Origin of the sequence: Corynebacterium halotolerans (assembly GCF_050107895.1) — a bacterium.
In the GTDB taxonomy this organism is placed as follows: Bacteria; Actinomycetota; Actinomycetes; order Mycobacteriales; family Mycobacteriaceae; genus Corynebacterium; species Corynebacterium halotolerans_B.
Window position 1 is genome coordinate 1 of sequence record NZ_JBNILW010000012.1, and the last position, 106,634, is coordinate 106,634.

91 protein-coding genes, 1 tRNA gene, 1 pseudogene and 1 riboswitch are annotated in these 106,634 nt (G+C 66.0%); of the genes and pseudogenes, 64 read left to right on the top strand and 29 right to left on the bottom strand.

The window, feature by feature from the left end; all coding sequences use genetic code 11:
* Positions 1 to 168, top strand: a pseudogene (locus ACQCVD_RS11635) (IS982 family transposase); the annotation flags it as partial.
* Positions 169 to 178: 10 nt separating this feature from the next.
* On the opposite strand, the gene ACQCVD_RS11640 reads toward ACQCVD_RS11635, so the two are convergent.
* Entirely contained in the window at positions 179 to 1,309 is a 1,131-nt protein-coding gene (locus ACQCVD_RS11640; protein WP_426823931.1) for a DUF2786 domain-containing protein, read from the bottom strand.
* 228 nt (positions 1,310 to 1,537) lie between these two features.
* Here ACQCVD_RS11640 and ACQCVD_RS11645 point away from each other — a divergent pair, with 228 nt between their 5' ends.
* From ACQCVD_RS11645 to ACQCVD_RS11660, 4 genes are all read left to right on the top strand, one after another.
* The gene (locus ACQCVD_RS11645) at positions 1,538 to 2,878 is read left to right on the top strand and encodes a glutamine synthetase family protein (protein ID WP_426823932.1); all 1,341 of its coding nucleotides are present in this window, start codon (positions 1,538 to 1,540) and stop codon (positions 2,876 to 2,878) included.
* Positions 2,879 to 2,959: 81 nt separating this feature from the next.
* Positions 2,960 to 6,163, top strand: coding sequence for a bifunctional [glutamine synthetase] adenylyltransferase/[glutamine synthetase]-adenylyl-L-tyrosine phosphorylase (locus ACQCVD_RS11650; protein ID WP_426823933.1), 3,204 nt, complete (start codon positions 2,960 to 2,962; stop codon positions 6,161 to 6,163).
* A 130-nt stretch (positions 6,164 to 6,293) separates the two neighbouring features.
* Positions 6,294 to 6,743, top strand: coding sequence for a hypothetical protein (locus ACQCVD_RS11655; protein ID WP_426823934.1), 450 nt, complete (start codon positions 6,294 to 6,296; stop codon positions 6,741 to 6,743).
* A gap of 188 nt (positions 6,744 to 6,931) precedes the next feature.
* Positions 6,932 to 7,219, top strand: coding sequence for a hypothetical protein (locus ACQCVD_RS11660; protein WP_426823935.1), 288 nt, complete (start codon positions 6,932 to 6,934; stop codon positions 7,217 to 7,219).
* Between the two features lie 10 nt (positions 7,220 to 7,229).
* Here ACQCVD_RS11660 and ACQCVD_RS11665 read toward each other — a convergent pair whose 3' ends face one another.
* Positions 7,230 to 8,687: an MFS transporter gene (locus ACQCVD_RS11665; protein WP_426823936.1), complete on the bottom strand. Its 1,458-nt coding sequence runs from the start codon at positions 8,685 to 8,687 to the stop codon at positions 7,230 to 7,232.
* Positions 8,688 to 8,890: 203 nt separating this feature from the next.
* Between ACQCVD_RS11665 and thrC the strand changes: the two genes are divergently transcribed.
* The 6 genes from thrC (at position 8,891) to ACQCVD_RS11695 (ending at position 13,192) form a co-directional block, all read left to right on the top strand.
* Entirely contained in the window at positions 8,891 to 10,333 is a 1,443-nt protein-coding gene (thrC, locus tag ACQCVD_RS11670) for a threonine synthase (protein ID WP_426823937.1), read from the top strand.
* A 439-nt stretch (positions 10,334 to 10,772) separates the two neighbouring features.
* On the top strand, positions 10,773 to 11,153 hold the full coding sequence (locus tag ACQCVD_RS11675) for a hypothetical protein (protein WP_426823938.1): 381 nt from the start codon (positions 10,773 to 10,775) through the stop codon (positions 11,151 to 11,153).
* Positions 11,146 to 11,676, top strand: coding sequence for a hypothetical protein (locus ACQCVD_RS11680; RefSeq protein WP_426823939.1), 531 nt, complete (start codon positions 11,146 to 11,148; stop codon positions 11,674 to 11,676). Before ACQCVD_RS11675 ends, ACQCVD_RS11680 begins: the two co-directional genes overlap by 8 nt.
* A gap of 49 nt (positions 11,677 to 11,725) precedes the next feature.
* The gene (locus tag ACQCVD_RS11685; protein WP_426823940.1) at positions 11,726 to 11,854 is read left to right on the top strand and encodes a hypothetical protein; all 129 of its coding nucleotides are present in this window, start codon (positions 11,726 to 11,728) and stop codon (positions 11,852 to 11,854) included.
* A complete protein-coding gene (locus ACQCVD_RS11690) occupies positions 11,851 to 12,630 on the top strand; it encodes a 2-keto-4-pentenoate hydratase (protein ID WP_426823941.1) in 780 nt (259 codons plus the stop codon). Before ACQCVD_RS11685 ends, ACQCVD_RS11690 begins: the two co-directional genes overlap by 4 nt.
* Before the next feature lie 28 nt (positions 12,631 to 12,658).
* The gene (locus tag ACQCVD_RS11695) at positions 12,659 to 13,192 is read left to right on the top strand and encodes an NUDIX hydrolase (protein WP_426823942.1); all 534 of its coding nucleotides are present in this window, start codon (positions 12,659 to 12,661) and stop codon (positions 13,190 to 13,192) included.
* 45 nt (positions 13,193 to 13,237) lie between these two features.
* Here ACQCVD_RS11695 and glnA (ACQCVD_RS11700) read toward each other — a convergent pair whose 3' ends face one another.
* A complete protein-coding gene (gene glnA, locus ACQCVD_RS11700) occupies positions 13,238 to 14,680 on the bottom strand; it encodes a type I glutamate--ammonia ligase (protein WP_426823943.1) in 1,443 nt (480 codons plus the stop codon).
* A gap of 299 nt (positions 14,681 to 14,979) precedes the next feature.
* On the opposite strand from glnA (ACQCVD_RS11700), the gene ACQCVD_RS11705 reads away from it, so the two are divergent.
* Positions 14,980 to 15,052: transfer RNA gene (locus ACQCVD_RS11705), tRNA-Ala, on the top strand.
* A 111-nt stretch (positions 15,053 to 15,163) separates the two neighbouring features.
* On the opposite strand, the gene ACQCVD_RS11710 is transcribed toward ACQCVD_RS11705, so the two are convergent.
* On the bottom strand, positions 15,164 to 16,321 hold the full coding sequence (locus ACQCVD_RS11710) for a tyramine oxidase subunit B (protein WP_426823944.1): 1,158 nt from the start codon (positions 16,319 to 16,321) through the stop codon (positions 15,164 to 15,166).
* Positions 16,322 to 16,950: 629 nt separating this feature from the next.
* Here ACQCVD_RS11710 and ACQCVD_RS11715 point away from each other — a divergent pair.
* Both ACQCVD_RS11715 and ACQCVD_RS11720 read left to right on the top strand, forming a co-directional pair.
* Positions 16,951 to 17,736, top strand: a complete 786-nt coding sequence (locus tag ACQCVD_RS11715; protein WP_426824018.1) for an SGNH/GDSL hydrolase family protein — start codon at positions 16,951 to 16,953, stop codon at positions 17,734 to 17,736.
* Positions 17,737 to 17,808: 72 nt separating this feature from the next.
* Positions 17,809 to 18,702, top strand: coding sequence for a 2-dehydropantoate 2-reductase (locus tag ACQCVD_RS11720; RefSeq protein ID WP_426823945.1), 894 nt, complete (start codon positions 17,809 to 17,811; stop codon positions 18,700 to 18,702).
* Between the two features lie 34 nt (positions 18,703 to 18,736).
* On the opposite strand, the gene ACQCVD_RS11725 is transcribed toward ACQCVD_RS11720, so the two are convergent.
* Positions 18,737 to 19,171 (bottom strand): pyrimidine dimer DNA glycosylase/endonuclease V, encoded by a 435-nt coding sequence (locus ACQCVD_RS11725; protein ID WP_426823946.1) that lies wholly within the window; start codon positions 19,169 to 19,171, stop codon positions 18,737 to 18,739.
* A gap of 69 nt (positions 19,172 to 19,240) precedes the next feature.
* Here ACQCVD_RS11725 and ACQCVD_RS11730 point away from each other — a divergent pair, with 69 nt between their 5' ends.
* Positions 19,241 to 19,762, top strand: a complete 522-nt coding sequence (locus tag ACQCVD_RS11730; RefSeq protein WP_426823947.1) for a SixA phosphatase family protein — start codon at positions 19,241 to 19,243, stop codon at positions 19,760 to 19,762.
* Between the two features lie 121 nt (positions 19,763 to 19,883).
* Here ACQCVD_RS11730 and glnA (ACQCVD_RS11735) read toward each other — a convergent pair whose 3' ends face one another.
* A complete protein-coding gene (gene glnA, locus ACQCVD_RS11735; RefSeq protein WP_426823948.1) occupies positions 19,884 to 21,320 on the bottom strand; it encodes a type I glutamate--ammonia ligase in 1,437 nt (478 codons plus the stop codon).
* Positions 21,321 to 21,534: 214 nt separating this feature from the next.
* On the opposite strand from glnA (ACQCVD_RS11735), the gene ACQCVD_RS11740 reads away from it, so the two are divergent.
* A complete protein-coding gene (locus ACQCVD_RS11740) occupies positions 21,535 to 22,011 on the top strand; it encodes an RDD family protein (RefSeq protein ID WP_426823949.1) in 477 nt (158 codons plus the stop codon).
* A 225-nt stretch (positions 22,012 to 22,236) separates the two neighbouring features.
* On the opposite strand, the gene ACQCVD_RS11745 is transcribed toward ACQCVD_RS11740, so the two are convergent.
* The 7 genes from ACQCVD_RS11745 to sucB form a co-directional block, all read right to left on the bottom strand.
* Positions 22,237 to 23,019, bottom strand: a complete 783-nt coding sequence (locus ACQCVD_RS11745) for a DUF4191 domain-containing protein (RefSeq protein WP_426823950.1) — start codon at positions 23,017 to 23,019, stop codon at positions 22,237 to 22,239.
* A gap of 88 nt (positions 23,020 to 23,107) precedes the next feature.
* Complete coding sequence (gene lipA, locus ACQCVD_RS11750) at positions 23,108 to 24,154, bottom strand: lipoyl synthase (protein WP_426823951.1); 1,047 nt, start codon at positions 24,152 to 24,154, stop codon at positions 23,108 to 23,110.
* Between the two features lie 92 nt (positions 24,155 to 24,246).
* Positions 24,247 to 25,014 carry a lipoyl(octanoyl) transferase LipB gene (gene lipB, locus ACQCVD_RS11755; protein ID WP_426823952.1) on the bottom strand — a complete coding sequence of 256 codons (768 nt, stop codon included), beginning with the start codon at positions 25,012 to 25,014 and terminating at the stop codon, positions 24,247 to 24,249.
* A gap of 383 nt (positions 25,015 to 25,397) precedes the next feature.
* Positions 25,398 to 25,790, bottom strand: coding sequence for a glycine cleavage system protein GcvH (gene gcvH, locus ACQCVD_RS11760; protein ID WP_426823953.1), 393 nt, complete (start codon positions 25,788 to 25,790; stop codon positions 25,398 to 25,400).
* Positions 25,791 to 25,879: 89 nt separating this feature from the next.
* A complete protein-coding gene (gene gcvT, locus ACQCVD_RS11765) occupies positions 25,880 to 26,992 on the bottom strand; it encodes a glycine cleavage system aminomethyltransferase GcvT (RefSeq protein WP_426823954.1) in 1,113 nt (370 codons plus the stop codon).
* Between the two features lie 25 nt (positions 26,993 to 27,017).
* On the bottom strand, positions 27,018 to 29,897 hold the full coding sequence (gene gcvP, locus ACQCVD_RS11770; RefSeq protein WP_426823955.1) for an aminomethyl-transferring glycine dehydrogenase: 2,880 nt from the start codon (positions 29,895 to 29,897) through the stop codon (positions 27,018 to 27,020).
* A gap of 273 nt (positions 29,898 to 30,170) precedes the next feature.
* Positions 30,171 to 32,282, bottom strand: coding sequence for a 2-oxoglutarate dehydrogenase, E2 component, dihydrolipoamide succinyltransferase (gene sucB / locus ACQCVD_RS11775; RefSeq protein ID WP_426823956.1), 2,112 nt, complete (start codon positions 32,280 to 32,282; stop codon positions 30,171 to 30,173).
* Positions 32,283 to 32,409: 127 nt separating this feature from the next.
* Here sucB and ACQCVD_RS11780 point away from each other — a divergent pair, with 127 nt between their 5' ends.
* Positions 32,410 to 32,802: an oxidoreductase gene (locus tag ACQCVD_RS11780; protein ID WP_426823957.1), complete on the top strand. Its 393-nt coding sequence runs from the start codon at positions 32,410 to 32,412 to the stop codon at positions 32,800 to 32,802.
* Between the two features lie 30 nt (positions 32,803 to 32,832).
* On the opposite strand, the gene ACQCVD_RS11785 is transcribed toward ACQCVD_RS11780, so the two are convergent.
* A complete protein-coding gene (locus tag ACQCVD_RS11785; RefSeq protein WP_426823958.1) occupies positions 32,833 to 34,344 on the bottom strand; it encodes a leucyl aminopeptidase in 1,512 nt (503 codons plus the stop codon).
* Between the two features lie 140 nt (positions 34,345 to 34,484).
* On the opposite strand from ACQCVD_RS11785, the gene ACQCVD_RS11790 reads away from it, so the two are divergent.
* The gene (locus tag ACQCVD_RS11790) at positions 34,485 to 35,588 is read left to right on the top strand and encodes a branched-chain amino acid aminotransferase (protein WP_426823959.1); all 1,104 of its coding nucleotides are present in this window, start codon (positions 34,485 to 34,487) and stop codon (positions 35,586 to 35,588) included.
* An 85-nt stretch (positions 35,589 to 35,673) separates the two neighbouring features.
* Here ACQCVD_RS11790 and ACQCVD_RS11795 read toward each other — a convergent pair whose 3' ends face one another.
* Positions 35,674 to 36,699 (bottom strand): nicotinate-nucleotide--dimethylbenzimidazole phosphoribosyltransferase, encoded by a 1,026-nt coding sequence (locus ACQCVD_RS11795; RefSeq protein ID WP_426823960.1) that lies wholly within the window; start codon positions 36,697 to 36,699, stop codon positions 35,674 to 35,676.
* Positions 36,700 to 36,841: 142 nt separating this feature from the next.
* Positions 36,842 to 37,564, bottom strand: a complete 723-nt coding sequence (locus ACQCVD_RS11800; RefSeq protein WP_426823961.1) for a DUF3043 domain-containing protein — start codon at positions 37,562 to 37,564, stop codon at positions 36,842 to 36,844.
* A gap of 232 nt (positions 37,565 to 37,796) precedes the next feature.
* On the opposite strand from ACQCVD_RS11800, the gene ACQCVD_RS11805 reads away from it, so the two are divergent.
* On the top strand, positions 37,797 to 38,141 hold the full coding sequence (locus ACQCVD_RS11805) for a HesB/IscA family protein (protein ID WP_426823962.1): 345 nt from the start codon (positions 37,797 to 37,799) through the stop codon (positions 38,139 to 38,141).
* Positions 38,142 to 38,273: 132 nt separating this feature from the next.
* Here ACQCVD_RS11805 and asnB read toward each other — a convergent pair whose 3' ends face one another.
* Entirely contained in the window at positions 38,274 to 40,196 is a 1,923-nt protein-coding gene (gene asnB / locus ACQCVD_RS11810) for an asparagine synthase (glutamine-hydrolyzing) (protein WP_426823963.1), read from the bottom strand.
* 399 nt (positions 40,197 to 40,595) lie between these two features.
* Between asnB and ACQCVD_RS11815 the strand changes: the two genes are divergently transcribed.
* The 14 genes from ACQCVD_RS11815 (at position 40,596) to ACQCVD_RS11880 (ending at position 57,137) form a co-directional block, all read left to right on the top strand.
* Positions 40,596 to 41,684 (top strand): cytochrome c oxidase subunit II, encoded by a 1,089-nt coding sequence (locus tag ACQCVD_RS11815; protein WP_426823964.1) that lies wholly within the window; start codon positions 40,596 to 40,598, stop codon positions 41,682 to 41,684.
* 23 nt (positions 41,685 to 41,707) lie between these two features.
* On the top strand, positions 41,708 to 42,139 hold the full coding sequence (locus tag ACQCVD_RS11820) for a cytochrome c oxidase subunit 4 (RefSeq protein ID WP_426823965.1): 432 nt from the start codon (positions 41,708 to 41,710) through the stop codon (positions 42,137 to 42,139).
* A 1,034-nt stretch (positions 42,140 to 43,173) separates the two neighbouring features.
* Positions 43,174 to 43,788: a cytochrome c oxidase subunit 3 gene (locus ACQCVD_RS11825; protein ID WP_426823966.1), complete on the top strand. Its 615-nt coding sequence runs from the start codon at positions 43,174 to 43,176 to the stop codon at positions 43,786 to 43,788.
* Between the two features lie 70 nt (positions 43,789 to 43,858).
* Positions 43,859 to 44,749: a c-type cytochrome gene (locus ACQCVD_RS11830; protein WP_426823967.1), complete on the top strand. Its 891-nt coding sequence runs from the start codon at positions 43,859 to 43,861 to the stop codon at positions 44,747 to 44,749.
* Positions 44,746 to 45,966, top strand: coding sequence for a ubiquinol-cytochrome c reductase iron-sulfur subunit (locus ACQCVD_RS11835; protein ID WP_426823968.1), 1,221 nt, complete (start codon positions 44,746 to 44,748; stop codon positions 45,964 to 45,966). Before ACQCVD_RS11830 ends, ACQCVD_RS11835 begins: the two co-directional genes overlap by 4 nt.
* A complete protein-coding gene (locus ACQCVD_RS11840; protein ID WP_426823969.1) occupies positions 45,966 to 47,594 on the top strand; it encodes a cytochrome b in 1,629 nt (542 codons plus the stop codon). The genes ACQCVD_RS11835 and ACQCVD_RS11840 overlap by 1 nt, the downstream gene beginning before the upstream one ends.
* Positions 47,595 to 48,904: 1,310 nt before the next feature.
* Positions 48,905 to 49,082: riboswitch (cyclic di-AMP (ydaO/yuaA leader) on the top strand.
* Between the two features lie 11 nt (positions 49,083 to 49,093).
* Positions 49,094 to 49,762: a C40 family peptidase gene (locus ACQCVD_RS11845; RefSeq protein ID WP_426823970.1), complete on the top strand. Its 669-nt coding sequence runs from the start codon at positions 49,094 to 49,096 to the stop codon at positions 49,760 to 49,762.
* Between the two features lie 203 nt (positions 49,763 to 49,965).
* Positions 49,966 to 51,090 (top strand): glycosyltransferase family 4 protein, encoded by a 1,125-nt coding sequence (locus ACQCVD_RS11850; RefSeq protein ID WP_426823971.1) that lies wholly within the window; start codon positions 49,966 to 49,968, stop codon positions 51,088 to 51,090.
* A 93-nt stretch (positions 51,091 to 51,183) separates the two neighbouring features.
* The gene (locus ACQCVD_RS11855; protein WP_426823972.1) at positions 51,184 to 52,149 is read left to right on the top strand and encodes an ROK family protein; all 966 of its coding nucleotides are present in this window, start codon (positions 51,184 to 51,186) and stop codon (positions 52,147 to 52,149) included.
* A gap of 55 nt (positions 52,150 to 52,204) precedes the next feature.
* Positions 52,205 to 52,939, top strand: coding sequence for a lysophospholipid acyltransferase family protein (locus ACQCVD_RS11860; RefSeq protein ID WP_426823973.1), 735 nt, complete (start codon positions 52,205 to 52,207; stop codon positions 52,937 to 52,939).
* A gap of 646 nt (positions 52,940 to 53,585) precedes the next feature.
* Complete coding sequence (locus tag ACQCVD_RS11865) at positions 53,586 to 54,797, top strand: acyltransferase family protein (RefSeq protein ID WP_426823974.1); 1,212 nt, start codon at positions 53,586 to 53,588, stop codon at positions 54,795 to 54,797.
* 68 nt (positions 54,798 to 54,865) lie between these two features.
* The gene (locus tag ACQCVD_RS11870; RefSeq protein ID WP_426823975.1) at positions 54,866 to 55,096 is read left to right on the top strand and encodes a hypothetical protein; all 231 of its coding nucleotides are present in this window, start codon (positions 54,866 to 54,868) and stop codon (positions 55,094 to 55,096) included.
* A gap of 72 nt (positions 55,097 to 55,168) precedes the next feature.
* The gene (locus tag ACQCVD_RS11875; RefSeq protein ID WP_426823976.1) at positions 55,169 to 55,678 is read left to right on the top strand and encodes a polyadenylate-specific 3'-exoribonuclease AS; all 510 of its coding nucleotides are present in this window, start codon (positions 55,169 to 55,171) and stop codon (positions 55,676 to 55,678) included.
* A gap of 70 nt (positions 55,679 to 55,748) precedes the next feature.
* Entirely contained in the window at positions 55,749 to 57,137 is a 1,389-nt protein-coding gene (locus ACQCVD_RS11880) for a class II 3-deoxy-7-phosphoheptulonate synthase (RefSeq protein ID WP_426823977.1), read from the top strand.
* A 93-nt stretch (positions 57,138 to 57,230) separates the two neighbouring features.
* Here the strand turns inward: ACQCVD_RS11880 and ACQCVD_RS11885 are convergent, their stop codons facing one another.
* Positions 57,231 to 59,528 (bottom strand): PASTA domain-containing protein, encoded by a 2,298-nt coding sequence (locus ACQCVD_RS11885; protein ID WP_426823978.1) that lies wholly within the window; start codon positions 59,526 to 59,528, stop codon positions 57,231 to 57,233.
* Positions 59,529 to 59,658: 130 nt separating this feature from the next.
* On the opposite strand from ACQCVD_RS11885, the gene ACQCVD_RS11890 reads away from it, so the two are divergent.
* Positions 59,659 to 60,036, top strand: a complete 378-nt coding sequence (locus ACQCVD_RS11890; RefSeq protein ID WP_426823979.1) for an Rv2175c family DNA-binding protein — start codon at positions 59,659 to 59,661, stop codon at positions 60,034 to 60,036.
* A 28-nt stretch (positions 60,037 to 60,064) separates the two neighbouring features.
* On the opposite strand, the gene ACQCVD_RS11895 is transcribed toward ACQCVD_RS11890, so the two are convergent.
* From ACQCVD_RS11895 to ACQCVD_RS11905, 3 genes are all read right to left on the bottom strand, one after another.
* Complete coding sequence (locus ACQCVD_RS11895) at positions 60,065 to 61,594, bottom strand: alpha-(1->6)-mannopyranosyltransferase A (RefSeq protein ID WP_426823980.1); 1,530 nt, start codon at positions 61,592 to 61,594, stop codon at positions 60,065 to 60,067.
* Between the two features lie 23 nt (positions 61,595 to 61,617).
* A complete protein-coding gene (locus ACQCVD_RS11900; RefSeq protein ID WP_426823981.1) occupies positions 61,618 to 62,718 on the bottom strand; it encodes a polyprenyl synthetase family protein in 1,101 nt (366 codons plus the stop codon).
* 150 nt (positions 62,719 to 62,868) lie between these two features.
* A complete protein-coding gene (locus tag ACQCVD_RS11905; protein WP_426823982.1) occupies positions 62,869 to 63,486 on the bottom strand; it encodes a GNAT family N-acetyltransferase in 618 nt (205 codons plus the stop codon).
* A gap of 237 nt (positions 63,487 to 63,723) precedes the next feature.
* Between ACQCVD_RS11905 and ACQCVD_RS11910 the strand changes: the two genes are divergently transcribed.
* The 21 genes from ACQCVD_RS11910 (at position 63,724) to ileS (ending at position 88,681) form a co-directional block, all read left to right on the top strand.
* Complete coding sequence (locus tag ACQCVD_RS11910) at positions 63,724 to 64,149, top strand: SAV_6107 family HEPN domain-containing protein (protein WP_426823983.1); 426 nt, start codon at positions 63,724 to 63,726, stop codon at positions 64,147 to 64,149.
* A 125-nt stretch (positions 64,150 to 64,274) separates the two neighbouring features.
* Positions 64,275 to 64,667, top strand: coding sequence for a DUF3040 domain-containing protein (locus ACQCVD_RS11915; protein WP_426823984.1), 393 nt, complete (start codon positions 64,275 to 64,277; stop codon positions 64,665 to 64,667).
* A 573-nt stretch (positions 64,668 to 65,240) separates the two neighbouring features.
* Complete coding sequence (gene mraZ / locus ACQCVD_RS11920; protein WP_426823985.1) at positions 65,241 to 65,675, top strand: division/cell wall cluster transcriptional repressor MraZ; 435 nt, start codon at positions 65,241 to 65,243, stop codon at positions 65,673 to 65,675.
* A 180-nt stretch (positions 65,676 to 65,855) separates the two neighbouring features.
* Positions 65,856 to 66,878, top strand: coding sequence for a 16S rRNA (cytosine(1402)-N(4))-methyltransferase RsmH (rsmH, locus tag ACQCVD_RS11925; RefSeq protein ID WP_426823986.1), 1,023 nt, complete (start codon positions 65,856 to 65,858; stop codon positions 66,876 to 66,878).
* Positions 66,875 to 67,750 (top strand): hypothetical protein, encoded by an 876-nt coding sequence (locus ACQCVD_RS11930; RefSeq protein WP_426823987.1) that lies wholly within the window; start codon positions 66,875 to 66,877, stop codon positions 67,748 to 67,750. Before rsmH ends, ACQCVD_RS11930 begins: the two co-directional genes overlap by 4 nt.
* A gap of 203 nt (positions 67,751 to 67,953) precedes the next feature.
* Positions 67,954 to 69,822, top strand: coding sequence for a peptidoglycan D,D-transpeptidase FtsI family protein (locus ACQCVD_RS11935; RefSeq protein ID WP_426823988.1), 1,869 nt, complete (start codon positions 67,954 to 67,956; stop codon positions 69,820 to 69,822).
* A 152-nt stretch (positions 69,823 to 69,974) separates the two neighbouring features.
* Positions 69,975 to 71,528: a UDP-N-acetylmuramoyl-L-alanyl-D-glutamate--2,6-diaminopimelate ligase gene (locus ACQCVD_RS11940; protein WP_426823989.1), complete on the top strand. Its 1,554-nt coding sequence runs from the start codon at positions 69,975 to 69,977 to the stop codon at positions 71,526 to 71,528.
* On the top strand, positions 71,525 to 73,024 hold the full coding sequence (locus ACQCVD_RS11945; RefSeq protein WP_426823990.1) for a UDP-N-acetylmuramoyl-tripeptide--D-alanyl-D-alanine ligase: 1,500 nt from the start codon (positions 71,525 to 71,527) through the stop codon (positions 73,022 to 73,024). Before ACQCVD_RS11940 ends, ACQCVD_RS11945 begins: the two co-directional genes overlap by 4 nt.
* Positions 73,025 to 73,041: 17 nt before the next feature.
* A complete protein-coding gene (gene mraY, locus ACQCVD_RS11950; RefSeq protein ID WP_426823991.1) occupies positions 73,042 to 74,151 on the top strand; it encodes a phospho-N-acetylmuramoyl-pentapeptide-transferase in 1,110 nt (369 codons plus the stop codon).
* 42 nt (positions 74,152 to 74,193) lie between these two features.
* A complete protein-coding gene (gene murD, locus ACQCVD_RS11955; RefSeq protein ID WP_426823992.1) occupies positions 74,194 to 75,609 on the top strand; it encodes a UDP-N-acetylmuramoyl-L-alanine--D-glutamate ligase in 1,416 nt (471 codons plus the stop codon).
* Positions 75,606 to 77,072, top strand: a complete 1,467-nt coding sequence (locus ACQCVD_RS11960; RefSeq protein WP_426823993.1) for an FtsW/RodA/SpoVE family cell cycle protein — start codon at positions 75,606 to 75,608, stop codon at positions 77,070 to 77,072. The genes murD and ACQCVD_RS11960 overlap by 4 nt, the downstream gene beginning before the upstream one ends.
* Before the next feature lie 3 nt (positions 77,073 to 77,075).
* On the top strand, positions 77,076 to 78,161 hold the full coding sequence (murG, locus tag ACQCVD_RS11965; RefSeq protein ID WP_426823994.1) for an undecaprenyldiphospho-muramoylpentapeptide beta-N-acetylglucosaminyltransferase: 1,086 nt from the start codon (positions 77,076 to 77,078) through the stop codon (positions 78,159 to 78,161).
* Positions 78,162 to 78,253: 92 nt separating this feature from the next.
* Positions 78,254 to 79,621 (top strand): UDP-N-acetylmuramate--L-alanine ligase, encoded by a 1,368-nt coding sequence (gene murC, locus ACQCVD_RS11970; protein WP_426824019.1) that lies wholly within the window; start codon positions 78,254 to 78,256, stop codon positions 79,619 to 79,621.
* A 4-nt stretch (positions 79,622 to 79,625) separates the two neighbouring features.
* Complete coding sequence (locus ACQCVD_RS11975; protein WP_426823995.1) at positions 79,626 to 80,261, top strand: cell division protein FtsQ/DivIB; 636 nt, start codon at positions 79,626 to 79,628, stop codon at positions 80,259 to 80,261.
* A 199-nt stretch (positions 80,262 to 80,460) separates the two neighbouring features.
* Positions 80,461 to 81,759, top strand: a complete 1,299-nt coding sequence (gene ftsZ / locus ACQCVD_RS11980; RefSeq protein ID WP_426823996.1) for a cell division protein FtsZ — start codon at positions 80,461 to 80,463, stop codon at positions 81,757 to 81,759.
* A gap of 11 nt (positions 81,760 to 81,770) precedes the next feature.
* On the top strand, positions 81,771 to 82,493 hold the full coding sequence (pgeF, locus tag ACQCVD_RS11985) for a peptidoglycan editing factor PgeF (protein ID WP_426823997.1): 723 nt from the start codon (positions 81,771 to 81,773) through the stop codon (positions 82,491 to 82,493).
* The gene (locus tag ACQCVD_RS11990) at positions 82,490 to 83,167 is read left to right on the top strand and encodes a YggS family pyridoxal phosphate-dependent enzyme (protein WP_426823998.1); all 678 of its coding nucleotides are present in this window, start codon (positions 82,490 to 82,492) and stop codon (positions 83,165 to 83,167) included. Before pgeF ends, ACQCVD_RS11990 begins: the two co-directional genes overlap by 4 nt.
* A gap of 39 nt (positions 83,168 to 83,206) precedes the next feature.
* Positions 83,207 to 83,638, top strand: coding sequence for a cell division protein SepF (locus tag ACQCVD_RS11995; protein WP_426823999.1), 432 nt, complete (start codon positions 83,207 to 83,209; stop codon positions 83,636 to 83,638).
* 30 nt (positions 83,639 to 83,668) lie between these two features.
* Positions 83,669 to 83,959, top strand: a complete 291-nt coding sequence (locus ACQCVD_RS12000) for a YggT family protein (RefSeq protein WP_426824000.1) — start codon at positions 83,669 to 83,671, stop codon at positions 83,957 to 83,959.
* A 136-nt stretch (positions 83,960 to 84,095) separates the two neighbouring features.
* Positions 84,096 to 85,202, top strand: a complete 1,107-nt coding sequence (locus ACQCVD_RS12005; RefSeq protein WP_426824001.1) for a DivIVA domain-containing protein — start codon at positions 84,096 to 84,098, stop codon at positions 85,200 to 85,202.
* A 284-nt stretch (positions 85,203 to 85,486) separates the two neighbouring features.
* Positions 85,487 to 88,681 (top strand): isoleucine--tRNA ligase, encoded by a 3,195-nt coding sequence (gene ileS, locus ACQCVD_RS12010; RefSeq protein WP_426824002.1) that lies wholly within the window; start codon positions 85,487 to 85,489, stop codon positions 88,679 to 88,681.
* Here the strand turns inward: ileS and ACQCVD_RS12015 are convergent.
* Positions 88,668 to 89,834 carry an HNH endonuclease signature motif containing protein gene (locus ACQCVD_RS12015; protein WP_426824003.1) on the bottom strand — a complete coding sequence of 389 codons (1,167 nt, stop codon included), beginning with the start codon at positions 89,832 to 89,834 and terminating at the stop codon, positions 88,668 to 88,670. The two genes, ileS and ACQCVD_RS12015, sit on opposite strands and share 14 nt — an antisense overlap.
* A 123-nt stretch (positions 89,835 to 89,957) precedes the next feature.
* Between ACQCVD_RS12015 and ACQCVD_RS12020 the strand changes: the two genes are divergently transcribed.
* Together ACQCVD_RS12020 and ACQCVD_RS12025 are read left to right on the top strand one after the other, a co-directional pair.
* A complete protein-coding gene (locus ACQCVD_RS12020) occupies positions 89,958 to 90,794 on the top strand; it encodes an EamA family transporter (RefSeq protein WP_426824004.1) in 837 nt (278 codons plus the stop codon).
* Between the two features lie 53 nt (positions 90,795 to 90,847).
* Positions 90,848 to 92,218 carry a DNA polymerase IV gene (locus ACQCVD_RS12025; protein WP_426824005.1) on the top strand — a complete coding sequence of 457 codons (1,371 nt, stop codon included), beginning with the start codon at positions 90,848 to 90,850 and terminating at the stop codon, positions 92,216 to 92,218.
* Here ACQCVD_RS12025 and ACQCVD_RS12030 read toward each other — a convergent pair.
* Positions 92,215 to 93,126, bottom strand: a complete 912-nt coding sequence (locus ACQCVD_RS12030; RefSeq protein ID WP_426824006.1) for an asparaginase — start codon at positions 93,124 to 93,126, stop codon at positions 92,215 to 92,217. The two genes, ACQCVD_RS12025 and ACQCVD_RS12030, sit on opposite strands and share 4 nt — an antisense overlap.
* A gap of 118 nt (positions 93,127 to 93,244) precedes the next feature.
* Between ACQCVD_RS12030 and ACQCVD_RS12035 the strand changes: the two genes are divergently transcribed.
* Positions 93,245 to 93,802, top strand: coding sequence for a hypothetical protein (locus ACQCVD_RS12035; RefSeq protein ID WP_426824007.1), 558 nt, complete (start codon positions 93,245 to 93,247; stop codon positions 93,800 to 93,802).
* Here the strand turns inward: ACQCVD_RS12035 and ACQCVD_RS12040 are convergent, their stop codons facing one another.
* Together ACQCVD_RS12040 and ACQCVD_RS12045 are read right to left on the bottom strand one after the other, a co-directional pair.
* Complete coding sequence (locus ACQCVD_RS12040) at positions 93,803 to 95,413, bottom strand: ABC-F family ATP-binding cassette domain-containing protein (protein ID WP_426824008.1); 1,611 nt, start codon at positions 95,411 to 95,413, stop codon at positions 93,803 to 93,805.
* Positions 95,414 to 95,498: 85 nt separating this feature from the next.
* Positions 95,499 to 96,488, bottom strand: coding sequence for a hypothetical protein (locus ACQCVD_RS12045; protein WP_426824009.1), 990 nt, complete (start codon positions 96,486 to 96,488; stop codon positions 95,499 to 95,501).
* Between the two features lie 47 nt (positions 96,489 to 96,535).
* Between ACQCVD_RS12045 and lspA the strand changes: the two genes are divergently transcribed.
* From lspA to ACQCVD_RS12060, 3 genes are read left to right on the top strand one after another with little or no spacing between them, the layout of a single operon-like run.
* Positions 96,536 to 97,054: a signal peptidase II gene (lspA, locus tag ACQCVD_RS12050; RefSeq protein ID WP_426824010.1), complete on the top strand. Its 519-nt coding sequence runs from the start codon at positions 96,536 to 96,538 to the stop codon at positions 97,052 to 97,054.
* The gene (locus tag ACQCVD_RS12055; RefSeq protein ID WP_426824011.1) at positions 97,051 to 97,977 is read left to right on the top strand and encodes an RluA family pseudouridine synthase; all 927 of its coding nucleotides are present in this window, start codon (positions 97,051 to 97,053) and stop codon (positions 97,975 to 97,977) included. The genes lspA and ACQCVD_RS12055 overlap by 4 nt, the downstream gene beginning before the upstream one ends.
* A complete protein-coding gene (locus ACQCVD_RS12060; protein WP_426824012.1) occupies positions 97,974 to 98,546 on the top strand; it encodes a hypothetical protein in 573 nt (190 codons plus the stop codon). The genes ACQCVD_RS12055 and ACQCVD_RS12060 overlap by 4 nt, the downstream gene beginning before the upstream one ends.
* On the opposite strand, the gene ACQCVD_RS12065 is transcribed toward ACQCVD_RS12060, so the two are convergent.
* Genes ACQCVD_RS12065 through rarD form a run of 3 tightly spaced genes read right to left on the bottom strand, consistent with a single transcriptional unit; the run spans position 98,543 to position 100,218 of the window.
* Positions 98,543 to 98,944, bottom strand: a complete 402-nt coding sequence (locus ACQCVD_RS12065) for a DUF6308 family protein (RefSeq protein WP_426824020.1) — start codon at positions 98,942 to 98,944, stop codon at positions 98,543 to 98,545. The two genes, ACQCVD_RS12060 and ACQCVD_RS12065, sit on opposite strands and share 4 nt — an antisense overlap.
* Before the next feature lie 8 nt (positions 98,945 to 98,952).
* The gene (locus ACQCVD_RS12070; protein ID WP_426824013.1) at positions 98,953 to 99,264 is read right to left on the bottom strand and encodes a DUF6308 family protein; all 312 of its coding nucleotides are present in this window, start codon (positions 99,262 to 99,264) and stop codon (positions 98,953 to 98,955) included.
* A 48-nt stretch (positions 99,265 to 99,312) separates the two neighbouring features.
* Positions 99,313 to 100,218 (bottom strand): EamA family transporter RarD, encoded by a 906-nt coding sequence (rarD, locus tag ACQCVD_RS12075; RefSeq protein ID WP_426824014.1) that lies wholly within the window; start codon positions 100,216 to 100,218, stop codon positions 99,313 to 99,315.
* Positions 100,219 to 100,324: 106 nt separating this feature from the next.
* On the opposite strand from rarD, the gene ACQCVD_RS12080 reads away from it, so the two are divergent.
* The 3 genes from ACQCVD_RS12080 (at position 100,325) to ACQCVD_RS12090 (ending at position 106,053) form a co-directional block, all read left to right on the top strand.
* Positions 100,325 to 100,999: a hypothetical protein gene (locus tag ACQCVD_RS12080; RefSeq protein ID WP_426824015.1), complete on the top strand. Its 675-nt coding sequence runs from the start codon at positions 100,325 to 100,327 to the stop codon at positions 100,997 to 100,999.
* A 144-nt stretch (positions 101,000 to 101,143) separates the two neighbouring features.
* Complete coding sequence (dnaE, locus tag ACQCVD_RS12085) at positions 101,144 to 104,707, top strand: DNA polymerase III subunit alpha (protein ID WP_426824016.1); 3,564 nt, start codon at positions 101,144 to 101,146, stop codon at positions 104,705 to 104,707.
* Between the two features lie 140 nt (positions 104,708 to 104,847).
* A complete protein-coding gene (locus ACQCVD_RS12090; RefSeq protein WP_426824021.1) occupies positions 104,848 to 106,053 on the top strand; it encodes a cobalamin-independent methionine synthase II family protein in 1,206 nt (401 codons plus the stop codon).
* A 54-nt stretch (positions 106,054 to 106,107) separates the two neighbouring features.
* On the opposite strand, the gene ACQCVD_RS12095 is transcribed toward ACQCVD_RS12090, so the two are convergent.
* Positions 106,108 to 106,449, bottom strand: a complete 342-nt coding sequence (locus ACQCVD_RS12095) for a hypothetical protein (RefSeq protein WP_426824017.1) — start codon at positions 106,447 to 106,449, stop codon at positions 106,108 to 106,110.
* Positions 106,450 to 106,634: the final 185 nt, after the last annotated feature.

Sequence of the window (106,634 nt, forward strand, 5' to 3'; positions counted from 1 at the left end):
TTTGACACGTTGAAAGGCCAGTTGGGCCTGGAGCGCCACGGTGGCCGGACCCTTTCCGGGGTGATCAGTCGGATTGTGCGGCGGTTGTTGGCGTTGACCGCGGTGATCTGGCATAACCACGCCACCGACCAGCCGGTGCTGCGGTCACTGATCGCGTACGACCACTAAACCCCCGGAATCAATCATCTAGGCGGGTCTGCCGGGCGGCAGAGACCCCGTCGCGGTGACCACCAGGGTGCCGGGAGGTGAAGGTGATCGACCTGGATCGGGGGAACAGCCCCGCCAGGGTCTGCTGTGCACGGTGCCCGCGGGCGGCCAGCACCGGGAGAGTCTCCCGGTGCCCCGGATTCCCGGCGGATGCGTGGCGGGTGGCGTCGGCGAGCAGGACGGTGATGTGGGCGGTGTAGGCAACCATGAAGCTCCGGCGGTAGGCAGAGGTCTCGCCCCGGCTCGCGGCTTCGTGAGCGCCGGGGGAGGTGCGCATGAAATGGTCCCGCTGCCGGTTCAGACTGGCGAAGAGGTCGGCCACGTGTCGGACATCATCGGACTGCCCGACCACGGTGGAGATCCCGTCCCGCGTCAGCAGCATGGTGGCGCAGGAATTGGTCTGCGCGACTCCGCTCAACAAACTGAACTGGTGCCGGACCCAGGGGGAGTGAAGATAGACCCGGTGGGCGACGAGCTCGGGACCAGCGGCTCCGGCCAGGCTGTCTCGGGCAAACAGTAACGACTCGATCCGGTAGCGCTGGCGCAACTGCTGGGCTTTGGCCACCAGGACGTCGGCCTCTCCCTCGAAATTGGTCGCCTCCGCCTTCTTCAGCAGTGCGGTGATGCGGTGGTGTGCTTTCCGTTGCTCGGGAGACAACGCCGCGAAAGCGCGGTCCTGCTCCTCCACGGCATGCGTGTCGGTCAGCAGCACGGCGTCGTGCAACGGGCGCAGGCCCCGGAGCCGGTCACGGATGTTCTCCAGGGCAGCGGTTGATAACGCCACTTCCTCGACGGGATGGCACTGCCGCTGCCAGGCGGCGCGCGTGGGTTCGGCGACATCCACCCCGCCTTCCGTCCGTTCTCCGCCGCACACCCGGTGTGTCACCAGAAAGAGTAGATGGTCCACCTGTGAGGTGAGCAGATGGCGGAGGTCGTCCGGAGTCCAGCCTTTCGCCGCCGCCTGGAGGAGCGCGAAGTAGATACTGTCCGTCAGCTCCCGGTGATACTGCTGCCGGAGCTGCTCGGGGACCGGTCCCTGGTGGCGGTTGTGCGGACCGGAGCCTGGGTAGAAGTCAGTCGGGGTGGGGTTCATGGTGGTCATCGCCTAGATCCTTTGTGTGGGTTGTGGGCCGGGGCTGCTTCTTCCCGGTCACCGGTAGTTGATCAGGAAGGCTGGACATGACTACCCCCGGTTTACATTCTGTAACCCCGTGAGCTTGTCATATGCAGGTGAATCAGGACCCCCGGTGCTGCGGCGTGACAGGGCACGGTCCGGAAACAGGAACCGCATTCCAGCTCCGGTGGGAGCCCCGGAACTACGATGGTCGGCATGAACAGTCAGCAGGAATTCGTCCTCCGCACCGTCGAGGAAAGCGGTATCCGCTTCATCCGGCTCTGGTTCACTGACATCCTGGGCTATCTCAAGTCCGTGGTGATGGCATCAAGCGAACTGGAATCCGCTTTCGAAGAGGGAGTGGGGTTCGACGGCTCCGCCATAGAGGGGTTCTCCCGAGTCTCCGAAGCGGACATGATTGCTCTGCCGGACCCGTCCACGTTCCAGATCCTGCCTTTCGATCCGGCGGATTCCCCACTGCAGACTGCCCGCATGTTCTGCGACGTCACGATGCCGGACGGGACTCCTTCCTGGGCGGATCCCCGGCAGGTGTTGCGGCGTCAGGTGGAGTCGGCCGCTGCGGACGGCTTCACGCCGATGGTCTCCCCGGAGATCGAGTTTTATCTGGTAGAGGATCTCGACACTGCGGGACAGCCGCCCGTGCCCACGGACTCCGGCGGATACTTCGACCAGGCCTCCCACCACCAGGCGCGGACCGTGCGCCGGGAGGCGATGATGGCGATCGAGTCGATGGGCATCCCCGTCGAGTTCTCCCACCACGAGACCGCGCCCGGACAGCAGGAGATTGATTTGCGCCACGCGGAGGCACTGAGCATTGCGGATTCCATCATGACCCTGCGTTACCTGGTCAAGCAGGTGGCGATGCAGAACGAGGTGGCCGCGACCTTCATGCCCAAGCCGTTCCGGGATCACGCCGGTTCCGCCATGCACACCCACCTCTCCCTGTTCGAGGGTGACCAGAACGCCTTCCATGACCCGGATGATGAGATCAGTCTCTCCGTGACCGGCCGACAGTTCATCGCCGGAGTGCTCCGGCACGCCCCGGAGATGACTGCGGTGACCAACCAATGGGCCAACTCCTATAAGCGGCTGATGTTCGGCAATGAGGCGCCGACGGCCGCCACGTGGGGGGTGTCCAACCGTTCCGCACTGGTACGGGTGCCCACCTACCGTCTGCACAAGGCGGAATCGCGCCGGGTGGAGGTGCGCAACCTCGACACCGCGGTCAATCCCTACCTGGGCTTCGCGGTGGTGCTCGGCGCCGGATTGAAGGGCATCCGCGAAGGTTATGTGCTGGATGAACCTGCGGAGGACAACATCTCTAACCTGACCCGCCGGGAACGCAGAGCGATGGGGTACGTCGATCTGCCCTCCGACCAGGAGGCCGCCCTGCGAGAGTTCGAACGATCTGAACTGATGGCCGACGTCCTCGGCGAGCACGTCTTCGAGTTCTATCTGCGCAGCAAATGGAATGAGTGGCACGACTATCAGCAGCAGATCACTCCCTGGGAACTACGGGAGAACCTCGGCTATTAGCCGTTGTCGATCAGCCTTGTCCGAGCAACCACCCCGCGCGGGATGTCCCCCACGCCATCTTCAGGAGATCAGACCCCGACCATGACGACCCCGAGAACCGGCAGGCCCACCATCCCGACGCCGGCAGTGCTGGGCCTGCAGCGCCCCCGAGCCGCCGAAGACCTGGAGTGGCTCGGCTGGAACAACCCCGAATCGGCGGATCTGCTGTGGGCGATCGGCGGTGCCGGTGACTCCGATCTGGCGTTGAACACCCTGGTCCGCATCATGACGGCCCTCGATGAACTTGACGGGGTGACCTATTCGTCCTCCGAGCAACGGATGTCCTCGGCACCGACGCGCCGGCGCCAGGATTTTGACGGCGCGCTGCGGAGCGACGTCGCCCTGCGGGTGCGGGTGGTGGCCCTGATCGGCGGCTCCACAGCTTTGGGGGACCACCTGGCTGCCAATCCGGACCTGTGGCCGCAGCTGGCGGAACCGCTGCCGACCGCCGAAGAGATGATGCAGGAGATGTTGTCCACCGTTGACGCGGTGCCGGCGGTCATTGAGGTGGAGGATGACGGTGTCGTAGTCGCATCGGGGCCAGACAGTTCCGATACCGCGAGCGCAGCCCTGGACACCGTCGGTACCTATCGTGCCCGCCGCGATCCGGCGGAATCTGAAACAGCGCTCAAATTCGCGTACCGCACCCTGCTCATGAGAATCGCCGCCCACGATCTGGCGGGCAGCTACCCGCGCTCCCGGCGCCGGATCGGCCAGCCGGAGGTGGCGTTTCGGACGGTCACCGCCTTGCTGGCCGATCTTGCCGACGCCGCGCTCACCGCATCGCTGGCGGTGGCGGTGGCGGAAGTCTACGACGACAAACCCGTGGACACCCACCTCGCGGTGATCGCGATGGGGAAATGCGGGGCCCGGGAACTCAACTACATCTCCGATGTCGACGTCGTCTTCGTGGCGGAGCCCGCCAGTGCCCGGGCGACCCGGTTGGCCGGGGAGTTCAACCGGATCAGTTCCCGGGCTTTCTTCGAGGTGGACGCCAATCTCCGGCCAGAGGGAAAGAGTGGCGCACTGGTGAGGACACTGGCCAGCCACCTCGCCTACTACCGTCGGTGGGCGGAGACCTGGGAGTTTCAGGCGCTGTTGAAGGCCCGGCCGATGACCGGCCACCTGCCACTGGGCCGGGCGTACCAGGAACAGCTCCAGCCGATGGTGTGGACCGCCAGTCAGCGGGAGAGCTTCGTCTCGGACGTCCAGGCGATGCGGCGTCGGGTCGTCGACAATGTTCCCGGAAATCTGCGGGATCGGGAACTGAAACTGGGGAGCGGGGGACTGCGCGACGTCGAGTTCGCCGTGCAGCTGCTGCAATTGGCGCACGGGCGGTCTGACGAGTCCTTGCGGGTGCTCAACACCATCGATGCCTTGCAGGCGTTGATCTCCGGCGGCTATATCGGCCGCGAGGACGGCCAGGACCTCATCGCGGCGTATGAGTTCCTCCGCCTACTCGAGCACCGGCTGCAACTGCACCGGCTGCGCCGCACCCATGTGCTGCCACCAGCCGACGATGAAGAGCACCTGCAGTGGTTGGCGATCACCGCCGGATTCGCGAACACCGCGGCCAACACCGCGAGTGCCGCCATGCTGGACCGGCTGCGCAAGGTGCGGCTGTTGATCTCCTCGACGCACCGGCGCCTGTTCTACCGGCCGCTGCTGCACTCCGTGGTCAACATGTCCGTGGACGTGCTCAAGCTGTCGCCGGAGGCAGCCAAGCTGCAGTTGGCCGCGCTTGGTTACCAGTTTCCCGGCCGGGCCTTCGAGCATCTGGCGGCCTTGGCCGCCGGTGCGACCCGCAAGTCCAAGATCCAGGCGGTGCTGCTGCCCTCGCTGATGGAGTGGCTCTCCGACACCGCGGACCCCGATGCGGGGCTGCTCAACTACCGGAAACTCTCCGACGCAGCCTATGACCGGACCTGGTTCCTGCGCATGCTCCGCGACGAGGGCATCGTGGGGCAGCGGTTGATGAAGATCCTGGGGAACTCCCCGTACACCTCGGAACTCATCATCGCCGCCCCCGATTTCGTCAAGTCCCTGGGCGACGGTGCGAAGGGGCCGAAGCTCCTGGAGAAATCAGCGGAGACCGTGGGGCACTCCCTGATCACCTCCGCGGGACGTCACCTCGACCCGGACAAGGCGATCAAGGTGGCTCGTTCCCTGCGGCGCGCCGAGCTGGCTCGGGTGGCGGCGGCTGATCTGCTCGGCATGATGGACGTCCGGGAGGTCTGCCGGAGTCTGTCGCTGGTCTGGGACGCGGTCCTGGAGGCTGCACTGCGGTCCGAGATCCGTTTCAACCTCCACGAGAAGGGACGGACGGAACCACCGGCCCGGATCTCCGTGATCGGCATGGGCCGTCTCGGGGGCGCTGAGCTGGGTTATGGCTCGGACGCGGATGTCATGTTCGTCGCGGAGCCCGTCGCAGGAGTGGCCGAGGATGAAGCGGTTGCCTGGGCGATCGGAATCTGTGACCGGATGCGCGGCCGGTTGGCCAAACCGAGCGCGGACCCGCCCCTCGAGGTCGACCTGGGGCTGCGCCCCGAAGGCCGCAGTGGCCCGATCGTGCGCACCGTGAAGTCCTATGATTCCTATTACCGACGATGGGGTGAGACCTGGGAGATCCAGGCTCTGTTGCGCGCCACCTACGTGGCCGGTGACAAAGAGGTGGGGCTGGCTTTCCTGCGGGCCATCGACAAATACCGGTACCCGGTGGGTGGCGCCAGCCAGAGCACCATCCGGGAGGTGCGCCGAATGAAGGCCCGCGTGGACGATGAACGACTGCCCCGCGGCGCGGACCGCAACACCCACACCAAGCTGGGGCGCGGTGGCTTGACGGATGTGGAATGGACGGCGCAGTTGCTGACGATGATGCATGCGGACGAGTATGAGCGGCTGCACAATACCTCCACACTGGAAATCCTCGACATACTGGCCGCGGAGCGGATCCTGGCCCCGGACAAGGCGGAGATGCTCAAGGATGCGTGGCTGTTGGCCACCAACGCCCGAAACGCCCTGGTACTGGCGCGCGGTAAGCGCACGGACCAGCTCCCTCATCCCGGGCACCAGCTCGCGCAGGTCGCCGGTGCCGCGGGCTGGGATCCGGATGACAACCGGGGGTTCCTGGAGAACTACCTGAAGGTCACGAGACGGGCCCGGCAGGTCGTCGACGAAGTATTCTGGGGCGAGCCGACCATGGAACCGGAGGGGGAGGGGACCAGCGGCCGCCAGGGTCTTCACTGACCCGGCGGCCCGGTGGGTGCGCACCAGCTCCGGAAGCGCCCTGAACTAACCCCTAAGGGTGTCGACGCAGCTGGTCAGCGACCCCTACACTCGGAGATGACAGACCGAAATCCGGAAGGAAACCTCTGACATGGCACTTAATCTCTCCATCGACCTGAGCGACGCCAGCTTCGGCGACCTGGTGGCGCTGGTCGACGCAGCCCGTTCCGCCGGTATGGACCCCCACGACGAGATCAGCTTCGACGGCAGCACGCTCAGCCTGAGCGTTGACGTGGACGCCTTTTTCCCGAGCTTCGCGGACCGCTCCGCGGCGGAGGGCGGCGACCTGGTCGACGTGGATGACCCCGATGATGACTTCGACGACACCGAGATCATCGACGACGGCTTCCCGGGACCGCGCCCGGGCGACCGACGGGAGGGGCCGAGCCGCCCCCGGCGTGACAGCTGGGGCGAGGACCGGTACCGGGGCCCGCGCAGCCCCTTCGACTTCGTGGACACCTCCGGCATCGGCGACGCCGCGATCCGCAGCGTGATCGACATCCTCACCGGCCGGCAGGACCCACCCCGCGGCCGCCACTGAGGGCAGTGGCGGGGGAGACGGCAGGCCCGGCGCACCCCCCGTCAACACGCCGGTGCAGACCGAGCCCCGCGCGCCCCGCGCTTGCCAGGCTTCTGACAGCCCGGATCCATCCCCGGCACATGCCAGCCGCCTAACCTCAGAGTTGAGTCACGAAACAGTGACCGAACAGCAACAAGGAGGTTACGGTCGTGGAGTTCCCCCGCCGCCTGGCGCGCTCCCTGGTCTCCGCGGGAGCCGCTGCGGGCCTGCTCGCAGCGGGCCTAGTGGTTTCCCACCCGGAAATTCAGAGCGGGGCAGCGGTACTGGCCGCCGAGGCCCGTCACCTGCCGGACAAGGAGACACCCACCGGGCTGAGCGCCGACGCCCTGTCCGAGAGCTCCGAGGACAGCGCGCCGGATACGGCCTATGATTCTCCCCCGGGCACCAATTTCGGGGTGGCTCTGGCCGACCTGCTCCGCGAGACACCTGCCGAGTAGCGGCTGGTGTCTACCGGTCGGTGTTCTCCTCCCACCCGGTGGCCTCGGTGTTTTGTACCACGCGCACGGCGCGGTGCGCTTCGTCCGCCTGCATCCGCTGCCACGACCGGTTGGCCACGACCCGGGAGATCAACAGCCCCACGACACCGACTGCCCAGACGACGATGACCGCCATCCAGGCGATGCGGAAGTCCTCCCAACCATAAGGCTGGCCCCCTGCGCTCCAGTCCAGCACGATGCCAACGGCCTGGGAGGCAACCATCGCTGCCAGGAAACCACCCATGTTGGACAAACCGGTACCGGTGGCCACGAACTTCCGGTCCAGGCGTTCCCGCACCAGGTCGAAGCCATAGTTGGCGGAGGGGGTGAAAGCAGCGGTGACGATGTTGACGAGGATGATCGCGACCAGTCCGTGGGGGCTCTCGCTGTAGAAGAAAATCAGCCAGGAGGCGCCGATACCCAGAGTGAACACCAACGCCGCGAGGTCGCGGCGCGGACCCATCCGGGAGGAAATGAAACCGTGGAGCGGACCGACGGAGGCTGTGGCGACGGTATTGATCGTCAGAACCAGGGCAGCATTCTGGGACGACAGCCCCATGCCCAGGGTCATCATCGGCACTCCCCACAGCAGAGTGAACACGACCTGCGGAAGCATGCAGGTGTAGTGGATGAAGAAGCCCACCCAGCACACGGGGCTGCGCACGACGATGCCCAACAGGGCCCACACGCTGGTGCGTTCACGCTCTGCCACGGCAGCGTCGAGCCCCTTCGCCTGGGCGTCCAACTGCTGCAACAGGTCCCGGTCGCCGGATTTTTCGGCGACCTTCCTGGCTCGCCGGTCCGCCCGGGCGGCCTGGGCGGCGGCATCGGTGTCCGGGGAGTCGGCAACCGCCACTCCCGCGGCAATGGCGACGAGGATCCCGACCGCGCCCAAGCCGACGAACGCCGGTACCCAGCCGGCGACGTGCAGCAGCGCCATGAAAGGCACGGCTGAGATGAACTGTCCCAGCTGTCCGACAGCGGCCGTGAGCTGCGTGAACAACGGCGTCTTCTTCAGCGGGAACCAGTAGGGGAGAATACGCATCACCGACAGGAAAGCCGAGGCATCACCGGCGCCGATGAGCACACGAGCGACAATCGCCACCCCATAGGATGAGGTCAGGCCGAGGAGAATCTGGCCCAGCCCCATAATGACCGCCCCGACCACCAGCATCTTCCGCGGCCCGAAACGGTCGATGAGCATGCCCATCGGGATCTGGGCGAACGCGTACACGCCCACCTGGACGGCGGTGAACACCGCGATCCGGGAGGCGTCGACCCCGAAACGTTCGATTGCGTCCACGCCGGCGACGCCGAAGCTGGTACGACCGGTGATCGCCACGACATAGAGGAGCACCGCCGACACCCAGACAACCAGGGCGCGGCGGGTCACGACTTCACGGGGATCTGGGGCTGGGACGGTACTCACAGGGATTCACCTTAGCTGTGTTACTCGGGTTCAGGGTGCTCAGGGCGGCCACGGGCGGTGCCCCGCCTGGTTCCGGACTGGGGACAGTGTGACGTGCCGGCCTCCGGAAGTCCCGCAGAGGACGACGATCCCGGGGCCGATGCCGGGGGATCCCCTCGTTCTGACGGCTGTCCTTGTGAGATGGAGTCAGTAAGGTGAATGGTGTGGATTACATTTCAACCAGAGACACGTCAGAAACCCCCGCGAAGTTCACCGACATCCTGCTCGGTGGTTTGGCGCCGGACGGCGGGCTGTATCTGCCCGCCGAATACCCCGAGCTCAATGATGCGACACTGAGCTCCTGGCAGACCCTGCTGGCGGACAAGGGCTACGCGGCGGTCGCCGCCGAGGTGCTCAAGCTCTACATCGACGACATCCCGGCCGAGGAGATCGAGGCGATGTGTGAGCGGGCCTATGCCCCCGAGAAGTTCGCGGACCCCGAGATCGTCCCCGTCAGTGAGTTGGATGACGGGATCTTCCTCGCGCACATCTCCGGCGGCCCGACCGCGGCCTTCAAGGACATGGCTATGCAGCTGCTCGGCGAACTCTTCGAATATGAACTGGACCGCCGCGGCTCGACCATGAATATCCTCGGTGCCACCTCAGGTGACACCGGCTCCGCCGCGGAGTACGCCATGCGCGGCCGGAAGGGCATCCGCGTGTTCATGCTGACCCCGGCCGGCCGAATGACCCCCTTCCAGCAGGCCCAGATGTTCGGCCTCAACGACCCGAACATCTTCAACGTCGCGCTCGACGGAGTCTTCGACGACTGCCAGGACGTGGTCAAGGCTGTCTCCGCTGACGCTGGGTTCAAGGCCGAGCACCGCATCGGCGCAGTCAACTCGATCAACTGGGCCCGGCTCGTCTCCCAGATCGTCTATTACGTCACGACCTGGCTGAAGCTGACCGAAACCAATGACCAGAAGATCTCGTTCTCCGTGCCCACCGGCAACTTCGGGGACATCTGCGCCGGCCACATCGCCCGTCAGATGGGACTGCCGATCGACCGGCTGATCGTGGCGACCAACGAAAACGATGTCCTCAACGACTTCTTCAACACCGGCTACTACGCGCCGCGCACCGCGGCCCAGACCCACGCCACCTCCAGCCCGTCGATGGATATTTCCCGCGCCTCCAACTTCGAGCGCTTCATCTTCGACCTGATGGAGGGCGACGCCGGCCGGGTCAAGCAGCTCTTTGACATGATCGACGAGGGCGGTTTCTCCCTTGCGGAGGACACCCGCATGCTCGACGTCATTGACGAGTTTGGCTTCGGGTCCGCGAAGTCCACCCACGCCGATCGCATCGCCACGATCCGCGACACCTGGGAGCGGCTCGGTGTGCTGATCGACCCGCACACCGCTGACGGCGTGTTCGTCGCCCGCGACTGGCGCAAGGACGTCGACACCCCGATCGTGTGCCTGGAGACCGCTCTGCCGGTCAAGTTCGGTGACACGATCAAGGAGGCCATCGGCACCGAGCCGGAGATCCCGGAGCGTTTTGCCGGCATCATGGAGGCGGAGCGCCACGTGGTGGATCTGCCGAATGATGCCACCGCAGTGAAGCAGTTCATCAAGACCTCGATCGAGAACACCGAGGTCCGTTAGACCGGCGGCCGCCCGCCGACCGGGGGCGGAACTGACTGGGGTCGGTAACCATGGAGCGCGTGTACTGCTCCGGGTTACCGGCCCCAGACGTCATTGGTGCAGGTGTACACAAGCGGAATGTTCGTGTCGTCCCGGCCGACCTGCAGAATCTCCTCCGCCATCCGAGGTCAGACGCTGAGGACATCCGTTTAATTCCTGGCTCTACCCTGGTCGCCAGAACACCGCAGCGGATCTCTCCGGCGGTGGAGTCATGCGGTTCCTCCGTGGGTTCGAGGTCTATCCGTCGCCGACCGCTCCGCCCCGTTTCGAACGAGTATTCCCCGCGCAGTCCAGTCAATGTCCGGAGGCGCTTCTACGGTGACTCACAGAACCCGGTTCTGATGCCGGACAACGTTCCCCGGCCCACGGCCGGCGATGACACGAGTGGAGGAATCTTCCGATGATGCAGGGCAGGAGCAACCCGGCTTCTACAGACCAGGGTTCCCCGAAAACCCCCGACATACGCTGGGTGCGGCAGGAGCGGGAAGCCGCCTTCGGTCTGCTGACGGGAGCAGACGTCTTCTCGTTGCCTCGGCAGGGAAGTGTTTCCCGGCAGTTCGCCGCCGGCCGCTATCGGGAGGTGACGGCACGGATCAGCGCCACCTCGAAGGACCTGGAGACACTGATCCGGCACCGGGAGGACGTCCGCGCCGGGGGCCACGGCATCCCGGCCGCCATCGGTTGGACATTGGCTGCTGTGGTGGTGGTGTTCCTCGGTTTTCTGCTCGGTGACCTCGCCGGGGCCGCCGGCGCCGCCATTCTGGAGGATCTCAATGAGTAGGGGCGGATCGGCAGGTGGGGGTTGCGCCATGCTGGTCGTGGTGGTGCTGGTCATCGGCCTGATCATGTGGCTGGTCGGCGGGGTGTTGTCGTTGTTGGGGGTGCTCCTGCCGATCGCCGGGATACTCCTCGGTCTGTTACTGTTCGGCTATGGCTGGGTCGGTGTCTATCTGGGACGCCGGAACCGGAAGGCCGATCAGCAGTTGAACCGGGAGCTGGGTGGCATGGCCTCCGACGCCGGCGCCCGCCTGGACCAGGTGCTGCTGTGGTGGGACCGCGTGCGGCTGACCCAGGGCATCGGCACCGAGTTCGAGGGCCGGATGGACAATGTGAGTTCCGCCGCCGCTGACGACCCCGACGCGCTGCGCCTGCGGGAGCTGCTGGGGGAGGCCCGGGAGGTGCGCGGGCTCCTGCTCAATATTGACGCTCAGCCGGACCCACAGGGCCGTCTCAAGGTCATCAACCGGGCCGACCGGGTGTGGGCGGACCTCGTGCGCCACTACATGCAGGAGCCGGGCAGCTAGAGCTGGCACAATGGGCCCCACCACGAATCCGGCAGAAAGGAACAGGACCATGGGACAGGAACAGTTCGTCGGCAAGGAGCACTTCGAGGAGTTTGACCCGGAGCGCTTCGCGGAGCAGATCAAGCGCGAGGCTGCCGAGCGCAAGGCGGAGAGCTCCGACGAGGAAGAAGAGCAGTGAGCTTCCGGAACTCGCCGGAAACCGTCGCGGAGATGCTTCTCGACGCCACGGGTACCGGCTTCCCGATCGCCCCGCCGCGCCACCTGATTCCCGGCCTCGATCTGGACGGCGCCTACCACATCCAACTGCTGCAGGAACGTGCCCGGCAAGTGGAAGGCAGGGAAATCGCCGGCCGGAAGGTTGGGCTGACCTCGCAGGCGATGCAGCAGCAACTGGGCGTCGCCAGCCCGGATTTCGGGTTCTTCACCCGGGACCTGGTCTTTGACAGCGGCACAGAGATCCCGGTGGGCCGGTTCATCGCCCCGAGAGTTGAACCGGAGCTGGCATTCATCCTCGACCGTGATCTCGGCGCCGGGGAAGACCTGGATTCGGTGGCCGGGGCGATCCGGTCCACCCACCTGAGCATCGAGGTCATCGACTCCCGGGTGAAGGAGTGGGACATCACGTTGGTGGACACGGTGGCTGACAATGCCTCCGGCGCCGCGGTCATCCTGGGGCCCACCACCGACGTCGCGGTATCCGAGCTTCCCGCGGTGCGGGCGACCATGTTCCGCAACGGGGAGAAGGCTGCGGAGGGAACCGGGGCGGACGTCCTCGGCCATCCGCTGGCACCCCTGGTGTGGCTGGCGGATACGCTGGCCCAGCGAGACGTGGTGTTGCGCGCCGGGGAGATCGTGCTGACGGGCAGTTTCTGCTCCGCTGTGCCGGTGGCGGCGGGGGATGAGATCAGTGTGGACTACGGTGAATACGGTCGCCTGAGCGCGATCTTTTCCTGACCGCACAACCTCCGGAGGACGTACCACCTTGGCCACCCCCGAATTCATTCTCGAGCTGCGTGAGAAGATCGGCCACGCACCGCTACTGCTGCCGGCGGTCACCGCCGTGGTGATCCGGGACGTCGCGACCGACGCCCCTTTTTGGGCTGTGCCCGACGTCCTGCTGGTCAAGCGGGCGGACAACGGCGAGTGGACCCCGGTCTCCGGTATCTGCGAACCCGGTGAGGAACCGCATGTCACGGCGGTGCGTGAAGTCAAGGAGGAAACGGACATCGACGCCCGGGTGGAAGCCCTGCTCGGCGTGGGGGCCATCGACCGCGTCACCTATCCCAACGGCGACGTGGTGGACTTCATCGACACCACCATCAGGATGAGCCTGACCGGGGACGACACGGCCCGCGTCGCCGACGAGGAGTCCGTGGACGTCGGTTGGTTCAGCATCTCCCAGCTGCCACCGATGAAGCCGCGGTTCCGGCTGGTCATCGCCGATGCGGTGGCCCAGCTCAAACATCCCCACGGGTTCCGGCCCCGACTGGGTTTCCAGAAGCGGGAACAGCGCTAAACCGGGCGGCGCCCGCCCGGCAGCGGTGGAGCAGCTGGGCCGGAATCAGCAGTCGTAGTACAGCTCAAAATCCAACGGGGTCGGTCCCATCCGGGACGGGATGATCTCGTTGTCGTACTTCGAGCGGATATAGGACTGGATGAGATCCTCGGTGAAGACATCGCCTTCCGTGAGGAAGCCGTGGTCCTCCTCGAGCGACCTGAGGGAAGCTTCCAGCGAGGTGGGGGCCTGGGGAATCCCCTCGGCCTCCTCGGGCGGGAGCTCGTAGAGATCCTTGTCCACCGGCGCGTGCGGCTCGATACGGTTGCGCACCCCGTCGAGCCCGGCCAGCATCATCGCGGAGAACCCGAGATAGGGATTGCCCGACGGATCCGGGGCACGGAACTCGATGCGCTTGGCCTTCGGGTTGGAACCCGTGATCGGGATGCGCACCGCCGCCGAGCGGTTGGACTGGGAGTACACCAGATTGATCGGTGCCTCGAAACCGGGCACCAGCCGCTGGTAGGAGTTCATCGTCGGGTTGGTGAACGCGAGCACCGCACCGGCATGGTGCAGGATGCCACCGATAAAGTGGCGTGCCATCTCGGACAACCCGGCATAGCCCGCCTCGTCGTGGAAGAGCGGCTTACCGTCCTTCCACAACGACAGGTGGGCGTGCATGCCGGAGCCGCCGTCGTTAGCCAGTGGCTTGGGCATGAAAGTGGCGGAACGTTCGTGCGCCTTCGCGGTGTTCTTGATGATGTACTTGAAGGTCTGCAGGTCATCCGCGGCATGTAGCAGGGTGTTGAAGCGGTAGTTGATCTCCTGCTGGCCCGCGCTGCCGACCTCGTGATGGGCCCGTTCTACGTCGAATCCGACAGTTTCCAGGTTCAGGCACATCTCGTCGCGGAGGTCCTGGAAGTGGTCATAGGGGGCCACCGGGAAGTAGCCGCCCATGTGGCGCACCTTGTATCCCAGGTTGCGGGAGCCGTCCGGATCAAACTCCTCACCGCGGTTCCACCAGCCTTCCTCGGAATCGACGTGGTAGAAGGAGCTGTGGACGTCGGTGGAGTAGCGGACGGAGTCGAAGACATAGAACTCCGCCTCGGCACCCACATTGCAGGTGTCCGCGATGCCGGTGGACTCGAGATACTCCTCGGCCTTGCGGGCGATGTTGCGGGGATCGCGGCTGTAGGGCTCGCGGGTGAAGGGATCGTGGACGAAGAACTTCATGTTCAGGGTCTTCGCCTTGCGGAAGGGATCCACTGCCGCGGTCGCGAGGTCCGGCAGGAGATTCATGTCGGAGTCCTCGACCGACTTGAACCCGGAGATCGACGACCCGTCGAAGGCGAACCCCGTCTGGGCGGCTTCCTCGGTGAAGGCTTTGGCGGGAATGGTGATGTGCTGTTCCACGCCGGGGACATCAGTGAAACGGATGTCCAGGAACTTGATGTCCTCGTCCGTGATTAATTTGGCGATATCTTCAGCGGTTGGGGTTGTGCTTGGCACTGGTACGGCTCCTCAGATCCGTAGGCCCGGCGGGGTTGGGTGTTAAGGCGCACGAGTACTTGTTTCCCGCGCGTCTGCCGGGCACAGAGTTGTCCATCCGGACCGGGGCAGGTGCACCTCGACGATTCCTGTCCGGAACTGTCGCTGCTGCGAGCCTGTCCGGATTTACAGTTCAACTGTACGTGAACGAAAGTAGAGAGGCTGGTGAATTCTGGTGTGGCCACCTGGTTTGGTGTGCGGGGTCGCCACAGGTATAAAGTGGAACACACCGTAAGGTACCCGGTGAATGCACCGGGTGCGGGGCTATAGCTCAGTTGGTAGAGCGTCGCGTTCGCAATGCGAAGGTCAGGGGTTCGATTCCCCTTAGCTCCACGGCATGGCGGAGGGTGGGTGTCCCGGAAACGGGAGCCCCACCCTCCGCCCTTTTTGAACGGCCGCCCCGGTCCGCGGTGCGGGGCCGGGGCGTCGCGAAGCGGGAAGCGGTCAGCGCAGCGTCGGGGTGTCCCACAGATTCAGAGTGGTACCGATACCCTTCTCTCTGGCGTTGGCGAGGACATCGGTGGCCCAGGCGACATCTTCGACAGGCATACCGCCGATGGAATAGCAGAAGATCTGGTCGTCGTTTTCCCGGCCTGGGGCTTTACCCGAGGCGATGTCACCGATGTTGACCAGCTTCTCCTCGGGCAGCGTGCCCTCCTGGTACATGTCCCACCAGCGGTTGCCGGGAATGCCCAGCAGCTCCTCATAGGTCACGTCGGGGCCGTTCTCATGGAACCACTCGGCGTAGAGTCCCTTGTAGTCCACGACCAGATTCGCCTCATCAGAGGTGATGAAATCATCGTCGAAGCGGGCGGCGGCGGGGCAGAGCAGCAGCGCACCGGGTTTGAGCCACTTGCGCCTGAAGTGCGGAAAGCCGGAGGGCCCCTCCTTGGAAGTGGAGGTGCCGCCGATCACGATGTCGGAATCCTCGATGGCCTCCTGCTCGGTGTCCACCACCTGGACGTCGACGTTCGGGTGGTTCTCGCGGAACCAGTCAGCTGCTTTGTCGGTGGAGCCTGCGGAACGTCCCTTGATCTTGACGGTGTCGATGCCGGGGCGCTGGCTGACGGCGGAATCGAAGATCGTGCGGCTCATCACGCCGGGGCCGATGATGCCGACCGTCTTCGCGTCCTTGATCGCCAGGTGCTTGACCCCCACGCCGGGAACGGCTCCGGTGCGGTAGGCCGACAGCAGATTGGCCGACATGATCGCGGTGGGAGCGCCGGTCACCGTGTCATTGAGCACGAAGACGTGGATGGAGCGCGGCAGATCATGCCGGCGGTTCTCCGTGTTGGAGCCGTACCACTTCACGCCCGTGGCGTTGAAACGGCCACCCAGGTACGCGGGCATGGCCATAAAACGACGATCCGGGCCGTCGGCGGGCATGCCGGCGTGCTCCGGCTCAGCGGGAAAGTTGATCTGTGCACCGTGCGAATTGGCGGAGGCGCCGGCCATCCGGTAGTCGCCGTCAGCCAATAGGATCAGGGTCTCCTCCATCGTCTCGACGCACTTGGCGGAGTCGGTGACTCCGGCTGCGATCATGTCGGGCTCGGAGAGGTAGAGAAAATCGATCCGCGTGTTGTTGGTGTTCTCGGAAACCAAAACTGCCTTTCGGGGTCACCCGGTGGCGGCGCCACAGTCGTACTCGCAGGCGGCCAGCCACCGTATTGAACAGAGTCCGGGTTGAGGGCTCAACCCACGGCTACCCACGCTAGCGAAGTTCGGCAGGGCAACCTCCCTGGTTAGAGCGGAAAAACCGAAGACTGACCACCGGTTTCGGTACCTCGACAGGCTGGGAAAGGGCTGAGGACGCACTTGGTCGCACATGCCTCGATTCCCCTTGTGACGTGCGCCCTCTCAACGCTCTGGAGGGGTCAGCCTCCCTAAAGTTTCCGCTCACGAGAGCATGATCCGGGAGGCCCCACGAAAGGGGGTGATAGGTTGGAGAAGCCACTGCTTCCGAAGAGGCCCATGGGGTGAATTCCCGGGAAGCAACCCCGGCTCGTTTCGGGAGGGGGTACTGCACCGGGTGCGGTTCCGGTTCACGAGCGGGACTTGCACAGGCAGGAGTCGGGCGCGGGGAGGAGGTGAGCCCTAGGATCGGGGGTATGTCTATAGCGGCGTCAATGAAAAGACGGGTCGGAGTCACTGCAGCGCTGGTGGTCGCTCTTCCGATCGCGGCCTGTGGAGCCCCGGGGCCAGAGGAGGAGCCACCACAGCCTGAGCAGGTGATGGAGTATGACTACGTGGCACTCGGCGATTCCTACGCCGCCATGGGCAGTCGCGACGCTGCGACCGGGCCCGAATTCTGCCTGCGCTCCACTGACAACTATCCCTCCCTGGTGGCGGCGGATGAGAGGGTGCGGAGCAGCACCGACGTCACGTGCCAGGGGGCGCGGATCCCGGACCTCCTGAATCCCCGTCCCGCCGACTCCGGGGAATTGGCGCCCCAACTAGCTGCGCTGGGCACGGATACGGACCTGGTGACCTTGTCGATCGGCGGCAATGACCTGGGATTCGGCGAGATCATCGGGTGCGTGCAGGAGAACCTGCTGGGGGACGCGCAGGTCGACTGTGCCGCTCGCCTGGAAGGTACGGTCCGGACCCACCTGGCAGCGCTGCCGGAAGAACTCGATGAGCTCTACCGTCACATCGAGGATTATTCAGGTGGGGCTGACGTGATCGCCACCGGTTATCTCCCGATTCTTCCGGAAGCGCAGACCTGTCCGGAGGTGGCGGCGATCTCCCCCGCTGACCGGGAGTGGGCGGGGCGGCTGACGGCGGAACTCAATGGCGTGCTGACCGACGCCGCGGAGCGCAACGGGGCGTCGTTCGTCCTGCCCGCCGGGGCGGCGGAGCACAGTACCTGCGCAGAACCAGGGCAGCGTTGGACGGACATCACCGGCCAGGAGACCGGCTCCTACCCGATGCATCCTACTGCCGCGGGACAAGCCGCCATGGCCGAGGCGGTGCTGGCCGAACTTCGTGGCTCAGCTGCCGAGACACCAGGAGATTAGCGGAGACGGCGGGGTGCGCCGCCGGAGCGGTAAGCGACTCAGAGTGTGCTCCCTCCGGCTACAGTCGGGGCCATGAGAATCGGAATCATCGGTGTCGGTGCGGTCGGCGGGGAATTCGCCGGAAAACTGGCCCAGGCTGGCAAGGACGTGCGGGTGGTCGCGCGCGGTAGAACTCTGGAGGTGCTGCGGGAAACCGGACTGACGCTGATTGATCCGGGAGGAGAGAAAACCGTGATCGCGGTGCCCGCAGCGGAGTCCTTCGAGGAACTCGGCGGGACGGATGTGGTCATCCTGGCCACCAAGGTGTTACCGGGGCAGGAGACCTTCCCCGCGGTACCTGCCGGGGTCCCGGTCGTGACCACCCAGAATTCCGTGGAAGTGCCTTATACGGCGGCCCAGCGATTCGGCGCGGAGAACGTCTGGCCCGGTGTCGTGCGTGGTTTCATGGTCCACCGGGGTCCGGGCGTGGTGGAGTTTCAGGGCGGCCCCCTCAGCCTCAACTTCGGCACTTTCGACCGCAGCCCCAGTGACCTCGCAGAAGAGCTCGCCGCGGAGCTGACGGCGGCGGGCCTCGCGGGCACAGTTCTCGGGGACGTGTGGGTGGATGTGTGGACCAAGGCGATGTTCACGGCACCTTTCGGCGCGTTGGGAGCAGTGACGGGCAAACCACTCGGCCAACTGCGCACGGAACTGCGTGGTTCGTTGGCTGCCCTGTTCGGGGAGGTGGACACCGTGGCCCGCGCCATGGCGGTGGACCTGCCGTTGGACGCGGTGGAACAGGCCCTCGCCTTCGCTGATTCGCTCAATGCACAGGCCACCAGCTCCATGCAACGTGACTACCTGGCCGGGACTGCCAGTGAACTGGACGCCCAGGTGGGCGCGATCCGACGCCTCGGGGATGAAGCCGGCGCCGACACGCCGCTGCACGATCTGCTCCAGGAAGTCCTGGAAGCCCGGCTGGATTGAGCCCCCGGCATGGCATGGTGCGGTCTGACCGGGGCTAGATTCTTTCGAAGGGCTCCACGGCTCCACCGACCACCCGGAAAATCGGGTGAGGCCGCGGGGCAGCTGTCTCCAGCTGCTCCGCGAACCACCCGGGAGAGCGCTGCCGGGATTTCTGCCGCAGGTGCTCCAGTTCGAAAGCGAGCTGGCCATCGGTGACGGTGAGCGAGGGAAGACCCTCCTCGGGAGGCACCCGGATGAGCGAGCGATTGAAGGAGTAGCCGCGACGCTCCGCCTCAGCGGCAACCCCCGCCAGGTATGCGCCGATGGCGGCCAGGGGCTGCTGCCGGGCACGGAAACGCTCCAGCTGCGGATGGCTGCGGTATCCCCGTGTTTCTCCTGCCAACACCTTCTGCGCGAGCAGCGACTCGCGCCAGCAGGCCACCAGGGCCTGCCGGTCAAGGAGACCGGGGTGCAGCGACCAGATTCTCATCCTCCCATGCTACGCAGCGTGCTGCGGGAAAGTGTTCCGCTGCCCGGAGCCGCCAGGTAGCTTGGGGCCATGTCTTTCCCCGTTGCAGAGCACACCCTGGTGATCCTCCGCCACGCCAAATCCTCCTGGAAGGCGCCGGAGCCGGATCACGCCCGCCCACTGAACAAGCGGGGCCGGAGGGACGGCGTGGCAGCGGGGGAGTGGCTGGCGGGTCACGTCGGCCCCATCGATCACGTGCTCTGCTCCACCGCCACCCGTACCCGGCTGACCTGGGAACGCGCCCAGCTCGGCGGTGCCGCCAGCCGTGGTGTCAGCTATCACGACGAGATATACGAGGCCCCGGTGGGGGCCCTGGTGGAGCTGATCCGGAAGCTCGATGAGAACGTGGGCACCGCCCTGCTCCTCGGGCACTGGCCCGGCGTGGAGGAACTGGTCAACCTGCTCGCCGCGCGGGACGGGCATCCCGGTTGGGCGCAGATGGACGAGAAGTTCCCCACCAGCGCAATTGCGGTGCTCACGGTGCCGGGTGGCTGGGCCGCGCTGCGTGACGGTACCGCCCGGCTCGGTGCTTTCGTGGTTCCCCGGGGCTGAACCTGGCGGATCGTAAGTTCCGAGGGGCGTGGAAATGCCCCACCCCCGAGCGCGTGCGGCGCTGCAGCTGGGATGGGGCGGTGGGGACGCGGCGTCGCAAAGCGGGGGACGCCGCCGCTGACTAGCAGTCGTAGTAGAGCTCGTACTCCAGGGGAGTGGGGCGCAGGCGGTTCGGGGTGATCTCCGCGTCGTACTTCAGGCCGATGTAGGTGTCGATCAGGTCCTCGGTGAACACATCGCCCTCGGTGAGGAATTCGGAGTCCTCCTCCAGAGCCTTGAGGGAGGCCTCCAGGGAGGTCGGCGCCTGCGGGATGGAGGCGGCCTCCTCCGGTGGCAGTTCGTAGAGATCCTTGTCCACCGGCGCGTGCGGCTCGATGCGGTTCTTGATGCCGTCCAGGCCGGCCATCATCATCGCGGCGAAACCGAAGTAGGGGTTGCCGGAGGGGTCCGGGGCACGGAATTCGATGCGCTTGGCCTTCGGGTTGTTTCCGGTGATCGGGATACGGATCGCGGCGGAACGGTTGCGCTGCGAGTAGACCAGGTTGATCGGAGCCTCGAAGCCGGGCACCAGGCGGTGGTAGGAGTTCAGCGTCGGGTTCGTGAACGCCAGGACCGCGCCAGCGTGGTGCAGGATGCCACCGATGTAGTAGCGGGCGATGTCGGAGAGACCGCCGTAGCCGGACTCGTCGTGGAACAGCGGCTGGCCGTCCTTCCACAGCGACTGGTGGGCGTGCATGCCGGAGCCGTTGTCACCCGCCAGGGGTTTGGGCATGAAGGTGGCGGATTTGCCGGCCCGCGCCGCGGTGTTCTTGATGATGTACTTGAAGGTCTGCAGATCATCGGCCGCGTGCAGCATGGTGTTGAAGCGGTAGTTGATCTCCTGCTGCCCGCCGGTGCCCACCTCATGGTGGAAGCGCTCGAGGTGGTAGCCGGAGTTCTTCAGGTGGCGGACCATCTCGTCGCGCAGTTCCACCGTCTGGTCATAGGGGGCTACCGGGAAGTAGCCGCCCTTGAGACGGGTCTTGTACCCGGTGTTGGGGGTGCCGTCGGTGTTGGTCTCCGCGGAACGGTTCCACCAGCCCTCGTTCGAGTCGACCTCGTAGAAGGAAGAGTTGACGTCCGCGCTGTAACGCACCTTGTCGAAGACGTAGAACTCGGCTTCAGCGCCAAAGTTGCAGGTGTCTGCGATGCCGGTGGCAGTGAGGTACTCCTCGGCCTTGCGGGCGACGTTGCGGGGGTCGCGGGAGAAGGGCTCACGGGTGAACGGGTCATGCACGAAGAACTTCATGTTCAGCGTCTTCGCGGTACGGAACGGATCCAGGCGGGCGGTGTTCGGATCCGGCAGCAGGTTCATGTCGGATTCGTCGATGGTGGTGAAACCCCGGATTGAAGAGCCGTCGAAGGCCAGCCCCTCCTCGGCCGCGTCCTCGTCAAATGCCTCAGCCGGGATCGAGAAGTGGTGCTCGATCCCGGGGACGTCGGTGAACCGGACGTCGAGGTACTCGACGCCCTCGTCCTTGATGAACTTGATGACTTCTTCATTAGACTTGAAGGTCATGGGGTGACTCCTTGCGGATCTCCGGGTGCGGATGCAATGTGCTTCAATTCTAGGCGGGTCCCGGACACGCTGCGGCGGTGGGCAGGGCGGCGGGGCATAAACAACCTGTACTCTGAGCTGCAGCAGCAATTCTAGCGCAATATCTGTTGAGCTATCAAAAGGATGGTCCCGGCGTCATTTCCCTACCCCCACCGGCCCGACTAGATTGAAGGGCATGGCGAACCAGAAGCGTAGTTGGCTGGCGGGGCCGCAGATTCCCGCGGAGAACGAAGATCCGGACGCCCCCGGCAAATGGCCCGGCGAGAAGCTCGGTCTACCGGAGAAGGGCAGTGGCTCACTGGCGTCGGTGATGCGGCGTTCGGTCGGGGTCATCATCGACTGGATCGTCGCCTGGATCGTCGCTGGCTTCCTCAACATGTTCACTCATTCCCTCGGGGACACCGCCACGTTGACTCTCATTCTGTTCGTGGTCTTCGGAGTGGTGTCCGTGTGGCTGTTCGCCCGAACCCCCGGTCAGACAGTACTGGGAATGGGGGTGGCGCGTATCGACGTCCCGGGGGCCCGCGTCGGCTTCCTCCGCGCGCTTGCCCGCTCGGTACTCACGGCCTTCATTCTCCCCGCCGCGATGGTGGACTCCGACGGCCGGGGCATGCACGACCGCGGCACCGGAACCTCGGTCATCATGTCCTGAGGTTTTCCGCGGGAACACGGTGCTCCCCGTCCAGACGGACGGGGAGCACCGTTTTTTTTAACACCCTTCTCCGGGGGCTGATCGGGTGGCGGAGAACCGGGCCCCGGCCGCATTCACGCCCGCGCACGCCACGACGCCCCGTCCCGCAGAACGGGGACGGGGCGTCGATCAGCTGGGTGGTGCGGTGCGAAGCCCGGCGTGGCGGCGCCGGCGCAGGGGGACGGCCTACTTCTTCTTGCGTTCGGCCGCCCGACGGGCGCGACGGTTCATGCCCGACATGCTGGCACCCTTGGGTATCGGACCCTTGGGCAGAGCAGTGCCGGCGGAGCTGCCGCCCACGTTGTCCATCGCCTCGATCTTGGCGGCCACGCCGCCGACCTCGTTCTTCTTGTAGTTGCGGGGCAGCTTGACCAGCTCGCGCTGCAGGCTGCGCAGCGGAACCTGGCCCTCGCCGTCCCCGATGATCATCTCGTAGACGGGGACACCGCCAGCAATGCGGTTCAGGCGCTTCTTCTGCTGGCTGAGCATCGGCCGCAGGCGGTGCATCTCACCCTCACCGATGAGCACCACGCCAGGGGCGCCGATGACCCGGTGCACGGCATCCATCTGGGTGGTTGCCGCGATCGTCGTCTTCTTGTGCCAGACCGTGCCGGGGGAGTTACGCAGGTTCTCCACCGCCCAGCCGGCGGACCCCGCCTGCTCGGAGGCACGGTCGTACATCGAATTCTCCAACCGGCGGGTGAAGATGAACATCGCCAGCAGGAAACCCAGGACGAGGCCGATGGGCAGCATCCACCACTGGCCACCCCAGATCAGCCCGATGAAGAAGAACAGGGCACCCACCCCGACGATGGCCAGCACCATGTAGGGGATGAGCTTCTTGTCCTGCTTGCGCTGGAGGTTGAACGCCTGCCAGAGCTGTTTCCAGGTCTGGGTGCGCTGCGCCCGCTTCTGCTTGCGTGCCGCCTTCTTCTCGGCCTTCTCGGCCTGCTTCTTCGCATCTGCCATGACCTACACATTAGGCGATGGTTAACCGGAACACAGCAATGGGGCGGTGCCGCTGACGTCAGCGGCACCGCCCCGGAAAACGGAGGGATCAGCGGGTGGAGCTGACCGGGGTGTCCCGGGAGGGACCGTACTTGTCCAGCAGGGTGGAGGCCTCCTGGGCGGTGGCCCCCTGGGAGGTCTGCTTCAGATGCTGAAGATTCTCCGGGACCTCCAGACCACGGGCGGCCATCGCCTCGGTGTAGAGGCGACCGGCACGGTAGGAGGAACGGACCAACGGTCCGGACATGACGGCCCCGAAACCGAGCTCCTTGGCGTAATCGGAGTGCTCGACGAACTCCTCCGGCTTCACCCAGCGCTCGATGGGGTGGTACAGCGGCCCGGGGCGCAGGTACTGGGTGATCGTGATGATGTCGGTGCCGGCGTCGTGGAGATCGCGCAGTGCGGACTGGATCTCCTCCGGGGTCTCACCCATACCGAGGATCAGGTTGGACTTGGTGATGAGACCGAAGTCGCGGGCCTGCCGGATGACGTCTAGGGAACGGTCGTAGCGGAATGCCGGGCGAATGCGCTTGAAGATGCGCGGCACCGTCTCGACGTTGTGCGCGAAGACCTCCGGGCGGGACTCAAACACCTGCTGCAGCAGGTCCGGCTTACCGGAGAAGTCCGGCACCAGGTTCTCTACGCCGGTGTGCGGATTGAGCTCGTGGATCTGCCGGACTACCTCGGCATAGAGCCAGGCGCCCTCATCCTCAAGGTCATCGCGGGTGACACCGGTGATCGTTGAGTAGTTCAGGCCCATCTCACGGACGTTCTCGGCGACACGGCGCGGCTCATCCACGTCCAGCGGTTCCGGCTTCGCGGAGTTGATCTGGCAGAAGTCACAGCGGCGGGAGCAGTTCGCCCCACCGATCAGGAAGGTCGCCTCGCGCGACTCCCAGCACTCATGGATGTTGGGGCAACCGGCCTCCTGGCACACGGTGTGCAGGGAGGCACCGGAGACGCGCTCCTTCATGTCCTGGTATTCCGGACCGGTCTTCACCGAGTTCCTGATCCAGCGGGGTTTCTTCTCGATCGGCGTCTGCGAATTCCTCGCCTCGATGCGGAGAAGCTTGCGTCCTTCAGTCGTCGTAGTCACGGGGTTCAGCCTACCTTCTAAAAATAGAGTGGTCTAACAGGTATTCAGGCGATCGCCGCAGGACAGCGACCAGGAATAAAGCCGGTGGGAAATCAGTTGTGCTGTGCTAATTTACGCCCGAGGCCCTTGGTGGGATCAGGAGCCGAACCGAAGGTGTGGTCCGCCACCTGCAGCCGCCCGGCGAGGGCGTCGTCGAGGTCGCTGAGGAACGGATCGGTCATCTCGGCGACGCTCACCTCACGGCCGAGCTCACGGCTCAACGTGGTCACCCCCGCATCCGAGATGCCGCACGGGACGATGTGCCCGTAGTAGTCGAGAGTGTTGGAGCAGTTCAAGGCGATCCCGTGCATCGTCACGCCCCGGGTGATCCGGATCCCCAGAGCCGCCACTTTGCTGTCCGCCCAGCCGTCGTGGGCGGGAACCCAGACCCCGGAACGACCGTCGATGCGGCCGGCAGCCGTGACGCCGGTCTGGCGGACAACCTGGATCAGGGCTTCTTCCAGCCGACGCACATAGTCGACGACGTCCACCGGTTCCGCCAGTTTGAGGATCGGGTAGACCACGAGCTGACCGGGGCCGTGCCAGGTGATCCGACCACCACGGTCGACGTCGATGACCGGCAGGCCGTTGGTCGGCAGGTCCTCCGGCTGAGTGCGTTTTCCGGCGGTGTAGACGCTGGGGTGTTCGAGGACCAGAACCTGGTCGCCGATTTCCCCGCGGGCGCGTTGCGCGGCGATCTCGGCCTGGAGCTGCCATGCCTCCTGGTATCCGTATTCGCCGAGATGCCGGATCTCGAGCGGCGCACTGGAGGCGCGAATGGATCTGTCTGCTGGAAAGAAGGGGTCACGTGGTGCGGTCATGGTGTATTTCACCGTACTCGTCGCCACCGGGACGCGGCACCGGGTGTGCGTACGGGTGCAGAGCGGGACACCCGCATGGAAGACCGGCGGTGGTCCTCCGGGTCGCGGCGGAGGCGGGAAGCTGTGTGGCGCACGGCTGTCCCACTGACCGGAAACCTGTGAGTTTCCTCGTGGGAGGCAGCTGCGGTGGCCGCAGCTGAACCCGGGCATGGAGCGCATCTCAATTCCAACTGGATTTCCCGGTAGCCATGGAAGCCCCGGCGGTCCCGGAGGCCCCACCACCTACGACCGACCGCAGCACAAGATCCGGAAAATGCGTGCTGCCCCGTCTCAGCAGACGGGGCAGCACGCTATGGCCCTGGTTCAGAGGGCCCGAGACGGGATTACTCCACGCCGTTCGCCTTGGCGTACTCATCGGCAGTCATCAGCGGGCCAGTCTCAGACACCTCGACCTGGAAGAGCCACCCCTCGCCGAAAGGATCATTGTTGATCACGTCGTAGTCGTCGTGCACGGCTTCGTTGACGGCGGTGACGGTGCCACTGACCGGCGAGTAGAGGTCGGAGACCGACTTGGTGGACTCGACCTCACCACAGGTCTCGGAGTGGGTCACGGTGTCGCCGACCTCGGGCAGTTCGGCGAAGACGACCTCACCGAGCCGGTCGGTGGCCACGGAGGTGATACCGACCTTGACGGTGGTGCCTTCGGCGGCGTCAGCAGCGGCGTCGATCCACTCGTGGTCCTCGGAGTAGGAGTAATTCTCGGGCAGGGATGCCATGGCGTTGTCAGCCTTCCTGGTCTGGGAATATCGTCGATCAATGAGTGTAGCGCGGGGTGCCGCCCCACATGCGGTTATGGCTGGTGGAACTAGTTGTCCCGCTCGTAGAACGGCGGCTTGACCACCGTGAAGGGGTAGCGCTTGCCACGGATGTCTACCTCGAGCTCAGTGCCCGGTTCGGCCTGGTCGCGGTCGAGGTAGGCCAGCGCGATGGGGTATCCGAGGGTGGGGGAGGGCTGACCAGAGGTGATCTCGCCGACCTCGTTGCCCTCGGCGTCGTAGAGCTTGGCTCCGGCACGGGCTGCGCGCCGTCCCTCGGAGGTCAACCCGCGCCGCAACCGGGTGGGCTTCTCCTGCGCCTCGATGGCCGCCTTGCCGACAAAGTCCTCCTTCTCTTTGCCGATCAGGCCGCCCATGCCCGCATCCCGGGGGGTCAGCTCAGTGGACAGCTCATTGCCGTAGAGGGGCATGCCGGCCTCTAGGCGCAGCGAGTCCCGCGCGGCGAGGCCGCAGGGAAGCAGACCCTGCCCGGCGCCGGCGTCGAGGAGCTTGTTCCAGAGCCCCGTGGCGTCGATGTTGGGGAGGTAGAGCTCGAAGCCGTCCTCACCGGTGTAGCCGGTGCGCGCCACCAGGGCGTCGACGCCCGCGACCGTGGCCATCACGGCGGAGTAGTACTTCGCGTCGCGGACATCGTTCTTGTCCTCCTCATCAACCAGGGGCAGCAGAATGTCCAGTGACTTCGGCCCCTGGATGGCGATCAGAGCGGTAGCGGTTGATTCATCGCCGACCACGACGTCGAAGCCCTCGGCGCGCTCCTGCAGTGCCTGAAGGACGGTGGCGGTGTTGCCTGCATTCGGCACCACCAGAAACTCGTTTTCACCGAGCCGGTAGCTGATCAGGTCGTCGAGGATACCGCCCTGTTCATTGACGATCATCGAGTACTTCGCGCGGCCCACGGCCAGCGTCGACAGCTGCGAGATCAGCGCGTAATCCAGGAAGGCGCCGGCGTCTCTTCCGGTGACCCGGACCTCGCCCATGTGGGACAGGTCGAACAGACCGGCGGCGCTACGCACGGCGCGGTGCTCATCAAGTTCGGAGGCGTATTTCAGGGGCATGTTCCAGGGGCCGAAGGCGGTGAAGCTGGCACCCAGGTTCTCGTGTTCGGTGTGTAGCGGGGATTCCCGCAGGGTGTGCTGAGTCATGTGGATTCTCCTCGGGATGCGGGAACTACTCGGAATCTTCCTCGTCGAGGTCGAAGGCCTCCGGCGGCGGGCAGGAGCAGACCAGGTTGCGGTCGCCGTAGGCCTCGTCCAGTCGGCGCACCGGCGGGAAGTACTTGTTGCGGCGCAGCTCGGGCACCGGGAAGGCGGCCTTCTCCCGGCTGAAGTCGTACTCCCAGTTGTCGCGGGAGACACTGAAGGAAGTGTAGGGCGCGTGCTTGATCACCGAGTCTTCGTAGGCGATGTCGCCGTCGATGATCTCCTGGATTTCAGCGCGGATGGTGCGCAGAGCCGCGATGAAGCGGTCCAGCTCGGCCAGGTCCTCGGATTCCGTGGGCTCGACCATCAGGGTCCCGGCCACCGGGAAAGCGAGGGTGGGGGCGTGGAACCCGAAGTCGATGAGCCGCTTGGCGACGTCCGCGGCAGTCACCCCGGACTGCTTGGTCAGCTCGCGCAGATCCAGGATGCACTCGTGGGCGACCAGGTCGTTCTTGCCGCTGTAGAGGATCGGGAAGGAGTCCCGCAGCTGGCGGGCGAGATAGTTCGCACCCAGGATCGCATGGGCGGTGGCCTGCGCCAGGCCGGCCGCACCGGTCATCGCGATATAGGCCCAGGAAATCGGCAACACACCCGCGGATCCCTGGGCGGTGTTGGTGATGGGCACCCCGCCGCCTTCAGGGGCGGGTGCGTCCGGTTCAGCCTGGGTGGGGTCGGTGGGCAGGAAGGGCACCAGGTGCTCGGCCACCCCGATCGGCCCGACGCCCGGTCCGCCGCCACCGTGGGGGATGGTGAAGGTCTTGTGCAGGTTCAGGTGGGAGACGTCGCCCCCGAACTTGCCCGGCTGTGCCAGCCCGGTCAGCGCATTCATGTTGGCGCCGTCGATGTAGACCTGGCCGCCAGCGTCGTGCACCTTCTGGCACACGGTGCGCACGGTGTCCTCGAAGACACCGTGGGTGGACGGATAGGTGATCATGATCGCGGCGACGTTCTTGCCGTGCTTCTCCAGCTTCGCGTCCAGATCGTCCAGGTCGATCGAACCATCCTCGGCGGTGGCGACCACGACGACGCGCAGGTTGGCCAGCGTGGCGGAGGCGGCATTTGTGCCGTGGGCCGAGGCCGGCACCACGCAGATGTCGCGCTCGTAGTCGCCGTTGGCCACATGGTATCGACGGATGGCTAGCAGACCGGCCAATTCTCCCTGGGATCCGGCGTTGGGCTGGACGGACACCTTTGCGTAACCGGTCAGTTCGGCGAGCCAGTTCTCCAGCTCGGTGATCAGCTCGCGCCAACCGGTGGTCTGGGACTCCGGGGCGTAGGGGTGGATGTTGGCGAAACCGGGCCAGGTGATGGCCTCCATGCCGGCGGTCGGGTTCAGCTTCATGGTGCAGGAACCCAGCGGGATCATCGTCCGGTCCAGGGCCAGATCCTTGTCACCCAGCTTGCGCAGGTAACGCATCATCTGCGACTCGGAGTGGATCTCGTTGAAGATCGGGTGGCTCAGCGGCAGTTCCTCGCGCTGCAGCGACTCCGGAATCGTGGCACCGGCGGTGCCCGTGGTCACCTCCGTCGCGCCGAAGGCCGCAGCCAGGTGCTCCACGTCGGTGGCGATGGCGGACTCACCAAAGGAGACCGAAACCTTGTCGGCGCCGATCGGGCGGACCAGGTAGCCGGCCTCAGCCAGGTTGGCGGTGATCTCCCGGGCCTTGCCGGCGGTGGTGACCGTGACGGTGTCGAAGAAGGTCTCGTGGGCCAACTCAACCTCTGACAGGCCGGAGATGGTGGCGGCGAAGTCGGAGGCCAGGCCGTGGACGTGATCGGCGATCTGCTTCAGTCCCTGCGGGCCGTGGTAGACGGCGTACATGGAGGCGGTCACCGCCAACAGAGCCTGGGCGGTGCAGATGTTGGAGGTCGCCCGCTCACGGCGGATGTGCTGTTCCCGGGTCTGCAGTGCCAGACGGTACGCGGGGTAGCCCTCGGCGTCGACGGAGACACCGACCAGTCGGCCGGGCATCTGCCGCTTGAGCTTGTCGGTCACCGCGATGTAGGCGGCGTGCGGGCCACCGAAGAACATCGGTACGCCGAACCGCTGGGAGGAACCGACGGCGATGTCGGCTCCCAGCTCTCCCGGGGAGGTGAGCAACAGCAGCGACAGCGGGTCGGTGACGACGGTTGCCAGGCCGCCACGGGTGTGAATGTCTTCGATGATCGCGCGGGGGTCGCTGATGTCGCCCTCTGTGCCCGGGTAGGCGATGACGACACCGACCAGGTCTTCGCCCACGAGGTCGCCGCTCAGTTCCGTGATCTCAACTTCGAGATCAATGGCCCGGGCACGCTCGGCGGCGACGGCCAGCACCTGCGGGTGAAGTCGGGCGTCGAGAACCACGCGCCGGCCCTTCTTGTTCGTCCGCGACATGAGGCCGACGGCCTCGGCGACGGCAGAGGCCTCGTCGAGCAACGAGGCGTTGGCGACCGGCAGGCCGGTCAGCTCGCTCACCATCGTCTGGAAGTTGAGTAGTGCCTCCAGGCGGCCCTGCGAGATCTCCGGCTGGTAGGGCGTGTAGGCGGTGTACCAGCCGGCGTCCTCCACCACGCCCCGGCGGATGACCGGCGGAGTGATGGTGTCGGAGAAACCCTGCCCGTAGAAGGATTTGAGCACGACATTCTTGTCGGCGTAGGAGCGCAGTTTCGCCTGGGCGTCGAACTCGCTGAGGGCGGGATCGAGCTGCATCGGTTCCTCGGAACGGATATCGGCGGGTAGGGCTGCGTCCACCAGTTCGTCCATGGAGGAGTAGCCGACCTTGTCGAGCATCACCTGCTGCTCGGAGGCATTGGGCCCGAGGTGGCGGGCCAGATAGGATGCGGGATCATTCACCGGGGTCAGGGACATGCGGCTCAGTAACTCCTTCAGGGTACGAAATAACGTATTCACCGGTCAGTATAAGGTGCCGACCGGACACGTCCCGGCACATCCCGTCGCGTCCCCGGAATACCTGCTTCTCCACCGTTGGCGAGATTGTCCCGCAGCGATCTGACCTGCCCAATCCAGAAATGCCCCGGCGCAGCTGGCAATGAGAAACCGCCGTTCCTCCCCCGGGTAGGGGAGGAACGGCGGTTGCCGTGCTGCGGGGTGGGCGAAGCCGGCCAGCGCAGCTACCGGAGCCTAGAGCGCCAGGTCCGCGTCGAAGTCAGCGGTTTCCAGACGGTCCTTGATGGTGGTGACGAAACGGCCTGCGTCGGCACCGTCGACCACCTGGTGATCGTAGGTGAAGGGCAGGTAGGCCATCTGGCGGATGGCGATCGAATCGACGCCCTCGTCGGTGACAACGACCGGACGCTTTTCGATGGCGGCGGTGCCCAGGATGCCGGCCTGCGGCGGGGTGAGCACCGGGGTATCGAGCAGTGCTCCCTCCGAACCGATGTTGGTCACCGTGAAGGTGCCGCCGGACAGGTCGTCAGGACGCAGCTTCTTGTTGCGGGCCCGGTCGGCCAGGTCCACGATTTCCTTGGCGATCTCCGGCAGGGTCAGCTCCTGCGCCTTCTTGATCACCGGGACGAGCAGACCCTGCGGGGTGTCCACGGCGATGCCGATGTTGACGTCCGCGTGGTAGGTCATCTCCTTGGTCTCGGCGTTGTAGGACGCGTTGACGTTCGGGTGGGAGACCAGGGCCTCGGCGACAGCCTTGACGATGAAGACCAGGTAGGTCGGGTTGGCTCCGTACTTGTCCTGGAAGGCCTGCTTGTTCGCCTTGCGCAGCTCCGCGACCCGGGTCATGTCGACCTCCTGGACGTGGGTCAGCTGCGCAGTGGTCTGCAGAGACTCGACCATCTTGGCGGCGGTGATCTCGCGGATGCGGTTGACCTTCTGGGTCGTACCGATCAGCTCGGCCTTGGCCGGGTCCACGGACTTGGTGGACCAGTTGGCGCGCTCACCCTTCGGGGCGGCCTTCTCATCCTGGCCGGCGGCGGCCTCGCCACCCTCAGCGGCAGCCAGGACATCCTGCTTGCGGATACGGCCGCCGATACCGGAACCGGTCACGGTGTTGAGATCGACACCGTGCTTCTCGGCCAGCTTGCGCACCAGCGGAGTGACGTAGGGGACGTCGCCGGAAGTGGCGGACTCCTTCGCGGACTCCTTCTTCGGCTCATCCTTCTTCTTCGGCGCAGCCTTCTCGGCCTTCGGCTCCTCCTTCTTGGCCTCTACCTTGGGCTCCTCCTTCGGGGCCTCTTCCTTCTTCTTTTCCTGCTTGGGCTCGTCCTTGGGGGTGTCGGAGGAGGCCGCCGCGGCATCGCCGATGCGGGCGATGATCTCGCCGACGTCGACGGTGTCGTCCTCATTGGCCAGGGTTTCGATCAGGGTGCCGGCGACGGGGGAGGGGATCTCGGTGTCGACCTTGTCGGTGGAGACCTCGAGTAGCGGTTCGTCGACCTCGACGGTGTCGCCGACCTGCTTCAGCCACTGGGTGATCGTGCCCTCAGTGACGGATTCGCCCAGTTCGGGCATCTCGACGTCGGTGGCCTCACCGGAAGCGGCGCTGCCGGAGTCATGGGCGGCCTCGTCGACCGTCTCGTTCTCGGCCTTGGACTCAGCCTCCTCGGTGGCGGCCTCAGAAGGAACCTCGCGCTCCTCTTCCTGCTTGGGCTCGTCCTTGGGGGCGTCGGAGGAGGCCGCCGCGGCATCGCCGATGCGGGCGATGATCTCGCCGACGTCGACGGTGTCGTCCTCATTGGCCAGGGTTTCGATCAGGGTGCCGGCGACGGGGGAGGGGATCTCGGTGTCGACCTTGTCGGTGGAGACCTCGAGTAGCGGTTCGTCGACCTCGACGGTGTCGCCGACCTGCTTCAGCCACTGGGTGATCGTGCCCTCAGTGACGGATTCGCCCAGTTCGGGCATCTCGACGTCGGTGGCCTCACCGGAAGCGGCGGAGGACGAGGAGCCCTCGGCCTTCGGCTCCTCCTTGGGGCCCTCTTCCTGCTTCTCCCCCTGGGAGGAGCCCTCATCGGAGGAGGAATCGTCGTCACCGGACGGGGCCTCGTCCTTGTCGCCGATCACGGCGATGACTTCGCCGACGTCGACGGTGTCGTCCTCATCTGCCTTGATTTCGAGGAGCACGCCCGCGGTGGGGGAAGGGATCTCGGTGTCGACCTTGTCGGTGGAGACCTCGAGTAGCGGTTCGTCGACCTCGACGGTGTCACCGACCTGCTTCAGCCACTGGGTGATCGTGCCCTCAGTGACGGATTCGCCCAGTTCGGGCATCTCTACGGAGAACGCCATTATGTAAGACTCCTCGAAATTCGTGTCGTAAATCGAATGCTAATAGTCCTCAGCGTACCGGTTCGCCTGAGAGTATGTGACCCGGAGGTGACCTAACTGAACCAGTGAGGCTCTACAATTGTAAGGCGTGTTCAACCTTTTCGGCCGTAAGAAGCCCAAGTCCAACCTGCGCCCGCCCCGGGCGCCCGGTGAGACGATCAGATCTGAGGACCGGGATGCTCTCAGGAACTGGGTCCAGGGACGGGGATTTGTGGAGGCCTACGTCGAACCGGAGACGCTGATCAATGAGATGTCGGTGGTGCTGGTCGATGAGCACGGCGAGTTTCTGCGCCGCCGGATCGGCGGACCGAAGGGCATCGATGCAGTCGGCAAACTCCTGGACTGTCCGGTCTATGACGTGGAGGAGACCGGTTACCCCCAACGGATGCGCGCCCGCCTTGAGCGGGACCGGATCATGCGGAAACGGGAGGAGCAGAAAGCTCGCCGCGCCAGATTCGAGCGCGGCGAGCTACCGGATTGACAGGGGGTGGGACCCGGGGTGCCGGGAGGGCTAGTTCTTCTCCTCCGCGATCTCCCGCAGCACCTCGATGAAGGTGCGCACCGGAACCCCGGTCGCCCGCTTGGGGGTGTACCCGCTGACCGAACCGTTGTTGAAGGACGGCCCCGCGATGTCGACGTGGGCCCACTCGATGCCTTCATCGACGAAACGGGAGAGGTAGAGCGCGGCGTAGAGCATTCCGCCGTTGCGGGAGTTGGGCGAGTTGCGGATGTCCGCGACCGGAGACTTCAACTCCTCATCCTGCTCCTCGAGCAGCGGCATCGCCCAGGCGCTCTCACCGACCCGGCGGCCGGTCTCGGCGACACGATCCCGGAAATCATCCGAGCCCATCACGCCGGAGGTCTTGGCGCCGAGGGCGACCATCTGGGCACCGGTGAGGGTGGCTACCTCCAACAGGTACTCCGGCTTGTCCTCGCTGGCGCGGGCCAGGGCGTCAGCCAGGACGACGCGGCCTTCGGCGTCAGTGTTGATGATCTCCGAGGTCCGTCCCCCGTAATGGGTGATCACGTCACCGGGTCGGGTGGCCGAACCACTGGGCATGTTCTCCGCCAGGGGCAGGGTGGCGGTCACCTTGACGGGCAGATTCAGCCGGGCGGCCGCCAACACGGTGGCGACCATCGCGGCGGAACCACCCATGTCGGAGATCATGTCCTCCATCTTGGACGCCGGCTTCAGGGAAATACCTCCGGTGTCGAATGTGATGCCCTTACCCACCAGCCCGACGGATTTCCTGGCCTTGCGGGGAGCCCAGGTCAGGCGCACCAGGCGGGGCGGCCGGGCCGAGCCCCGGCCGACGGCGAGGAGGCCGCCGAAGCCCTGCTTTTCGAGTGCCTTCTCATCGAGCACCTCGACGTCGACTCCGTGCGGCTTTGCCTCGGCGCTGATGATCGCGGCGTAGGACTCGGGGTAGAGGTGGGAGGAAGGGGTGTTGACCAGGTCCCGGGCCAGCAGTACCGACTCCGCGGCGATCTGGGCGGCGACGAAGATGTCCTTGTCGGTCTTCGGGTCACCGACGAACGCGACCTTCCTGACGGGCTGCTTGGACGCCGGGGTGTCCTCGCTACGGATGCCGGTGTAAGAGTAGGCGCCCAGGGCAATGCCCTCGACGGCGGCGGCCAAGCCGAACGCCCCCAAAGTGGTGGCGACGGTGTCCAGCCCCGCGAGGGCACGAGCGGCGGAACCGGCGGCACGACGCAGGGACTCCTCGTCCAGCTCATCGGAATCGCCCAGGCCGACGGCGATGACCGAGTCGGCAGCTGCACCGCTGGTGCCGGGGACGCGGACGATCTCCCCGTGGGCTCCGGTCGCTCCGACCGCCACCAGCTGGCGTAGGACGGCGACGATCTCGGCGTCATCACCCAGTAGTCCACTGGCGGCCAATTCGGGGCCGTCTTCCCCCTGGAACACAGGGACCAACAGGGCGTCGGTGTTCTTCGGCAGCTTCTTCACCAGCTCAAGCTCAGGTGCGCGGCCGCGGGACGGGAGTAAGAATTTTTCACTCACCGGTTAAATACCTCCAACTAATCCGGATATGGCAGGAAACTCCCCGCCAGCTTAACCACAACAGCGGACGGCGGGATGCGGGCTGGTCAGACCGGGACTGAAGGTGAGGAGAGAAATCGCCGGGTGTAAATTCAAAGGGTATGACGTCCCTGAACTTCGCCGTGAACAAGAACGACACCCCGACGTCACCCGATCGCCTGAAGGACATCCTTGCCAACCCGCAGTTCGGCAAGAACTTCACCGACCACATGGTGACGATTGACTGGACCGAGGAAGCCGGCTGGCACAACGCCCAGGTGCAGCCTTACGCTCCGCTCTCCATGGATCCGGCAACGACCGTATTCCACTACGGTCAAGCGATTTTCGAGGGGCTGAAAGCCTACCGGCAGCCGGACGGGGCCATCGCCACCTTCCGTCCGGAGCAGAACGCCGAGCGCATGCAGCGCTCCGCCCGCCGGATGGCGATGCCGGAGCTTCCCGTCACGGATTTCATCGAAGCCATCCGTCTGCTGGTCGACATCGACCGCGCGTGGGTTCCGGCAGCTGGGGGAGAAGCCGCGCTCTACATCCGCCCCTTCATGATCTCCACCGAGGTCTCCCTGGGCGTCAGCCCGGCGGACGCCTACCGTTTCATCGTCATCGCCTCCCCCTCCGGCGCCTACTTCACCGGTGGCGTCAAACCGGTCAGCGTCTGGCTCAGCGAGGATTATGTGCGCGCCTCTCCGGGTGGCACCGGTGACGCCAAATTCGCCGGCAACTACGCGGCCTCCCTGCTGGCCCAGAAGCAAGCCGCAGAAAAGGGCTGCGACCAGGTCGTTTGGTTGGACGCGATCGAGCGCCGCTACATCGAGGAGATGGGCGGCATGAACCTCTTCTTCGTCTACGGCGAGGGGGCCGATGCCGAGGTGATCACTCCTGCGCTCTCCGGTTCGTTGCTGCCGGGCATCACCCGCGACTCCCTGCTCCAGGTGGCCCGCGATCTGGGATACCGGACCGGAGAGCGGCGGATCAGCACCACCGAATGGCAGGCGGACGCCACCAGCGGTGCGATGACGGAGGCATTCGCCTGCGGCACCGCCGCCGTCATCACGCCGGTCGGTTCCGTGCTGTCCAACCAGGGAAGCTTCGAGGTCAACGGCAACGAACCCGGTGAGATCACGATGCGGCTGCGCGAGACCCTCACCGGCATCCAGCGCGGAACGGTCGACGATCAGCACGGCTGGATGCATACCCTGGTCAACTGACTCCCCGTGAGTTGGATCGTTAATGCCCCGATTCCCGATTACCCGGGAACCGGGGCATTACCCGTGGCGGGGACAGCGGTACGCGTTAACTCCCCGGGGCTATCTCAGCGGTGTCCCGGAGCAGGTCCACCGCGGCACCGAGAACCGGTAGGACGGCGAGCGCCCCGGCGCCGGAGCCGAGCGTGACCCCGAGGTCGATGAGCGGCTCGAGTCCCAGGTCCCGCAGCGCGCAGTGGTGGACCGGGGTCGGCCGCTGCTGAGCGGCGCGGAACCAGAGCCGGGCACCCGGTGCCAGGCGGTCCGCTACAAGGGCTGCGGCTGCGGTGACCGGGTCGTCGAGAAGCACCGGGGTCCGGCGGACCGCGGCCTGTGCACAGAATCCGACCAGCCCGGCGATGTCGGGGGAGCCGATGGCCTGCAACACCGTCAGCGGTTGATCGATGCTGGTACGCACGCGAAACATCGCGTCCCGGATCACGGCCACACGGTGCTTCCAGATTTCGGTACCGAGATCATAGCCGGGCCCGACCACTGCGACCGGTTCCGTCCGGGTCAGGGCGCCGACGATAGCCGCAGCCACCATCTCCCCGCCAACGCCGAGACTGCCCGGAAGCAGGATGTCCGCACCGGAGTCGACCTCCTGGTCCGCGATGCGCTTGCCGACGATCAGGGCGCGTTCCAGTTCTTCAGCGGTCAGGGTGTCTGCCACGTCCATGCTGGGGGAGGAGCGCCTGATCCGGTCCTCACCCGGGGCCTCGTGGTCCAGTGACACATCGATCACCCGCACTGAGGCACCCGAGGTCCGGGCCAGGGCGTTGATCGGTCCCACTCCTTCTTCGAGGTCGTGCGCGAGGCGCACCGATTCCGCGGGATCAGCCGCGACGACACCCCGGGCAGCGACCCCGTGATCACCGGCGAAGACGATCAGACGTGCCCGCTGCAGGGTAGGGGGGACGGTGTCACCGCGGCACGCTGCGTACCAGGTGGCCAGTTCCCCGAGCCGGCCCACTGAGCCGTGCCGGGCAGCCAATTGCCCCAATTGCTCGGCAGCCGCGGCCTGCGCGGCGGCGTCAGGCTCACTGACTGGGGAGAACAGGGCTGCCGGATCCATGGGAATGCCTCCTGGGGGACGGGGAAACTATCAACTCCCCAAGAATAGTCCGCACATGAAAAACCCGCCCCGGGTGCCCGGCGACCAGAGGACGTCGAGGCTGAAGGGGGCGGGAATTTCCGGACCCTGGGAACTCTGGAAACTACGCCCCGATGTTGGCGCCCAGCTCCACCTGGGGCTTCGGCGTGCGCCAGCGACGCGGCTGGGTCACCCGGGAATAGGCGTAGAAGCCCATGGTGAATCCGCCCAGGGTGGTGTCCGGGAACTTCTTGCGCGTGGCCTTGGCGGCCCGGCGGCCGAGTAGCACACCCTCGATGGCGAAGACCACGATCAGGACCATGGCGAGCATCGAGACCAGGTTGGCGAACTCAGGTGCCCAGTTCCCGATCAGGAGGACCACCAGGAGCACCAGGGCAGCCGGCATCACGGCATTGTTGATGAACCTGCGGGAGTCCGCCCAGTCGCGGATGAACCGGCGTTCACGGCCCTGGTCCCGGGGCAGGAGGTACTTTTCCTCACCGCTGTCCATGCGGGCCTGCGCCTCCCGCTGCTGGCGCCGGGTCTCCTCGCGTTCCTTCTTCTTGTGCTGCTTCCATTCCTCCTTGGACATGGAGGCCTTGAGCTCCTTACGGCGCGCACGGATGCCCTGCGGAGACTGCCCGGGGCTCGAGGCACGGATGACGCCGCGTTCGATCTCCACCTCGCGGCGCTTCGGCGTGGGACGACCCTTGGGCGGGGTATAACCCTTGCGCTGCGGTTCTGCCTCGGTTTCGGGCATCTGAGCGCTGTCGAGCTCGTTCCCTGCCTCGGCGGCCGGGGCCTCAGCTGCGGTGTTGTCATCGGATTTCTGCCAGGGGAGTTTCACACTTCTTAGGCTACAAGCCCCAGTTCGGAAACGGGAATAAGGGTAGCTGTCGAGTTGTTGCACAGGTTATGGACCGCAGTATCGGCCGCCTGCCGCAGGTGGCCGTCGTGGTTCCCCTCCCGCAGATCGCGGAGTAGGGTGGGGCAACAGAGCATGAGCTTCCCTTCGATCGCAGGGTCATGGAAGTTTCTGGCGTTAAGAGAAGTTTTTAGGAAGGCAAGGAGATCACATCATGACCGCTCCCTCCACCAGTACCGGAGTCGTTCTCTCGGAGACGGCGGCCGCGAAGGCCAAGAGCCTGCTCGACCAGGAAGGCCGGGACGACCTCTCGCTGCGCATCGCCGTGCAGCCAGGCGGCTGCGCCGGTCTCCGCTACCAGCTGTACTTCGATGACCGCGAACTGGACGGCGATAAGTCCGATGTCATCGGCGGAATTCGTCTGGTAGTGGACAAGATGAGCGTGCCATACCTCGCCGGGGCGAAGATCGATTTCTCGGACACCATCGAGTCGCAGGGTTTCACCATCGACAATCCCAACGCCGGCGGCTCCTGCGCCTGCGGTGATTCCTTCAACTAAGTAGTCCCGTCCGGGCGAAGGCCCCGATACCCTGGTGTGGGTGTCGGGGCCTTCGTGCTGCCGGAACTCATACGGGCTCCTGCTGATGCCGCGGGGCAGCGCTCCCGCGGCGCGTGGAGCCGGGCCGGGAACCTACAGTTCGACCGGGTAGTCCCGCTGCTCGATCCGGGGGTCGATGCGCTTTTCCACGAAAATGCCGTGCCAGACCATGAAAGCCAACACCGTCCACAGCCGGCGGGAGTGATCGGACACCCCGTCGCGGTGCTCCTTCAGCATCTCGAGCACGGCTTTCTTGTTGAAGATGTCGTCGGTCTGGGAAGCGTTGATCTGATCCTGTGCCCAGCCGAAGAGCTCGTCACCGGCGAGCCAGTGGCGCATCGGCACCGGAAATCCGAGTTTCTTGCGGTGCAGCACATGCGGCGGAACGATCTGTTCCAGTGCCTTCCGCAGGGCGTACTTCGTGGTGCCGTTCGCGATCTTCAGGTCATGCGGGATGGTCTCCGCGACGCGGAACACCTCCTTGTCCAGGAAGGGCACGCGCAGTTCGAGGGAGTTGGCCATGTTGATCTTGTCAGCCTTGACCAGAATGTCACCGCGCATCCAGGTGAACAGATCCAGGTGCTGCATCCGCGCCACGGGATCCATGTGGGTGGAGCGGGCGTAGATCGGGGCCGTAACCTCGCGGTGGTCCCACTCGCGCCTGGCCCAGGGCAGCACCCGTTGCATCTGCTCGAAATTGAAGGACCGCGCGTTGCCGTAGTAGCGCTCCTCCATGGTCTGGGTTCCGCGGTCCAGCAGCGACTTTCCCTTCATTCCCTCCGGCAGCGACTTGCCGAGTGCCCGCAGTCCCTTTCTGAGAGGGGAGGGGATTTTCTCAAAGGGCGCCAGGGACAGCGGCTCCTTGTAGATGGTGTATCCCCCGAAGAGTTCGTCAGCTCCCTCGCCGGAGAGCACCACCTTGACGTGTTTCCGGGCTTCGGCCGCGACAAAGTAGAGCGGCACGAGAGAGGGGTCGGCGACCGGGTCGTCCAGGTACCACATGATTTTCGGGATGGCGTCGGCGTACTCCTCGGGGGAGACCACCTTGACGATGTGCTCCACCCCGATGGCTTCGGCCGATTCCGCCGCGACATCGACCTCGGAATAACCCTCGCGCTCGAAACCGGTGGTGAAGGTCAGCAGGTTCGGGTTGTGACGTTTGGCCAGGGCCGCGATCGCGGTGGAATCGATGCCACCGGAGAGAAACGAGCCGACGGTGACGTCGGCGCGCATGTGCTTTTCGACGCTGTCCTCCAGCGCGGCGGCGATGCGGTCGAAGAGTTCCTGCTCACTTCCCTTCGCCACCGGCTGAACATTGAACTGCGGTGCGAAGTAGCGCTTCTGCTCCAGGACGCCGCCCGGCTCCAGCCAGGCGGTGCAGCCGGACTCCAACCGACGGATGCCGGCGTGCAGGCTCTCCGGCTCCGGGACGTACTGCAGATCGACGTAGTGCTCAATAGCCCGCCGATCAAGGCCCAGTCCTAGACCAATCTCCTCAGCCATCTCCAGGATCGTCTTCTTCTCAGAACTGAACACAGTGCCGGCGTCCGTGGTGGCGTAGAACAGCGGCTTGATGCCGAACTGGTCCCGGGCCAGGAAGAGACGGCGTGCTTCGGTGTCCCAGATGGCGAAACCGAACATGCCCCGCAGGTGTTGCACCACCTCTTCGCCCCAGTGGTGGAAGCCGACGACGATGGTCTCGGAATCTCCTGAGGTGCGGAACTCGTGACCGGCGGCCTGGAGCTCCTTCCGGAGTTCCAGGTAGTTGTAGATCTCACCGTTGAACGTCAGGGCGTAGCGGTCCGGGTTCTCCGGGGGACCCCAGCGCAGGGGCTGGTGGGAATGTTCCAGGTCGATGATCGATAGCCGGTTGAAGCCGAACACCGCGTCCGCATCGTGCCAGGAACCGGCCTCATCGGGGCCACGGTGACGCATGCACGGCAGGGCCCTTTCCACGGCACCGACGTACGATGCCGCATCCTCATTGGTTGACAGCATGCCAAGAAGCCCGCACATGGTCTCGGTGGTCCTCCTCATTATTCACGGACAGGATTTCTGCTCACTACACGATACGGGGCAACGCCACCGTGGAGTAACCGGCCACGCGGTAACCCGACGGGAAGGGTGACGTCGCCGTCTCAGCCGCCCAAGTGCGGCCACCCATGGGGGAGGTCAAACGGGTTCAATCCTTCGGATGATGGCGTGTAATTCACATCACGCCCCGGGTGGGGGTCTCATTCGCCAGAAAACCCCGCTGGCTGTAACATCCTCAGTGCTTTATAAGGCACTGGTTCGCTGTTCACTGACGAAACGGGAAGGCCCAGCATGGATTCACTCCGGCGATCGGCTATCCTTCCTAGTTAGGACAGGACCATCGTGTTCTAAGAAATAGTGTGGACAGGAAGGCAGACACACGTGGATCAGCGAAAGAAGCGCGGTTTCGGGCGTAAGGCATCGCTCGCCGGCGTTATCGGCCTGGCAGGTGCCGCCATGGCGGCATGTGACGTTGCCCCGCCGGACAATGCATTCTTCAATTTCCTCCGCATGGGTTGGCCGGAGGGCATCACCCCGGAAGCGACTGCCATGGGCAACTTCTGGGTGTGGGTCTGGGTGGCGGCCTGGATCATCGGAATCATCATGTGGGGGATCTTCCTCTACGCCATCTTCGGTAAGTGGAACGCCAAAAAGGCTGAGAAGCGCGGGGACGGTGAATTCCCGAAGCAGCTGCAGTACAACGTTCCCCTTGAGCTGGTCCTGACGATTGTCCCGATTCTGATCGTCATGGTGATCTTCTTCTTCACCGTTCAGACTCAGGAGAAGGTCGTCGCACTCGACAAGAACCCTGAGGTTGAGGTCGACGTCACGGCCTTCCAGTGGAACTGGAAGTTCGGCTACGCGAATATCGACGGTTCGCTGACTTCTGACGGTCAGGACTATGTGGGTGTGGATGAGGAGCGCCAGGCCCAGGCCGACGCTTCCGCCGAAAACCCGAGCGGCGATAACCCCATTCACGGGCGCTCCAAGTCCGATATGTCCTACCTCAACTACAACGAGATCGAGACGCTGGGCACCACCGACGAGATTCCGGTTCTGGTTCTGCCGTCGCAGACCCCGATTCAGTTCAACCTGGCTTCCGGCGACGTCGCCCACTCGTTCTGGGTTCCGGAGTTCCTCTTTAAGCGTGACGCGTTCGCGCACCCGGAGACCAACCAGCAGCAGCGTTCCTTCCAGGTTGAGGCGATTGAGGAGGAGGGCGCCTTCGTCGGCCGTTGTGCTGAGATGTGCGGTACCTACCACGCCATGATGAACTTCGAACTCCGCGTCGTTTCCCCGGAGGCGTTCACGGACTACCTCGAGTACCGTCAGGCGAACCCGGAAGCCCCGAACTCACAGGCTCTCGAAGCCATCGGTGAGGACCCGTACGCAGTGACCACTCACCCGTTCAACTCGGAGCGCGCAACGCCGAACGGCGCCAACAGCTTCGATCCGAACGAGCAGGTTTAAAGATCTAGGAGTAAGGCAACACCATGAACGCAAGTGCCAAGATCATGTACGCCCTCTCAGCTTTCATGCTGGTGATCGCCCTAGTTTATATCTTCGGCACCACCTTCATGGAAGACGAGGCATACCTCGTCGGCTCGGAGTGGGCCGGAATCGTCGGGTTGGTTCTCGGCTTCGGCCTGACCATCTTCCTAGGCGTCTACCTGCACTTCACCGCCAGCCGCAGCGATATCCTCCCCGAAGACTGGGAAGAGGCTGAGGTCGAGGACAAGGCTGGCGTCCTGGGCTTCTTCAGCCCCGGCTCCCTCTGGCCGGCCGCAATGTCAGGTGCAATCCTGCTCCTGGCACTGGGCATCGCCCTGTGGCTCTACTGGCTGATGGCTCTCGGCGCGGTTCTGCTGATTCTCGCCTGCACCGGGCTGAACCTGCAGTACGGCCAGCCGAAGGAAGCACACTAGACCTGCCGGCTTAAAACGGAGGTACGCTGAAAACCGGGATTCCCCGAACATCATGTTCGGGGAATCCCGGTTTCCGCATGTGGGGGAGTGGCACGCGGAACTGGGAAGCCGCGTGCAAATGACAGTTACGGAGTACCGGCTCGGCCGTTCCCGGACGGCTCTGGAGAATCAGGGGAGGGGCGTGATTGTGCGCGCCAGCTCGCCGAGGGGTAGTGCCTTTTGCCGTGTGGGCCGTCCGCTCGATGGAGGAGGCGGTAACCCGCCTAATTCGGTTCAGCCCAGGAATTGTCGCATGTATCTCCCTGGGAACCTGTGGCCGCTGGGAGACTCCGGGGGAAGGAAGACAGTCGGCCGTCGACTGCCTGCGGCGCAGAGAGTGCTTCCTGTCCGGTCAAGGCCGGTTCCTGGTCCTTTCGCTCCGTCCGGATTGGCGGGCCGGTCCAGAGCGACCGGATCCCGGTAAACGTCGTTGGGCAACGTGAACGCTCCGGGGTCGGTGCCACGGGCCGCCGTAACAGGGGAGCAGGGGGCGGTCGTGAGGTCTATGATCCCCCGCCCGTCCTGCGGAGCCCGTTTGCGGCCCGGGGCCTGAGGGGGCCGTTGTGCACCCTCTCGGCACCGGATGCGAAGCGGTGTGGTCCGGGCCAGGGTCTCGTGGGCGCATGGAGAACAACGATGGCGCTGAGTCGGAAACCACTGACAGGGGTCAACCGAAAGTTGGTCTGCGCGGAAGTGAACGAAAAAGTGGCTGTGATTTGGATAACTACGTCGCGGCCGCCGAATATTACATCCCCTCCGAGTGTTGGGGTAAGCTGCGGGAGAACCTATTTCGGCTTTTCGGGGGCCTCTCAGGGGCGGGGTGGTGACCTGCGGAAACAGCGGGTCGGATGGGGCCGTGGAAAAGTTCCCGGGTTTCCAGAAAATTTTCGGAACTTTCAGATTGGCACCAAAACCGCAGGTGAAGTCTGAGTCTTGTCCCCCGTGGCGGGGGAATCAAAGTGACTTACGCTCAGTAAACCGTCATACTGGTAGGCGTGACGAGCGCAGTTTCAAACCAAGGTATGGCAGCACCACAACGTGTTGCGGCACTGAACCGGCCAAACATGGTCAGTGTCGGCACCATTGTGTTCCTGTCTCAGGAATTGATGTTCTTCGCCGGACTGTTCGCGATGTACTTCACGTCGCGGGCCAATGGTCAGTCGGGAGACTGGGCGGAACAGACCGCCAATCTGAACGTGATCTATGGCGCCGTCATTACGGCTGTCCTGATCACGTCTTCCGTGACCTCGCAGTTCGGCGTCTTTGCGGCTGAAAGGGGTGACGTTTTCAAGCTGCGGCGGTGGTACCTCGTGACCATCGCTCTCGGCGTGATCTTCCTGGGTCTCGTCGCATTCGAGTACTACGAGATGATCCACCAGGGTGTGACCATTCAGTCCAGCGTGTTCGGATCGGTGTTCTACATCATCACCGGTTTCCACATGGCTCACGTGACTGCCGGCATCATCGCCTTCATCGTGGTACTGCTGCGAGTCGGTAAGGCCAAGTTCACGCCCGCACAGGCGGCGGCTGCGATGGTGACCTCCTACTACTGGCACTTCGTGGACGTCATCTGGATCGGCGTCTTCACCATTATCTACCTCATTCAGTAGGCCGTAGATCGCCGAGCTGGCTCGGCCTACAGCCCTTCACTTTCCGCTCACGAGTTCTCTTAAAAGGAAAATGATGGAAACCAATCCTCACTCAACCGAGACGGCCGCAACTGCGGTGGCCTCGGGTAAGAAGGCCAAGACGCGACGCAAGGTCCGGCGAACTGCCGCCGGCGCTCTCGCGCTGACCTTTGGCCTCACCGGTGCCGGCGTTCTGGCCACCGCACTCACCCCGGATGCCCAGGTCGCCACCGCCCAGCGGGATGACCAGGCGCTGATCCAGGAGGGCAAGGACCTTTACGATGTCGCCTGCATCACGTGCCATGGCGCCAACCTCCAGGGCGTTGAAGACCGCGGTCCCTCCCTGGTCGGCGTCGGTGAAGGTGCCGTGTACTTCCAGGTGCACTCCGGCCGCATGCCGATGTACCAGAATGACGCCCAGGCAGAGCGCAAGACGCCCCGCTACACCGAGGCTCAGACCCTGGCACTGGCCGCCTATGTCGCTGCCAACGGTGGCGGCCCCGGCATCGTCTACAACGAGGACGGCACCATCGCCATGGAGTCCCTCCGCGGCTCCAGCTACAACGGTCAGATCGATCCCGCCGACGTTGCCCGCGGTTCTGACCTGTTCCGCCTGAACTGCGCGTCCTGCCACAACTTCACCGGTCGCGGTGGTGCTCTGTCCTCCGGTAAGTACGCTCCGGTCCTGGACCCGGCGAACGAGCAGGAGATCTACCAGGCCATGCTCACCGGCCCGCAGAACATGCCGAAGTTCTCCGACCGCCAGCTGACCGCTGACGAGAAAAAGGACATCATCGCCTACATCAAGTCCGCAGGCGAGAGCCCCAGTCCGAGTGGCTGGAGCCTCGGTGGACTCGGCCCGGTGACTGAGGGCATGTTCATGTGGATCGTCGGCATCGTTGTGCTGATCGCCGCTGCTATGTGGATTGGATCGCGTTCATGAGTAACGAAGTGAAGAAGGATTACACGGCTCAGGAGCTGCGCTCCATGAGCAACGAGGAGCTCGCCCGGCTGGGTACCGAGCTCGATGGCGTCACCATCGCCTACCGCAAGGAACGCTTCCCGATCGCCAACGATCCGGCGGAAAAGCGCGCCGCCCGCACCGTGGGCATCTGGCTCGCCATCTCCATCATCGCCGGTATCGGGTTCCTCGCCACCTACCTGTTCTGGCCGTGGGAGTACAAGGCCCACGGTGAGGAAGGCCTGTTCTGGTACACGTTGTACACCCCGATGCTCGGGTTGACCTCGGGTATCGCCATTGTGGCCCTGGCTTTTGCGGTCGTGATCTACATCAAGAAGATCCTGCCCGAGGAAATCGCCGTCCAGCGTCGTCATGACGGACCCTCCGAAGAAGTGGACCGACGTACCCTCGTCGCTCTGCTGAATGATTCCTGGAAGACCTCCACCCTGGGTCGCCGCAAGATGCTCCAGGGCCTGCTCGGAGTATCCGGCCTGTTCGCCGGTCTGGCCATCGTCGCCCCACTGGGTGGCATGATCAAGAACCCGTGGCGTGCCGGTGAACTCGGCATCCAGGGCGACGGTACCTTGTGGACTTCCGGCTGGACGCTCCAGAACAACGGCGTCAAGCTCTACCTGGCCCGTGACACTGGTGCGATCGCCGAGTCCCACACCACGGAAACCGGCTCACACTGGAGCACCGTCGGCCTGTCCCGCCTGGTGCGCGTGCGCCCGGAGGATCTTTACGCCGGCGGCATGGAAACCGTTTTCCCGCTGCCCGTCGAGGATGTCAATGACGGCGACCTCTACGACGCTGAGCGCGATGTCTACGAGAACCACATGCACTCGATCCACGGCCCCCGAAACGCGGTCATGCTGATCCGCCTGCGTTCCGAGGATGCCGCTCGTGCCATCGAGCGCGAAGGTCAGGAAGACTTCCACTACGGCGACTACTACGCCTACTCGAAGATCTGCACCCACATCGGTTGCCCGACTTCGCTGTACGAGCAGCAGACCAACCGTATCCTCTGCCCGTGTCACCAGTCGCAGTTCGACGCACTGCAGTACGGCAAGCCGATCTTCGGCCCGGCCGCCCGTGCGCTGCCGCAGCTGCCGATCACCGTTGACGAAGAGGGCTACCTCATCGCCGCAGGCAACTTCGTTGAGAGCCTCGGCCCGGCATTCTGGGAGCGTAAGTCTTAATGAGTAATAAAGCCGCCCAAATGGGCAATAACATTGACAGCCGTTTCACGGTCTCAGGTCTGCTGCGCCCGCAGATCAACAAGGTCTTCCCGACGCACTGGTCGTTCATGCTCGGTGAGATCGCGCTCTACAGCTTCATCATCCTGATTCTGACGGGCGTGTACCTGGCGCTGTTCTTCGACCCGTCAATCACCAAGGTCATCTATGACGGTGCCTACCTTCCGCTCAACGGCGTGGAAATGTCGCGGGCCTATGAGACCGCGCTGAACATCTCCTTCGAGGTGCGCGGTGGTCTCTTCGTCCGGCAGATGCACCACTGGGCCGCCCTGATGTTCATGGTCGCGATGGCCGTGCACATGGCCCGCATCTTCTTCACCGGTGCCTTCCGCCGCCCCCGCGAGGCGAACTGGATCATCGGCTGTGTCCTGATTCTCCTGGGCATGGTCGAGGGCTTCATGGGTTACTCCCTGCCGGATGAGCTGCTGTCCGGCACCGGTCTGCGCATCATGTCCGCCATCATCGTGGGCCTGCCGATCATCGGCACCTGGATGCACTGGCTGATCTTCGGCGGAGACTTCCCGTCCGAGATTATGCTGGACCGTTTCTATATCGCCCACGTCCTTATTCTCCCGGGCATTATCCTGGCTCTGATCGCTGCTCACCTGATGCTCGTCTGGTACCAGAAGCACACCCAGTTCCCGGGTGCCGGGCGGACAGAGAACAACGTGGTGGGTATCAGAATTCTGCCGCTCTTCGGTGTCAAGGCAGTGGCAATGGGCTTGTTCGTCGCTGGCGCACTGGCTCTGATGTCCGGTCTCACGACCATCAACGCCATCTGGAACGTCGGCCCCTACAACCCCTCGCAGGTTTCGTCCGGTTCGCAGCCTGACTGGTACATGCTGTGGACTGATGGCCTCGCCCGTGTCATGCCGGCATGGGAGCTCTACCTGGGCAACTACACGATCCCCGGCGCCTTCTGGGTCATGCTGGCGGCGATGATCATGGTCGTCCTACTCGTGGCCTACCCGTTCATCGAGAAGAAGATCACCGGCGACGACGCGCACCACAACCTGCTGCAGCGTCCGCGCGACGTTCCGGTTCGCGCCGGACTCGGCGCCATGGCCATCGTCTTCTTCTTCCTGGTTTCGCTGTCTGGTGGTAACGACTTGTTCGCCCACTACTTCCAGATCTCGCTGAACGCCATGACCTGGATCGGTCGCATCGGTCTCATCATTCTGCCTCCGATCGCGTACTTCATGACCTACCGCATCTGCATCGGTCTGCAGCGTTCTGACCGTGAGGTGCTGGAGCACGGAATCGAGACCGGCGTCATCAAGCAGCTGCCGAACGGTGCGTTCATTGAGGTCCACCAGCCGCTCGGCCCGGTGGACGAGGACGGACACCCGATCCCGCTCGAGTACGCCGGTGCCATTGTTCCGAAGCAGATGAACCAGCTCGGTTACGCCGGTTCCCCGGGGCGGGGCAGCTTCCTCAGCCCCGATGACCGGGACATCGCCGAGCGCGCTGCGGACATCGAGCACGATAACCACCGCGAGGAGGCACAGACCCTCCAGCAGATCCAGGACGTGCAGCGCGAAAAGGACCGTCGCGACGGTCTGATCGATTAGTCTCAGCACGACCCGCACAACTGCGTCTCCGACCGGGGCCCGGCACCATGTGGTGCCGGGCCCCGGTCGTTCTATCCTCGCCTGTCGGGGCCGCAGACGCCGCGTACGTTCCGGCACAGGGCACGTTGCAGCTTGGAGACGGCTACTGTCCGGGATGTGCCCAGGTTTCCAGCGGTGGCCGCTGGGGCCGGTTTCATCTCCTCCCGAGTCCAACTTCAGCAGTGCCGACAGCCAGGATCCCTGGAGCGGTCGTCAGCCTTGAGCGGCTGCGGCGGCCAGGGTGGCCCTGTCCGGTGGTTTCTTCCGGGGACGACCGGATCCGACGGCGGTGGCCTGCCTGATCCACTGTGCCTACCGGTACTTCTAACGGGAGTCTGGCCGGGATGTACAGGGCGACAGGTGTGACGCTCTTCCTGCACTGGGCGGCAAGCTATGAGAGGGGAGAGGTGTACGAGGAGGCGGGGCACCGGTACGCCAAGGTACCGGGCATCGCCGATTCACCGTGCGGGGACACGACGACGCTGCGGCAGAGTCTCCGGGCCAGGTGTCTCCAGAGCCGCAGCGGGACCTCACCTGATCCTCAGGACCGCCCGTCACGTAGCTTCCCGCCAGACAGGGATCCGGCCGGAGAGATCTGGTTTAGGTGCCGGGTGTGACTGGGCGGGGTGGCCCAGGAAGGCTGGATCGCCATCTTTTGGCTCTCCAGCTACACGTCCACAACTCAGGTGTCCCGGCCGCAGCTTCATGACCAATTGACGGCCTGGAACCCGAGGCGGCGCTCAGATCTCTGTCACAGGGCGGGAGCTGCCCGCAGGGCGATTACCGGAATCCACAGGGGAGGACGAAGGATTCACTCCATATATTCCCGAGGGGCAGGGTGATGAGAGTGTGATGCAGGCGGTCCCTAACCAGCCCACCGCGTAGGCGCAATGTGTCGTGGTGACGTTCAGGGGATGAGTGGGGACAGAGGGAAAACTGGGGCTGCTGGGTTCGAATCGTGAGGATAATCACACCTACCGATTCGGGCACGAACGGACACTTCGGCAGGTGATCGGAATGGCTTCCGAATATTCCCATTCTGCCGACGATGGTGCAGGTAGTGATGGTTTCGTGACCTTGGTGGTTTCGCGGCGCCACAGCGTCGGTAGAGGCGTTGAACGTTGTGCAATTTTTGGTAACGCTTCAATAACGACGGTCCGAGGGGGCATGGAGTGGACATCCTTCGTTGTTGTTTCGTAACCTGATCGAGACATTGCGGCACCGAGGGCGGGACTTTCCAGCCCCGACCCCGGCGCCCGCGTGATCTGACCGAAAATTACATGCCGAATCCCTGCTCCGTTTTCCATAGGCGGAGCTTGGAACCGGGGAACCACCCGAGAATCTGGGGTTAGTTCACCAGGAGAGCGCACGACACGTCCGCGGAATGGTGGAGGGGAGCTTCCGTTTCCCAACCCGACAGCTAACCCGGTAGGCAAACAGGAAGAATTTGGAGTTAATTCGTGGGTAAGCACCGCCGCCAGAACCTCACCACCATCCGCCGTGTCGCGACAGCCTCGGCACTCGCCGTCGGCGCCTCCACTCTGGCCGTCGCTCCGGCCAATGCCGTCGAGCTGCCGGCCACCGCCGCCGGTTCGAGCCAGATGGACATTGAGGGACTGCAGAAGCAGGGTGTTGCAGCACTGCAGAACCTTCCGGGCATCGAGAGTGTCCCGGGCGCTCAGGAGTTCATCGCGCAGCAGGCCGCCAACACCAACTACGGCAACCCCGCCCCAGCTGCTGCCCCGGCCGCCCAGACGGCCGTGGCGGAGGCCGCCCCGGCCTCGAACACCGGCCAGGCCATCGTCGACGCCGCGCGCTCGAAGATCGGTTCCCCCTACGGCTGGGGTGCCACCGGCCCGAGCTCCTTCGACTGCTCCGGCCTGACCTCCTGGGCCTACCAGCAGGTCGGCAAGGCCATCCCGCGCACCTCCCAGGCCCAGGCGGCCCAGGGCACCCAGGTCTCCCAGAGCGAGATGCAGCCCGGTGACATCATCGCCTACTACGGCGGTGCCTCCCACGTGGCGATCTACGCCGGTAACGGCATGATGATCGATGCCCTGAACTCCGGGTCCACCGTCACCGAGCGTCCGGTCAACTACATGCCGATTCATTCGGTCTTCCGCTTCTAAGCGTTAGCGGACAGAGCGTCGCTCCGTGAACTGGAGCGCAACGACACCACCTCGCAGGGCATCGTGCACCTGCGGGGTGGTTTTTCGCGGGAGCTTTCCGAGCTCCTCTGTTGTGCCGCTGTAGCGTTCAGCCAGCGTTGCCGCGCCCTGCTACCGGATGGCGGCCCCCGGGCCCGGTCACCGCCCTACTAGGCTGGTGGTCCATGGGCCGAACACTTCTGGTGACCAATGATTTCCCGCCGACCATCGGTGGCATCCAGTCATATCTGCGCGATTTCCTCCGGACGTTGAATCCTGAAGACGTGGTGGTCTTCGCTTCTACCCAGGACCAGGCGGCGGCCAGAGACCATGATCGTGGTCTTCCGTTCCGCGTGCACCGCTGGCCACACAGGATCATGCTGCCTACTCCTGCCACCGCCGAAGCCATGGCGAACATCATCGTTGCGGAAAAGATCGACACGGTCTGGTTCGGGGCCGCCGCACCCTTGGCTCTGATGGCCCGACGGGCCCGGAAGGCAGGTGCTTCGAGGATCGTCGCCACCACTCACGGACACGAAGTCGGCTGGTCGATGCTGCCCTTCGCGCGGCAGGTGCTCCGGCGCATCGGTGACGCCAGTGACGTGGTCACCTACATTTCCGATTACACTCTCGGGCGTTTCCGCTCGGCGTTCGGCCCTCACCCCGAGTTTCGCCACTTGCCCTCGGGTGTGGATACGGGGGTCTTCATTCCTGCCGGTGCCGAGGAAAGGGCAGTCACCCGCCATGCTGAGGGGTGGGGGAAGGCACCGGTGATCACCTGCATTTCCCGCCTGGTCCCCCGGAAGGGGCAGGATCAGTTGATCCGGGCCATGCCGGCAGTGCTCAAGGAACACCCGGAGGCGTTGCTGGTCATCGTCGGCGATGGTCCGTACCGCCGTGCCCTGGAAAAGCTGGCGGCTCCGGTGGGACGGGCAGTCCGGTTCACTGGCAAGGTCGACCATGACCGCATGGTTTCCCTGCTGGCCGCCAGCGATATTTTCGCCATGCCGGCTCGCACCCGCGGGGGTGGCCTCGACGTCGAGGGGCTCGGCATCGTCTATCTGGAGGCGCAGTCCTGCGGCCTGCCGGTGATCGCCGGTGATTCCGGCGGTGCTCCGGAGACGGTGGTGCCGGATTGTGGTGTCGTGGTCAGCGGGCGCGATGGAGCGGGTCTGGTTGCCGCGCTCAGCCGGTTGCTCGCCGACCCGGAGCTTCGCGCCCGGTGGGGGAGCAGGGGACGTCGGCACGTGGAAGAATGCTGGACCTGGGAGATCATGGGGGCCCGGTTGCGGCAGATTCTGGCTGGATGAGGAGTGCGTTGTCACTTGCTCCGTGTCCATCGCTATACTTTTAGGGTATTCTTTCCCGTTTTCCCGACACCCTGCACAGATTGAGGCGGCCGTATGTCCCTGTTCCCGACCGCGCACACGGTTGGATTCGACATCGGCGGCACCAACCTCCGGGCCGGAGTGGTGACCGAGACCGGTCAGATCGTGGATGCCCGTTCCATCCCCACCCCCCGGACGATCACCGAGCTGGAACTGGGCATCGCCCGGCTGGTGGCGGATCTGCGCACAGACCATCACATCGAAGCGGTCGGACTGTCCGTCGCCGGATTTCTGGATCCGGCAGGTGAGATTGTTCGGTTCGCACCGCACCTGCCATGGCGCGATGCGCCCGTGCGGCGGATTCTCAGTGGACTGCTGGAACTTCCGGTGCGGCTGGAACACGACGCCAACTCCGCCGCTTGGGGGGAGTACCGGTTCGGCGCAGCCCGCGGCGCCGACAACTGGGTGCTGCTGGCCATCGGCACCGGAATCGGGGCCGCTTTGATGACGGGCGGGGAAATCTATCGGGGCGCCTTTGGAACTGCTCCCGAATTCGGCCATCTGCCGGTGGTCCCCAACGGGCGGCCCTGCCCGTGCGGCAAGCGCGGCTGCCTGGAACGCTACTGCTCCGGCACCGCCCTGGTGACCACCACCGCGGAACTTTTTGCCTCGCGGCGGTGGCCGGACACCCCGCTGACGGCACGGTTGGCCAGTCACGCTGCGGGCATCAGCGGACAACAGATCTTCGACGCCGCCCGCTCCGGCGATGAGTTGGCGCGTGCTGCCCTGGACTCGTTCACCCACTGGCTCGGCGAAGCCCTGGCGATCGCCTCAGATGTGCTGGACCCCGAGCTGATCGTCATCGGTGGGGGAGTCTCCCGGGATTCCGGCGATTTCCTCCCGGAGGCATCCCGGCGGCACGCCGACCGTGTCGTCGGTGCCGGTCACCGGCCGCTCGCCCGCGTCGGTACCGCTGAGCTGGGCGGGGACGCAGGTATGATTGGCGTGGCCGATCTGGCCCGGCAGATGGTCACCAGCTGACCATCTCCCAGCCCTGAGCTTTCCTCTCCCATTTCCGTGATTCAAAGGACATGACATGCAGAACAAGTGGTACTCGATCTTCAAACACGTCCTGATCGGTCCGTTTCTGCGGGTCTGGAACCGACCGGAGATCGAGGGGCTGGAGAATATTCCCGCTGACGGCCCGGTAATCATGGCCTCCTCCCACCAGTCCGTCATGGACTCCTTCTATTTTCCGCTGATGTGCCCCCGCCAGATGGTCTTCCCCGCCAAGCAGGAGTACTTCACCGGCAGTGGTGTGGTCGGGGCGGTGCAGCGCTGGTTCTTCCACGCCGTCAACCAGGTACCGATCGACCGGGAGGCCGCAGACGCCGGTCAGTCGATGTTGCACGCCGCCCGGAAGGTGCTGGGAAAGGGCGGGATGTTCGGAATCTACCCGGAGGGGACGCGTTCTCCCGATGGTCGGGTCTACCGCGGCCGCACCGGAGCCGCCCGGGTGGCGTTGGCCACCGGTGAGCCGATTCTGCCGGTCGGCATGATCGGGTCGCGCAAGGCCAACCCCATCGGTACCTGGCTCCTGCGTCCCGTGAAGGTCCGGATGAAGGTCGGCGAATTGATCGATCCGATCGCTTACGTGCGTTCCCAGGGAATGGAACCCACTGACCGGGAGGCACCGCGAGCCCTCACCGACCATCTCATGGGGGTGCTGGCGGACCTGGTGGGAGCACCTTATGTCGATGTCTATGCCTCCGAGGTCAAGAAATCCCTGGCAGCCGGTCACGGCTATCCGGCCGGCGCGGAACTTGACTGACCCCGCAGCACCTGGCGGGCGCGAATGGCTTGTTCGCGGGATCACCGTGGCCTCGGCGGACACGGCGGGTGACGCATGTGATCTGGGATCTCGTGACTACCGGTTCTGCGGCTCCTGGCCGTGGTGATAACCGTGGCTCTGGTGAGGCGTGTGGAAACGTCGCAGCCGCCCAACCTGGTTTCTCCCGGAGATCTTCCTGGTGGCGGCCCTGCCTGGCTCACCCTTCCGGTGACGGAAAGCTTGGCGACCTTCTGACTCAACGTATTCTGGCTGCTCATCGTCCCGGCCACCCTCAGCGAGGAGTGGCTTGACCGCTGACTGAGGCCTCCCGGTCAGTTCCACCGGAGGACAGTGGGGAATGACTCGCCCGGTGGGAGGGTTGTGGGAGAGGAACGGGGTGCCGGGCAACCTGATAGTCGTTGATCAGAAGCCACGGCGGGAATCGCCCGCAGGGAAGATGTCGATGCGGCAGGGAAGCTCTCCGGGGACCAGCCCAACGCCGGGACCTGAGGCTGCGGACGATAAAAGAAAATTGACACAGCCCCTAAGATGAGAATGTACGCTTTTAAGATGTCCTCAGTTTTTGGGGTGCCGGATCCGTTGGAACGAGTAGTGCAGTGGGCCGGATGAAGTACTAAGGAGTCCCATGCCCGCAGGCACCGACACCGCATCGCAACGGCTGGCCTGGCCGGACGTGGCCAAGGGTGTCTCCATCATCGGCGTCGTGCTGCTGCATGTGTGTCTGGCCGTGCCCCAGGGTATGGACACCCTGGCCGCTGGGATCAACCACATCCTGGATCCGCTGCGGATGCCGCTGTTTTTTCTGGTGAGTGGTTTCTTCTCGCTCAAGCTGCTGCGGTATTCCTTCCTGGACCTGCTGACCAAACGACTGTGGTTCTTCCTGGTGCCGTACACGATCTGGGTACCCGTTGAACTGTGGTTCAAGTTCCGCGAGTACAACATGTTCCACGACACCCCGATGCCCGATCCCGCGGTCTACCTCATGCACCTGATCGAGGCGCGGAACATGGCCTGGTTCCTCTATGCGCTCGCGCTGTTCAGCTTCATCCTGTGGGCCACCCGCAAGCTGCCCACTTGGGCCGGGATCGCTGTGGCCTTCACCCCGCTGCTCCTGCTGCCCTGGGCCGGTGACCAACACATGATCGGCAAGGCCGTGATGTACCTTCCGGTATTCATCCTCGGCGCCCGGCTCCGTTCCTTCATCGACGCGTTTTCCCGTAACGCGCTGCAGCCTCGGCAGGTGGTCGTGGGCGCCGGGCTCTATGTCGCGGGATTCGGGATGCAGGCTATTTTTCTGCTGGCTCCGAGCGGAACCGTGGAGCAGGCGATGCAGCTGTTGGGGCCGCTGGTCTCTCCGCAGGACCTGCAGCTGGTGGTCAACATGAGTGTGCATCTGTTGATGCTGCCGGCCGCGATCATCGGGGCGGTGCTGTTGGCCAAGGTCCCGGTCGTCTCCGGGGTGCTGCAGTCACTCGGCCGCAACACCCTGCCGATCTACCTCGGCCACCCGATTGCGTTGACGGTGCTCTACCACTACAACGTGCGTGCGGACGAGTGGAACATCGAGATCGGCGCGGACAACTTCTGGTCCCGCACCTCTACCTGGCTGGTGGTGACGCTGCTGATCTCCGCTGTCGGTGGCCTGCTGTTCTTCTACCTCATGAAAGTGCCGGTGCTGAAGTGGACACTGGCTCCGCCGCGCATCGACCGCCTGCTCTCCCGGGTGCAATTCGCCGCCAATCAGGGCACGCGCCGAACCACGGGCGGGCACCGGGAAGCTGTGGCACCGAACGAGTCGGCACAGCCGGAGCTTCCCAGGACCTCCGGGCGTCGATGAGCGGGTTGTGGCGGGGGAGTAGAGTCAGGAGTTACTGCACCAACCACCAGTAGGGGGACCTTAAAGCCATGGACCGGCGGACACTGACCAAACTCCTGATCGTCGTCGGGCTGGTGTTGGGCTATGTTCTGATCGCGGCGTTCGATTTTCACCGGGAAGCGATCGCGCCGATCATCGTGCTCGCCGTCGCCGCTGTTCTGTTCATTCCTTTCGGTCGCCGCACCTCGGCACCGGGGCGGCGGGGTCCCGTCGCGCACGCGGGTAACCCCTCGCGTTCGGACAACGGCCAGGGGGACTAGGCTTAAGCGGGGCAGGACCTCGGCGCAGCCTGCGTCGACCGGTCGGGGAAGCGGGAAGGACGAGACGCCGGCGTGCGTTATTTCTACGACACCGAGTTCATTGAGGACGGCAACACCATCGATCTGGTGTCCATCGGGATTGTCGCCGAGGACGGCCGGGAATACTACGCGGTTTCCACTGACTTCGACGCCACCAAGGCCAACCAGTTCGTCCGCGAGAACGTGCTCTCGCAGTTGCCGAACCCCGGTGACCAGGCCTGGAAGAGCAAGGAGACCATCCGCCGGGAAGTGCTGGCGTTTCTCACCAGCAGTAAGGGGCGGCCAGAGCTCTGGGCCTGGGTCGGCGCTTATGACCATGTGGTGCTCGCCCAGCTCTACGGCGACATGACCGGGCTCCCGAAGCAGTTGCCGCGCTTCACCCGTGAGCTCAAGCAGTACTGGGAGATGGCGGGACGCCCGCCGCTCCCCGCGGCTCCTGCCGGGGTCCATGACGCGCTCGTCGACGCCCGTTTCAACCTCGCCAAATTCAAGGTCTGCATGACTGCCATGCCGCTGAAACGAAGCCGCAGCCCCAGGCGGTGACACGCCCGCCGGGTGTGACTCCGGCTACGCCCGTCTGGGCAGTGCGCTCACCTCATGCTTTAATGACACTGTGAGTTGGACAGTAGACATTCCCAAAGAAGTGCTCCCTGACCTGCCGCCGTTGCCCGAGGGCATCCGCGAGGTCTGGGACGACGTCCGTTCCCGACAGGCGCTCCAGCAGCCCACCTGGGACCGAGCCCAGGCGGACAATGTCCGCCGGATCCTGGAGTCGGTGCCGCCGGTGGTCGTGGCCCCCGAGGTCTATGAGCTGAAGCAGCAGCTCGCCGACGTCGCGAACGGCAAGGCGTTCCTGCTCCAGGGCGGGGACTGCGCCGAAACCTTTGAGTCCAACACGGAACCGCACATCCGCGCCAACATCAAGACCCTGCTGCAGATGGCCGTGGTGCTGACCTACGGTGCCTCCACGCCGGTGGTCAAGCTCGCCCGGATCGCGGGCCAGTACGCGAAGCCCCGTTCGGCCGACCGCGATGAGAACGGTCTGCTGAACTACCGCGGGGACATCGTCAACGGCGTCGAGCCGACCGAGGAGTCCCGCCGCCATGACCCGGCCCGGATGATCCGCGCCTACGCCAACGCCTCGGCCGCCATGAACCTGGTGCGCGCCTTGACCGCCTCGGGGACCGCGGACCTGTACCGCATCACCGAGTGGAACCGGCAGTTCGTGGCCAAGTCCCCGGCCGGTGCCCGCTACGAGGCCCTGTCCAAGGAGATCGAGCGCGGCCTGGACTTCATGAAGGCCTGCCGGGTCCACGACGACTCCCTGCGTGCCGCCAACGTCTACTGCTCCCACGAGGCGCTGCTGGTCGACTATGAGCGCGCCATGCTGCGTCTGGCCAAGGACGAGAACGACGAGACGAAGATCTACGATCTCTCCGCCCACCAGCTGTGGATCGGGGAGCGTACCCGTGGCCTGGATGACTTCCACGTCAACTTCGCCGCCATGGTCGCGAACCCCGTGGGCATCAAGATCGGTCCCACGATCACTCCGGACGAGGCGGTGGCCTACGCCGCCAAGCTCGACCCGAACCGTGAGCCCGGCCGGCTGACCTTCATTTCCCGCATGGGCTACGGGAAGGTCCGCGACGTTCTGCCGGGCGTGGTCAGTGCAGTGGAGGAGGCCGGTCACAAGGTTGTCTGGCAGTGCGACCCGATGCACGGCAACACCTACACCGCATCCAACGGCTACAAGACCCGTCACTTCGACAAGATCATCGATGAGGTCCAGGGCTTCTTCGAGGTCCACCGGGCGCTGGGCACCCACCCCGGCGGTCTGCACATCGAACTGACCGGTGAAGATGTCACCGAGTGCCTGGGCGGCGCCGAGGACATCACCGACGTCGACCTGCCGGGACGCTACGAGTCCGCGGTGGATCCGCGGCTGAACACCCAGCAGTCCCTCGAGCTGGCCTTCCTGGTCGCAGAGATGCTCCGGAACTAGTTTCCCACCCGACACCCCGCCCGGCGGCCAACGCGGTCACCGGACGGGGTGTCGTGCTGCGGGGGCAGCAGTGGGAGGGTCGACGGCCCAGCTTCAGCCGATCGCCCGGAGGGTGACCGTCGCCCCGGGAGAGACGTCTTCCCCGGATTTCGGGGATTGGCGGTAGACACGGGCGTCGGCATCATCATCCGTCTTCACCTTCAGACCCGCGTCCTCCAGAGCATCCCGCGCGTCGGCCACCTTCTTGCCGGTGACCCTGGGAACCTCGACCTTACCGGGCAGCACCAGGCTCACGACGGGGTTGGCGGGATCGACGAGTTCCCCCACGCCGGGGGAGACCGCGACGACCTCATCGGCGGAGTCAGTCACCTCCCCGCTGTCCCGGCTGGCGTCGCTGACACTGAAACCAGCCTCCTGCAGCTTCTTCTCCGCCGCCTGCCGGCTGAGCCCCTCAACATCGGGTACCTGCAGTGCATTGGAGATCTGGAGGGTGATGGGTGTGCCGCGGGAGACGGACTCACCGGACGCCGGTTGCGTGCCGATGGCATCGCCCTTGTCGGTGTCCCCGTCAAAGACCTCGACGACCTCACTGACGCCGAGCCCCGCCTGCTCCAGCTCATCCCGGGCCTCCGCGCCGCTCAGTCCCGAGACGTCGGGGATGCTGACCGGGGCGGCGCCGCGACTCAGGTGCACCGTGACGGTGGTGTCGGTGGGGACCGTCGTCCCAGGGGACGGGTCGGTGCTCACGACTCCTCCCTCGGCAACGGTGTCGGAGTACTTCGGATCGCCGGTGGTCACCGCCAGGTCACGTTCCGCGAGCAGCTCCCGCAGAGTGTCCAGGCTCCGGTTCTGCGGGATGCCCGGGACCACCGGTTGTCCACGGGAGACCAGCATGGTCACCGCATCACCCCGGACGATCCGGTCGCCCGGGGCGGGATCAGTACCGACGATCTGGGACTCCGGAATCTCATCGCTGTAGACCTCGCGGGTATTGGCGGGAAAACCCGCCTCCTCCAGAGCACTGACCGCCGCTGCCTGCTCCATCCCGAGCACCTGGGGAATCTCGCCGTAGCGGCCCGATCCGAACCACCAGCCACCCACGGCAATCGCCGCCACCAGTACGGCCACCACCACCAGCCAGGCGATCAGCTTGCCCCGGGAGCGGTTGCTCACGGGTTTCGGCCCCGGATTCTCATCCTCGGCGTCGATGCCCTCTGCCTCGGTATCGTCCGGCGCCGTGGCCGGTACCGCGGCGCCGGGCTGCACCGACGGCTCAACCGGGTCGACGATCGGGTAGACGGAGGTCTCCTGGGCGCCGGGTGTCACCGGCGGCAGGATCGACGTCTCCGCATGTCCGCCGGGAGACTCGGGCTCGATCACCTCGGTGGCACTCCCGCCGTCGTCGATCACCTCTGTCTGCTCCCCGGTGTCATCCGCGCCGGCGGTGTCGATGATTCCGGTGGGCGCCAAAGGGCCCACGATGCCGCTGGTGTCCGTCGGGACGGCGGCGGCACGGTGAGCGGCTGCATTGCGGGGGACCGGCACCTTGAAGGCCGGTAGCTGGAGGTCGGCGGCGACGTCATCGAGGGCGGCGAGGAACTCCGCGGCATCGGTGAAACGATCCTCGGGGCTGCGCGCCGTGGCGGTGCCCACGAGCTCATCAAAGAGCTGAGGGACACCTTCGATCCGCGAACTGGGTGCCGGCACGTTGTGGTCCAGGCGTTGGAAGGCGTGGGCGAGATCTGTATCCCCGGCGAAGGGGGTGGAACCGGTCAGCAGTTCGAACAGCAGGATACCGGCGGAATAGACGTCACTGGGCGCGCCGATTTCGGCGCCTTCGACCTGCTCGGGCGACAGGTAGGCCACGGTGCCCACGATCTGATCCGTCCCGGAGGCCCCACGGGAGGCGGCACGCACCAGGCCGAAATCGGCCAGTTTCACCTGGCGGTCATCGTTGATCAGGACATTATCGGGCTTGATGTCACGGTGGACCATCCCGGCTGCGTGTGCCACCGACAGCCCCGTCAGCAGGCTCCGCAGCACTGCGGTGGCGGCATGCGGTGGCATGGGACCACGCTCCGCCAGCAGTTCCCGCAGGGTGCCGCCACGGATCAGTTCCATCACCAGGTAGAGATGCTCGCCGTCGGAGCCGAAATCGTAGACGTTGACCAGGTTCGGATGGGAGAGCTGGGCCATTGCCCGGGCCTCGCGGCGGAAACGCTGCCGGAACACGGAGTCCTTGACATAGCGTTCCTCCATGACCTTGGCGGCCACGGCGCGCCCCAGCCGCAGATCCACGCAGCGGTAGACCGTCGACATGCCGCCCCGGGCGATCGGGTGATCGATCCGGTAGCGGCTTTCGAGGACGTCTCCCACCTGAAGTTGAACCATGATCTCAAGTATGACGGATCGACCCGCTCAAGTGTTAGCGGCGGGCGAGGTGCCCGAACTCCGGAGACCGCAGTGCGCTTTCGGGGAGGAGATGTCCCACCGGCGGGACTGGAGGGGTTATCTTGGAGGTGTGAAACTGCAGCCTGTATCCCATGAAGTACTGCCCGCCGATGAGCCGCTGCTCAATCTCCCGGAGGTCGCTGAGCGCCTCGATGTCCCGGTCACCCGGGTCCATGACCTACTCAGTGAGGGGAAGCTCCTGGCGGTCGTGCGTGACGGAGTCCGTTATGTCCCCGCGGCGCTCTTCGGCGAGAAGTCCGGTCGCGCGGGCCTGAACAAGTTCGTCACCGGTGCCATCACCCTGTTGGCTGACGGCGGCTATGACGCAGAGGAGATCCTGCGGTACCTCTTCACCGAGGATGAGAGCCTGCCGGGCCGTCCCGTTGACGCCCTCCAGGGCCAGCTGGCCCGCGAGGTGCTGCGGCGGGCGCAGGCGATGGCCATCTGACGCTGACCGGCCTGTCCGGGTGTCCTGCTCAGGCTGTGCCCGCCATCCGGCGTCCGGGCTGCTCCGTGGGGGTGTACCGGGCGCCGCTTTCGCGTTCGGTCTCGGCGAAGACGAAGGCGGTCAGCAACCAGGCCGCGAGGGTCAGGACGATCATCAGCGGGAAATTGTAGAGCTGGTGATTACCGCTGCCGGAGAAGGACAGGCCCACCACCATTGACGCCCCGGCGGCGAGCTTGAGCAGCCACAGCGGAGGACGGTAGGTGCCCACCAGGCTGATCACGCTGGCGTAATACCATGGCAGCGTGACCGAGTTGAAGACGAACGCCACAGAATAGGCCGCGGTCACCCCCATGACCGCGCGCCGGTCATTCTGACGGAACAACCACCAGGTGATGATCAGCCCGACCACCATCGCGACCATGAATATGGTCCGCAGTACGGCCAGGGCCGTGTTATAGCTGAAATCCTCGTCGAAGATCCGGAAGTAGGGGCTGATGAGTCCGGCCAACAGGGAGGGGGCGGCCAGCGGATTGATCACCTTGGAGTTGCCGGAGATCTCCGAGAGCCAACCCCAGGATGAGCCCGACAGCCACGTCACGGCCGCCACGACGGCGAGAGTCTCGAGCGCCCCGACCGCGCCAGAGATCAGGAACGCCCAGAAACGCCGGACACGGTGGGCGGCCACCCCGAAGCTGCCGCCGAAGTGGTTGACGGCGAGCCAGACCACGAAGGGCAGGGCGATGGCGGCGGTGGCCTTCAGGGACACCGCCACCGCGATCAGCGCCACGCCGGCCAGGAACCGGTTGCGCAGCGCCAGCAGCAACCCCACGCTGACCAGTCCGACCATGAGCGATTCGTTGTGCATCCCGCCGACCAGGTGGAGCACCATGACCGGGTTGGCCACACCCAACCACAGGGCGGTCGCGGGATTGCCGCCGAGGCGCATGGCGATCCGCGGCACCGCCCAGATGACCGCCGCGAAACCTGCCACCGAGATGAGCTTGTAGAGGATCACGCCCACGGTGACGTTGTCACCGACAACCCGAGTGACCCATTCCCCGATCCACAGGTGCAACGGACCGTAGGGCGTGGTGGTGTTGCGCCAGTCGTGCGAGACCTCCAGCAGCATCGGCCCCGGGTTGACGGCCGCACCCTGGACATAGGGGTCGAAGCCGTCACGGACCATCGCGCCCTGCATGAGATAGGAGTAGACGTCACGGGACAGCATGGGGGCCGCGAACAGCAGCGGGATGAGCCACAGCCAGAGCGTACGGCGTACCGTGTGCAGGGGCCCGGCGGCAGAGATGAAGCGTTGTCCGAACACCGACTGCCGTCCCAGCAGTGCCCAGGCGACCACGAGCAGCACCATGCCGATGAAAAACACGGTGTTCGACAGCCCCGCCCCGTGGCCGTAGGAGAGAAAATCCAGCCCGAGTGCCTCCAGGACGCCGCCGCGATTGCGGATGGCACCGCCGCCGAAGGAACCGAGGGTGAGCAGGATCGCGCCGAGCAGACCGACATGACTGGCCCGGGGCAGGGATTGTGCGGTGATGGTCATGGGGTGACGGAGACTTCCAATTCCTAGCTACGGCGTTCAGTGGAGCGGATGGCGAGGGTGCGCAACGTGGCAGCGACCTCCGCGGGAACGTCCGCGGCCGCCAGGTGGGAAAGGCCGGACTCGGTGAGGGCGGTGATCTGCTCCTCAATCTCATCGACCACCCCGGTGGAGCGGACCACGTCGGCCAGTTCCGCGATCTCGGCCGGGGAGGCTACCCGGCCCACTCCCGACCGCAACTTGGCCGCGGCGGTGGGGTCCGTGGCGTCCGCGCGCGTGAGGGCCCGTGCCAGCATGACGGTGCGCTTTCCCTCCCGCAGGTCATCGCCGGCTGGCTTGCCGGTGACCGAAGGATCGCCGAATACCCCGAGGAGATCGTCGCGGAGCTGGAAGGCCACGCCGATATCACGACCGTAACCCCGGAAAGCCTCGATCAGCTCGGGATCGGCTCCGGCGATGGCCGCACCCAGATGCAGGGGGCGCTCAATGGTGTACGCCGCCGTCTTGAACCGGTTCACGGCCTCCGCCAGCTGCACCTGCTCGTCCGCAGCGGCCTCCAGGCTGATGTCCAACAGCTGGCCGCCGATCACCTCGGTGCGCATGGCCCGCCAGGGTTCCCGCGCCCGCCCGAGTGCCGCCGCACTCAGACCTGCGTCCTGTAGCATGTCCTCTGCCCAGATCAGGGCCAGGTCTCCGGCCAGAATGGCCACGGACTCGCCGAAGTGGGCGGCTGAGCCGGTCCAGGCCCGGTCGGAGTGCCGCTTCTCGACGGCGCGGTGCACGGTGGGATTGCCGCGGCGGGTATCGGAAGAATCGATGATGTCATCGTGGATCAGGGCACAGGCCTGGATCAACTCCAGGGAACTGACCGCGCGGAGCACGACCGAGGGATCCTCAGTGCCGTTCTCCAGTCCGCCGGCCCCCACGAAACCAGCCCACGCATACAGCGGCCGGACGCGTTTGCCACCGCCCAGCACGAAATCCTGCAGGTGCGTCACGGCGCTGGCGACCGGCGAACCGATCCGGTCGATTTCCGGTTGCCGGGAAGTGAAGTACGCGGCAAGCATCTCGCGCGCCGCATCCGGAATCTGATCGATCGACAGCGTGCGCGGATCTGCAGTGGACAACGGGGAGACCTCCGGGTTGGGGTGGCGCCGAGCACTGCGGGCAGCCGTTGCGTCACGGCACGAAACTTCAGTGGTCGGCCCGGGAAAGGGGTGTTGCCGTTCCACGATACCCAGCCGTGCCCGTGGCGTGGCGCTACGGTCTCGCCCGAGCTACCTGTCCGCGCCTTCCTCCGGGGCGGGCTGCGGTTCCGGGCGTCGTTCTCCGGTGTCGGACAGGAGAGGCAGCCGGGCCGCCAGCACGGCGAACGGACGTTGGTCCCCGGTGAAGTGAAAGTTGCGGAGGACGTCCTGGAACCCGAGAGAGCGGTACAGCCCGAAAGCCAGATTCTCCTCACCGGGCACCTCCGGGGTGGACAACACCGCGTTCCCAGCCGGCGCGGCGCGCAGTAGTTCGGTGATCATGCGGCGGCCGATGCCGCCACCCTGGTGGCCCGGCCGCACGTGGATCTCGGCAACCTCGAAATAATTCCGCAGGAGATCGTACTCTGCCTCCGTGGGGCCCCCACGGAGACTGAAGCCCCGATGCAGCTGGAGGTGCCACCAGTGGTCGGGGGAGCCGAGGAAACCATAGGCGATTCCCCGGATGTCACCGCCCTCCAGGGCGCATACGGCGGTGAACCCGGGCTGATAGATCTCCCGGCGCCAGGCGCTGACCCGTGAAGAGCGGATGTTCGGGTCGTAGCCCATCGCCTCAATGTACAGATCGACGAAATCGGGAGCATTCACCGAGAACTCGGTGCCTTGCAGGCGGCGGATTGACACAGTCACGTCCCTATGGAACCACGAACCGGCTGCCCGGTGGGGCAACTGGGTGGAAATGCCCGGATAATCCGGCGTGACCCTTGTGCTGACCTGGAAACATGCCTAAAATGGGAACAGGCGTTCGATGTTCCGAACGGGGAATGTCCTTCCGCTGAGTAGGTTCAGTTCGTGAAAGTGCATGTGGTGGCGCCCGGCCGTGGCAGCGGCGGGGTGGGTGATGGTCGCTGGAAGGGAGTTTGTTCGATGGCACAGGTAATTTCTGCAACTACGAGGTTCGCCCGCGGTGGGGGAAAGCGCGCGGAATTCCTCGCCAAGGCGCGCTTCCTCCTGGACCAGTCCCGTGAGCACTACCGCGCCGGGGAGGTGGATCTCGCCCTGGAGTACGCCTACCAGTCAGCGCTCCGGACCGCCGGCGCCCGGATTGCGGGGTCTCCGGTGGCACAGCGCAAACGCCGGCCCACCAATGCATGGGATCAGTTGAAATTGGTGGATGAGACAGGGGTGGCGCAGGCCCAGGTTTTCGAGCATTACTCCCGCTTCCGCTCCCGGGTCTCCTCCGGAATTGAGCGGGATCCGGACCGGGCGGCGGTGGCGGCACTGATGGAGAAGGCGGCGGCATTTCTGGCTGAGGTCGAGCTGGACATCGGGGGCGATTTCGCCGCCGCCTGAGCCCGTCGGAAAACTGTGACGATCTCGTTCCCGACGATTTTGGCGTTGGAGGGAACTTTCCCGATACGCTGGGCGTTGAACAGGTAGTAAGCGAACAGGCCAGTATCCAACAAAGGGGAGGAACAGTGTCGCTGTCAGAGCAGGAGCAGAGAGCGCTCCGGGAGATTGAACAGTCTCTCCTTGCGGACGACCCCAAATTTGGCGCATCCGTCGCCGGTGCCAGTGATTTCGGCGGGCAGGGCGGCGCGCTGACGCTGCGCTCAATCGCGCTCGGCGTTCTCGGGCTCGTACTGCTGATCGGCGGTGTCGCCCTGTCGCAGCAGAGCCTCTGGTTTATCGCACTCTCCGTGGTGGGCTTCCTCGTGATGTTCGGCGCTGGCGTCTGGGCCTTGCGCGGCGAGGGGGGAAAGCCGAAAGGTGGTGGCTTCGGAAGGTCCTCCCGGGGCCGGGGGGCGGGAAATTCCGCCCTCGGCAACCGGATGGAGGAGAACTTCCGGCGCCGTTTTGAAGGGCAGTAGGTTGCAACTCATGTCGCGCAGGTTCAGGTAGGGCTGATAGCGCCACGGGCGGGCAGGGGCCCGGAATGTCCACGAGGGCATTCCGGGCCCGTTTTTCTGTCCTCCGGCGGAGGGCTGAGAGGTTGGCTCTGCGAGTGTCACCCACGTCGCCCCACCCGCATTTCCCACTTCGCTCCACTGTTCCCCGTAGTGAATCCGGAGAGGCTGGAAAATACGTTGTCTTTTCGAAAATTCACAGCAAACTCCCAGCTCACCCGGTAGACGTTGGGCTGGTGATCGCAAAAGTTGCAGATGGTGGAAATGTTGCTGAAGTGTTCCTCTGTGGCGTATGAGGCGGTGAAAAAGGGCGCCACGACAGGCCGGGCAGGTTTTTGCCCCACCAGATTTATGGCTGTTGACCTGGGATTATTTTCCCTGGGTCGGCGACCCGCTGGGGAACTGGTGTCGTCGGTGGGGGAAAGTGGGGTATTGTGGGGCGCAGTGGTGGAGATGCTGGCGACTGCGGCCAGTGGATCCATTGCGAGAAGGAAAATCGAATCTCTGGTCAACGGGTGAGGGAGAGGTGGATCCGAGATGTTTCTCGGGACCTACACTCCCAAACTCGATGACAAGGGGAGGCTGACGCTCCCGGCAAAATTCCGCGAGGAATTGGCTGGGGGGCTGATGGTCACCAAAGGACAGGATCACAGTCTGGCGGTGTATCCCCGGGAGGAGTTCGCGGCCCGTGCCCGAAAGGCGGCGGCCGTCTCCCGGACCAGCCCCGAGGCGCGTGCCTTCATCCGTAACCTCGCTGCGAGTGCGGATGAGCAGCGCCCCGACGGGCACGGCCGTATCACCCTGTCATCCGCGCATCGGAAGTACGCGGGGTTGGTCAAGGAATGTGTGGTCATCGGTTCGGTGGACTTTCTCGAGATCTGGGACGCCGAGTCCTGGGCCGCTTACCAGCAGGAGACAGAAGCGGCATTCTCTGCCGCCGACGCAGAAGACGTTCTCGGTGGTCTGCTCTAACGCCCCTCGCAGGGAGGGGACGGGGTGGAGCGCGGATAGGACTCTGCCCGAGGTGACGCTCTGGTGTACTTCCCCGACATCAGATCGACTTCGGGCAGGGCCCTGTCCGCACCCCGCTCCCGGGCCTTCGCAGCGAAGAACTGACGGGGCCGGAGTTTGAAGGGAAGGGGGAGGCCACTTATGGCGGAGGATCATAGTTTCGATATCGCCGAAAATCACGGGCACGTACCGGTGTTGCGTGACCGCATGGCGGAGCTCATCGCACCACAGGTGACCAAGATGGGGGAGCGGGCAGTCATCCTCGACGGCACGCTCGGCGCCGGCGGTCACGCCGAACACTTCCTCACGGTTTTTCCCGACGCCCACGTCCTCGGCGTGGATCGTGACCCTGCCGCCCTCCACGGGGCGAGGGAACGGCTCTCCCCCTTCGGGGACCGCTTCACTGCGGTGCAGACGCGATTCGACGGGTTCGCCGAAGCCATCGACGCCGGCCGGGGCAAGATCTTCGAGCTGGTCGCCGAGTGCGGGATCGCCGGAGCGCTCTTCGACCTCGGAGTGTCCTCCATGCAGCTGGATCAATTGGACCGGGGCTTCGCCTACCGGGCCGACGCGCCGCTGGACATGCGGATGGATCCGACGCGGGGGCTGACTGCCGCCGACGTGCTCAACACCTACGCGCACGGCGACCTGGCACGGATCCTGAAAACCTACGGGGACGAACGCTTCGCGGGAAAGATCGCCACGGCTGTACTCAAGGAACGGGAGAAGGAACCTTTCTCCACCTCAGCCCGACTGGTCGACCTGCTGTACGCGGCGATCCCGGCCGCTACCCGACGCACCGGTGGACACCCCGCCAAGCGAACCTTCCAGGCGTTGCGCATCGAGGTCAACGGTGAGCTGGATTCCCTGGCCGCGGTGATCCCGACGGTGGCGGAGTCCCTGGCCATCGGTGGACGCGCGGTGTTCATGTCCTACCAGTCTCTGGAGGACCGGATCGTGAAGAAGCAGTTCGCGGAGATGACCGCCTCCAAGACCCCGCCCGGCCTTCCGGTGGATCTGCCCGGTACCGCCCCGCGCTTCAAGACCATCACTCGGGGAGCGGAGCGGGCCAGTGAGGCCGAGATCGCGGAAAATCCCCGGGCCGCCCCGGTTCGGGTCCGAGCCATTGAAAAGATCGCCGACGACGCTGGAGAAACCCGATGAGCACCACCGCCCGCGAGACCACCCGCCGCCTCGACGACCGGTCGCGTGGTCGCTCGCCCCGCCCTACTCACGGCAGCCGCGACTTCACCCGGGGTGGCACCGCGGTCCTCGACCACTCCACCCGGAACCGTGGTGGCGCAGCAGAGCGGCGTCACGGACACCTGAGCCACCGGACCGCCGCACCTAACCGGCCGGTACGGCAGGCACCGGAGAACCTGCATGCCACCCCGGTCCGTACCCGGGGGACGCAGCGCAAACTCGGATCCAAACAGGTCGTATCGGTCCGGGGCCGGCGCGTCGCCAACTCCCGGAGAACCACTCTGCTGGCGAAGCTGTCGGGACTGGTCATAGTCATGCTCATCGGTGGCGTAGCCCTGGCCATGTGGCTGTCCGGTGTGTCCACCGAGCAGACCTTCCGCATGCAGCAGCTGGTTTCGGAAGAGGCACAACTGAATAATCAGCTCGAGACGTTGAACCGTGACCTGGAAAGCGCGAGCTCCGCTGCCGAGATCGCCCGTCGCGCCGCGGACATGGGGATGGCCATCCCCAACCAGCCGGGTGTACTGGCGGTCGGAGAAAACGGCGACATCGCCGAGCAGCGGCCTGTGGAGGCCGGAACCCGTCCTATCATCGACGTCAACGGAAAGCCGGTGGAACCGGACCGGGCCTCCAGCAACCCGGTTGACACCGAGGATCTCGGAGACAATCTCGATCGGGTCCCGGAAGGCCAGGCGCCGATGCCCCCTCAGAACAGCCAGTCCAGCCAGCCGGCACCGGCTGTGGTCCCCTACGAAGCCAGCGCACCGGCACCTGGCGCAGGTGCGGAGGAGTCCGGTTCCGCGGATGAACAGGCAGGTGAAGACGCTCAGTGACACCCCCCAACCGTGGTGGTCGGCGTGCGGGACGAGGAGACTCGTCCCGCCGTTCGGCGTATCGCGCACCCGGTGGGCAGGCGCCGAAGCCGCACCGCTCGGATAGTCGTCGGCAGACGCGTGCCGCAGAATTGGCCGGGGCGGGCAACCCCGGCGGTAGTTTCCGGCCTCGTCCAGCCACCGCCGTCAACCAACGGGCCAAGATGCAGCATCGACTGCGCTGGGCCATTGTCGCCGTCCTCATTCTGGTGCTTGCCCTCATTGTCCGGCTGGCCTGGGTCCAGGTGGTGTGGGGACCGGAGTTGTCTCTGCTCGCTGAGGAACAGCGCACCCGGGTCTACACGGATCCGGCCCGTCGTGGCGAGATCACCGACCATGAGGGCAACCAGCTTGCTTTCACCATGCAGGCCCGCTCCCTGACCGTCTCGCCCGTCCTGTTGCGGGATGAACTACGCCAGCAGCAGGACCTGGAGATGCAGGTCGACGGCTCTAGCGAGGGCATGGCACCGGAGGCGCTGGACGCTGAGCTCGATGAGCGGGTCGAGGACATCCTGACCGAGATGTCCGAGGAGATCCCCCGGATGATCGAGGAATCAGGGGCGGAAGCCGGTTCGGTGGACGCCGAAGAGATCCTGGACAAACTCCACGCCGACACCCACTATGAGGTGCTGGTGCGCAATGTCGACCCGGATGTCGCGGCGGCGATCTCCTCGCAGTTCCACGGCGTGGCGGCGGACCACCAGGACATCCGTCAGTACCCGAACGGCGCGATCGCCCAGAACGTCGTCGGCAAGGTCTCCATGGACGGCCAGGGCCAGTTCGGCTTCGAATCCTCGGGGGATCCGGTGCTCTCCGGAATCAACGGCCGTTCCACCGAGGATGTCTCGGCCGACGGTCAGGTCATTCCGGGCAGTCTCCGGGACGTTGTCCCGGCGGTGGACGGCGCAGATGTCTCGTTGACCCTGGACCTTGATCTGCAGACGTATGTCCAGCAGCAGGTGGAGCAGGCCAAGATCAACTCGCTGGCGGAAGCCGCGTCAGCCGTGGTGCTGGACGCGAAGACCGGGGAGGTGGTCGCGATGGCCAACTCCGACACCATCAACCCGACCGGCGATCTGAACGAACAGCTCGAAAACGGCAAGGAGTTCGGTAACCCGTCGGTCTCACACCCCTTCGAGCCGGGGTCCGTGGCCAAGATCATCACCGCTGCCGCTGCGCTCGAGGAAGGTGTGACCAGCCCGGACGAGGTACTGCAGGTGCCCGGCAGCATCCACATGTCGGGGGTGACGGTCAATGACGCCTGGGAGCACGGGACGGTCCCCATGACCACCACCGGTGTCTTCGGCAAGTCCTCCAACGTGGGCACGCTGATGCTGGCGGAGCGGCTCGGGGAGGAGAAGTTCGCGGAGTACGTGGAGAAGTTCGGTGTCGGTCAGTCAACCGGCATCGAGCTGCCGAACGAGTCCGCCGGACTGCTGCCTGATCCGGATCAGTGGTCGGGCGGCACCTTCGCCAACCTGCCGATCGGACAGGGAATGTCCATGACGACCCTGCAGATGGCGAGCATCTACCAGGCGCTGGCCAACGACGGTGAGCGGATCGAGCCCCGCATCATCAAGGAGGTCACCGGCCCCGACGGAGAAGTCATCGAGCAGGAGGAGCCCGAGACCACCCGGGTGGTCAGCCCCGAGGCGGCCCGCGCGACCGTGGACATGTTCCGGTCCGTGGTCCAGTCCGACCCCAGTGGTGTGCAACAGGGCACCGGGACCCAGGCCGCGGTGGACGGTTACCAGATCTCGGGAAAGACCGGTACCGCCCAGAAGGTCGACCCGGAGACCGGCGCCTACTCCAACAGTCAGTACTGGATCACCTTCACCGGTATCGCGCCGGCGGACGACCCCCGGTTCGTCGTCGCGATCATGCTCGACGAACCGGAACGCGGTACCGACGGCGGTGCCGGCGGCACGGCGGCTCCACTCTTCCACGACATCGCCTCCTGGTTGCTTGACCGTGACAACATTCCGTTGTCCCCGCCCATGGAGGGTCAGCTGACCCTCCAGTCGGGCCAGTAGGAGACCTCGAATGCTCACTTGACCCACCCCCGCCGCTGCCCGGAAGAAACCGCGAAGTACCGTCTTCGGGGCAGCCCTCAGTACCGCTTCCCACCACCCGCGGGAAGCCGGTACCTCACTGACACCAGACCCTTTTCAAAGGAGCGATCCGCATGACAATCTCTCTCGCAGCTCTGGCCGAGCTCATCCCCGTCGGCACACGTCGTCTCACCGATGACGCCGGAGCTGCAGCCGTTCTGGTGTCGGAGATCTCGCTGGATTCCACGACGCTGCCGGAGGGGGGACTGTTCGCGGCGGTACCGGGCACCCGGACGCACGGGGCCGCCTTCGCCGCCAACACCCCCGCCGCCGCCATCCTCACCGACGAGGCCGGATGGGAGATCCTCACCAGGTCAGGGGAGACCCGGCCGGTCCTGATCGTCGACGACGTCCGCGACGTGCTCGGCACCGTCAGCGCCGCGATCTATGGCCACCCCTCCCGGGAACTGACCCTGATCGGGGTGACGGGTACCTCCGGTAAGACGACGACCAGCTACCTGCTCGAGGCCGGAATCATGGCTGCCGGACACAAGGTGGGGTTGATCGGCACGACCGGGTCCCGCATCGACGGTAAGTTCGTCCCCACGAAGCTGACGACCCCGGAAGCTCCCACCCTGCAGGCCCTGTTCCGCCGGATGGTGGAGGAGGGCGTCACGCACGTGGTCATGGAGGTCTCCAGCCACGCCCTGTCGCTCGGTCGGGTCAACGGCTCGGAGTTCGACGTCGCGGCCTTCACCAACCTGTCACAGGACCACCTGGATTTCCACCCGACCATGACGGACTACTTCGAGGCCAAGGCCCTGTTCTTCCGTCCGGAGTCGCCGGTGGCCGCCAAGCGGGCGGTCATCTGTGTCGATGATGAGTGGGGCCGGCGGATGGCCGAGGTCGCCGAGGAGCCGGTGACGGTGTCCACCCGGGGGACCGCCGCGCAGATCGTCGCCGAGGAACCGCACGTCAATCCCGCCGGTGCCCAGACCTTCAACGTCAACCGGGACAACGACCGTTTCGTCACCGTCTCCCTGCCGCTGCCGGGACGCTTCAACGTCGCCAATGCCACGGTGGCACTGGCGGCGGCCGTCACCGCCGGAATCAAGGCCGAGCGCTTCGTCTCCGGCCTGCGGAAAGTGGCGGTGCCGGGGCGGATGGAGCGCATCGACGGCGGTCAGAACTTCATCGCCGTGGTCGACTACGCCCACAAACCCGCCGCCGTCGCGGCAGTGCTGGACACGCTGCGGGGCCAGGTCGACGGCCGCGTCGGAGTGGTCGTCGGCGCCGGCGGGAACCGGGACGCCACCAAACGTCCGATCATGGGGGCGGAGTCAGCACGCCGTGCTGACCTGGTGATCATCACTGATGACAATCCCCGGGACGAGGAACCGGGCCCGATCCGCGCGGCGGTGATGGCCGGCGCCCGGGAAGCCGCGCAGGAACTGGACAACCCGCCGGAGATCCGCGAGATCGCCGACCGGAGCACCGCCATCGTCGAGCTGATCCGCTGGGCCCGCCCCGGGGACGCGGTGGTCGTCGCCGGCAAGGGCCATGAGGTCGGCCAGCTGGTCAAGGGCGTCAACCACCACTTCGATGACCGGGAACAGGTCCGCCGGGCGCTGGCGGACAGCATGGTCACCTCCCGCTGCGCCACCCGGACACCAGAGGAGCTGGCATGATCGCGTTGAGCCTGGCCGAGATCGCCGAGATCGTCGGCGGCGAGCTGCATGATGTCACCGATGACACGGCAGAGGTGACCGGTAGCGTCGAATTCGACTCCCGGAAGATCACCCGCGGGGGGCTGTTCGTCGCCCTCGCGGGGGCCCGAGTAGACGGTCACGACTTCGCGGCGCGCGCCGTCGCGGACGGCGCCACCGCCGTGCTCGCCGCGCGCCCTGTCGGGGTGCCGGCCGTGGTCGTGACGCCCACCGGCCGACCGGACACCAACGCCGAGCTGTTCGCCCATGACACCGACGGTTCCGCCGCCGCCGTGGTCACGGCCCTGGGCAGGCTCGCCCGGCACGTCACCGATCTGCTCAGTGACTCAGGGTTGACCGTGGTGGGCATCACGGGCTCGGCCGGCAAGACCTCCACCAAGGACTTCATCGCCAGCGTGCTGGAACAGCAGGGTCCCACGGTCGCCCCGCCCGGCTCCTTCAACAACGAGATCGGCCACCCCTACACGGCCCTGCGGTGCGAGCCCGCCACAGATTTCCTCGTCTCTGAGCTCTCCGCCCGTGGCATCGGGCACATCGCGCACCTGACCCAGATCGCACGTCCGAAGATCGGCGTGGAACTCAATGTCGGCACCGCCCACCTGGGCGAATTCGGATCACGCGAGAATATCGCCAAGGCCAAGGGAGAGCTCGTCGAAGCCCTGCCGGATGCGGCGGACGGCGGCGTGGCGATTCTCAACGCCGACGACCGGCTCGTCGCCGGGATGGCCCAACGCACCGCCGCGAGAGTAGTGGCCTACTCGACCGCCACTCCGCCGGCCCCGGGGGCGGATCTCTACGCCACCGACATCCGGTTGGACGACGTCGCCCGCGCCTCCTTCACCCTGCACGCCCCAGGGGAGAAGCCGGTTCCGGTCAAGCTGCGGGTATTCGGTGAGCACCAGGTCTCCAATTCCCTGGCGGCGGCGGCCGTGGGTCTGGCGGTGGGCATGGACCTGGCGGTGATCGCCACCGCTCTGGAGGGGCACACCAACGCCTCCGCCCACCGCATGGACGTGCATACGCGCGCCGACGGGGTCACCATCATCAATGACGCCTACAACGCCAACCCGGACTCCATGCGGGCGGGCATCGCCGCCCTGGCGTACACCACCAGCGCCCGACCCGAGGCCCGCAGCTTCGCCGTGCTGGGGGAGATGAGCGAACTGGGCCGTGACTCCGCGACCGCGCACCGCGAGTTGGGGGAGGAGCTGGCGAAATACCACATCCACCACCTCATCGCGGTGGGGGATTCACCTGCCTGTCGTGCCATGGCCCGTTCCGCGGGAGAACAGGGTATAACTACGGAGATCGCAGTCGACGTCCACGAGGCCACCACGCTGCTGACCCGGCAGCTGCGCCGTGATGACGTCGTACTCGTGAAAGCTTCCAACTCCCAGGGGCTGTGGCGGGTGGCCGAGGGGCTGCTCACCGCCGGCCGTCACTTACGAGATAACTAGATGAAGGACATCCTCTCTTGACCCAGATCATTATCGCAGGAGTCGTCAGTTTCCTCGTCGCCATCTTCACCACGCCGCTGCTGATCCGTTGGTTCAGCTCCGCCGGCAAGGGCCAGGAGATCCGCGAGGACGGGCCGAGGTCCCACCTGCGCAAGCGCGGCACCCCGACGATGGGTGGCATCGCCATCCTGGCCGGCATCGTGGTCGGCTATGTGGTGACGGGCATTTACGGCATCACCACCGGATCCGGTGGTTTCACCGTCTCCGGTCTCCTGGTCCTGGGTCTGACCCTGGGCATGGGCCTGCTCGGTTTCCTCGACGACTTCATCAAGCTGTTCAAGGAACGCAACCTCGGTCTGAACAAGACCGCCAAGTTGGTGGGCCAGCTGGTCCTGGCCCTCGCCTTCGGCCTGCTGATCCTCATGTTCCCCGATGAGGAGGGGCTGACCCCGGGCAGCACGAACCTGTCCTTCATCCGGGACATCGACACCCTCGACATCGCCGTCGGTGGCGGGATCATCGGCATCGTCATCTTCCTGATCTTCATGTACATCCTGGTCAGCGCCTGGTCCAACGCGGTCAACCTGACCGACGGCCTGGATGGCCTGGCCGCCGGGGCGACCGCACTGGTGATGGGCTCCTACACCGTCATCACCTTCTGGCAGTTCCGCAACTCCTGCAACGTCGATGTGGAACCGGGCTGCTACTCCGTACGCGATCCGCTCGATCTCGCGGTCCTCGCCGCCGCCGGCCTCGGCGCGGCCCTGGGCTTTCTGTGGTGGAACGCCGCGCCGGCCAAGATCTTCATGGGTGATACGGGCTCGCTGGCCCTCGGCGGCATGGTCGCGGGTCTGTCCGTGACCACGCGGACCGAACTGCTGATGGTCGTCATCGGCGCGCTGTTCGTCATCGAGGCAGCCTCCGTGGTGATCCAGGTCGCCGCCTTCAAGTCCACCGGCAAGCGCGTGTTCCGCATGGCGCCCTTCCACCACCACTTCGAGAACGGCGGATGGGCGGAGACCACGGTGGTCATCCGCTTCTGGCTGATCGCCGCGATGGCGGCGCTCGCGGGCTCGGCGATCTTCTACGGTGAATGGCTCTCGACGACCGGGGTACTGCTGCAGTAGCACCCCACCAGCCCCCCGAACGTAGTGAGGATGAACCCCGACATGACCCCGAACCCCAACCTTCCCGACAATCTCCACGGCCGCGTGCTGGTCACCGGGGCCGGGGTATCCGGCACCGGCTCCGCCCGCCTGCTCAGTGGCCTCGGCGTGACAGTGACGGTCGCCGACGACAATGCCACGGCGCGGGAGGCCGTGGCCGCCGCCACCGGGGGAGCCGTCGAGACGGTCCCGGTGGATCTGGCCCGTAAACGACTGGGGGAGTTCTCCGCGGTGGTCACCTCGCCGGGGTGGCGCCCGGATTCCCCCGTGCTGCGCGACGCCGTGACGGCTGGCCTGGAGGTCCTCGGCGACGTCGAGCTGGCCTACCGCCTGGACCGGGCCGGGGTCTTCGGGCTTCCCCGCACCTGGCTCGTGGTCACCGGCACCAACGGCAAGACCACCACCACCGCCATGCTCGCGGCGATGATGGCGCAGGGGCCCGCCCGTTCCCGGGCCGTCGGCAACATCGGGATCGCCGTGGCCGACGCCCTGTGCGACCCACAGCGGGTCGACGTTCTGGTGGCCGAGCTCTCCAGTTTCCAACTGCACTGGTCCAGCGAGTTGGCCCCCGATGCCGGGGTGCTCCTCAACCTCGCTGAGGACCACCTCGACTGGCACGGATCCTTCACCGCCTACGCCGCCGACAAGGCCAAGGTCTTGACCGGCCTTATTGCTGTAGCCGGAATCGATAACCCCCACGTCCGCGAACTCGACCTCACCGGCGTCACGGGGTTCACTCTCGGCGTGCCGGAACCGGGTGATTTCGGTGTCTCCGGGGGAAACCTCGTCGACAACACCGCCGGACAGATGACCGTGCTCGCCCCCGTCGACGGCATCGAACCTCCCGGTCCCGCCGGAGTGCTGGATGCCCTGGCGGCCGCGGCGATCGCCCGTTCCCAGGGGATCACCCCGGCGCAGATCGCCGTGGCCCTCGCCGGATTCCAGGTGTCCGGGCACCGCGGCCAGGTCGTGCACCGGGCCGGGGGAGTCACGTTCATCGACAATTCCAAGGCGACGAACCCGCACGCCGCGGATGCGGCCCTGGCAGGTCTGGAACGGGTCATCTGGATCGCCGGTGGACAGCTGAAGGGGGCCGAGGTCGACGAACTGATCACCGCCCACGCCGACCGGCTGAAGGCGGTGGCGCTGCTCGGTGTGGACCGTGACCTCATCGCTGCGGCCCTGCACCGGCTCGCCCCGCAGGTGCCGGTGCTCCGCACCGACTCCACCGATCCCGTGGCAGCCATGGACGAGTTGCTGACGGCGGTGGCGGAGATCGCCTCCCCGGGAGACACGGTGCTCCTGGCTCCGGCCGCGGCGTCGCTGGACATGTACACCGGCATGGCCCAGCGCGGCGAGCTGTTCGCTGCTGCCGCCCGTGCGACGATGGGGGCAGACCGAGAGGGAGATCTGCCGTGACCACCAAAACCGAGGACCGCCGGGGCATGGGCGCCCGGTTGTCCGGCGTGAACCGCTACATGCATTCCCAGCCCGGCCTGGACTACCTGATGTTGCGGGTCGTCGTGTTCCTGCTCGCAGGCATCGGCCTGGTGATGGTGTTCTCCTCGTCGATGACCTGGTCGATCGCGGAAGGCAGCACCGCCTGGGGCACCGCCGCCCGTCAGGCCGGGATGGTGGTCATCGGCTTCATCGCCTTCTGGCTGGCGCTGAAGATCCGGCCGGGACTGGTCCGCAAGGTCGCGCCCTGGCTGCTGCTGCTCACCCTCCTGTTGCTGGTGCTGGTGTTGACTCCTCTGGGCACCGGCCGGGAAGAGGTCGGTTCCCAGTCCTGGCTGGCGCTGGGGCCGCTGCAGCTGCAGCCCTCCGAGATCGCCAAGGTCACGGTGGCCGTGTGGGGGGCGAGCTTCCTGGCCGGGAAGAAGGACCGGGGCGGCGGACTGCGCAACCCCTTCTTCATCTTCTCGCTCGGAGCCGGCCTGATGGCCGTGCTGATCTTCCTGCAGGGCGACCTCGGCATGGCGGTCAACTTCTCGTTCACCGTGATCGTCCTGCTCATCTTCGCCGGGGTGCGGATGCAGTGGGTGGTCGGCGCCGCGGTGTTCGGCGTGCTCGGCATGACCGTGGTGCTGTTGGGCGGCGGGTTCCGCTCCGCCCGCTTCGAGGTGTTCTTCAGCGCCCTGCTCGGTAACTTCGAGGACACCCAGGGGCAGGCGTTCCAGTCTTATCAGGGCTTCCTCTCGCTGGCCGACGGCTCCCTGCTCGGGGTGGGCCTGGGACAGTCACGCGCCAAATGGTTCTACCTGCCGGAGGCCAAGAACGACTTCATCTTCGCCATCATCGGTGAGGAACTCGGCCTCTGGGGCGGGGGGCTGGTCATCGTCCTGTTCGGCCTGCTCGGCTTCTTCGGGTTCCGGACGGCCCTGCGTGCCCAGGATCAGTTCCAGTCGCTGATGGCGGCCACCCTGACCGCCGGTGTCGCCTCCCAGGCGTTCATCAACATCGGCTACGTGGTCGGGCTGCTGCCGGTGACCGGCATCCAGCTGCCGATGATCTCCGCCGGCGGCACCTCCGCCGTGATCACCATCGGTTCCATGGGACTGTTGGCCAGCTGTGCCCGGCACGAGCCCGAGGCGGTGTCCGGGATGCAGTCCTACGGCCGCCCGCTCTTCGACCGGCTCCTGCTGATCGCCGAGCCCCGGCCGGAGGACGCGAGCCAGGCCAAACCGCGGCCGGTGGACAAGCCGGCCCGCTTCGGCGCCCCGGTCACCCGGCGTGTCAAGTCACCTGAAAGCGGTGGTAGCGTCAGGGCGGACAATTCCCGCCGGGCGGCCGCCCCGGAGCGGCCCCCGAAGCCGTCGCGCGGCGGCCGACCCGGCCCCCAAGAGCAGCGCTACCGATCCCAGCGCGGAAGGAGGCACTGACTCGTGCCGGAACACACCCCCTCAATCGTGGTCGCCGGTGGCGGCACGGCCGGGCACATCGAACCCGCCCTCGCGGTCGCCGACGCCCTGCGTGACCGGCATGGGGCGAAGGTCACTGCGCTGGGCACCCGGCGTGGTCTGGAGCTGGAACTGGTCCCGGAACGGGGCTATGACCTGCGGTTGATCGATCCGGTGCCGGTGCCGCGCAAGCCCAATCTGGATCTGGTGAAGCTGCCGGCGAACCTGCTCCGCGCGGTGCGCCAGACGCGCACCATCCTCCAGGACGTCGGCGCCGACGCCCTGATCGGTTTCGGCGGCTATGTCTCCGCCCCGGCCTATGTTGCGGCCCGCAGTCTCAAGCTGCCTTTCTACGTCCACGAGGCCAACGCCAAGGCCGGCATCGCCAACAAGCTCGGCGTCCGGCTGGGTGGAATCGGGTTCAACGCGGTGTCAGGGTCCGGACTGCCCGGCGCCGTCGTCGGCATCCCGATCCGGTCCGGCATCAGCGGTGACCGTGAGGGCGAGGCCGCCCAGCGGGGCCGCGAGGCCTGGGGGCTCTCCCCGGACCGCAGCACCATCCTGGTCACCGGTGGCTCCCAGGGTGCCCGCTCGCTGAACGAGGCCACCGCGGGCGCGGTCGCCGAGCTCAGCAAGGCCGGATTCCAGATACTGCACGCCTACGGCAGCAAGAACGACGCGCCGGCAGTGGCGGGGGAGATCGACGGCTACGTCGCGGTGCCCTTCATCTCCGACATGGCCGCGGCCTATGGCGTGGCCGACCTGGTGGTCTGCCGCGCCGGCGCGATGACCGTCGCGGAGATCACCGCCGCCGGGATCCCCGCGATCTACGTCCCGCTGCCGCACGGCAACGGGGAGCAGGCGCTCAACGCCACCGCCGTGGTTGAGGCGGGGGCCGCCCGGCTGGTCGCCGACGGCGACTTCGACGCCGACGCGATGGTCCGCGAGGTCCGGGCGGTCCTGGATGACGCCGGCACCTTCAACGAGATGGCCGCGGCCGCCACCAACAGCGAGGCCGGGCAGGTCGCCGATCTGCTGGCCGACCGCATCGTCGCCGACCTCGGCCACTGACTTTTCCCGCACACTCACTTTCAGGAGCACCACACTTGTCTACCGCCGTCGACCTCTCCCGTGTCCACCTGATCGGTATCGGTGGTGCCGGCATGTCCGGTGTCGCCCGCATCCTGCTGTCCCGGGGCGCGGTCGTCTCCGGCTCCGACGTCAAGGACTCCCGCCCCGTCCTCGCCCTGCGCGCCATGGGCGCGGAGATCGCCATCGGACACGACGCCGCGAACCTGAGCGCCGCGGGACAGCTACCCACCGTGGTCGTCACGTCGTTCGCTGCCATCCCGCAGGATAATCCGGAGCTGGTCGCCGCACGGGAGCGGGGCATTCCCGTTATCCGGCGCTCCGACCTGCTGGCCGAGCTGATGGACGGCTACCGTCAGGTGCTGATCGCCGGCACCCACGGCAAGACCTCCACCACCTCGATGGCGGTGGCTGCGATGCAGGCCACGGGGCTGGACCCCAGCTTCGCCATCGGGGGGCAGCTGAACCGTTCCGGCACCAACGCCCACCACGGCACCGGCAAGGCGTTTGTCGCCGAGGCCGACGAGTCCGACGCCTCGCTGCTGCGGTACAGCCCGGACATCGCCGTGGTCACCAACATTGAGCCGGACCACCTGGACTACTTCGGCTCGAAGGAGAAGTACTTCCGGGTCTTCGAGGACTTCGCCGAGCGGATCTCCGCGGCGGGTCAGCTGGTGGTCTGCCTCGATGATGACTATGCCGCCGCCCTGGGTAAGCGGGCGGCGCAGCGGGGCGTGCAGGTGGTCGGCTACGGCACCACCGCGGCCACCGCCCGCCACCCGGAGCTGAACGCCCTGGTGGAGGTGTGTGAGATCACCGTGACCGCCGAAGGGTCGCAGGCCCGGATGCGGGTCGACGGCCGCGAGGTCGAGGCCCTGCTGCAGACCCCGGGCACCCACATGGTCCTCAACGGTGCCGCCGCACTCGCCGCCGGCTACCTGGCGGGCGGCGATGTCGCGGAGCTGGTGGCGGGGCTCAGCGACTTCAGCGGCGTGCGGCGGCGTTTCGAGTACCGTGGCACGGCCAACGGAGTGCGGGTCTACGACGACTACGCCCACCACCCGACGGAGGTGGCCGCGGTGGTCAGCGCCGCCCGCGAGAAGGTCGTCGCGGACGGCGCCGGCCGGGTCGTCGTCGTCTTCCAGCCGCACCTGTACTCCCGCACCATCGAGTTCGCGGCGGAGTTCGCCGCGGAGCTCTCGCATGCCGACGCCGTGGTGGTGCTGGAGATCTACGGCGCCCGCGAGCAGCCGGTGGAGGGGGTCAGCTCCCGAATCATCACCGATGCGGTCACCGCGCCGGTGGTGCACTATGAACCCGACTTCTCCGCGGCGCCGGCGGTGGTGCGCGAGCTGACGGAGCCCGGCGACCTGGTGTTGACCATGGGCGCCGGCACCGTCACCCTGCTCGCCGCCGAAATTCTCGAGGAACTGAGCGAGTAGGGCGATGAAGGCGAAGAAGGTGGGCCTTACCGTCCTGACCCTGGTGGTGGTCTGCGTGGCCGCCGTGGCGCTGCTCTGGACGGTGCCGATCCTGAAGGTCGACCGGGTCGCGGTCAACGGTGCCGTGCACCTGCCCGTCGAGCAGGTGCAGGAGGCCGCTGGTATCCGGGAAGGGGAGAACATGCTGCGCGTCAACGTCGCGGCGGCGGCCGGCAGTGTCGCGGATTCTCCCTGGGTGCAGACGGTGACCGTGTCCCGCACGTGGCCTGACACGATCACCGTGGAGATCACCGAGCGCGCCGCGGTCCTCCATGACGGGGACCAGCTGATCGACCAGAACGGCGTGGTGTTCGCCACCGGGGAGCCGCCCGTGGAGGCCGTCGGGGTCACCGGGGAGGAGGCGGCGCTCGATGACGTCGCCGAGGTGGTGGCCGCCGTCGATCCGGCCATCCGGGAAAAGGTGGAGCGCGTGGAGGCGCCGAGCCCGGTGGAGATCACCTTCGTCATGGCGGACGGGCGCACCATATACTGGGGCGCCAATGAAGAAAACCACGACAAGGCACTTGCCATGGCGACGGTGCTCGGCCGGGAAGGCCAGGAGTGGAACATCTCCAACCCCGCCATGGTGACGGTCCGCTAAGGTGGACGGGAAGCGGTGTTGTCGCACGTTAAAACCCTAAAGTAGTGATTGAGGGATCGACACGCCGCCGGAAATGTCCGACACTCGCGGACACTTTTGGCGGATGATATAGCGCACGCCCCCGGGCTCTTTCCGGAAACAAACTGAATTTAACAAGGTTCGCACAGCACACTCTCTTCGAAAGGCGAGACATACTCCTATGACCTCTCCGAACAACTTCCTCGCCGTCATCAAGGTCGTCGGTGTCGGCGGCGGTGGCGTCAATGCCGTCAACCGCATGATCGAGGAGGGCCTCAAGGGGGTCGAGTTCATCGCCGTGAACACCGACTCCCAGGCCCTGATGTTCTCCGACGCCGACGTGAAACTCGACATTGGACGGGAGGCCACCCGGGGTCTCGGCGCCGGCGCCAACCCGGATGTCGGCCGCACCTCCGCGGAGGACCACAAGAGCGAGATCGAGGAGACGCTCAAGGGTGCGGACATGGTCTTCGTCACCGCGGGCGAGGGTGGCGGCACCGGCACCGGGGCCGCCCCGGTCGTGGCGAACATCGCGAAGAAGATGGGGGCGCTCACCGTCGGCGTGGTCACCCGGCCGTTCAAGTTCGAGGGCAAGCGCCGCACCCGGCAGGCGATGGAGGGCATCGAGAACCTCCGCGAGGTCTGCGACACGCTCATCGTCATCCCGAATGACCGTCTGCTCGAGCTGGGTGACACCAACCTGTCCATGATGGAGGCCTTCCGCGCCGCCGATGAAGTCCTGCACAACGGTGTGCAGGGCATCACCATGCTGATCACCACCCCCGGCATGATCAACGTGGACTTCGCCGACGTCCGCTCCGTCATGTCCGACGCCGGTTCCGCCCTGATGGGCGTGGGCAGTGCGCGCGGCGACGACCGGGTGATGACCGCCGCGCAGCAGGCCATCAACTCCCCGCTGCTCGAGGCGACCATGGAAGGAGCCAAGGGGGTGCTGCTGTCGGTCGCCGGCGGCTCCGACCTCGGCCTGCACGAGGTCTACCAGGCATCCTCCATGGTGGAGGAGAAGGCCGACCCGGACGCCAACATCATCTTCGGCACCATCATCGACGACAACCTGGGCGATGAGGTGCGCGTGACCATCATCGCGACCGGTTTCGACAGCACCGGTGAGAACCAGGCGCAGCAGCAGAAGGCCGCCGAGCCGGCCCAGCCGGCACCGCCCGTAACCCCGCCGCCGGCCGCCGAGCCGGTCACCCCGCCGCCCGCCCCGGAGCGCGACTCGATGTTCGGCGCCCCCGAGCGCGAGCCCCGCCACGAAGAACGGGACCCCCGCCGCGACGAGCGCACCCCCTACGGGGAGCGCGCCGCCAGCGCCCGGCACCGCTACGAGGACCGTCAGTCCGGCGGCCTGTTCACCTCCAACGAGGAGCGCTACCGCGAGCCGCGCCGGGAGGAGCGCTACCAGGACCGGCGCGACGACGGCGACGACGACCTCGACGTGCCCAGCTTCATGCGCTAAACTGCCAGCTCATGGCATTAACTGAGGATAACCGCCCCGTCCGCAAGGTGTTCACCACCCGTGCGGGCGGGGTTTCCGCTTCCCCGTACGACTCCTTCAACCTCGGCGACCACGTGGGCGATGATCCCGCTCACGTGGCCGCCAACCGGACCCGGCTGGCCCAGGCCATCGGGCTGGCACCGCAGCACCTGGTGTGGATGGAACAGATCCACTCCAACAACGTCACGGTGGTGGACGGTCCGCAGGCCGGTCCGGTCGAGGCCACCGACGCCCTGGTGACCACACGGCGCGGACTTGCGCTGGCGGTCCTGGTCGCCGACTGCGTGCCGGTGCTGTTGTCGGACCACCACAACGGAGTGGTGGCCGCCGCACACGCGGGCCGGATGGGGGCGCGCAACGGGATCGTGGCCAGGACGGTGGCCAAGATGGTGGAACTGGGGGCGGAACCCGCCCGCATCCACGTGCTCATGGGGCCGGCGGCCGCCGGCAGACACTATGAGGTTCCCAAGGAGATGGCCGATGACGTCGAGGCCAAACTCCCGGGCTCCCGGACGAAGACGACCACGGGAACCTGGGGCGTGGACGTGCGCGCCGGGCTCATCCGCCAGCTGCTCGGCCTGGGGGTGACCGCGCTGGATTCGGATCCGCGCTGCACCATCGAGGATGAGTCCTTCTTCTCCTACCGGCGCGAAGGCACCACCGGACGCCAGGCGGGGCTGGTGTGGCTGCCGTGAACCGTCGGGAAGAGCTGGAACGAAACCTGAAGACAGTTCGGGAGCGCATCGACGCCGTCGCCGGGGGACGCCGGGTGCAGCTGCTGCCGGTGACGAAGTTTCACCCGGCCTCGGACCTGCGGCTGCTGGCGGAGCTGGGGATGACGGATGTGGCGGAGAACCGGGAGCAGGAGGCCCGCGCCAAGGCCGCGGAGGTACCAGAGACCAGGATCCACATGGTCGGTCAGATCCAGAGCAAGAAAGCCAACGCCGTGGCGCGTTGGGCCGCTGCGGTGCACAGCGTCGACTCACTGAAACTCGTGGCCGGTCTGGACCGGGGAGTGACCCTGGCCCAGGAGCGCGGCGAGCGGGGACCGGGCGCCCTGCCGTGTTTCGTGCAGTTCAGCGCGGACGGCGACGACGCCCGGGGTGGTGCGGGAGAAGACGACGTCGGCACGCTGGCCGCGGCGATCGCGGAAAGCCCCCACCTCAAGCTGGCGGGGGTGATGTGCGTGCCGCCACTGCACAGTGACTCGGCCGCCGTGTTTGCGCAGGCCCGGGCGCTGACGGATCGACTGGGCGAGGGGTTGCTGCTCTCCGCCGGCATGAGCGCTGACCTGGAGACGGCGATCACATCCGGGTCGGACATCGTGCGTGTCGGAACGGCTATCCTGGGAAGTCGCCCACTACGGTAGACAGCAATCGCCGAGCAGCCAATGAAGGGGACCCCACCGATGTCAATCATGAAAAGCGCCAAAGAATTCTTCGGTCTGGCACCTGTCGACATGGAACAGGACGACGCCTACTACGCCGACGACGCTCGTTACGGCGAAACCCAGGGTGCCGTCGCCTACGCACCGCGCCGGGACTACGCCGACTACCAGCCCGAGCCGGAGCCTTATGCGGCCACCATCGTCCCGGTTGACCTGCGCTCCTACACTGAGGCGACCCTGATCGGTGAGCCCTTCCGCGACGGTGACGCCGTGGTCTTCGACCTGACCCGCATGGACAACACCGAGGCCAAGCGCATCATCGACTTCGCCGCCGGCCTCTGCTTCGCCCTCCGCGGACAGATGAAGAAGCTGGACAAGCTGGTGTTCGCCGTGGTGCCGGAAAACGCCGCTGTGGCCACCATCGACCTGGAGCGCGCCGCCCGGCTGCGCTAATCGAGGTCGATCTGGGTTAGGCTCGAAACTGTGATTCTCACCGGAATAATCCTCCTGATCCTTCTGCGGATCTATACTCTGCTGCTGATCGCTCGCATCGTGATCGAGATGATCCAGTCCTTTTCCCGGAATTTCCAGCCCCCGCGGTGGTTCTACTTCATCGCGGAGCCGATCTTCATGCTCACCGATCCGCCGGTCAAGATGCTGCGCCGGGTCATCCCCTCCATGCGCATGGGAAATGTGGCTCTGGACATCTCGGTCATCGTGCTCTTCTTCATCCTGATGATCCTCCAGATGGTGGTGCAGGGCGTCTTTTTATGAGGCACAGAAGTTGCCCACGGTGCAGGGTGTGGCAGAGTACACTCAGTACCTAAACAACGTAATATGATGTGAAATTCAAGTGTGGGACGGTCCCATAGCTTGACAACGGGACAGACAGAACTCGAAGGGAACGCTAATGCCGCTGACACCAGCAGACGTGCACAATGTCGCTTTCAGTAAGCCGCCGATCGGCAAGCGTGGCTACAACGAAGACGAGGTTGACCAGTTCCTCGATCTCGTCGAGGACACGCTTTCTCGGCTGCAGGACGAAAACGACGATCTGCGCCAGCGCTCCGAGTCCGGCGAGGGGGGAGCAGCGGCCTCGGGTTCCGTCGACGAGACCCGAATCCGCAAGGACATTGAGGCCAAGGTTCGCGCCGAGTACGACACGAAGCTCGCCGACGCCAAGAAGGCCAACCAGTCGGAACTGGACAAGGTCAAGGCCGACGCCAAGAAGGCCCGCGCCGAAGCCACCAAGTCCACCTCCAGCTCCGCGGATCTGGACAAGGCCCGCGCCGAGGCCAAGCAGGCCCGCGAGGAGCTGGAGAAGGTCAAGGCAGAGCTGAGCAAGTCCCAGGCTGAGGCCAAGCAGGCCCGCCAGGACGCCGACAAGGCCAAGACGACGAGCGCCGGGGCCGGTGCTGGTGCCGCAGCAGTCTCTGCCACCGGAATCGCCACCGCCGACACGCACATGCAGGCCGCCAAGGTGCTGGGACTGGCGCAGGAGATGGCTGACCGGTTGACCTCCGAGGCGCAGGCGGAGTCCAAGTCCATGCTGGACGAGGCCCGCAGCGCCGCCGAAAAGCAGCTCGGTGAGGCCGACACCAAGGCCAAGAACACCGTCGACGACGCGAACCGCCGCGCCGAGCAGCAGCTCAGCGAGGCCGACACCAAGGCCAAGACCCTGGTGTCCGACGCCGAGAAGCAGTCCCAGCAGCAGCTCAGCGCAGCTGAGCAGCAGGCGCAGCAGACCACCGCGGAAGCGAACTCCCGCGCCGAGGCGCAGATCCGCCAGGCCGAGGAGAAGGCTGCGGCGCTGCAGGCCGATGCCGAGCGCAAGCACAACGAGATCATGTCCACGGTCAAGCAGCAGCAGACCGCACTGGAGACCCGCATCGCGGAGCTGCGGACCTTCGAGCGCGAGTACCGCACCCGCCTGAAGACCCTGCTGCAGAGCCAGCTGGACGAACTCGATTCCCGCGGCTCCTCCGCCCCGCAGGGGGAACCGGAGAAGAAGGGCTAGCCGGCACCTCTTCGTTCCCCGAAACTCCCCGTCGCCTCCGACGGGGAGTTTTTTTGACGCGTGCGCTACACTTGCCAACTAGACAGGCGTTGATCCGGCCATCACCGGGAAGCCTCCGGAAGAACGGCTGCGGCCCAGTAGAACCGGACGGGTGGGACCGTGACAGACCTTCACCACACAACGAAGTGGGGCGTTCCGGCGCTCAAGCAGGGTGGTACCGCGCACGGGGAGTGCGTCCCTGCGGCCAGGAAACGTTGGATGTGAGTGAAGGAGATGGCGCGCAAATGAGTGAAGGTGTTGGTGGGGTCTACCCGAAGGTGGACATGACCGGCGGTTCCACACGTTTCCCCGACATGGAGCAGAAGGTCCTGGAGTACTGGTCGCAGGACCGGACGTTCGAGACCTCGATCGAGCAGCGCGAAGGCTGTGAGGAGTACGTCTTCTACGACGGGCCGCCCTTTGCGAACGGCCTGCCGCACTACGGCCACCTGCTGACCGGTTACGTCAAGGACATTGTCCCGCGCTACAAGACCATGCGCGGTTACAAGGTCCCGCGCGTGTTCGGTTGGGACACCCACGGTCTGCCCGCCGAGCTGGAGGCCGAGAAGCAGCTGGGTATCAAGGACAAGGGCGAGGTCGAGGAGATGGGCCTGGCCAAGTTCAACGAGTACTGCGCCTCATCCGTGCTCCGCTACGCCAAGGAGTGGGAGGACTACGTCACCCGTCAGGCCCGTTGGGTGGACTTTGAAAACGGCTACAAGACCATGGACCTGTCCTACATGGAGTCGGTGATCTGGGCGTTCAAGCAGCTCTACGACAAGGGTCTGATCTACCAGGGCTTCCGCGTCCTGCCCTACTCCTGGGCCGAGCACACCCCGCTCTCCAACCAGGAGACCCGCCTGGATGACTCCTACCAGATGCGCCAGGACCCGACCCTGACCGTCACGATGCCCGTCACGGGCGCCGACGCCGGAACAGCCGCGGAGCAGACCCTGCGGGAGCACCCCGAGCTTGCCGACGCCGCGTTCATCGCCTGGACGACCACCCCGTGGACCCTGCCGTCCAACCTGGCGCTGGCCGTCAACCCGGACGTCACCTATGTGGCGGTCAAGGTGGGGGAGTCTGGAGCAGCAGGGTTCGCCGGTCAGACTGTCATCCTCGCGGAGGCCCTGCAGGGTGCATACGAGAAGGAGCTGGGTACGGACGCCGAGGTGCTGGTGAGCGTCACCGGTGCACAGCTCGCCGGCTTCACCTACCGGCCGGTCTTCGACTTCTTCGCAGACGAAGCCGAGCGCAACGCTTTCCGGGTGCTGGTCGCCGATTACGTCACCACCGAGGACGGCACCGGTGTCGTCCACCAGGCTCCGGCCTTCGGTGAGGATGACATGGAGATCTGCAAGCAGCACGGCATCGACGTGGTCATCCCCGTTGACATGGACGGAAAGTTCACCCAGCTCGCCGCGCCCTACGAGGGGCAGCTGGTCTTCGACGCCAACAAACACATCATCCGTGACCTCAAGGAAGCGGGACGGGTGTTGCGCCACGCCACCATCGAACACTCCTACCCGCATTCCTGGCGCTCCGGCGAGCCGCTGATCTATATGGCGCTGCCCAGCTGGTTCGTCGCTGTCTCGCAGTTCCGCGACCGCATGGTCGAGCTCAACCACAACGAGATCGAGTGGATCCCGGAGCACGTCCGCGACGGCCAGTTCGGCAAGTGGCTGGAGGGGGCCCGGGACTGGAACATCTCCCGCTCCCGCTACTGGGGCTCGCCGATTCCGGTGTGGGTCTCGGATGACGACAACTACCCGCGCACCGACGTCTACGGTTCCCTCGACGAGCTGGAGGCCGACTTCGGTGTCCGCCCGACGTCGCTGCACCGTCCCTACATCGACGAGCTGACCCGACCGAACCCCGACGACCCGACCGGCAAGTCCACCATGCGGCGCGTGCCGGACGTGCTGGATGTGTGGTTCGACTCCGGGTCCATGCCGTTTGCCCAGGTGCACTACCCCTTCGAGAACAAGGAGTGGTTCGACAGTCATAACCCGGCTGACTTCATCGTTGAGTACATCGGCCAGACTCGCGGCTGGTTCTACCTGCTCCACGTCCTGTCGACCGCACTTTTCGACCGCCCGGCCTTCAAGAAGGTCGTCGCCCACGGCATCGTCCTGGGCGAGGACGGGCAGAAGATGTCCAAATCCAAGGGCAACTATCCGAACGTCAATGAGGTCTTCGACCGCGACGGCTCCGATGCCATGCGCTGGTTCCTGATGAGCTCACCGATCTTGCGTGGCGGCAACCTGATCGTCACCGAGCAGGGCATCCGGGAAGGGGTACGCCAAGCCCTGCTGCCGATGTGGAACGCCTACACCTTCCTGCAGCTCTACTCCGCGAAGCCGGCGGAGTGGTCCACCGCCTCCACGAATGTGCTGGACCGCTACATCCTGGCCAAACTCCACGACCTGGTGGCCGATGTCGCCGGAGCGCTGGACGCGACGGACATCTCCCGGGCTTGTGACGAGGTGCGCCGCTTCAGCGACGCCCTGACCAACTGGTACGTTCGCCGCTCCCGCGACCGCTTCTGGGCTGGCGATGATGAACACCCGGAAGCCTTCAACACCCTCTACACCGTGCTGGAGACGCTCACCCGGGTCGCGGCCCCGCTGCTGCCGTACCTGACCGAGGTGATCTGGAAGGGTCTGACCGGTGGCCGGTCGGTGCATCTGACGGACTACCCGGACGCCAGTGACATCCCGGCCGACGCCGAGCTTGTCGCCACCATGGACGCCATCCGCGGTGTGTGCTCTGCGGCGTCGTCGGTGCGCAAGGCCCACAAGCTGCGCAACCGTCTCCCCCTGCCGAAACTGACCGTCGCCCTCCCGCAGTCGGGACGGCTCGCGGAATTCGCCGACATCATCCGCGATGAGGTCAACGTCAAGGCCGTCGATCTGACCGACGACGTCGATGCCGTGGGCACCTTCGAGGTCGTGGTCAACGCGAAGGTCGCCGGTCCGCGCCTGGGCCGCGACGTCCAGAAGGTGATCAAGGCCGTCAAGGCCGGCAACTACACCCGTGAGGGGGAGTCTGTGGTCGCCGACGGCATCGAACTCACCGATGCCGAGTTCACCGAACGACTGGTCGCCGCCGATCCCGACTCCACCGCCCGCATCGACGGTGAGGACGGCCTGGTCGTCCTCGACATGACTGTCACCCCCGAGCTGGAGGCCGAGGGGTGGGCCGCTGACGTCATCCGTGGTCTGCAGGATGCCCGCAAGGCCGAGGACTTCGCCGTCTCCGACCGCATCAGCGTCATCCTCTCGGTGCCGGCGGAGAAGCGGGAGTGGGTGGAGCGTCACCGCGAACACATCGCCGCAGAGGTGCTCGCCACCGAATTCGAGATCGCCGAAGGCGACCTCGGCGCGGGTGCGCACGACGTCGTCAAGGATGTCACCGCGACGGTGGCTAAGAACGCCTAGTCAGCGCCCAGCTCCGTCCCGACTTCGCGGCGATCGGGTGGGTGTTGAAACGGAGGGGGCCGCCGTCGGGTGGTTCCCACCCCGCCCGCCCGGTGTCGGGGCAGCGGCGCAACCGCCCGTTGCGGATCCTGCCGGGAACATCATCGTTGCGGGCGTTGTGTGTGGCGCAGGCCGCCACCAAATTCGCCAGGTTCGTCTCCCCGCCGGCCGCCCAGGACCGGACGTGGTGGACCTGGCACGTGGCGGCGGTGCGCCGGCAGTCCGGGTCGGTGCACAGCAGCTGGTCCAGTGAGATCATCGCCCGTTGTTTGTCGCTGGCGGTGCGCCGGATCCGGAACAGATCCACGGGCTCGGCCCGCTCGTCATAGACCAGGCACAGCCCGTACGGCGCGAGCTTCTGCGCCGCGTACTCGGCCGCGGTGATCAGGGCCCCATCGGTGGTGGCGAAGGTGCCGTCCCCGCGGTTCTCCAGATCGTCCATCGTCATCAGGACCGCCGGCTGCAGCCACGGCGAGGATGTCCCGGCGTGCGCGGCCCGGTCCATCAGGGCATCGGCCATCGCCTGCTGGTGGCTCAGGCCACGATCCTTCGTCCGCAGTTGCTGGGCCCGGTCGTGCAGGGTGCGCACCAGGCGGGTCATCTCCGCCTCGGGCAGGCACACGTTGGCGTAGCGCATTCCCCGGGCGTCCGCGGCTCCGGACGCCCGGAAGTAGCGCCGCGCCTTCGCCGGCACAGGATCCAGGCCGCGGTTGAGCTCCCGGACGCGGGTATGGGCCATTGCCTTGACCGCATCGACGCCCAGCCCACCGGCTTTGTCCACCAGTTCCCCGCGCAGTTCCTCACGGCTCAGCGCCGCCCCCGGCAGGCGGTAGCGCAGCGCGGCGTTGATGACCAGTAACGTGTCGATGCTCAGCCCCGAGGTCGCGGCGCGGGTGACGGTGGCATCCCGGAGCAACTTCTCATTCCGGTCGCCCAGCGGCCCGAAGAGCTCGGCCGCGAGATTCAGCCAGCGTCCGGCGGTAGCCCCCGGCACGGCGAACTTCTCCGCAATGAGCTGGCGGGCGCGGGCGCTCCCCGCGGCCACCGCATAGCAGTGGCGGGTCAGTTCCACCCCGCGCCCGGCCACCTCGGCCAGCAACTCATCGATTCCCATGCTTGCTAAGCTAACGGGTTCCACCGGCCGCGCCACCGGCATCCGCCACGGACCCCGGAATCTGTGGACAGCCTCCGTTCCTCCACAGTCCCGGGGCCTCCCGATTTGACTAGGATCTCCCACATGGCTGATCGCAACCGGCTCGCCGCCCCGGCCGTCATGGTCGCCTCCGGGCTCTCCCTCTACGCGGGAGCGGCGCTGGCAGTGGGGCTGTTCGAGTCCCTGCCACCCACCCTCGTCGCGTGGCTTCGGATGTCCGCGGCCGGGGTGATCCTGGTGGTGCTCCACCGCCCGGCAATCCGGGACTTCCTCGGCCGGCGTGGGTTCCGGGCCGCGATCTTCGGCCTGGTCACCCTGGGCATGAACATGACCTTCTACGAGGCTATCGCCCGGCTGCCCATGGGCACCGCGGTGGCCATCGAATTCCTCGGCCCGATCGTCGTCGCGGCTCTCGGGAGCCGGACGGTCCGGGACTGGCTCGCCCTGCTGCTGGCCGGGGCCGGGGTGCTGGTACTGAGCGGCGCCCAATGGGCGGGGGCGTCGACGGGCGTGCTCTTCGCGCTGGCGGCCGCCGCGCTGTGGGCCGGCTACATCGTGGTCGGGTCGCGGATCTCGGAGGCGGGGGAGAGCCGCAGCGGGCTGGCGGTCGGCTTCGCGTGGGCCGGCGTCATCCTGATCCCGGTGGCGCTGTGGCTCTGGCCGGAGACCGGCCCGGGCATGCCGCCGCTCCACCTGGTCGGTCTCTCCCTGGGGCTGGGCCTGCTGTCCGCCGTGATCCCCTACAGTCTGGACCAGGTGGTGCTGCGCATGGCAGGCTCCACCTACTTCGCGCTGTTGCTGGCCCTGCTCCCCCTGACCGCGGCGGTGCTGGGCGCAGTGGTGCTGGGACAGCTGCTGCAGCCGGTGGAGATCATCGGAATCCTCGCGGTGGTCGCGGCTGTCGCGCTGCGCAAACCGTGACCGGCCGACTGATCTGTTTCTCCGGAACCGGGGTCACCTATCCTGGTGGCATCATGCAACGCTGGGTTCTCCACATCGACATGGACGCCTTCTTCGCGTCCTGTGAACAGCTGACGCGTCCCACCCTCCGGGGGAGGCCGGTTCTGGTGGGCGGGGTCAGCGGGCGCGGAGTTGTCGCCGGGGCATCCTATGAGGCGCGCAAGTTCGGTGCCCACTCCGCGATGCCGATGCACCAGGCGAAGGCGCTCGTCGGGTTTTCCGCCGTGGTGGTGTCACCGCGGAAGGAGATCTACGCCACGGCCTCCCGCCGCGTCTTCGAGATCGTCGCCCGCCAGGTCGAGGTGGTCGAACAGCTCAGCATCGATGAGGCCTACCTGGAGCCGGCGGAACTGGTGGGGGCCACCCCGGGGGAGGTCACCGAGTGGGCCCACCAGCTGCGTGCGGTGATCCGGACCGAGACGGGCCTGCCGGCCTCCATCGGCGCCGGTGCAGGCAAGCAGTACGCCAAGATCGCCTCCGACGAGGCTAAACCCGATGGGGTGTTCGTGATCCCCGTCGCCCGGCAGCGGGAGATTCTGGACCCCATGCCCGCCTCCGCCCTATGGGGGGTGGGGCCGGTGACCAGGACGAAACTCCAGCAGCTCGGGGTGGAGACGATCGGGGAGCTGGCCGCCCTGGACCGGAAGGAGGTCGAGATCAGCCTGGGCGCCACCATCGGGCTCAATCTCTGGTACCTGGCCCGCGGCCACGACGACCGGCCCGTCGCCCCGCGCGCCGAGGCGAAGCAGATCTCCGCGGAACACACCTATCCCACCGACCTGGTCACCCGTTCCCAGGTCGACGCCGCCGTAACCCGCGCCGGGGAGGGCGCCCACCGGCGCCTGCTCCGCGACGGCCGCGGAGCCCGCACCGTCACGGTGAAACTGCGCATGGCGGATTTCCGCATCGAATCCCGGTCCATCACCCTGCCCTACGCCACCGACGAGCAGGACACCCTGCTGGCCACCGCCTTCCGGCTGGTGCGCTACCCGGATGAGGTGGGTCCGATCCGTCTGGTGGGAGTCTCCTTCTCCGGACTGGAGGCCGCCCGGCAGAACATCCTGTTCCCGGAGCTGGACCAGCAGATCGTCGAACCACCGCCCCCGGACACGGATTACGAGGCCGGCGTCGGTGCCACCGAGACCCCGGAGCCCGAGGTGCCGGAGCCGGAGCCCGCGACGGGTTGGCGCGCGAGCCAGGATGTCCACCACCCCGACTACGGCCACGGCTGGGTGCAGGGGGCCGGGCACGGGGTGGTCTCAGTGCGGTTCGAGACCCGGACCACCCCCCGCGGCGTCACGCGCTCCTTCGCGGCGGACGACCCGGACCTGACCCCGGCGGACCCGCTGCGCAGCCTGGACTGGGAGGAGTGGCTGGCGGACTAGAACAGCGCCGCCGGATCAGTGCCGGTGGCGATGGCGGCGGCGAGCAACATCCGCGCCTGCCCGGACCGCAGGTAGCCGGAACCCAGCGCGCCCTTGGCCGCCAGCGTGGCACCTCCGCCGGCGCCCCCGTAGGTGCCGCGGACCTCCCCCTCCGGCACACGGGTGCTGATGACCACCGGGACGCCGGCATCCAGCACCGTGCCCAGGGCGTGTCCCAGGGCGGCACCGACATTGCCCGCCCCGAGGGCCTCGACCACCAGGCCGTCGGCGTCAGCGGGCACCCGCCGGCTGTCGGCGCCCGGGGAGGCGGCGAGGACCGCGACGTCGACGTCGGCCAACGGGCGGACGGGCAGGGGAGCGGGCCGGACCGCGTCCTCCGGGGCCGTGCTGGAAAAAGCCGTCAGCTCGGCGGTGTGCCGTTTGCCCGCCCCGCGGGCGGGGAGGACGGCGTGTCCGAACACGACCAGCGCGCCGAGGTCACGGGCCGAGGGATCGGCGGCGATGACGGCGGCGTCGAAAAGGTTGTCGGGGCCGTCGGAGGCCGGGTGGTCGAAGGGGCGCATTGCGCCGGTGAAGACCACCGGGCGCGGATCCGAGTGGAACACGTCCACGGCGATCGCGGTGTCCTCCAGGGAATCGGTCCCGTGCGTGACGACGACCCCGGTCACCCCGGGGTCCTCGAGACCGCGGTGGACCGCGGCGATGATGTCGTCGACGTCGGCCAGGGTGATGGAGGACGAGTCCAGGCGCGTGAGCTCCCGGACCTCGAACACCGTGGCGGCGGGATCGAAGCGGTCGGCGACGGCGGCCACCAGCTCCCGGCCGCTGACGGTGGGGATCAGGGCGCCGTCGGGGCCGGTGGTGCAGGCGATTGTGCCGCCGGTGGTCAGTACGAGGATCTTCGTCATGGCCTACAGGATGCCACAGCGATGTGAAATCACCGGCGGTCGCCGTGTACCATTTCGTTATCATCGGCGCCGCAGCCCCACCCCAGACACCGACGCGTCGAGAATGCGAGGAGAAACCGTGAAGTTTGCCAAGATCACCGCAGCCACCGCCATCCTGGCCGCCGGGATGACAATGGCCGCCTGTGGCAACGGAGACGACACCGAGGACACCGCGACCACCAGCTCCCAGACCTCCTCGGAGACTGCGGCGGCCCCGGAACTGCCGACGGCCGCGGACCTGAATGAGGTCATCGCCACCGCCTCCAACCCGGAGCTGCCCACCGAGGAAAAGGTCCACACCGTCCAAGGGGGCGAGACCGCGCCGGAGCTGTTTGAGACCATGGCCATGTCCAAGCAGGAGTCCGGGGCGGACTTCCAGGTCGTCGACCCGGTCCTGCCGGGCTTCACCTCCGATTCCGTGCTGGCCACCGTGAACTTCACGCTGCCCGACCGCGAGCCCCAGGTCGCGGAGAACGTCGAGTTCATCTACGAGAACGACACCTGGAAGCTCTCCCAGTCCTGGGCCTGCAGCCTGATCACCAACACCGTGGCCCCGGAACAGGTCCCGGAGATGTGCATGGACCAGACCCCGGCCGAGGGAGCCCCGGCCCCGGTGGAGGAAGCTCCCGCCCAGTAGCTAGTCCGCGCCCAGCGTGAGCACCCGGCCGCTCCACCGGCGGCGGATCCACCGGTCATGGGTGGCCAGGATGACGGCCCCGGGAAAGTCCGCCAGGGCCTGCTCCAGTTCCTCCGCCAGCGCCAGGGAGAGATGGTTGGTCGGCTCATCGAGCAGCAGCAGATCCGGTGGGGACGCCAGGATCATGCCCAGGGACACCCGGCGGCGCTGACCCAGGGAGAGCTCCCCGAGGGGGCGGTCCAGGTGGGCCGGATCCATCAGCCCCAACTCGACCAGGTCGGGCGTGGTGCCGCCGAAGACCTCGGCCGGGGTCAACCCCAGGTCCGCCCACTGGTCATCCTGCTGCAGTCGGGCGATCCGCAGTTCCTCCGCCACCTCCAACTGCCCGCTGTCCGGGCTCAGTTCCCCGTTGATCAGTGACAGCAGGGTGGACTTCCCGGCGCCATTGGGTCCTTCCACCAGCAGTTGCTCCCCCGGCTGCAGCTTCAGCGACAACGGGGCCAGCCGGCCGGACACCGCCACCTGCTGGGCCACCACCGCCGGCACCCCCAGCGAGGTCGGATCGGAGTGCTCCGGAATGCCGTGGAACCGCAGGCGTTCCGGTGGGGCCGGGATCTCGCCGCGTTCCAGGGCCTCCAGGCGGTTGCGGGCCGAACGTAACCGGTTTCCCAGCGTCTTGGCGGCCCGGTCACCGTAGAACTTCGCGGCGATCCGGGATTCCGACTTCGACTGCGAGGAATGGAAGATATCGGACTCGCCCTGTCCGGTCTGCCGCGTCAGCCGTTCCCGCTCGGCCTCCTGATCGGCGTAGTCCTGCGTCCAGCGGCGTCGAGCGGCTTCGCGGTCGGCCAGGTAGTCGCTGAAGGTGCCGGTGAACACGCTGCCCTGCCGGAGTGTCTCACCGGCGCCACCCTCCGGCCCCAGCGCGGGGTCCAGGTCCACCAGGCCGTCTCCCACCTGGTCGAGGAAATAGCGGTCGTGGCTGGCCACCAGCACCGGTCCGGGGAAGCCGCGCAGCTCGGCGACCAGAAAATCCACGGCAGCGTCATCGAGGTGGTTGGTCGGCTCGTCGAGCACCAACGCGTCCACCGGCCGCAGCAGGAGGGCGGCCAGGGCGAAGCGGCGGCGCTGACCACCTGACATCGCCCCCAGCGGCGTGGCCGGATCCACCCCTGCCAGGCCGAGACCGGCCAGCACGGCGGCGATGCGGGCGTCCAGCTCCCAGACACCGGCCTCCTCGGCGCGGGCGAGGGCCGCATCGTAGGCGTCGAAGACGGCCGGGTCCTCCAGATGGGTGGCCAGCTCGGCGATCCGCGCCTCGATCCCGCGGAGCTCGGCCACCGCGGCGTCGATTAGCGCGGCCGCGGGCTCGGTGAAAGGCAGTTCGGTTTCCTGGGTGAGGAAACCGGTGCCCGGTGGGGTGGTGATTTCGCCGGCGTCCGGGGACAGGTGCCCCGCGATGAGCGCCAGCAGAGTGGATTTACCGGCGCCGTTCTCACCGATCAACCCGGTGACCCGGCCCGCGGGCACCGTGAAGGAGAGGTCGGTGAGCACACGGCGGTTCGGGTAGGAGAAACTGACGCCGTCGAGTTTGAGATGGTGGGAACGCATGAAAGATCCTTCGATTGTCGGCGTGGTCGCCGAGACTGGCCGGGTGGTGCTGGGGCAGTGCTATCGAAGGTCCATGCGCTACAGCCTAACCAAAGCTGAGCGTGGACGTCGAGTCCTGGGCGACCCGGACATCGGATCCCTCCGTGCCGTAGACGACCCGGGTGGTGTAGTCGACGCGGCCGGCGACGGGCAGGGGCTTGGTGAGGTCCACCGTCAGGGACCCGCTGCTGGTCGTGTTGGAGTTCAGCACGTTCAGGGTGCCGGCGTCCTCCGGCGCCCCGGGCTGGCCCTCCAACGAAAGCGCGCCGAGGGCGGGGCGCTGGGTGACGGAGACATCCAGCTCCACCCGGTCGCCGTCGGCGGCGGTCAGCGTGTAAGTGGTGGTCTGCAGCAGCGTGGCCTCGCCGGTCACACGGGAGTCCACGCTCCAGACCGCGCCCGGCCCCACGGGTTCGTCCGGGAAGACCACCGGGAGGGAGAGCAGCTTCATCAGCGCCGACTCCACGGTGGAACGGCCCTCGTCGGTGGCGTCCACCGGAGCCGCGAAACCGACGGTGCTGACCTGCCCGTTGCCGTCACTACGCAGGTCGAGTGCGAAACCCTCCGCGCTGGCGAGGTCCCCGCTCAGGGCGGCGTCGGTGTGTTCCGGGGTGCCGACCCGCCAGGACACCTCCCGGTCGGCGGCCACCTCGGTCTCACCCTCCGGCTCGTCGGCGGGCGCCGAGGACGCCGTCAGGGGCAGGGTCACGGTCTCGGTGTCGATGTCCGTGCCCTCCGGGGCGGCGACGTCGATCGCATCGGTGCCGCCCGCGGACTGGTCGAAGCCCTCGGCGATCTCCACCGTCGTCTCCTGTTCGCCGGTGTCGCTGAAACTGAGCATCTGTCCCGGGCCCTGCCCCGACGACTGGACCATCACACGGGCGGGGTCGACCTGCAGGTCCACGGAATCCTCCACTTCCGGCCCCTCGGGGTCCTCCCCGGTGGACAGGCACCCGCCGAGCAGGAGGGCGGAGGCGGTCACCACGGCGGCCAGGGCGGGGCGTCGGAAAGCATTGCGGAGGGCGGAGGAAGACACGGTCTCCAAGATACCCGGGTGGAGTTTTGCGGTGGGCATGGGGAAAGATGGAGCGTGTGAGTCAACGAGGTAGGAGCTATATCCCCATGATGGCCACCGCGGTGGTCATCATCGCGGCCATTGACCAGGTCACCAAGACCATCATGCTGAACTGGTTGGAACCGGGCGAGGCGGTGCCCGTCCTCGGCGACTGGTTCCGCTTCTACCTCTTATTCAATCCCGGCGCGGCGTTCTCGATGGGGGAAGGGTCCACCTGGCTGTTCACCTGCATCCAGATCGCCTTCATCCTCGGTGTGGCCCTCTACTCGCCGAAGGTCACCGACCGTTGGGTGGGCGTCGGCCTGGCCATGATCGCCGGTGGTGCGGCCGGCAACCTGATCGACCGGTTGTTCCGGGAGCCGCAGTTCTTCCTCGGCCACGTGGTGGACTTCATCTCCGTGGGTGATTTCGCGGTGTTCAACGTCGCCGACAGCGCCATCACCGTCGGCGTGGTCGTGTTCGTCATCTCGATGTTCACCGAGGAGATCCGCGAACACCGCCGCGAGAAGGAGGAGGTTGCCCGATGACGCGCGACTCCCGCACCCTGTACGTGCCCGAAGGGCTGGAGGGTATGCGTGTCGACGCCGCGCTGGCCAAGCTGCTCGGCATCTCCCGCACCGTCGCTGCGGAGCTGGCCGCGGCCGGTGACGTGGAGGTCAACGGCATGGCCGTCGGCAAGTCCGACCGGCTGCAGGCCGATTCCTGGCTGGACGTGCTGCTGCCCGAACCGGAGCAGCCGCTGCTGCCGAAGACCGAACCAGTCGAGGGCATGGATATCCTCTACTCGGACGCGCACCTGATCGTGGTGCACAAGCCCGTCGGTGTGGCCGCGCACCCCAGTGTCGGCTGGGAGGGGCCGACGGTGATCGGCGGGTTGGCGGCCGCAGGCTTCCGCATCTCCACCTCCGGCCCGCCGGAGCGCAAGGGTATTGTGCAGCGCCTGGATGTGGGTACCTCCGGAGTCATGGTGGTCGCGGCCTCCGAGCGTGGCTACTCCGTGCTCAAGCAGGCGTTTCGCGACCGCACCGTGAAAAAGGTCTACCACGCCCTGGTGCAGGGGCACCCTGATCCCTTCAGCGGCACGATCGACGCCCCGATCGGCCGTCACCCCTCGGCCGGCTGGCGCTTCGCGGTGACCAGTGACGGCAAACCGGCGGTCACCCACTACGAGACCATCGAGGCCTTCCGGGAGGCGACACTGCTGCGGGTGCACCTGGAGACCGGGCGCACCCACCAGATCCGCGTGCACATGTCCTCGATCAATCACCCCTGCTGCGGTGACCCGATGTACGGCTCCGACCCTGAGTTGGCCCAGCGGCTGGGGCTGATCCGGCAGTGGCTGCACGCGGAGACCCTCGGCTTCCACCATCCCGTCGGCGGCCAGTGGATGGAGGTCAGCGCCCCCTATCCGGATGACCTGGCGCATGCCCTGGAGGTGCTGCGCGCGTGACCGTGGAGAGCTGGCGCAAGACCATCGCCGCCGTCTGCGTGATCGGGTTGGTCGCGGTGGTGCTGCTGCTCTCCCAGTCCGACCGGACGAGCCGACCGATGGCCGTCAACGGCGACGCGGTGGGGCAGGAGACCGGGGAGAGCCTGGAATCCTATGTGGGGCGGGCGGAGCAGTCCCTGGTCGAGGCACCGGCGGGGGAGAATGCCTTCGGCATGATCACGTTCGCGGCACCGCTGGATCCGGAGTCGGCGGCCGAGGTGCTGAGCGGACTGGAACGGGTCAACGCCATGGTGCTGCTCTCCGCCTCCGCCATGCCGATCCCGGAGCCGGTGGCTGGGGAGACCAGGGACGATGTTTTCCGACGCCAACTGGACCGCGTGGATGACAGTCTCGCCGGGATCGGGGACATCACGGCGCCGCGCGAGCTCAACGGCGTGGTGGCCTGGGACGACGGGGAGGCCTTCCGCTCCGTGGCTGCCGATCCGGCGGTGTTGGCGGTGGAGGTGCTGCCGCCGGACGCGGCCTGGGGGCGGTTCGGAGTGCGGCCGGTGGACGCGGGGGAGTCTTAGGCGGCCCTTCGTCGCTGGTCTTCCGCCCGCCACACGATGATGTCGAAGACCCGGAGGGTACTGAGGTGCCCCGTCCCGGGAACCTCTCGCCGGATAGTGCTGAGATGATTCTCCAGGGCGTGGTTTTCATGGCGGAGTACGGTGCGGAGATTTTCGTAGAATCTTACCGACGTGGTTCCCAGTTGGTTGGCGAGGTACGTGTCATAGACGGGCAGTAGCCGTGGACACTTCCGGGCGAGAAGTTTAAACACCGCTGTCGGACCGAAACCCTTGCGTCGCAAGGCGTACCACAACTGGTTGGCCGTTTTGACGTGTTCTCCGGCCTCGTCCGCACTGAGGGGAACGTCGATGGGAATCGCCGTCAGGAGCCCGGAAATCTGTTCCGGGTTATGCGGCAGGTCATAGGCTAGGTGACGTCGATTGGTGTCGTCAGTAGACTCAGCGCCACTTGGCCGCTGACCCTGACACTCAGCAGCTGGAGAGAGACCAGATCCTTCGCCGTGACCACGTTTCGGACAGTCGCCCGGTCACCACCACCGCCCAGCTTCTCAAAATAAGAGCCAGAGAATTCCGGCCCTTTTCCGTCCTGTTGTGCCACATACGTCCTGAGGTGATCCACTGCGACGTCGGCGTCCGCCTGGCCCAGGACCTCCGGAACTTTCCAGCCCACCTCAGTAAACCCCGGATCCCATGGATTCCCGCTCTGCATGGAAAACATCTTCTCCTCTTCTCAGCGGGAAAATTCGATGGCCCCACGCTCTCTACTTCAGGCCTGCAGCGGCGGTGACACCGCAGCATCCTGCACCGGCCCGACTTCCCGGTTCCGCCGCCGGCGCTGAATGACCAGATCCAACAGAAATATCGCCACGGCGATCCAGATGATGAGGAAGCCGATCCAGCGTTCCTGCGGAATGGTCTCGTTGACCACGAATACCGCCCAGAGCATCTGCATGGTCGGCGTCAGGTACTGCAGCATCCCGATCGTGGACAGTGCCATCAGCCGGGCGCCCATGCCGAAGAGCAGCAGGGGGACGGCGGTGACCAGGCCGGAGGCGACCAGCAGCCCGACGTGCGCCGGACCCTCGCTGAAGAAGGTGCCGGCACCCGTGGATTCCAGCCAGACCAGATAGCCGATGGCGAAGGGGGCCAGCACCAGGGTTTCCGCGGTCAGGGAGCCGGCTGCGGAGACGGTTACCTTCTTCTTGAGCAGCCCATAGAAGCCGAAGCTCAATGCCAGGCTGAGGGCGATCAGGGGCGGCTGCCCGCCCAACACCGTCAGGAAGAGCACGGCCACCGCGGCGATGGCCACTGCGGTGCCCTGCAGGGCGCGCAGCCGCTCGCGGAAGAAGATCACGCCGAGCAGCACACTGAGCAGCGGGTTGATGAAGTAGCCGAGGGCCGCTTCATTCACGTGGCCGCTGTTCACCGCGATGATGTAGATCAGCCAGTTGGCCGCGATCAGCACGCCGGCGAGTGACATGCGCGCCCAGGTGCGGACGCCGGCGTGCCGCAGTTCGCCCCAGCCCCGCTGAAGGCTGACCACGATGATCATGATCACCCCGGCCCAGACGATGCGGTGCGCGAGAATCTCCCCGGGACCCGCCGGCATCAGCAGCGGGAAGAACGCGGGCATGAGCCCCCAGAGCAGATACGCCAGCACACCGTAGATCATGCGGGGTACCTTACCCCTGCCGGGAATTTCCCTCCGCTCCCACCGCAGGCCACCCCCGCAGCCGTGTGCGTGGCGGTGGGCGGACAACGGCCGTATTCTCGCGGGTGTGGCGAACACACCGAATCTGACACCGCCCCCGTGGCTGAGGGACCGGCTCGACGGCGCCAGCGTCACACCCGACATCTTTCACCAGGGTGGCTGGGTGAACCGCCGTGCCATGGAGGATGAGCTCCGGGAACACGAGTTTGAACCCCGTTTGATCGGGGACTGGATCTCCCGTGCCCAGCTGTTCGAGTACGCCGATTGGGCGCGCGAATCCCAGGAGGGAGCCCTCCAGCTGCTCTTCAACACCATGGCGTGGGCGGAGGGGAAGGCCAACCGCAACAATCGACGCCGCGTCAGGGCCATCGCCCGGGACCGGGAGCGGGCCGGGGAACTTCTGCAGACGGCGGCGCAGCTGTCCGGCACTGACGCGGAGAGCGCCTACAACCGGCTGCTGACCGGCGTGCGTACCCCGGCCATCTCCACCATCAGCCCGACGGTGTTCACCAAGTTTCTCTACTTCTGCGGCGCCGGACGTCCCAATCACCCGGCGCTGATGCTGGACCGTGCCGTCGCGGAGGCGTTGCGGGAGGCCGGTTGGCGGGACTTCCGCACCCAGAACTGGTCCGGTGCGGAGTATGTCGCGTACCTGAATCTGGTCACGCGTTGGCGGGATGAACTGAGTGGGGACTTCCCGCGGCTGCGGACCGACCTGGTCGAGTGGGCCCTGCGCCGGTGAGCCACTCTGCTGTGGGACACCCCGCAAACGACGCCCCGGGCGCGCCGCGCCCGGCGCTGGCCTGACGGGGCGTCGATAAGCGTTCTCACCTGGGGAAATTTGGCGGATTCCCAACGTGTAATTCGCGGGCTACACTGAGGAACCATGGCCAAGAACTCCTCCTTCGTGCACCTCCACAATCACACCGAGTACTCCATGCTGGACGGCATGGCGAAGGTGGACATGCTGGCGGATGAGGTGAAACGGCAGGGGATGCCGGCGGTGGGGATCACCGACCACGGCAACATGTTCGGCTCCGACGCCTTCTACAAGAAGATGACGTCCTCGGGCATCAAGCCGATCATCGGCATCGAGGCCTACATGGCGCCGGAGTCGCGCTTCAACAAGAAGCGTGTGCGCTGGGGCGAGCCGCACCAGAAGTCCGATGACGTCTCCGCTTCCGGCGCCTACCTGCATCAGACGATGCTGGCGGAAAACGCCACCGGCCTGCGCAACCTGTTCTACCTGTCATCCATGGCCTCCTACGAGGGTCAGCTGGGCAAGTGGCCGCGCATGGACGCCGAGATCATCGCCGAGCACGCCGACGGCATCATCGCCACCACCGGCTGCCCCTCCGGAGACGTCCAGACCCGCCTGCGGCTGGGGCAGTTCGACGAGGCGCTCGAGGCCGCCGCGATGTGGCAGGACATCTACGGCCGCGACAACTACTTCCTGGAGCTGATGGACCACGGCCTGGACATCGAGACCCGGGTGCGCAGTGAGCTGCTGGAGATCGGCAGGAAGCTCGATCTGCCGCCGCTGGTGACCAACGACTGCCACTACGTCCTGGAATCCCAGGCCAAGGCACACGAGGCCATGCTGTGCGTGCAGACCGGAAAGACCCTCAATGACCCGGACCGTTTCAAGTTCGGCGGTACCGGTTACTACATCAAGTCCGCTGAGCAGATGCGCGACATCTTCGATGACACCGTGCCCGACGGCTGCGACAACACCCTGTGGATCGCTGAGCGGGTCCAGCCCTATGACGAGATGTGGGAGTCCCACCCGCACGACCGCATGCCCGTCGCCGACGTCCCGGAGGGCTACACCCCGACCACCTGGCTGCACCACGAGGTGATGGACGGGCTGAAGGAGCGCTTCAACGGCGGCGGCGTCCCGCAGGAGTACATCGATCGCGCTGAATACGAGATCGAGGTCATCGACATGAAGGGCTACCCGTCCTACTTCCTCATCGTCGCCGAGATCATCAAGCACGCGCGTTCCATCGGCATCCGGGTCGGACCGGGCCGTGGTTCCGCCGCCGGAGCACTGGTGGCCTACGCGTTGACCATCACCAACATCGACCCGATGGAGCACGGTCTGCTCTTCGAGCGGTTCCTGAACCCGGAACGCCCCTCCGCGCCCGATATCGACATCGACTTCGATGACCGCCGCCGCGGGGAGATGATCCGTTACGCCGCGGAGCGCTGGGGCGAGGACAAGATCGCCCAGGTGATCACCTTCGGCACGGTCAAGACCAAGCAGGCGATCAAGGACTCCGCCCGCGTGCAGTACGGCCAGCCCGGCTACCAGATGGCCGACCGCATCACCAAGGAACTTCCGCCGCCGATGGCCGCCAAGGACATCCCGCTGGCGGGTATCACCGACCCGGACCACGAGCGCTACGGTGAGGCCGCGAATGTCCGGGCGTTGATCGAGTCGGACCCCGACGTGTCCCGGATCTACGACACCGCCCGCGGACTGGAGGGGGTGGTCCGGCAGGCCGGCGTGCACGCCTGTGCGGTGATCATGGCCTCTGTTCCGCTGCTGGACCATGTGCCGATGTGGAAGCGGCCCGCCGACGGCGCGCTCATCACCGGCTGGGACTACCCGGCGTGTGAGGCCATCGGCCTGCTGAAGATGGACTTCCTCGGGCTGCGCAACCTGACGGTGATCGGTGACGCGATCGACAACATCAAGAAGAACCGGGGCGAGGACATCGACCTGGAGAACCTCGACGTGGTGGACGACGAGACCTACAAGCTGCTCGGTCGGGGAGAGACTCTCGGCGTGTTCCAGCTCGACGGCGGGGGCATGCAGGAGCTGCTCAAGCGCATGCAGCCCACCGGCTTCAACGACATCGTCGCCGCGCTGGCTCTCTACCGCCCCGGCCCGATGGGCGTCAATGCCCACCTGAACTACGCGGACCGCAAGAACGGCCGCAAACCGATCGAGCCGATCCATCCGGAGCTCGAGGACGCACTCAAGGAGATCCTGGACGAGACCTACGGTCTGATCGTGTACCAGGAGCAGATCATGAAGATCTCGCAGAAGGTGGCCAACTACACGGCCGGTCAGGCCGACGGTTTCCGCAAGGCGATGGGTAAGAAGAAGCCCGAGGTGCTGGAGAAGGAGTTCGTCACCTTCGAAGGCGGCATGAAGGAAAACGGCTACTCCAAGGAAGCCATCAAGACTCTGTGGGACACGATCCTGCCCTTCGCCGGCTACGCGTTCAACAAGTCCCACGCCGCCGGCTACGGTCTGGTGTCCTTCTGGACGGCCTACCTCAAGGCCCACTACGCCCCGGAGTACATGGCGGCGCTGCTGACCTCGGTGGCGGACAAGAAGGACAAGTCCGCGATCTACCTCTCGGACTGCCGGCACCTGGGAATCCGCGTGCTCTCACCGGACGTCAACGAGTCCGACAACGACTTCATGGCCGTGGGTGAGGACATCCGGTTCGGTCTCGGCGCTATCCGCAACGTGGGGTCGGACGTGGTCGCCTCCATCGTAGCTACCCGGGAGCAGAAGGGGCACTTCCGGGACTTCTCGGACTACCTGGACAAGATCGACACCCTGCCCTGCAATAAACGCATCACGGAATCGCTGATCAAGGCCGGGGCCTTCGACTCCCTCGGACATCCGCGCAAGGGGCTCATGCTCATCCACGAGGATGCGGTGGATTCGGTGATCGCCACGAAGAAGGCCGCCGACAAGGGACAGTTCGATCTCTTCGCCGCTCTCGGTGGGGAGTCGGCGGAGGCCGCCAACAACGCCTTCGCCCTGGACATCCCGGAGGAGAAGTGGGACCGCAAGCACGAGTTGGCCCTGGAACGTGAGATGCTGGGCCTCTACGTCTCGGGCCACCCGCTCGACGGCTTCGAGGAAGCCCTGGGCATGCAGACCGACACCGCGCTGACCACCATCCTGGCCGGCGAGATGCGCCACGGTGCGGAGGTGACCATCGGCGGTATCATCTCCGGAGTGGACCGCCGTTTCTCGAAGAAGGACGGTTCCCCCTGGGCGATCGTCACGGTGGAGGACCACAACGGCGCCTCCGTGGAGATCCTGGTGTTCAACAAGGTCTACTCCCTGGTCTCCTCCCAGATCGTGGAGGACAACATCATCCTGGCCAAGGCGCACGTGTCCATCCGGGACGAACGCATGAGCCTGTTCTGCGATGACATGCAGATGCCGGATCTGGGACCGGGCAACGGCGCCGGTCTACCGCTGCGCCTGACACTGCGTACCGATCAGTGCACTCCGGGCAACATCAGCAAGCTCAAGAGCGTGCTGCAGGCCAACACCGGCGACTCGGACGTCTACCTCAACCTGGTCAACGGAGACGAGTCCACGGTGATGATCCTGGGAGAACACCTGCGGGTGGAACGCTCCGGAAATCTGATGGGCGACCTCAAGGCCACACTCGGCCAGGGCATCCTCGGCTGACGGATGCTTGTCCGGGGGTGCCCCTGTGCTGCGGACGGCAGCCCGGGCGCTACCATAGACCACACAGTCTAGATCGTGGCGTCCGGAGCCCCGGGAACGTTCCTCACCACAGGCTGCGCACACCGAGACCGAAAGGGAGTATCTTGACCGATCACATCCGTACCACCCACGTGGGGTCGCTGCCGCGCACCCCGGAGCTGCTGGAGGCCAACGAGCAGCGCGCCAAAGGCGACATCACTGATGAGCAGTTCTTCGAGATCCTGGAGAAGGCCGTCGACGAGGTGGTCAAGCGCCAGATCGACCTGGGCATCGACATCATCAACGAAGGCGAGTACGGCCACATCACCTCCGGTGCCGTCGACTTCGGCGCCTGGTGGAACTACGCCTTCACCCGGCTGGGCGGACTGACCATGACCGACGAGGACCGCTGGGCCTCCCAGGAGGTCGTGCGCTCCACCCCGGGCAACATCCAGCTGACCTCCTTCGCGGACCGCCGCGACCGGCAGCTGTTCAGCGAGGCCTACAACGACCCGACCTCCGGCATCTTCACCGGCCGCGCCAAGGTCGGTAACCCCAAGTTCACCGGTCCCGTGACCTACATCGGCCAGGACCAGGTGGACGCGGACACCAAGCTGCTGAAGAACGCCATGGACAAGTTCGGGGCGAAGGACGGGTTCATCGCGGCCATTTCCCCGGGCGCCGCCGCCCGTCTGAAGAACGAGTACTACGAGACGGACACCGAGATTGTCCAGGCCTGCGCCGCCGCCCTGCACCACGAGTACAAGGCGATCACCGACGCCGGCCTGACCGTTCAGCTGGACGCCCCGGATCTGGCGGAGGCCTGGGACCAGATCAACCCGGAGCCGAGCACCGAGGACTACCGCGCCTGGTTGCGCATCCGCATCGACGCCATCAACGACGCCCTGAAGGGGCTGCCCAGGGAGCAGACCCGCCTGCACGTCTGCTGGGGCTCCTGGCACGGCCCGCACGTCACCGACGTCCCCTTCGAGGACATCATCGACGAGGTGCTGCGCGCCGAGGTCGGCGGCTTCACCTTTGAGGGCGCCTCGCCGCGTCACGCCCATGAGTGGCGTGTCTGGCAGGACCATAAGCTGCCCGCCGGCTCGGTCATCTACCCGGGCGTCATCTCCCACTCGATGAATGCCGTCGAACATCCGCGCCTGGTCGCCGACCGCATCATCAAGTACGCCGAGCAGGTCGGCCCGGAAAACGTCATCGCCTCCTCCGACTGCGGCCTGGGTGGGCGCCTGCACCACCAGATCGCCTGGGCGAAGCTGGAGTCCCTCGTTGAGGGCGCCCGCATCGCCACCAAGGAACTGTTCTAAGCACACAGCCAGGGCCCCGGTTCAGGAAGAACCGGGGCCCTGGTGTTTGAACGGTCAGGACTGGATGCCGAACTGGCCCAGGAAGTTACTGACCTGGTCGTCGCCGCCCGGAACCAGCTTCCTGTAGGCGGCCAATCCCGTGGTGACGGCGATACCGACGGCCAGGGCCGCCTGGGCGAGGGCGAAGGCGAGCTCCACCTCTTCGGTCACCTCGAAGGAACCGGAGTTGGTGTTCACGTCATCGTCGTCCTCACCGGGGGCGTCTTCCTCGGCGGATAGGGTGCTGCTCAGGCTGGAGAGGCCGGTGTCGGCTTCCTCGGCCTGGGCGGGAGCGACCAGCGCGAGAGCGGTCGTGGCGGCGGCGATCAGCGAGACAGAGATGCGGCGACGGGTCACAGGTGGAGTCCTTTTTAAGTTCGGCCAAAGTCGTGGCTCAGTGTAACGGGGAATGGCCCTAGTAGTGCTTTGTTAGGTGGGGGCGCGGCCACAGTACGGGCAATAGGCCAACAACCTGATGACAGCGGTCTGGAGTTCGGCGAGTGTGACATAGAAACTCACACCGCCTTGCGCGCTTTTGGGTC

Excerpts from the sequence above, each read along its gene's own strand:
- ACQCVD_RS11795 (WP_426823960.1), bottom strand. The coding sequence starts at position 36,699 with ATGGATCCGGCAGCCCTGTTCTCCCCAGTCAGTGAGCCTGACGCCGCC.
- ACQCVD_RS11830 (WP_426823967.1), top strand. The coding sequence starts at position 43,859 with ATGATGGAAACCAATCCTCACTCAACCGAGACGGCCGCAACTGCGGTG.
- rsmH (WP_426823986.1), top strand. The coding sequence starts at position 65,856 with ATGGCGGAGGATCATAGTTTCGATATCGCCGAAAATCACGGGCACGTA.
- ACQCVD_RS11650 (WP_426823933.1), top strand. The coding sequence starts at position 2,960 with ATGACGACCCCGAGAACCGGCAGGCCCACCATCCCGACGCCGGCAGTG.
- gcvP (WP_426823955.1), bottom strand. The coding sequence starts at position 29,897 with ATGTCCCTGACCCCGGTGAATGATCCCGCATCCTATCTGGCCCGCCAC.
- murC (WP_426824019.1), top strand. The coding sequence starts at position 78,254 with ATGTCCGGTGTCGCCCGCATCCTGCTGTCCCGGGGCGCGGTCGTCTCC.
- ACQCVD_RS11930 (WP_426823987.1), top strand. The coding sequence starts at position 66,875 with ATGAGCACCACCGCCCGCGAGACCACCCGCCGCCTCGACGACCGGTCG.
- ACQCVD_RS12005 (WP_426824001.1), top strand. The coding sequence starts at position 84,096 with ATGCCGCTGACACCAGCAGACGTGCACAATGTCGCTTTCAGTAAGCCG.
- ACQCVD_RS11885 (WP_426823978.1), bottom strand. The coding sequence starts at position 59,528 with ATGGTTCAACTTCAGGTGGGAGACGTCCTCGAAAGCCGCTACCGGATC.
- sucB (WP_426823956.1), bottom strand. The coding sequence starts at position 32,282 with ATGGCGTTCTCCGTAGAGATGCCCGAACTGGGCGAATCCGTCACTGAG.
- ACQCVD_RS11865 (WP_426823974.1), top strand. The coding sequence starts at position 53,586 with ATGCCCGCAGGCACCGACACCGCATCGCAACGGCTGGCCTGGCCGGAC.
- ACQCVD_RS11850 (WP_426823971.1), top strand. The coding sequence starts at position 49,966 with ATGGGCCGAACACTTCTGGTGACCAATGATTTCCCGCCGACCATCGGT.
- ACQCVD_RS12025 (WP_426824005.1), top strand. The coding sequence starts at position 90,848 with ATGCAACGCTGGGTTCTCCACATCGACATGGACGCCTTCTTCGCGTCC.
- mraZ (WP_426823985.1), top strand. The coding sequence starts at position 65,241 with ATGTTTCTCGGGACCTACACTCCCAAACTCGATGACAAGGGGAGGCTG.
- ACQCVD_RS12070 (WP_426824013.1), bottom strand. The coding sequence starts at position 99,264 with ATGTTTTCCATGCAGAGCGGGAATCCATGGGATCCGGGGTTTACTGAG.
- murD (WP_426823992.1), top strand. The coding sequence starts at position 74,194 with ATGACCCCGAACCCCAACCTTCCCGACAATCTCCACGGCCGCGTGCTG.
- ACQCVD_RS11725 (WP_426823946.1), bottom strand. The coding sequence starts at position 19,171 with ATGAGAATCTGGTCGCTGCACCCCGGTCTCCTTGACCGGCAGGCCCTG.
- ACQCVD_RS11975 (WP_426823995.1), top strand. The coding sequence starts at position 79,626 with ATGAAGGCGAAGAAGGTGGGCCTTACCGTCCTGACCCTGGTGGTGGTC.
- glnA (WP_426823948.1), bottom strand. The coding sequence starts at position 21,320 with ATGACCTTCAAGTCTAATGAAGAAGTCATCAAGTTCATCAAGGACGAG.
- ACQCVD_RS11945 (WP_426823990.1), top strand. The coding sequence starts at position 71,525 with ATGATCGCGTTGAGCCTGGCCGAGATCGCCGAGATCGTCGGCGGCGAG.
- ACQCVD_RS11645 (WP_426823932.1), top strand. The coding sequence starts at position 1,538 with ATGAACAGTCAGCAGGAATTCGTCCTCCGCACCGTCGAGGAAAGCGGT.
- ACQCVD_RS12040 (WP_426824008.1), bottom strand. The coding sequence starts at position 95,413 with ATGCGTTCCCACCATCTCAAACTCGACGGCGTCAGTTTCTCCTACCCG.
- ACQCVD_RS11790 (WP_426823959.1), top strand. The coding sequence starts at position 34,485 with ATGACGTCCCTGAACTTCGCCGTGAACAAGAACGACACCCCGACGTCA.
- lipB (WP_426823952.1), bottom strand. The coding sequence starts at position 25,014 with ATGACCGCACCACGTGACCCCTTCTTTCCAGCAGACAGATCCATTCGC.
- ACQCVD_RS11655 (WP_426823934.1), top strand. The coding sequence starts at position 6,294 with ATGGCACTTAATCTCTCCATCGACCTGAGCGACGCCAGCTTCGGCGAC.
- ACQCVD_RS11805 (WP_426823962.1), top strand. The coding sequence starts at position 37,797 with ATGACCGCTCCCTCCACCAGTACCGGAGTCGTTCTCTCGGAGACGGCG.
- ACQCVD_RS12015 (WP_426824003.1), bottom strand. The coding sequence starts at position 89,834 with ATGGGAATCGATGAGTTGCTGGCCGAGGTGGCCGGGCGCGGGGTGGAA.
- ACQCVD_RS12030 (WP_426824006.1), bottom strand. The coding sequence starts at position 93,126 with ATGACGAAGATCCTCGTACTGACCACCGGCGGCACAATCGCCTGCACC.
- ACQCVD_RS12020 (WP_426824004.1), top strand. The coding sequence starts at position 89,958 with ATGGCTGATCGCAACCGGCTCGCCGCCCCGGCCGTCATGGTCGCCTCC.
- dnaE (WP_426824016.1), top strand. The coding sequence starts at position 101,144 with ATGGCCAAGAACTCCTCCTTCGTGCACCTCCACAATCACACCGAGTAC.
- ftsZ (WP_426823996.1), top strand. The coding sequence starts at position 80,461 with ATGACCTCTCCGAACAACTTCCTCGCCGTCATCAAGGTCGTCGGTGTC.
- ACQCVD_RS11910 (WP_426823983.1), top strand. The coding sequence starts at position 63,724 with ATGGCACAGGTAATTTCTGCAACTACGAGGTTCGCCCGCGGTGGGGGA.
- ileS (WP_426824002.1), top strand. The coding sequence starts at position 85,487 with ATGAGTGAAGGTGTTGGTGGGGTCTACCCGAAGGTGGACATGACCGGC.
- ACQCVD_RS11640 (WP_426823931.1), bottom strand. The coding sequence starts at position 1,309 with ATGACCACCATGAACCCCACCCCGACTGACTTCTACCCAGGCTCCGGT.
- ACQCVD_RS12055 (WP_426824011.1), top strand. The coding sequence starts at position 97,051 with ATGACGCGCGACTCCCGCACCCTGTACGTGCCCGAAGGGCTGGAGGGT.
- ACQCVD_RS11855 (WP_426823972.1), top strand. The coding sequence starts at position 51,184 with ATGTCCCTGTTCCCGACCGCGCACACGGTTGGATTCGACATCGGCGGC.
- ACQCVD_RS11935 (WP_426823988.1), top strand. The coding sequence starts at position 67,954 with ATGCAGCATCGACTGCGCTGGGCCATTGTCGCCGTCCTCATTCTGGTG.
- asnB (WP_426823963.1), bottom strand. The coding sequence starts at position 40,196 with ATGTGCGGGCTTCTTGGCATGCTGTCAACCAATGAGGATGCGGCATCG.
- ACQCVD_RS11860 (WP_426823973.1), top strand. The coding sequence starts at position 52,205 with ATGCAGAACAAGTGGTACTCGATCTTCAAACACGTCCTGATCGGTCCG.
- ACQCVD_RS11745 (WP_426823950.1), bottom strand. The coding sequence starts at position 23,019 with ATGGCAGATGCGAAGAAGCAGGCCGAGAAGGCCGAGAAGAAGGCGGCA.
- ACQCVD_RS11870 (WP_426823975.1), top strand. The coding sequence starts at position 54,866 with ATGGACCGGCGGACACTGACCAAACTCCTGATCGTCGTCGGGCTGGTG.
- ACQCVD_RS11820 (WP_426823965.1), top strand. The coding sequence starts at position 41,708 with ATGAACGCAAGTGCCAAGATCATGTACGCCCTCTCAGCTTTCATGCTG.
- ACQCVD_RS11685 (WP_426823940.1), top strand. The coding sequence starts at position 11,726 with ATGGGACAGGAACAGTTCGTCGGCAAGGAGCACTTCGAGGAGTTTGAC.
- ACQCVD_RS11895 (WP_426823980.1), bottom strand. The coding sequence starts at position 61,594 with ATGACCATCACCGCACAATCCCTGCCCCGGGCCAGTCATGTCGGTCTG.
- ACQCVD_RS11680 (WP_426823939.1), top strand. The coding sequence starts at position 11,146 with ATGAGTAGGGGCGGATCGGCAGGTGGGGGTTGCGCCATGCTGGTCGTG.
- ACQCVD_RS11840 (WP_426823969.1), top strand. The coding sequence starts at position 45,966 with ATGAGTAATAAAGCCGCCCAAATGGGCAATAACATTGACAGCCGTTTC.
- ACQCVD_RS11730 (WP_426823947.1), top strand. The coding sequence starts at position 19,241 with ATGTCTTTCCCCGTTGCAGAGCACACCCTGGTGATCCTCCGCCACGCC.
- pgeF (WP_426823997.1), top strand. The coding sequence starts at position 81,771 with ATGGCATTAACTGAGGATAACCGCCCCGTCCGCAAGGTGTTCACCACC.
- ACQCVD_RS11715 (WP_426824018.1), top strand. The coding sequence starts at position 16,951 with ATGGAGTATGACTACGTGGCACTCGGCGATTCCTACGCCGCCATGGGC.
- ACQCVD_RS11720 (WP_426823945.1), top strand. The coding sequence starts at position 17,809 with ATGAGAATCGGAATCATCGGTGTCGGTGCGGTCGGCGGGGAATTCGCC.
- ACQCVD_RS11940 (WP_426823989.1), top strand. The coding sequence starts at position 69,975 with ATGACAATCTCTCTCGCAGCTCTGGCCGAGCTCATCCCCGTCGGCACA.
- ACQCVD_RS11675 (WP_426823938.1), top strand. The coding sequence starts at position 10,773 with ATGATGCAGGGCAGGAGCAACCCGGCTTCTACAGACCAGGGTTCCCCG.
- lspA (WP_426824010.1), top strand. The coding sequence starts at position 96,536 with ATGGAGCGTGTGAGTCAACGAGGTAGGAGCTATATCCCCATGATGGCC.
- ACQCVD_RS11740 (WP_426823949.1), top strand. The coding sequence starts at position 21,535 with ATGGCGAACCAGAAGCGTAGTTGGCTGGCGGGGCCGCAGATTCCCGCG.
- gcvH (WP_426823953.1), bottom strand. The coding sequence starts at position 25,790 with ATGGCATCCCTGCCCGAGAATTACTCCTACTCCGAGGACCACGAGTGG.
- ACQCVD_RS11835 (WP_426823968.1), top strand. The coding sequence starts at position 44,746 with ATGAGTAACGAAGTGAAGAAGGATTACACGGCTCAGGAGCTGCGCTCC.
- rarD (WP_426824014.1), bottom strand. The coding sequence starts at position 100,218 with ATGATCTACGGTGTGCTGGCGTATCTGCTCTGGGGGCTCATGCCCGCG.
- gcvT (WP_426823954.1), bottom strand. The coding sequence starts at position 26,992 with ATGACTCAGCACACCCTGCGGGAATCCCCGCTACACACCGAACACGAG.
- ACQCVD_RS11995 (WP_426823999.1), top strand. The coding sequence starts at position 83,207 with ATGTCAATCATGAAAAGCGCCAAAGAATTCTTCGGTCTGGCACCTGTC.